Origin of the sequence: Gluconacetobacter diazotrophicus PA1 5 (genome assembly GCF_000067045.1) — a bacterium.
GTDB classification, from domain to species: domain Bacteria; phylum Pseudomonadota; class Alphaproteobacteria; order Acetobacterales; family Acetobacteraceae; genus Gluconacetobacter; species Gluconacetobacter diazotrophicus.
In genome coordinates this window covers 368,472-480,873 of sequence record NC_010125.1, presented here as the reverse complement: position 1 = coordinate 480,873, position 112,402 = coordinate 368,472, and the positions used below count along the sequence as shown (strand labels likewise).

The 112,402-nt window shown below is 65.2% G+C and carries 108 protein-coding genes, 7 pseudogenes and 1 other annotated feature (1 of these 116 running past the window's edge); of the genes and pseudogenes, 27 read left to right on the top strand and 88 right to left on the bottom strand.

Annotation, left to right across the window (positions count from 1 at the left end; all coding sequences use genetic code 11):
* The 4 genes in view from GDI_RS02250 to gspG are tightly spaced (at most 37 nt apart) and all read right to left on the bottom strand, a layout consistent with a single transcriptional unit that may run on beyond the window.
* A protein-coding gene (locus GDI_RS02250) for a type II secretion system F family protein (RefSeq protein WP_012222914.1) crosses the window boundary here: on the bottom strand, positions 1 to 202 show its start. 1,028 nt of this gene lie to the left of the window's left edge; 202 of the gene's 1,230 nt are visible here — the first part of the coding sequence; its start codon is at positions 200 to 202; the stop codon falls past the left edge of the window.
* A gap of 3 nt (positions 203 to 205) precedes the next feature.
* Positions 206 to 1,894 (bottom strand): GspE/PulE family protein, encoded by a 1,689-nt coding sequence (locus GDI_RS02245; protein WP_231854191.1) that lies wholly within the window; start codon positions 1,892 to 1,894, stop codon positions 206 to 208.
* Positions 1,895 to 1,931: 37 nt separating this feature from the next.
* Positions 1,932 to 2,717: a prepilin peptidase gene (locus tag GDI_RS02240; protein WP_012222910.1), complete on the bottom strand. Its 786-nt coding sequence runs from the start codon at positions 2,715 to 2,717 to the stop codon at positions 1,932 to 1,934.
* Between the two features lie 11 nt (positions 2,718 to 2,728).
* Positions 2,729 to 3,157: a type II secretion system major pseudopilin GspG gene (gene gspG, locus GDI_RS02235; protein ID WP_012553830.1), complete on the bottom strand. Its 429-nt coding sequence runs from the start codon at positions 3,155 to 3,157 to the stop codon at positions 2,729 to 2,731.
* 119 nt (positions 3,158 to 3,276) lie between these two features.
* On the opposite strand from gspG, the gene GDI_RS02230 reads away from it, so the two are divergent.
* Entirely contained in the window at positions 3,277 to 3,690 is a 414-nt protein-coding gene (locus GDI_RS02230) for a lytic transglycosylase domain-containing protein (protein WP_012222906.1), read from the top strand.
* Positions 3,691 to 3,725: 35 nt separating this feature from the next.
* On the opposite strand, the gene GDI_RS02225 is transcribed toward GDI_RS02230, so the two are convergent.
* The 4 genes from GDI_RS02225 to GDI_RS02210 form a co-directional block, all read right to left on the bottom strand.
* Positions 3,726 to 5,324, bottom strand: coding sequence for a glycoside hydrolase family 32 protein (locus tag GDI_RS02225; RefSeq protein ID WP_144880038.1), 1,599 nt, complete (start codon positions 5,322 to 5,324; stop codon positions 3,726 to 3,728).
* 56 nt (positions 5,325 to 5,380) lie between these two features.
* Entirely contained in the window at positions 5,381 to 7,135 is a 1,755-nt protein-coding gene (locus tag GDI_RS02220) for a glycoside hydrolase family 68 protein (RefSeq protein ID WP_012222901.1), read from the bottom strand.
* 585 nt (positions 7,136 to 7,720) lie between these two features.
* A complete protein-coding gene (locus GDI_RS02215; RefSeq protein ID WP_012222898.1) occupies positions 7,721 to 8,500 on the bottom strand; it encodes a spermidine synthase in 780 nt (259 codons plus the stop codon).
* Positions 8,500 to 9,111 carry a TetR-like C-terminal domain-containing protein gene (locus GDI_RS02210; RefSeq protein WP_012553832.1) on the bottom strand — a complete coding sequence of 204 codons (612 nt, stop codon included), beginning with the start codon at positions 9,109 to 9,111 and terminating at the stop codon, positions 8,500 to 8,502. The genes GDI_RS02215 and GDI_RS02210 overlap by 1 nt, the downstream gene beginning before the upstream one ends.
* A 383-nt stretch (positions 9,112 to 9,494) precedes the next feature.
* Between GDI_RS02210 and GDI_RS02205 the strand changes: the two genes are divergently transcribed.
* Positions 9,495 to 9,857 carry a CPBP family intramembrane glutamic endopeptidase gene (locus tag GDI_RS02205; RefSeq protein ID WP_012553833.1) on the top strand — a complete coding sequence of 121 codons (363 nt, stop codon included), beginning with the start codon at positions 9,495 to 9,497 and terminating at the stop codon, positions 9,855 to 9,857.
* A gap of 16 nt (positions 9,858 to 9,873) precedes the next feature.
* Here GDI_RS02205 and GDI_RS02200 read toward each other — a convergent pair whose 3' ends face one another.
* The 9 genes from GDI_RS02200 to GDI_RS02160 form a co-directional block, all read right to left on the bottom strand.
* Positions 9,874 to 10,626 carry a YoaK family protein gene (locus tag GDI_RS02200; RefSeq protein WP_012553834.1) on the bottom strand — a complete coding sequence of 251 codons (753 nt, stop codon included), beginning with the start codon at positions 10,624 to 10,626 and terminating at the stop codon, positions 9,874 to 9,876.
* A 248-nt stretch (positions 10,627 to 10,874) separates the two neighbouring features.
* The gene (gene ada, locus GDI_RS02195) at positions 10,875 to 11,975 is read right to left on the bottom strand and encodes a bifunctional DNA-binding transcriptional regulator/O6-methylguanine-DNA methyltransferase Ada (RefSeq protein ID WP_012553835.1); all 1,101 of its coding nucleotides are present in this window, start codon (positions 11,973 to 11,975) and stop codon (positions 10,875 to 10,877) included.
* A gap of 85 nt (positions 11,976 to 12,060) precedes the next feature.
* Entirely contained in the window at positions 12,061 to 12,933 is an 873-nt protein-coding gene (locus GDI_RS02190; protein WP_012553836.1) for a pirin family protein, read from the bottom strand.
* Complete coding sequence (locus GDI_RS02185) at positions 12,933 to 13,508, bottom strand: cytochrome b (protein WP_012222884.1); 576 nt, start codon at positions 13,506 to 13,508, stop codon at positions 12,933 to 12,935. The genes GDI_RS02190 and GDI_RS02185 overlap by 1 nt, the downstream gene beginning before the upstream one ends.
* Positions 13,505 to 14,611, bottom strand: coding sequence for a catalase family peroxidase (locus GDI_RS02180; RefSeq protein ID WP_012222882.1), 1,107 nt, complete (start codon positions 14,609 to 14,611; stop codon positions 13,505 to 13,507). Before GDI_RS02180 ends, GDI_RS02185 begins: the two co-directional genes overlap by 4 nt.
* 81 nt (positions 14,612 to 14,692) lie before the next feature.
* Positions 14,693 to 16,504 carry an ABC transporter ATP-binding protein gene (locus GDI_RS02175; RefSeq protein WP_012222880.1) on the bottom strand — a complete coding sequence of 604 codons (1,812 nt, stop codon included), beginning with the start codon at positions 16,502 to 16,504 and terminating at the stop codon, positions 14,693 to 14,695.
* Positions 16,501 to 17,373 carry an ABC transporter permease gene (locus tag GDI_RS02170; RefSeq protein WP_012222878.1) on the bottom strand — a complete coding sequence of 291 codons (873 nt, stop codon included), beginning with the start codon at positions 17,371 to 17,373 and terminating at the stop codon, positions 16,501 to 16,503. Before GDI_RS02170 ends, GDI_RS02175 begins: the two co-directional genes overlap by 4 nt.
* The gene (locus GDI_RS02165; protein WP_012222876.1) at positions 17,370 to 18,341 is read right to left on the bottom strand and encodes an ABC transporter permease; all 972 of its coding nucleotides are present in this window, start codon (positions 18,339 to 18,341) and stop codon (positions 17,370 to 17,372) included. Before GDI_RS02165 ends, GDI_RS02170 begins: the two co-directional genes overlap by 4 nt.
* Entirely contained in the window at positions 18,338 to 19,879 is a 1,542-nt protein-coding gene (locus tag GDI_RS02160) for an ABC transporter substrate-binding protein (protein WP_041249251.1), read from the bottom strand. The genes GDI_RS02165 and GDI_RS02160 overlap by 4 nt, the downstream gene beginning before the upstream one ends.
* Before the next feature lie 247 nt (positions 19,880 to 20,126).
* On the opposite strand from GDI_RS02160, the gene argE reads away from it, so the two are divergent.
* Together argE and GDI_RS02150 are read left to right on the top strand one after the other, a co-directional pair.
* Entirely contained in the window at positions 20,127 to 21,254 is a 1,128-nt protein-coding gene (gene argE, locus GDI_RS02155) for an acetylornithine deacetylase (protein ID WP_231854189.1), read from the top strand.
* Between the two features lie 34 nt (positions 21,255 to 21,288).
* Entirely contained in the window at positions 21,289 to 22,752 is a 1,464-nt protein-coding gene (locus GDI_RS02150) for an aldehyde dehydrogenase family protein (protein ID WP_012222870.1), read from the top strand.
* 40 nt (positions 22,753 to 22,792) lie between these two features.
* Here GDI_RS02150 and GDI_RS02145 read toward each other — a convergent pair whose 3' ends face one another.
* Together GDI_RS02145 and GDI_RS02140 are read right to left on the bottom strand one after the other, a co-directional pair.
* Positions 22,793 to 24,064, bottom strand: a complete 1,272-nt coding sequence (locus GDI_RS02145) for an NAD(P)/FAD-dependent oxidoreductase (protein ID WP_012222868.1) — start codon at positions 24,062 to 24,064, stop codon at positions 22,793 to 22,795.
* 11 nt (positions 24,065 to 24,075) lie between these two features.
* Complete coding sequence (locus GDI_RS02140; RefSeq protein WP_012222866.1) at positions 24,076 to 24,744, bottom strand: haloacid dehalogenase type II; 669 nt, start codon at positions 24,742 to 24,744, stop codon at positions 24,076 to 24,078.
* 268 nt (positions 24,745 to 25,012) lie between these two features.
* Here GDI_RS02140 and GDI_RS02135 point away from each other — a divergent pair, with 268 nt between their 5' ends.
* Positions 25,013 to 26,338: an NAD(P)/FAD-dependent oxidoreductase gene (locus tag GDI_RS02135; RefSeq protein ID WP_012222864.1), complete on the top strand. Its 1,326-nt coding sequence runs from the start codon at positions 25,013 to 25,015 to the stop codon at positions 26,336 to 26,338.
* 21 nt (positions 26,339 to 26,359) lie between these two features.
* Here the strand turns inward: GDI_RS02135 and GDI_RS02130 are convergent, their stop codons facing one another.
* From GDI_RS02130 to GDI_RS01985, 30 genes are all read right to left on the bottom strand, one after another.
* Positions 26,360 to 27,340 (bottom strand): aldo/keto reductase, encoded by a 981-nt coding sequence (locus GDI_RS02130; RefSeq protein ID WP_012222862.1) that lies wholly within the window; start codon positions 27,338 to 27,340, stop codon positions 26,360 to 26,362.
* 136 nt (positions 27,341 to 27,476) lie between these two features.
* The gene (locus GDI_RS02125; protein WP_012222861.1) at positions 27,477 to 29,072 is read right to left on the bottom strand and encodes a methyl-accepting chemotaxis protein; all 1,596 of its coding nucleotides are present in this window, start codon (positions 29,070 to 29,072) and stop codon (positions 27,477 to 27,479) included.
* Positions 29,073 to 29,445: 373 nt separating this feature from the next.
* Positions 29,446 to 30,327 carry a ModD protein gene (gene modD, locus GDI_RS02120; protein ID WP_081482844.1) on the bottom strand — a complete coding sequence of 294 codons (882 nt, stop codon included), beginning with the start codon at positions 30,325 to 30,327 and terminating at the stop codon, positions 29,446 to 29,448.
* On the bottom strand, positions 30,305 to 30,589 hold the full coding sequence (locus GDI_RS02115) for a ferredoxin family protein (protein WP_012222856.1): 285 nt from the start codon (positions 30,587 to 30,589) through the stop codon (positions 30,305 to 30,307). The genes modD and GDI_RS02115 overlap by 23 nt, the downstream gene beginning before the upstream one ends.
* Positions 30,590 to 30,617: 28 nt before the next feature.
* Entirely contained in the window at positions 30,618 to 31,898 is a 1,281-nt protein-coding gene (locus GDI_RS02110) for an FAD-dependent oxidoreductase (protein ID WP_012222854.1), read from the bottom strand.
* A gap of 10 nt (positions 31,899 to 31,908) precedes the next feature.
* Positions 31,909 to 33,003, bottom strand: a complete 1,095-nt coding sequence (locus GDI_RS02105) for an electron transfer flavoprotein subunit alpha/FixB family protein (protein ID WP_012222853.1) — start codon at positions 33,001 to 33,003, stop codon at positions 31,909 to 31,911.
* Between the two features lie 13 nt (positions 33,004 to 33,016).
* Complete coding sequence (locus GDI_RS02100; protein ID WP_012222850.1) at positions 33,017 to 33,871, bottom strand: electron transfer flavoprotein subunit beta/FixA family protein; 855 nt, start codon at positions 33,869 to 33,871, stop codon at positions 33,017 to 33,019.
* A 152-nt stretch (positions 33,872 to 34,023) separates the two neighbouring features.
* The gene (gene nifW, locus GDI_RS02095) at positions 34,024 to 34,347 is read right to left on the bottom strand and encodes a nitrogenase stabilizing/protective protein NifW (RefSeq protein WP_012222847.1); all 324 of its coding nucleotides are present in this window, start codon (positions 34,345 to 34,347) and stop codon (positions 34,024 to 34,026) included.
* Positions 34,348 to 34,366: 19 nt separating this feature from the next.
* Positions 34,367 to 35,506, bottom strand: a complete 1,140-nt coding sequence (gene nifV / locus GDI_RS02090; RefSeq protein WP_012222846.1) for a homocitrate synthase — start codon at positions 35,504 to 35,506, stop codon at positions 34,367 to 34,369.
* 47 nt (positions 35,507 to 35,553) lie between these two features.
* Positions 35,554 to 36,756, bottom strand: a complete 1,203-nt coding sequence (nifS, locus tag GDI_RS02085; protein ID WP_012222844.1) for a cysteine desulfurase NifS — start codon at positions 36,754 to 36,756, stop codon at positions 35,554 to 35,556.
* Positions 36,757 to 36,769: 13 nt separating this feature from the next.
* Complete coding sequence (gene nifU, locus GDI_RS02080) at positions 36,770 to 37,699, bottom strand: Fe-S cluster assembly protein NifU (protein ID WP_012222842.1); 930 nt, start codon at positions 37,697 to 37,699, stop codon at positions 36,770 to 36,772.
* 41 nt (positions 37,700 to 37,740) lie between these two features.
* Positions 37,741 to 38,061, bottom strand: a complete 321-nt coding sequence (locus GDI_RS02075) for a HesB/IscA family protein (RefSeq protein WP_012222840.1) — start codon at positions 38,059 to 38,061, stop codon at positions 37,741 to 37,743.
* Between the two features lie 225 nt (positions 38,062 to 38,286).
* Positions 38,287 to 38,904, bottom strand: coding sequence for a nitrogen fixation protein NifQ (locus GDI_RS02070; protein WP_012222838.1), 618 nt, complete (start codon positions 38,902 to 38,904; stop codon positions 38,287 to 38,289).
* An 18-nt stretch (positions 38,905 to 38,922) separates the two neighbouring features.
* Positions 38,923 to 39,207, bottom strand: a complete 285-nt coding sequence (gene fdxB / locus GDI_RS02065) for a ferredoxin III, nif-specific (RefSeq protein WP_012222836.1) — start codon at positions 39,205 to 39,207, stop codon at positions 38,923 to 38,925.
* A 4-nt stretch (positions 39,208 to 39,211) separates the two neighbouring features.
* Complete coding sequence (locus GDI_RS02060; RefSeq protein ID WP_012222825.1) at positions 39,212 to 39,421, bottom strand: CCE_0567 family metalloprotein; 210 nt, start codon at positions 39,419 to 39,421, stop codon at positions 39,212 to 39,214.
* A gap of 11 nt (positions 39,422 to 39,432) precedes the next feature.
* Complete coding sequence (locus tag GDI_RS02055; protein WP_012222823.1) at positions 39,433 to 39,894, bottom strand: NifX-associated nitrogen fixation protein; 462 nt, start codon at positions 39,892 to 39,894, stop codon at positions 39,433 to 39,435.
* A gap of 2 nt (positions 39,895 to 39,896) precedes the next feature.
* On the bottom strand, positions 39,897 to 40,391 hold the full coding sequence (nifX, locus tag GDI_RS02050; RefSeq protein ID WP_012222821.1) for a nitrogen fixation protein NifX: 495 nt from the start codon (positions 40,389 to 40,391) through the stop codon (positions 39,897 to 39,899).
* On the bottom strand, positions 40,363 to 41,760 hold the full coding sequence (nifN, locus tag GDI_RS02045) for a nitrogenase iron-molybdenum cofactor biosynthesis protein NifN (protein WP_012222820.1): 1,398 nt from the start codon (positions 41,758 to 41,760) through the stop codon (positions 40,363 to 40,365). The genes nifX and nifN overlap by 29 nt, the downstream gene beginning before the upstream one ends.
* Positions 41,761 to 41,771: 11 nt before the next feature.
* Entirely contained in the window at positions 41,772 to 43,211 is a 1,440-nt protein-coding gene (gene nifE, locus GDI_RS02040; protein WP_012222818.1) for a nitrogenase iron-molybdenum cofactor biosynthesis protein NifE, read from the bottom strand.
* A gap of 70 nt (positions 43,212 to 43,281) precedes the next feature.
* Entirely contained in the window at positions 43,282 to 44,817 is a 1,536-nt protein-coding gene (gene nifK, locus GDI_RS02035; protein WP_012222816.1) for a nitrogenase molybdenum-iron protein subunit beta, read from the bottom strand.
* A gap of 64 nt (positions 44,818 to 44,881) precedes the next feature.
* Entirely contained in the window at positions 44,882 to 46,381 is a 1,500-nt protein-coding gene (gene nifD, locus GDI_RS02030; protein ID WP_012222814.1) for a nitrogenase molybdenum-iron protein alpha chain, read from the bottom strand.
* A gap of 65 nt (positions 46,382 to 46,446) precedes the next feature.
* Complete coding sequence (gene nifH / locus GDI_RS02025) at positions 46,447 to 47,343, bottom strand: nitrogenase iron protein (protein ID WP_012222808.1); 897 nt, start codon at positions 47,341 to 47,343, stop codon at positions 46,447 to 46,449.
* A gap of 245 nt (positions 47,344 to 47,588) precedes the next feature.
* Positions 47,589 to 48,416 (bottom strand): SIR2 family NAD-dependent protein deacylase, encoded by an 828-nt coding sequence (locus tag GDI_RS02020; protein WP_012222807.1) that lies wholly within the window; start codon positions 48,414 to 48,416, stop codon positions 47,589 to 47,591.
* Positions 48,413 to 48,628 (bottom strand): putative nitrogen fixation protein NifT, encoded by a 216-nt coding sequence (gene nifT, locus GDI_RS02015; protein WP_012222805.1) that lies wholly within the window; start codon positions 48,626 to 48,628, stop codon positions 48,413 to 48,415. Before nifT ends, GDI_RS02020 begins: the two co-directional genes overlap by 4 nt.
* Complete coding sequence (locus GDI_RS02010) at positions 48,625 to 48,903, bottom strand: nitrogen fixation protein NifZ (RefSeq protein WP_012222801.1); 279 nt, start codon at positions 48,901 to 48,903, stop codon at positions 48,625 to 48,627. Before GDI_RS02010 ends, nifT begins: the two co-directional genes overlap by 4 nt.
* Positions 48,887 to 49,693, bottom strand: a complete 807-nt coding sequence (locus GDI_RS02005) for a 4Fe4S-binding leucine-rich repeat protein (protein WP_012222799.1) — start codon at positions 49,691 to 49,693, stop codon at positions 48,887 to 48,889. Before GDI_RS02005 ends, GDI_RS02010 begins: the two co-directional genes overlap by 17 nt.
* A 43-nt stretch (positions 49,694 to 49,736) precedes the next feature.
* Positions 49,737 to 49,931 carry a 4Fe-4S binding protein gene (locus tag GDI_RS02000; protein ID WP_012222797.1) on the bottom strand — a complete coding sequence of 65 codons (195 nt, stop codon included), beginning with the start codon at positions 49,929 to 49,931 and terminating at the stop codon, positions 49,737 to 49,739.
* A gap of 36 nt (positions 49,932 to 49,967) precedes the next feature.
* Complete coding sequence (gene nifB, locus GDI_RS01995) at positions 49,968 to 51,440, bottom strand: nitrogenase cofactor biosynthesis protein NifB (protein ID WP_012222795.1); 1,473 nt, start codon at positions 51,438 to 51,440, stop codon at positions 49,968 to 49,970.
* 155 nt (positions 51,441 to 51,595) lie between these two features.
* Entirely contained in the window at positions 51,596 to 53,341 is a 1,746-nt protein-coding gene (gene nifA, locus GDI_RS01990; RefSeq protein ID WP_012222789.1) for a nif-specific transcriptional activator NifA, read from the bottom strand.
* Between the two features lie 240 nt (positions 53,342 to 53,581).
* Positions 53,582 to 54,142, bottom strand: a complete 561-nt coding sequence (locus GDI_RS01985) for a DUF2478 domain-containing protein (protein ID WP_157870983.1) — start codon at positions 54,140 to 54,142, stop codon at positions 53,582 to 53,584.
* 219 nt (positions 54,143 to 54,361) lie between these two features.
* Here GDI_RS01985 and modA point away from each other — a divergent pair, with 219 nt between their 5' ends.
* From modA to rpoN, 4 genes are read left to right on the top strand one after another with little or no spacing between them, the layout of a single operon-like run.
* On the top strand, positions 54,362 to 55,150 hold the full coding sequence (gene modA, locus GDI_RS01980) for a molybdate ABC transporter substrate-binding protein (RefSeq protein WP_012222787.1): 789 nt from the start codon (positions 54,362 to 54,364) through the stop codon (positions 55,148 to 55,150).
* Positions 55,147 to 55,833, top strand: a complete 687-nt coding sequence (modB, locus tag GDI_RS01975) for a molybdate ABC transporter permease subunit (protein ID WP_012222786.1) — start codon at positions 55,147 to 55,149, stop codon at positions 55,831 to 55,833. The genes modA and modB overlap by 4 nt, the downstream gene beginning before the upstream one ends.
* A complete protein-coding gene (modC, locus tag GDI_RS01970; RefSeq protein WP_012222785.1) occupies positions 55,830 to 56,594 on the top strand; it encodes a molybdenum ABC transporter ATP-binding protein in 765 nt (254 codons plus the stop codon). Before modB ends, modC begins: the two co-directional genes overlap by 4 nt.
* Positions 56,595 to 56,599: 5 nt before the next feature.
* The gene (rpoN, locus tag GDI_RS01965) at positions 56,600 to 58,000 is read left to right on the top strand and encodes an RNA polymerase factor sigma-54 (RefSeq protein WP_041249633.1); all 1,401 of its coding nucleotides are present in this window, start codon (positions 56,600 to 56,602) and stop codon (positions 57,998 to 58,000) included.
* Positions 58,001 to 58,033: 33 nt separating this feature from the next.
* On the opposite strand, the pseudogene GDI_RS01960 reads toward rpoN, so the two are convergent.
* Positions 58,034 to 59,391, bottom strand: a pseudogene (locus GDI_RS01960) (aminotransferase class III-fold pyridoxal phosphate-dependent enzyme).
* A 171-nt stretch (positions 59,392 to 59,562) separates the two neighbouring features.
* Positions 59,563 to 60,057, bottom strand: coding sequence for an Lrp/AsnC family transcriptional regulator (locus GDI_RS01955; protein WP_012222781.1), 495 nt, complete (start codon positions 60,055 to 60,057; stop codon positions 59,563 to 59,565).
* 278 nt (positions 60,058 to 60,335) lie between these two features.
* Here GDI_RS01955 and GDI_RS01950 point away from each other — a divergent pair, with 278 nt between their 5' ends.
* The 5 genes from GDI_RS01950 (at position 60,336) to GDI_RS01930 (ending at position 67,668) form a co-directional block, all read left to right on the top strand.
* The gene (locus GDI_RS01950; protein ID WP_012222773.1) at positions 60,336 to 61,412 is read left to right on the top strand and encodes a tartrate dehydrogenase; all 1,077 of its coding nucleotides are present in this window, start codon (positions 60,336 to 60,338) and stop codon (positions 61,410 to 61,412) included.
* Positions 61,413 to 61,639: 227 nt separating this feature from the next.
* The gene (locus GDI_RS01945) at positions 61,640 to 64,090 is read left to right on the top strand and encodes a TonB-dependent receptor plug domain-containing protein (RefSeq protein WP_012222771.1); all 2,451 of its coding nucleotides are present in this window, start codon (positions 61,640 to 61,642) and stop codon (positions 64,088 to 64,090) included.
* A gap of 180 nt (positions 64,091 to 64,270) precedes the next feature.
* Positions 64,271 to 65,740, top strand: a complete 1,470-nt coding sequence (locus tag GDI_RS01940; RefSeq protein WP_012222769.1) for an NAD-dependent succinate-semialdehyde dehydrogenase — start codon at positions 64,271 to 64,273, stop codon at positions 65,738 to 65,740.
* Positions 65,737 to 66,600, top strand: a complete 864-nt coding sequence (locus GDI_RS01935; RefSeq protein ID WP_012222767.1) for a GNAT family N-acetyltransferase — start codon at positions 65,737 to 65,739, stop codon at positions 66,598 to 66,600. Before GDI_RS01940 ends, GDI_RS01935 begins: the two co-directional genes overlap by 4 nt.
* A gap of 141 nt (positions 66,601 to 66,741) precedes the next feature.
* Positions 66,742 to 67,668, top strand: coding sequence for a 2-hydroxyacid dehydrogenase (locus tag GDI_RS01930; RefSeq protein WP_012222766.1), 927 nt, complete (start codon positions 66,742 to 66,744; stop codon positions 67,666 to 67,668).
* A 42-nt stretch (positions 67,669 to 67,710) separates the two neighbouring features.
* Here the strand turns inward: GDI_RS01930 and GDI_RS01925 are convergent, their stop codons facing one another.
* The 6 genes and pseudogenes from GDI_RS01925 to istA (GDI_RS01900) form a co-directional block, all read right to left on the bottom strand.
* Positions 67,711 to 68,535 carry a family 1 encapsulin nanocompartment shell protein gene (locus GDI_RS01925; protein ID WP_012222764.1) on the bottom strand — a complete coding sequence of 275 codons (825 nt, stop codon included), beginning with the start codon at positions 68,533 to 68,535 and terminating at the stop codon, positions 67,711 to 67,713.
* Position 68,536: 1 nt separating this feature from the next.
* On the bottom strand, positions 68,537 to 69,577 hold the full coding sequence (locus tag GDI_RS01920) for a Dyp-type peroxidase (protein ID WP_012222762.1): 1,041 nt from the start codon (positions 69,575 to 69,577) through the stop codon (positions 68,537 to 68,539).
* Between the two features lie 224 nt (positions 69,578 to 69,801).
* Complete coding sequence (locus GDI_RS01915) at positions 69,802 to 70,383, bottom strand: TetR/AcrR family transcriptional regulator (protein ID WP_012553862.1); 582 nt, start codon at positions 70,381 to 70,383, stop codon at positions 69,802 to 69,804.
* Positions 70,384 to 70,459: 76 nt separating this feature from the next.
* A pseudogene (locus tag GDI_RS01910) lies at positions 70,460 to 71,295 on the bottom strand (IS5-like element ISGdi1 family transposase).
* A 181-nt stretch (positions 71,296 to 71,476) separates the two neighbouring features.
* Positions 71,477 to 72,256, bottom strand: a complete 780-nt coding sequence (istB, locus tag GDI_RS01905) for an IS21-like element ISGdi17 family helper ATPase IstB (RefSeq protein WP_012222757.1) — start codon at positions 72,254 to 72,256, stop codon at positions 71,477 to 71,479.
* Positions 72,246 to 72,885: pseudogene (gene istA, locus GDI_RS01900) on the bottom strand (IS21-like element ISGdi17 family transposase); the annotation flags it as partial. The gene istB and the pseudogene istA (GDI_RS01900), both read right to left, overlap by 11 nt.
* Before the next feature lie 44 nt (positions 72,886 to 72,929).
* On the opposite strand from istA (GDI_RS01900), the gene GDI_RS01890 reads away from it, so the two are divergent.
* A protein-coding gene (locus GDI_RS01890) for an IS3-like element ISGdi14 family transposase (protein WP_076611705.1) occupies positions 72,930 to 74,158 on the top strand; the annotation gives its coding sequence in 2 pieces (ribosomal slippage) (positions 72,930 to 73,218 and positions 73,218 to 74,158; 1,230 coding nt in all).
* Positions 73,211 to 73,325 (top strand) — a sequence feature (AL1L pseudoknot). (Overlaps the previous gene by 115 nt.)
* Positions 74,159 to 74,197: 39 nt before the next feature.
* On the opposite strand, the pseudogene istA (GDI_RS01885) reads toward GDI_RS01890, so the two are convergent.
* Positions 74,198 to 75,091, bottom strand: a pseudogene (gene istA / locus GDI_RS01885) (IS21-like element ISGdi17 family transposase); the annotation flags it as partial.
* Between the two features lie 337 nt (positions 75,092 to 75,428).
* On the opposite strand from istA (GDI_RS01885), the gene GDI_RS01880 reads away from it, so the two are divergent.
* Both GDI_RS01880 and GDI_RS01875 read left to right on the top strand, forming a co-directional pair.
* Positions 75,429 to 75,680 (top strand): type II toxin-antitoxin system Phd/YefM family antitoxin, encoded by a 252-nt coding sequence (locus GDI_RS01880; RefSeq protein ID WP_012222748.1) that lies wholly within the window; start codon positions 75,429 to 75,431, stop codon positions 75,678 to 75,680.
* Positions 75,681 to 75,689: 9 nt separating this feature from the next.
* On the top strand, positions 75,690 to 76,121 hold the full coding sequence (locus tag GDI_RS01875; protein ID WP_012222746.1) for a hypothetical protein: 432 nt from the start codon (positions 75,690 to 75,692) through the stop codon (positions 76,119 to 76,121).
* 11 nt (positions 76,122 to 76,132) lie between these two features.
* Here GDI_RS01875 and GDI_RS01870 read toward each other — a convergent pair whose 3' ends face one another.
* The 12 genes from GDI_RS01870 to GDI_RS20170 all read right to left on the bottom strand — a co-directional run bounded on the left by GDI_RS01870 (position 76,133) and on the right by GDI_RS20170 (position 84,952).
* Complete coding sequence (locus GDI_RS01870) at positions 76,133 to 76,690, bottom strand: flavin reductase family protein (protein ID WP_012222744.1); 558 nt, start codon at positions 76,688 to 76,690, stop codon at positions 76,133 to 76,135.
* A 129-nt stretch (positions 76,691 to 76,819) separates the two neighbouring features.
* Positions 76,820 to 78,559: a relaxase/mobilization nuclease domain-containing protein gene (locus GDI_RS01865; protein ID WP_012222742.1), complete on the bottom strand. Its 1,740-nt coding sequence runs from the start codon at positions 78,557 to 78,559 to the stop codon at positions 76,820 to 76,822.
* Positions 78,556 to 78,753, bottom strand: a complete 198-nt coding sequence (locus tag GDI_RS19590; protein WP_144880576.1) for a hypothetical protein — start codon at positions 78,751 to 78,753, stop codon at positions 78,556 to 78,558. Before GDI_RS19590 ends, GDI_RS01865 begins: the two co-directional genes overlap by 4 nt.
* Positions 78,754 to 79,121: 368 nt before the next feature.
* Positions 79,122 to 80,204: an IS110-like element ISGdi15 family transposase gene (locus GDI_RS01860; RefSeq protein ID WP_041249250.1), complete on the bottom strand. Its 1,083-nt coding sequence runs from the start codon at positions 80,202 to 80,204 to the stop codon at positions 79,122 to 79,124.
* A gap of 145 nt (positions 80,205 to 80,349) precedes the next feature.
* Positions 80,350 to 81,021 carry a lytic transglycosylase domain-containing protein gene (locus GDI_RS01855; protein WP_012222729.1) on the bottom strand — a complete coding sequence of 224 codons (672 nt, stop codon included), beginning with the start codon at positions 81,019 to 81,021 and terminating at the stop codon, positions 80,350 to 80,352.
* Positions 81,018 to 81,359 carry a DUF736 domain-containing protein gene (locus GDI_RS01850; RefSeq protein ID WP_012222727.1) on the bottom strand — a complete coding sequence of 114 codons (342 nt, stop codon included), beginning with the start codon at positions 81,357 to 81,359 and terminating at the stop codon, positions 81,018 to 81,020. The genes GDI_RS01855 and GDI_RS01850 overlap by 4 nt, the downstream gene beginning before the upstream one ends.
* Before the next feature lie 58 nt (positions 81,360 to 81,417).
* Entirely contained in the window at positions 81,418 to 82,047 is a 630-nt protein-coding gene (locus GDI_RS01845; protein ID WP_012222725.1) for a S26 family signal peptidase, read from the bottom strand.
* The gene (locus tag GDI_RS01840; RefSeq protein ID WP_012222723.1) at positions 82,044 to 82,532 is read right to left on the bottom strand and encodes a DUF2840 domain-containing protein; all 489 of its coding nucleotides are present in this window, start codon (positions 82,530 to 82,532) and stop codon (positions 82,044 to 82,046) included. The genes GDI_RS01845 and GDI_RS01840 overlap by 4 nt, the downstream gene beginning before the upstream one ends.
* Positions 82,529 to 83,602: a replication initiator protein A gene (locus tag GDI_RS01835; protein WP_012222721.1), complete on the bottom strand. Its 1,074-nt coding sequence runs from the start codon at positions 83,600 to 83,602 to the stop codon at positions 82,529 to 82,531. Before GDI_RS01835 ends, GDI_RS01840 begins: the two co-directional genes overlap by 4 nt.
* On the bottom strand, positions 83,599 to 83,895 hold the full coding sequence (locus GDI_RS01830) for a helix-turn-helix transcriptional regulator (RefSeq protein WP_012222719.1): 297 nt from the start codon (positions 83,893 to 83,895) through the stop codon (positions 83,599 to 83,601). The genes GDI_RS01835 and GDI_RS01830 overlap by 4 nt, the downstream gene beginning before the upstream one ends.
* A gap of 96 nt (positions 83,896 to 83,991) precedes the next feature.
* On the bottom strand, positions 83,992 to 84,429 hold the full coding sequence (locus GDI_RS01825) for a DNA -binding domain-containing protein (RefSeq protein ID WP_231854187.1): 438 nt from the start codon (positions 84,427 to 84,429) through the stop codon (positions 83,992 to 83,994).
* A 142-nt stretch (positions 84,430 to 84,571) separates the two neighbouring features.
* Positions 84,572 to 84,952, bottom strand: coding sequence for a transcriptional regulator domain-containing protein (locus GDI_RS20170; protein ID WP_231854186.1), 381 nt, complete (start codon positions 84,950 to 84,952; stop codon positions 84,572 to 84,574).
* Between the two features lie 97 nt (positions 84,953 to 85,049).
* On the opposite strand from GDI_RS20170, the gene GDI_RS01820 reads away from it, so the two are divergent.
* Positions 85,050 to 85,301, top strand: a complete 252-nt coding sequence (locus GDI_RS01820) for a helix-turn-helix domain-containing protein (protein WP_012222712.1) — start codon at positions 85,050 to 85,052, stop codon at positions 85,299 to 85,301.
* 50 nt (positions 85,302 to 85,351) lie between these two features.
* On the opposite strand, the gene GDI_RS01815 is transcribed toward GDI_RS01820, so the two are convergent.
* The 3 genes from GDI_RS01815 to GDI_RS01805 form a co-directional block, all read right to left on the bottom strand.
* Positions 85,352 to 85,723 (bottom strand): DUF736 domain-containing protein, encoded by a 372-nt coding sequence (locus GDI_RS01815; protein WP_012222710.1) that lies wholly within the window; start codon positions 85,721 to 85,723, stop codon positions 85,352 to 85,354.
* 598 nt (positions 85,724 to 86,321) lie between these two features.
* Positions 86,322 to 86,738 carry a hypothetical protein gene (locus GDI_RS01810; protein WP_041249632.1) on the bottom strand — a complete coding sequence of 139 codons (417 nt, stop codon included), beginning with the start codon at positions 86,736 to 86,738 and terminating at the stop codon, positions 86,322 to 86,324.
* Between the two features lie 365 nt (positions 86,739 to 87,103).
* Positions 87,104 to 87,784 carry a DNA methyltransferase gene (locus GDI_RS01805; protein ID WP_012222704.1) on the bottom strand — a complete coding sequence of 227 codons (681 nt, stop codon included), beginning with the start codon at positions 87,782 to 87,784 and terminating at the stop codon, positions 87,104 to 87,106.
* Positions 87,785 to 88,060: 276 nt separating this feature from the next.
* On the opposite strand from GDI_RS01805, the gene GDI_RS01800 reads away from it, so the two are divergent.
* From GDI_RS01800 to GDI_RS01785, 3 genes are all read left to right on the top strand, one after another.
* Positions 88,061 to 89,500 (top strand): DUF6880 family protein, encoded by a 1,440-nt coding sequence (locus GDI_RS01800; protein WP_012222702.1) that lies wholly within the window; start codon positions 88,061 to 88,063, stop codon positions 89,498 to 89,500.
* Positions 89,501 to 89,834: 334 nt separating this feature from the next.
* Entirely contained in the window at positions 89,835 to 90,515 is a 681-nt protein-coding gene (locus GDI_RS01795) for a hypothetical protein (RefSeq protein ID WP_050934969.1), read from the top strand.
* Positions 90,516 to 90,543: 28 nt separating this feature from the next.
* Positions 90,544 to 91,661 (top strand): IS3-like element ISGdi11 family transposase gene (locus GDI_RS01785; protein WP_157864127.1). Its coding sequence is split into 2 segments (ribosomal slippage): positions 90,544 to 90,796 and positions 90,796 to 91,661, totalling 1,119 coding nucleotides; the frame shifts between segments, so codons are not numbered across the junction.
* Between the two features lie 397 nt (positions 91,662 to 92,058).
* Here GDI_RS01785 and GDI_RS01780 read toward each other — a convergent pair.
* Both GDI_RS01780 and GDI_RS19585 read right to left on the bottom strand, forming a co-directional pair.
* Positions 92,059 to 92,418, bottom strand: coding sequence for a hypothetical protein (locus GDI_RS01780; RefSeq protein WP_041249247.1), 360 nt, complete (start codon positions 92,416 to 92,418; stop codon positions 92,059 to 92,061).
* Positions 92,411 to 92,707 (bottom strand): hypothetical protein, encoded by a 297-nt coding sequence (locus GDI_RS19585; RefSeq protein WP_144880585.1) that lies wholly within the window; start codon positions 92,705 to 92,707, stop codon positions 92,411 to 92,413. The genes GDI_RS01780 and GDI_RS19585 overlap by 8 nt, the downstream gene beginning before the upstream one ends.
* 326 nt (positions 92,708 to 93,033) lie before the next feature.
* Here GDI_RS19585 and GDI_RS18805 point away from each other — a divergent pair.
* From GDI_RS18805 to GDI_RS20560, 3 genes and pseudogenes are all read left to right on the top strand, one after another.
* Positions 93,034 to 94,093: pseudogene (locus tag GDI_RS18805) on the top strand (IS630-like element ISGdi4 family transposase).
* 179 nt (positions 94,094 to 94,272) lie between these two features.
* Complete coding sequence (locus GDI_RS01765; RefSeq protein WP_012554308.1) at positions 94,273 to 94,455, top strand: hypothetical protein; 183 nt, start codon at positions 94,273 to 94,275, stop codon at positions 94,453 to 94,455.
* A 68-nt stretch (positions 94,456 to 94,523) separates the two neighbouring features.
* Positions 94,524 to 94,745 (top strand): DUF5681 domain-containing protein, encoded by a 222-nt coding sequence (locus GDI_RS20560; RefSeq protein WP_390614219.1) that lies wholly within the window; start codon positions 94,524 to 94,526, stop codon positions 94,743 to 94,745.
* Positions 94,746 to 94,774: 29 nt separating this feature from the next.
* On the opposite strand, the gene GDI_RS01760 is transcribed toward GDI_RS20560, so the two are convergent.
* The 6 genes and pseudogenes from GDI_RS01760 to GDI_RS19580 form a co-directional block, all read right to left on the bottom strand.
* A complete protein-coding gene (locus tag GDI_RS01760) occupies positions 94,775 to 95,833 on the bottom strand; it encodes an IS481-like element ISGdi10 family transposase (protein ID WP_012222646.1) in 1,059 nt (352 codons plus the stop codon).
* Between the two features lie 708 nt (positions 95,834 to 96,541).
* A complete protein-coding gene (locus tag GDI_RS01755; RefSeq protein ID WP_012554307.1) occupies positions 96,542 to 96,841 on the bottom strand; it encodes a HigA family addiction module antitoxin in 300 nt (99 codons plus the stop codon).
* A complete protein-coding gene (locus tag GDI_RS01750) occupies positions 96,831 to 97,121 on the bottom strand; it encodes a type II toxin-antitoxin system RelE/ParE family toxin (protein WP_012222673.1) in 291 nt (96 codons plus the stop codon). The genes GDI_RS01755 and GDI_RS01750 overlap by 11 nt, the downstream gene beginning before the upstream one ends.
* A 111-nt stretch (positions 97,122 to 97,232) precedes the next feature.
* On the bottom strand, positions 97,233 to 97,949 hold the full coding sequence (locus GDI_RS01745) for a hypothetical protein (protein WP_012222671.1): 717 nt from the start codon (positions 97,947 to 97,949) through the stop codon (positions 97,233 to 97,235).
* A gap of 587 nt (positions 97,950 to 98,536) precedes the next feature.
* Positions 98,537 to 99,190: pseudogene (locus GDI_RS01740) on the bottom strand (IS110-like element ISGdi15 family transposase); the annotation flags it as partial.
* 247 nt (positions 99,191 to 99,437) lie between these two features.
* A pseudogene (locus GDI_RS19580) lies at positions 99,438 to 99,683 on the bottom strand (IS110 family transposase); the annotation flags it as partial.
* Between the two features lie 280 nt (positions 99,684 to 99,963).
* Here GDI_RS19580 and GDI_RS01735 point away from each other — a divergent pair.
* Positions 99,964 to 100,494 carry an RcnB family protein gene (locus GDI_RS01735; protein ID WP_012222669.1) on the top strand — a complete coding sequence of 177 codons (531 nt, stop codon included), beginning with the start codon at positions 99,964 to 99,966 and terminating at the stop codon, positions 100,492 to 100,494.
* Positions 100,495 to 100,548: 54 nt separating this feature from the next.
* Here GDI_RS01735 and GDI_RS01730 read toward each other — a convergent pair whose 3' ends face one another.
* Genes GDI_RS01730 through GDI_RS01705 form a run of 6 tightly spaced genes read right to left on the bottom strand, consistent with a single transcriptional unit; the run spans position 100,549 to position 108,616 of the window.
* Complete coding sequence (locus tag GDI_RS01730) at positions 100,549 to 101,562, bottom strand: Gfo/Idh/MocA family protein (RefSeq protein ID WP_012222667.1); 1,014 nt, start codon at positions 101,560 to 101,562, stop codon at positions 100,549 to 100,551.
* Positions 101,563 to 101,607: 45 nt separating this feature from the next.
* Positions 101,608 to 103,101, bottom strand: a complete 1,494-nt coding sequence (locus GDI_RS01725) for a CoA-acylating methylmalonate-semialdehyde dehydrogenase (RefSeq protein ID WP_012222665.1) — start codon at positions 103,099 to 103,101, stop codon at positions 101,608 to 101,610.
* A 34-nt stretch (positions 103,102 to 103,135) separates the two neighbouring features.
* Positions 103,136 to 103,936: a 5-deoxy-glucuronate isomerase gene (iolB, locus tag GDI_RS01720; protein ID WP_012222662.1), complete on the bottom strand. Its 801-nt coding sequence runs from the start codon at positions 103,934 to 103,936 to the stop codon at positions 103,136 to 103,138.
* Positions 103,918 to 104,820, bottom strand: coding sequence for a myo-inosose-2 dehydratase (gene iolE, locus GDI_RS01715; protein ID WP_012222660.1), 903 nt, complete (start codon positions 104,818 to 104,820; stop codon positions 103,918 to 103,920). The genes iolB and iolE overlap by 19 nt, the downstream gene beginning before the upstream one ends.
* Before the next feature lie 2 nt (positions 104,821 to 104,822).
* A complete protein-coding gene (iolD, locus tag GDI_RS01710; RefSeq protein WP_012222658.1) occupies positions 104,823 to 106,691 on the bottom strand; it encodes a 3D-(3,5/4)-trihydroxycyclohexane-1,2-dione acylhydrolase (decyclizing) in 1,869 nt (622 codons plus the stop codon).
* Positions 106,688 to 108,616 (bottom strand): bifunctional 5-dehydro-2-deoxygluconokinase/5-dehydro-2-deoxyphosphogluconate aldolase, encoded by a 1,929-nt coding sequence (locus GDI_RS01705; protein WP_012222656.1) that lies wholly within the window; start codon positions 108,614 to 108,616, stop codon positions 106,688 to 106,690. Before GDI_RS01705 ends, iolD begins: the two co-directional genes overlap by 4 nt.
* 260 nt (positions 108,617 to 108,876) lie before the next feature.
* Here GDI_RS01705 and GDI_RS01700 point away from each other — a divergent pair, with 260 nt between their 5' ends.
* Both GDI_RS01700 and GDI_RS01695 read left to right on the top strand, forming a co-directional pair.
* Positions 108,877 to 109,734 carry a MurR/RpiR family transcriptional regulator gene (locus GDI_RS01700; protein ID WP_012222652.1) on the top strand — a complete coding sequence of 286 codons (858 nt, stop codon included), beginning with the start codon at positions 108,877 to 108,879 and terminating at the stop codon, positions 109,732 to 109,734.
* 165 nt (positions 109,735 to 109,899) lie between these two features.
* On the top strand, positions 109,900 to 111,075 hold the full coding sequence (locus GDI_RS01695; protein WP_012222650.1) for an ABC transporter permease: 1,176 nt from the start codon (positions 109,900 to 109,902) through the stop codon (positions 111,073 to 111,075).
* A 152-nt stretch (positions 111,076 to 111,227) separates the two neighbouring features.
* On the opposite strand, the gene GDI_RS01690 is transcribed toward GDI_RS01695, so the two are convergent.
* Entirely contained in the window at positions 111,228 to 112,286 is a 1,059-nt protein-coding gene (locus GDI_RS01690) for an IS481-like element ISGdi10 family transposase (RefSeq protein WP_012222646.1), read from the bottom strand.
* Positions 112,287 to 112,402 lie beyond the last annotated feature (116 nt).

Sequence of the window (112,402 nt, the reverse complement as noted above, 5' to 3'; positions counted from 1 at the left end):
GCAGGTCGCGGCGGCGCAAGCCGCCCAGGCCGCCCAGCCCCGATGCCACCGTCCGCGTCCACCGGCCGGGGGCGCCGACCTGCATGGGAATATGCCCCCGCCGCCGCAGGGCGGCCACGACGGCTTCCGCCGTTTCGCCCTCCAGCGTGCCGCGGACCAGGGCACCCTGCGCATCGACGGCGGTGAAGCTGAATTCAGCCATCCGTCACGTTCCCGCCCGGACGCTGCGGGTCACTTCCTCGATCGTCGTCTCGCCCTTCAGGGCCGCGACCAGGCCGGAGGTGAACATCGGGACCATTCCGGCCTCGACCGCCGCGCGTTCGATCGCCAGGTGGTCGCTGCGCGCGAAGATCAGGCGTTCCACCGCCTCGTCCGGTTCCAGAAGCTCGGCGATGGCCTGCCGGCCGCTATAGCCGGTGTTCCGGCAGGCGGCGCAACCCACGGGATGGAACAGCGTGACGGGCCCGCCGCCTGCGAGCGTTTCCAGGTCGAAGCGATCGACCAGTTCCCGGGGCGGGGTGTAGGGCGTCCGGCACTGGCCGCACAGCCGCCGGACCAGCCGCTGCGCCACCACGCCGCGCAGCACGGCCGTCAGCAGGTAATCCTCCACCCCCATGTCGCGCAGGCGGATGATGGCGGCGGCGGCGGAGTTGGTATGCAGGGTCGAGAGCACCAGGTGGCCGGTCAGGGCGGCCTGCACCGCGATCTGGGCGGTTTCGATGTCGCGGATTTCACCGACCATGATGACGTCGGGGTCCTGGCGCAGGATCGCGCGCAGCAGGGCGGCGAAGGTCAGTCCGATCTGCGGCCGGACCTGCACCTGGTTGATGCCGCCAAGCTGGTATTCGATCGGGTCCTCGATCGTCACCACCTTGCGCGTCACCGCGTTCAGGTCCGCCAGCCCGGTATAGAGCGTGGTCGTCTTGCCCGACCCGGTCGGCCCGGTCACCAGCACGATGCCGTTCGGCAGCGCCAGCAGGCCGCGCAGGCGTGCGACGATGGCCGGCGGCAGGCCCAGCGTCGCGTAGTCGAACCGCACGCTGGAACGGTCCAGCACGCGCAGCACCACCGTCTCGCCATGCAGCGAGGGGATCGTGGAGACGCGAAAATCGATGTCGTGCCCGCGCACGGCCAGCTTGATCCGGCCGTCCTGCGGCAGGCGCCGTTCCGCGATGTCCAGCCGGGCCATGATCTTGATGCGCGAAATGATCGCCGGGATCAGGTGCGCGGGGGGACTTTCGACCTCGTGCAGCACGCCGTCATAGCGATAGCGCACGCGCAGCCGGTCCTCGAACGGTTCGATATGAATGTCCGAGGCATGGGTTTCCACGGCGCGGCTGACGATCTGGTTGACCAGGCGGATCACCGGGGCCTCGGACGCCAGGTCCTTCAGCCGCTCGGCATCGTCTTCCAGCGGTGCCGTGTCCTCGTCGGGCTGGACGCCGTCATCGCCCCCGGACGGGTACAGGCGGTCGAGGGCGGCTTCCAGTTCGATCGGCACGGCCACCCGGCAGGACACGCGCAGCCCCGTGGCCGCCGCGATCGACGAGGCGGCGAAGCCGTCCAGCGGATCGCGCAGGGCGAGCGTGACCGTCCCGTCGTCCACGCCCAGCGGCACCGCATGGATGTCACGCAGGAAGCGGGCGCCGAGATACTGCGTCAGGACGGGTTCCCGGGGGTAGAGATCAGCGGACGCCAGGGGCATGTCCAGGAATTCCGCGTAGCTCAAGGCCATGTCGCGTTCCGACACCAGCCCCAGTTGCAGCAGAATCCGGTCCAGGCGCCCGCCATTCTGGTCCGCCGCGCGGCGCGCGCGGTCGATGGCGCGCGGGTCGCACCGGTCCCGCTCGACCAGCAAACGCGCCAGTGCGTCGATCGGCGAGTCAGCGTCCAATCCCGCGTCCATCATGATGCCCCGCCATTCCTGAGGGTCATGCGGGCAGCCAGTCCGGCCGGAGCAGGCTGGCCTGCCACAGCCAGATTCCCCACATCGCCAGCGCCAGTCCCGGCCCGAACGGGACCATCAGCGTGCGATTCACATCACCACGCCGGGCGATCGCGACCGCGCACAGCGTCAACACGGCCCCCAGGAAGACGACATGCGGCAGGGATTCGGGACCGAGCCACGCCCCCCCGGCGGCCAGCAGCTTGGCATCGCCCCCGCCGAGCCCATCATGGCCGCGCGCCCGGCGATACAGAAGCGAAATCCCGCGAAAGACGCCGTACCCCGCCGCCGCCGCCAGGGCGTGCCACAGCACCGGCGCGGCACCCCCCAGGGCCGCCAGCCCCAGCCCGGCCGCGATCAACGGCACTGTCAGCGTGTCGGGCAGGCGGAAGCTTTTCAGGTCGATCGCGGCCAGCACCAGCAGCCACCACCCGAACAGGCAGCCGCTCCAGACCACCAGCAACGGGGCCGGCGTGCCGGCGCGCAACGGACCGGCGGCCAGCAGGACCAGGCCCGCGACCAGCAGCGCCGCCACTTCCATGGCGGGATGCCCGGCCGAAATGGCGCCGCCGCAGGACCGGCACCGTCCCTTCTGCACCAGATAGCTGACGACGGGCACCAGTTCGCGCGGGCGCAGCACGGCCCCGCAGCGCGGGCAGGCCGACCGGGCCAGCGCCACCGGCAGCCTGCGGGGCAGGCGCGCGGCCAGCACCCCCAGGAAAGAGCCGATGAAGGGGGACAGGAGCAGGGGAAGGACGGGTAGATGCAGCATGGACGCCACGATCAGGGATTGCAGATCTGTGTCGCCGTGCTGGCGGCGTTGCCGCCGGAACCGGCCGAGCAGAGATCGTAATCATGCCCCGCGCGTTCGGACGGGTTGCGATAGACGTAGGCATGGCGCCACGGGTCCAGCGGCGGGCCGTTATCCTTCACGTACGGGCCGTTCCAGTTATCCACCCCTGCCGGACGGGTGACGAGCGCCTGCAGCCCTTCCTCCGTGCTGGGATACTGCCCGACATCCAGGCGATAGAGATCCAGGACCTGGCCCAGGCGCTGGATCGACTGATGGGCGACGGAATTCTTCGCCCCGCCGAGCTGCCGCAGGGCCGCGGGCGCGACCAGGCCGATCAGCAGGCCGAGAATGGCGATGACCACCAGCAGTTCCAGCAGCGTGAACCCGCCATCGCGGTCGTCCGGTTTCCGATTCTTCAATTTTATTTCCAAACTTCTGGGACGAAAGGCCGGGGGCTGGGCCGTGGCCATGCTTTTTCGTATCATTTGGCAGAACCAGACGTCACAAGCTGCGTCGATCCGCAAAAGGGAGAACCCGAATGGGCGTGGCGTATCTGGGCTGCATGGCGCTGGCCGCGACGTTCTATCACCTGCCGCCCCGGGTGCTGCCGTCGATCCAGGCCGTGGAGAGCGGACGGAACGGCCTGGTGCATCACAATGCGAACGGCACGGACGACCTGGGCGTCATGCAGGTGAATACGCTTTGGGTTATCCCGATCGCGCGATTCACCAATACCCCTCCCCCGGTCGTCTATCGCGCGCTGCTGAACGATCCCTGCTACAACATCAGCGCCGCGGGGGCCGTCATGCGTACCTACCTGAACGAAACCCATGGCGACCTGATGCGCGCGATCGGCAATTACCATTCCCACACCCTCCTTCTGAACGAGGCCTACCAGGCCCTTGTCCTGTCCTGGGCGCGGCGGCTGTTCAGGCCGCCTCACCCCTCGTAAACGCCGCCGGAGCGGACGGGATTTCACCGGGGATTTCATCGGGCCAGCACCGCCACCCGCAATCCGTGAATGGTGGCGCCGCCCCCTTCGGCAAACAGCGAGATCCGGTCGCTTCCCGCCGGGGGGAAGATCAGGTCGGTCATGCGCAGCACCCCATCATTGGCGAACAGTTCGACCGAAGCGCGATCGACGACCAGATGAAGCGCGACTTCGCCGCCCGGCGCGGCCAGGTACGCGATATGCCGGGTGCTGAAGCGGGGCGAGAAGCCGACCAGGCCGGAACGGCCGCGATCCACGGTCAGGGTACCGTCCACGAAATCGTAGCTGACCGACGTGCCGGTCCTGCCGTCCGGCGTTTCCCGTACCACGATGCCGGCGCGCCGGGCGCCGCCGCGCCGCAGCACCAGGCGGATGTCCAGGACCTCGCCCCGGGACGGGATCGTCACGCGCCCGTCCTGCGGCAGGTTCCGGTCCCCGTAGGTCACGACTCCCTTTTTCCTGACCATGTCCTCGTACGCGCGGGTCGGGGTCTGGATCACGGTGGGATGTCCGTCCACGGTCTTCAGCGCGATGTCCACCGGCAGGGTCATCTGCCCCCGCCAGGGCGCGGTCGGAAGGTCCGTCGCGTAGTCCCAGTTGTCCATCCACCCGATCAGCACCGGGGCGCCGGAGCCGGTATTGGCGAACAGGGTCGTCGCATACTGGTCGGCGCCGTGGTCGAGCCAGTCATAGCGGGACGGATCGGACCCCGGCGGAGGCAGCGCGTCCGGCGTGAAGGTCACGCCGTCGAACCGGCCCACGAAATACTGCACGCCCGATCCGCCCGCGATACTCCACGGATTGACGCTGACGATCATGACCCATCTGGTCGCCCGCGGGTTTCCGTCCAGCTTCAGCGGAACCAGTGTGGGCATTTCCCACAGCATGCCGGGCTTGCGATAGCCGGAGGGCTGGAAGTCGCTGAGAAACGACCAGTGCAGCAGGTCGGTGGACCGGTAGAGCTTGACCAGCTGGGCGTCGCCCACGACGGTCGTCATGATCCAGCAGCCGCCATCCTGGTACCAGAAGACCGAAGGGTCCCTGAACTGCCGGGAGTCCGGATGAAGCGTCAGGACGGGGTTGTGGGCGTACGGCCGCCACGTGAAACCGCCGTCATGGCTGACGGACACCGATTGTGCCTGCGTACCGTCGGGATGGGCCGGATTGTCGTGGAACACGGATGTGTGGAAGGCAAGCAGCGGCGGCGCGTCCGTACTCCCCAGACCCGAGCGATTCAGCGGGTCCGGCACCAGGCTTCCGGAAAAGATCTCCTCGCCCGGTGTCGCCGCGATCGCGACGCCATGCTCCGTCCAGTGGAGCAGATCCGTGCTGGTCGCGTGCCCCCAGGACGGATGCCCCCATGTCATGCTGCCGGGAGCGTACTGGTAGAACAGGTGATAGACGCCATCGAGAAGGATGGGCCCGTTCGGATCGTTCATCCAGTACGCCGCCGGCGAGAAATGCAGGACGGGCCGCCATTGGGGCGTATCGGCCGCGTGCGGCGCCCCGAGAGGAAACAGCAGGGCGAACGCGGCCGGCAGGCAGCGCCGCGACAGGCGGCGCCATCCGGCCGATCGCGGAACTGTCCCGGTCATGGTCATCAATATCGAAAGACCAGCCCGCCGGAGGGCGGGCTGGTCGAACCCCGTCATTACTGGTTCAGGAATTGGCGAACCTGCGCCAGCACCTGGGCATTGTTGGTGGACGCCTGCGCCGCCAGACCCGACGTGGGCTGGCCGAACAGATCCTGGATGAAGCCGGCGATGTTCACGTCCGCGCGGTTGGCCGGAATATCGCCATAGCCGCCCAGGCCGCCATTGCCGTACCGCAGGTCGACCGCGGACGCGTTCTGGGCGATGCGCACCCGGACCGTGGGCGCCAGGGTACCCCCGCGACGGTTTTCCACCGTGTCGATGAACGATTCAACCAGTCCCCCCGGCATGACGTAGTGCGAATAGGACTGGAAGGCCCGCGGGTTCTGGTCCGGGCTGGGATCGAAATCCGTGCCTGCCGCCGTGTTGAGGTCGGTCGGATTGCCCATCGTCAGGCCGCTGCCATAGTTCATCGGCTGGAAGTCACTGCGGATGCCGTCACCCACGAAGCCGTAGACGCCGTCCGGTCCATCGACACCGGCCGCGAAGGTCGTGCGGTGGCTGATGGTGAAGATATAGTATTTTCCGTTATGGAGGTACACCTGCGGCCGTTCGGTCTGGTCATTGACGCAGTTGGCCGAAATCAGCGGCGACAGGAACTTCCATTTCGACAGGGTCGAATCCGTGGCGATGGCCAGGCCGATATTGGCCTTCTGGTAATAGGCCCCGCTATCCAGGACTTCCTGCAGGGTTTCCGCATTGGGATCGTTCGGGCGGAAGCCCAGATCGGCCTCGGTGCAGTTGGCGACGCCACGCTGGCCCGCGGTATTGCCCTCGAACACCATGTAGTTCACGCCGGGATGCTTCGGGTCCTCGAAGGTGAACGGATCGCGGAAATTGAAGAATTCGTTCTGCGCACCGTTCTGATACAGCACGCCGTCGGGCTGCAGCAGCGGCGTGTGGGCGGTGAAGCCCGTGAACCAGACATGGTTGAAGTCGGCGTGGATCCGCCCCAGGGTCTGGGTGATGATGGCCTGCGGCGGGGTGATGTTGTTGGCGTTGGCGTCACGGTTGAACGCCACGTCGGTATAGAAGACCGATACGGTATTGCCATGTATCTGCATCAGACGCGACGAACCGGACCATTCCGCCTGGTTCGTGTAGGTCTGGCCGGCGTAGACCTGCGCGCTGGCTCCGTCGGGGAAGAGATGGCCGCCATAGGTCCAGCCGCCATTCACCGGCCGCCGGCTGGCGGGAATACCCGCGCGACGATAGAAGAAGCCGATGCGGGCATGCACGTGGCGGTCGTCGAAACCGTATCCGGCATTGGGGTCGGCCGTCAGGCAGAAAATGACTTCCCAGCCGTTATAGCTGAACTGATCGGCGTGCTTGTCGATCAGGGTCCAGGTATCCCAGACCCAGACATCCGGATTGATCACCGGGAAGTCCGCCGGGATGTTCGGCATGGTCAGTTGCGCCGGCAGGGAATTCTGCCCGGCCGCGACCGTCGCATCCGAATGCGCCTTGATCTGCAATGCGTCGGCACGTGTCCAGCGGGCGGTAAAGTCCGACTGCGGGTCATACGCCTGCTGCGTATGAATGCTGGGCAGCGGGAAGCCCGGCACCCCGGCCAGCGACCGCCCGGGGAAGAGCGGGCCGCCACGAGGCATCACACCCGGACGGTGCGCCATGCGCGCGGCTTCCTGCCGGCTGAAATTCCCTTGCGCCAGCGCACTTTGCGCGCCCAGCACCATGAGCAGGGACCCGGCCAACGCCATATTCAGCGTGGCTACTTTTCGGCGTACATGCGCCATTCCATCCTCCTGAAGGAAACTCTTCAGATTGCAGAGCAACCACGACCGCGCCGTCACTGTAATTCAGTGATTTATAAAGGACTTTCCCCGTTTTTTCGCCTGAGCGCCGGCGCAGAAGATCACGGGGAATTTACGGATGTCAAATTTATTTTAATGAAAGATTTAAGGCGGAATCATGGCGGCTCCGCACAATACCAGATCTGTTCATTCCAAGTTCTGGTATGCGAAGTTTATGACAGACTGATTATTCGATGACATGACGTAAATGAATATGAATACCCTTTGCTGCATAAATGAAAAATTTTTCCGATCGACACCTGGGCGCCTGGCATCTGTCATCCCTGCCTGCCGTCCTGTGGGACGGGCTCGTCGATCCCTGCTGGACAGGAACTCATCGTCCGCTCGGCTGTCACCGGAATGGAGTTGACGCCGCGGCGCCCTGCCGGTTGCCACGCAGGTTACAGTTCGAGCCGATTTTGACGGAGACGTGACATTCGGCGACCCGACAGGGTCGAATTTAAAACTTTGTTGTTGTAACAGTGATTGTCACAACAAGTCTCCACCCCCGAAAGCGCGGACTCGGGATCAGGCCGTTCTTCTGAAGCGCATCCGGGTCAGCATCCTGCGTGTTTCGGCGATCATGGTCCGGGGCGGCAGCAGCAGGTCGGGCAGGGTGAAACCCGATACGTTTCCGGCCAGCAGGATGACATTGCGTTCGCACTCCACCGCTTCCTCGAACAGCCTGACCGTACCCGGAGGCGCGATTTCGGCCCCGGCCATATCCACGGCCCGTACGATCGGTTCGGGGTGATCGGGCCATTCCAGCAGGTTCATCGCCATGAACCCGCCATCCGACAGGCGACAGGCGACCTGGGCCAGGAAGGCCCGGCCCAGCAGGTGGTCGGGAACCCGCTCCCCCCGGAATGCATCGATGATGATCGCGCCATAGCGCTGCGTCGGCGGAAGGGCATGGAGATAGCGCGCCCCGTCCATCGCATGGCACGGTATCCACAGCGGCAGGCCGAAATGCTGGCGGGCGATCAGGAAGGACGCGGGATTCACGTCGACGATCTCGACCGCCCGTTCCGCCACGCTCAGCATCGCCGCCAGCGACCCGCCGCCACATCCGATCAGCAGGACCGGCTCGTCCGGTCGCGTTCCCGCCGGGGTCTGCATGATGAAGCCGAACAAGGCATGGATATAGGCGGCGTAGCTGACCCCGTCCGCGTCGCTTTCGCTCTGGCAGCACCGGTCCTGCCAGTAGATGCGGCTTTCCGTCACGATGTCCTCGCTGATCCAGACATCGCCGTCATCGCCCGGGTAATGGGCCAGGATCGTGTGGCCGCCCGGGATGAAGGTCGGCATCAGGACGCCGCGCCCGACAGGACGAGTCCGGAAATCGTATCGGCCAGTTCGGGAACGACCTCCTCGGCGGAGACCAGCGCGCGGAAATAGAGCGGCGCGATCAGCATTTCGGTGGCGAGCCGCACGTCCAGCCCCTGCGCCACCTCCCCCCGCGCCTGGCCCCTTTTCAGCAGGATCGAGGCCGCGTCCAGGCGGGCACGCCAGAACTCGCGCCGGACGGCCTCGGGCACGTCGACGATCAGGCGCGTCACCAGCCGCCCGAAGTCGGAGCGATGGAAGGCGACCATGGAGGCGAGATAGGTCCTGAGATCGTCCTGGCATGACCCGGTATCGGGCAGGGGCATCGTCAGGCGCGCCTTCATGCCCACGGCCTCGAAGACCAGGCCGCCGATCGTCTCCCACCGGCGATAGATCGAGGATTTCTGCACGCCCGCACGGCGCGCGACCTCCTCGACCCTCGGCATCTCGCCCGCCTCCATCATCGCAAGCGTCGCCTCGATCACCGCCGCGTGGAAGCGTGCGCTGCGGCCGCCCGGACGACGCCGGATTTCCGCGGAATCCTGCGGCGGAGAATCCTTAAGGCTACTGAGTTGCTTTTTCGCATCCATCATGCGACTTTAATGCCACCAGGTTGCAATAGGAACCCGCCAGATGCATTCCGACCTTTCCGTGCCGACCCGACCCGTCGCATCCCCCGGACGCACCGCCGGGTTCTGCGCCATCGTCGCGATGATGGCCCTCGGCGGTTTCCTGACGCGCCGGCAGGGCACGGGCACGGCCTCGCCCGGCCATCATCCCCATGAGCAGATCGTCCTTTTCCTGTCGCTGATCGGCGGCGAATACCTGCTCTTCCACTTCGTCCGCGCCAGCCTGCGCGGCGTGGGGCTGGGGCTCGGCGCTTGTCAGCGCGCGGCGTCCCGATACCCGCACGCTTCTTGCCGATCTGGGGTGCGGCCTGCTGCTGTTCGCGCTTCTGCGCGGTGCCGAGGCCGGGATGACGCATCTTCTCGGCGCGGGCGATGTCGCCGCCGTCAACCGGATCATTCCTTCACACGACTGGGAAATCCCCGTCTGGCTGGTGCTCGCCGCCTGCGCGGGGGTGATCGAGGAACTGGCCTTTCGCGGACTTCTGCAAAGGCAGATCGCCTATCTTTCCGGTCGGACCTGGATCGGGGTCGTGGCGCAGGCTGCCATCTTCGGTGCGGCGCATCTCTACCAGGGGCCGGTGCTGGCGGCGCAGATCACCGTTCTCGGGCTGCTCTTCGGTGCCGCCGCCGCCGTGCGCGGCAGTCTGGTGCCGGGGATGTTTGCCCATGTGCTGGAGGACGCCTTGTCCGGCCTCGTCAACCTGGGGTGACTGCCGGTGGACGGGGCTAGGTCGTCCGGCCGGGCTCGGTCGGCCCCATGACGCCGCGCGCGCCAGGGCCTGCCCATACCCCGGGCAGGGCCAGCCAGGCCAGCAGGACGGCCAGTCCCAGGAAGAATCGCGCCGTCCACCAGCCATAGGCAAGGGCCCCCGCCAGCCCGCCCGCCGCGAATGACAGAACGATTCCGCCATGCAGGAGCAGCCGCTGGCGTGTCTGGGTCAACTGGCCCGGATCCTCGGCCGAGCGGAAGGCGTCCAGCCAGTCCGCAATTTCGATGCCGAAATCGGTCAGCATTCCGGTCATGTGCGTTGTCCGGACCCGCGCGCCGGAGATGCGGGTCACTGTCGCGTTCTGAAGCCCCATCAGGAAGCTGAGCCCATAGGCCAGGACCGGACCGCGCGGGCCGGTATGCAATGCGATATCCAGGACCCCGAGCAGTCCCAGCAGCACGGATTCCAGCAGGATACTGAAGGCATAGACCGCCCGGTGCCGCCGGCGGCGGCCCGCATTGACCAGAAAGGTCGAAACCACCGCCCCGGTCACGAAGGCGGCGATCAGTCCGAGGCAGGACGCGACGACGGCCAGGTCGCCGACATGCAGGCTCATGGCCAGGGCGGAGACATTGCCCGTCATGTTGGCCGAATAATAGCCGACCGCCAGGAATCCCGCCGCATTCACCGCCCCCGCGATGGCGGCGAGCGAGCAGCCAAGGCGGCGATCCATGACGAAGGTCCGGGTTTCTCCCTCACGGACAAGCACATGTCCTCTCCTGCACAGCCGCCCCACCCTATCATGCAATCGGCCGAGGGCGGAACGGGTGGCGCGCATGCAAGGGGCGAGACCGGCGTGCTGCCAATCGCTGACCGGATGCTCCTTCCTGCGGCTCCATCCCATCCTGACCTGGTTTTCCGCCAGCATCGGGCTGCATCACGTCCACCACGCCGCGCCGGGAATTCCCAATTACCTGCTGGCGGAATGTCACGACGCCCATTCGGTCTTCCACACGGTCAAGACGATCGGCCTTCTGGACGGGCGGAAGGAACCGGCGCGGCCGTGCGCTCGCGATCGATCAGGATGCGCTTGCGGTCCACCCCCCAGCGATAGCCCGACAGTGCGCCGTCGTTGCGGACGACGCGATGGCAGGGAATGGCCACGGCAATCCGGTTGGCCGCGCAGGCCCCGGCGACCGCCCGGACAGCCTGGGGCTGGCCGATCCGTCGCGCGATGTCGGCATAGGTGACGGTTTGCCCTGCCGGAATGTCGCGCAGCGCGCTCCAGACACGATGCTGGAACGCGGTGCCGCGAATATCGAGCGGCAGGTCCAGCCCGATTCCGGGTGCCTCCACGAAGCCCACCACCAGTGCGACATGCCGTTCGTACTCCTCGTCACCGCCGATCAGCTCGGCGCGGGGAAAACGTGCCTGCAGGTCGCGGACCAGGGTGTTCGGATCGTCGTCGATCAGGATCGCGACCACGCCCCTGGCACTGGACGCGACCAGGATCGCGCCGAGGCTGCATTGCCCGACGGCGAAGCGAATCCGTTCGCCCGCGCCGCCGGCGCGATAGCGGGCCGGTGTCATGCCCAGCAGATCGGCCGCCTGGGCGTAGAACCGTCCGCTGGACCCGTATCCGGCATCGAAAATCGCCTCGGTCACGCTGTCCGCGCGGGGCAGTTCCGCGCGGATGCGGCCGGCGCGATGGGCGGCGGCATAGGCATGGGGCGTCAGGCCGGTCTCGGCCCGGAACAGCCGGTGGAAATGGCTGGGGCTCAGTTCCACCGCGCGGGCCAGGTCGGCGATGGACGGCATGTCGTCCCGCGCCGCGATCAGCCGGCAGGCCTGGACGACCAGGGCCTGGCCGATATCCTGCGGCGATGCGCCGTCCGGGTTGCAGCGGCGGCAGGGACGGAAGCCCGCGGCCCGTGCGGCCCCCAGCGTGTCATGCAGGCGCACGTTGCCGGGCTTTGCCATTCGGGAGGGACAGGACGGGCGGCAATAGACCCCGGTCGTGCGCACCGAATACCAGAACAGGCCGTCCGCGCGGCGGTCCCGTGCCACGATGCGGGCCCAGCGCGGGTCCCGTTCCGTCATGTCTGTCATCTCGACCATCGGGGCGTTCCTTCCAAACCTGTCGCGCACCCACGATGCAGGACGGCGACCGGCCGCGCACTCCGTCCCCTGCTTTCAAATCCGCTCAGGCGGCCCCGAGGGTACCGAACCGGCCGCCGCGCAGGTCCTCGATGGCCTGGTGGATTTCGGCCTCGGTATTCATCACGAACGGGCCGCGGCCCACGATCGGCTCGTCGATCGGCTGGCCGGTCAGGACCAGCAGCATGGCGTCGTCCCGGGCCGCGACCGATACCGATTGCCCCGTGCGGTCCAGCAGGACCATGTCGGCCCCGGCGGCGGCGAAACCGTCATTCACCGTGACCTGTCCCTCCAGCACCACCAGCATCGCCGTGTGTCCCTCCGGCAGGTCGAAGGTCACGTGCGCCCCCGCGCGCAGGCCGACATCCCAGACATCCAGCGGCGTGAAGGTCCGTGCCGGTCCCGCCGTGCCGCCATACGCGCCGGCGATCACGCGTACCTGCCCGGCTTCGTCGGGCAGGGCGACGACCGGAATGTCGGCCGAGGCGATCGACTGGTAGCCGGGGCGCGCCATCTTGTCCCGGGCCGGCAGGTTGACCCAGAGCTGGACCATGCGGAACGGGCCGCCGGTGCGGGTATAGGCGCGGGAGTGGAATTCCTGGTGCAGGATGCCGCTTCCCGCCGTCATCCACTGCACGTCGCCCGGCCCGATGACGCCGCCGGCGCCGGTGGAATCGCGATGTTCGACCTCGCCGTCATAGACGATGGTCACCGTTTCGAACCCGCGATGCGGATGCACCCCCACGCCGCGCGGCGCGTCGGCCGGCGCGAAGCGGTGGGGCCCGGCATAGTCCAGGAGCAGGAAGGGGCTGACCTCCTGTCCGAGCGTATTGTACGAAAACAGCGAGCGAACGGGAAAGCCGTCCCCGACCCAATGGCCGTCAGGCGTGCTGTAGCGCCCCAGAATGGTCTTCATCATCACACATCCTCCCTCCCCGTCCGCCCCCTGCGCCAGGACGCCATGGCCGGCAACACCCCGTCCCGCAGGATCAGCCCATGCAGCAGCGCGGCGCCCACATGCGCGACGATCACCCCGAACAGGGTGAAGGCCAGCCATGTATGCATGTGCCGCAGCAGCGCGAACAGGGCCGGATCATGCGGCAGGATCGGCGGCAGGCGCACCGGCCCCCACAGCACGACCGGATAGGCGCCCGCCGACAGCATGCCCCAGCCCACCAGCGGCATGGCGATCATCAGGGCATAGAGCAGGATATGCGACCCGAGGGCCGCGATGCGCTGGATGGCCGGCATGCCGTCCGGCAGCGGCGGCGGCGGGACGATCAGCCGGTTGCCCAGCCGGATCGCGGTCAGAAGCAGGATCGCGATGCCCATCGGCCGGTGCAGCGCCACCAGGGCGGCGTAGGACGGCCCCACGCTGGCGGCCATGAACGCACCGACGAACAGCATGCCCAGGATCATCACGGCCATCAGCCAGTGCAGGACCCGGGCCAGGACGGAAAACCGGATGACGCGGGTGCGGATGACGGGGGTCATGATCCGCCCCCCGCCCCGGCCATGCCCGGCGTTACGGCGCTGGGCGGCTTGGCCTCGCCCGAGCGCAGGATGAAGGACCGCATATAGGCGGCCGACCGCGCGGCCGGGATCGGATCGTCCGACAGGGTGATGCCGGGCGGCAGGACCACCGGGTCGTAGGTGATGCCGGTGCAGGGCCCGCCATCCTCGCTCTCGGCCCGGTCCAGCGTCAGCAGGCCGGCATCGACCTGCCGGCGGCCGGACGGCCAGGACAGGGTCGGGTCGGCGGTCGGATCGGACGGATCACCCACCGTCACCACCAGCCGCCATTGCAGCGGCTGCCGGCGCAGCGTGGCGGCCAGGTCGTCGAACAGATAGTCCGGCCCCCCGCCGGCCCCGGCCGGCTGGACCGGCTGGAGGGGCACCATCGCCCAGCGGACCGGCACGGAGGCGCCGCCGGCATCGACGAAGCGGAACGTGTCCAGGCTGTAGTAGGTATCGTCGCCGAAGCCGGAGGTGAGCGGCCGGGCGGCGACACGCCCCAGCGCCGTGGCCACCGCCTGATGCGCGGACAGGAAAGGCCCTATCCGGGCCGGATCGGGCTTGCCCGTGGCGGGATCGGGCCGGGTGGCCAGCAGCAGGTCGCGAAATTCCTGCGCGGTGCGCGCGACGAAGACCGGAATATCGTTGATTCCCATCCGCCATTCCTGCCCGTCGGGCGGCATCAGGCGCAGCGCCATGCTGCGCACCTTGGCCGGCGCGTCCGGCTGGAACGGCATGCCGCCCGCCAGCGCGAACCGCCCGACCACCGGCACGCGCCCGGGACGGAAGAGCGAGGCCGTGGAGAGCGCCGCAGCCTGCCCGCTGGCCTGGAACCAGCCGGTGACGCACAGCCCCTTGGCATGGTTGCGGCGAAAGCCGGGATGCAGCCCGTCCACGGCCCGCAGGGCCGCCATCACCCCGCCCTGCGTCAGGCGGCGGGAGGACAGGACGCCCGCATCCCAGGCGAAGGCGCCGCACAGGGCCAGCATCACGGCCCCGATGACGCCCAGGCGGCCCAGCGTGCCCGGCGTAAGCCGGAGGGGGACGCGCGAGGAGCCGGGCTTGTCATGTGGTCCGGGCATCGTGGCCTCGACTTGCGGGCTGTCCGAAATGGACGCCCGGCTGCATACGCCAGACGGACCGCCGGGTTTCCTTTGTGGAGCCTACGGCATCTGGCGATGACAGAGGATATCCGCCCCGGCCGGACTGTGCCGCACGGGAGGCGGCGCGGTCCGGCAGGCATCGAGGCGCACCGGACAGCGATCGAGGAACGGGCAGAGCGCGCGAACGTCCGCGCCCCCCGAGGCATCCGCCATCGGGGCCGGGCGGTCCAGCGCGCGGGCGGCGCGGATATCCTCCAGCCAACCGGGCCGCAATTCGGGCACCGAGCCGGTCAGCAGGGTCGTGTAGGGATGATGGACCGGATCGCCCAATGCCGCGCGGGGCGTGACCTCGACCGTGCGCCCGCGATACAGGACCATGACGTCGCCGCAGACCGAGCGCAGGGTTTCGAGCCCATGCGTGATGAAGATACAGGACAGTCCCAGGTCGCGCTGGATGTCCCGCAGCAGGTCGAGCACGGCCTGCGCCACCACCGTATCCAGCGCGGAGGTGATTTCGTCGCACAGCAGCACGTCGGGCCGCGCCGCCAGCGCGCGGGCCAGGTTGATCCGCTGCTTCTGCCCGCCGGACAATTCGCCGGGCAGGCGGCCGGCCATCGCCGCCGGAAGCTTCACCAGGTCCAGCATGCGCCGGGTTTCCGCATCCAGCGCCGCCCCCTGCATGCCGTGATAGAGCTGCAACGGGCGGGACAGGATGGTCCTGATCGGCTGGCGGGGGTTGAGCGCGGTATCCGCCATCTGGAACGCCATCTGGATGCGGCGCTTTTCCTCGCGCGACCGGTGGGCGAGGTCGGGGGCCAGAGGGGTCCCGTTCAGCATGACGGTGCCCCGGGCCGCGGGCAGGAACCCGGCGATGGTCCGCGCCAGCGTGCTTTTGCCGGACCCGGATTCGCCGATGATGCCCAGCGTCCTGCCGCGCCCGAGCGTGAACGTCACGCCATCGACGATCGGCACGACGGGATAGCCCCGCGGATCGAGCCCCCCATAGCCGGCCACCAGCCCCGACACCGCCAGGACCGGGGCCTGTCGTTCCGACGGCGGGCGGTCGCGCGCCACGGGGGACGCGGCCTTCAGCAACGCGCGGGTATAGGGGTGGGCCGGGGCCTCCAGGATCTGCCGGACGGGCGCGATTTCCTGGATCGTGCCGTGGCGCAGCACGACCACCCGGTCCGCGACCTGCGCCACCACCGGCAGGTCGTGCGAGACGTAGATGCCGGTAATGTTCAGGGCCTTGACCACGGATTTGAACGAGGCCAGCACCTCGATCTGCGTGGTGACGTCCAGCGCGGTCGTCGGTTCGTCGAAGATGATGATCTCGGGGTCGGTGATCAGCGCCATGGCCGCCAGCAGGCGCTGCAACTGCCCGCCCGATACCTCGTGCGGGTAGCGCCGCCCCACATTGTCCGGGTCCGGCAGGGCCAGGAGCCGGAACAGTTCGACCGCGCGGGCCTCCGCCTCGCGCCGCGGCATCGTGGCGTGCAGGTGCGCGGCCTCGATGACCTGCGTCATGATCGGCTTGGCCGGGTTGAACGACGCGGCCGCGCTCTGCGCGACATAGGCGACGGTGCGGCCGCGGATCTTCTGCAGCGCCGCCGGGCCCATCGCATGCACGTCGTACCCCGCGACGGTGATCGTGCCCCCGGCGATACGGCAGTTCTGGCGCGCGTAGCCCAGCAGTGCGAGCGCGATCGTGGTCTTGCCGGACCCGGATTCGCCGATCAGCGCGATGACTTCGCCCCGCTGGACCGTCAGGTCGATGCCGTCGACGATCACCGTCTCGGGCTCGCCGGGACGCCGGCCGGTGATCTTCAGGCCGGAGAGGGAGATGATGGGCAGTTCGGCAAGCGACTTCACCGGCGGCCCCCCTTGGCGGACATCCGGTCGATCGACAGGTTGACGCCGACGGTCAGCACCGCGATCGCCAAGGCGGGCGCCAGGACGGCGGGCGCCGCGAAGACGATGCCGAGAATGTTCTCGCGCACCAGCGAGCCGAGGTCCGCGTCGGGCGGCTGCACCCCCAGCCCGAGGAAGCTGAGATTGCTCAGCAGCAGCACGACATAGACGAAGCGCAGGCCCATGTCCGTCAGCACCGGCCCGATCATGTTCGGCAGGATTTCGTGGCGGATCAGGTAAGGCAGGCCCTCGCCCCGGCCCCGCGCCACCAGCACGAAATCGAGCTGGTGGAGCTGAAGCGCCAGCGCATAGGACACGCGATAGCATCCGGGCATGTAGATCACCGCCATCGCGCCGATCAGCACCGGCCAGGACGAACCGAACGCCGCGACGAGGATCAGCCCGAACAGGACGCTGGGAATGGAAATCAGCGCATCGCACAGGCGGCTGAGCAGGATTTCCGCCCATCCGCCGACCAGGGCCGACCCGATGCCCAGCGTGGCGCCCACCGCGCAGGCCAGCAGGGTCGCGGCCAGCGCGATGAAGACCGTGTCGCGCACGCCCACCAGGATGCGGCTGAAGACGTCGCGGCCCAGATAATCGGTGCCGAGAAGAAAATGCCGGCTGGGCGGCGCGAAGACCGCGTCGCTGACCACCGCCCCGCCATCGAAGGGCGCAAGATACGGCAGCAGCAGGACGATCCCGAAAAGAACGCACGCCCCCAGCGCGACCCCCTGCCGCCCGGTCACCGCCCGGCGCCATGGCCGCGCCGGGCCCGCGATCGTCGCGGCGACCATGCCCGCCTCGTCATTCAGAACCGGCTCGGTCAAGAACGCCTCCTGCGCGGGTTGCCGAGTATGGATGCGACATCGGCCAGCGTGATCAGCACCAGGTAGGTCCCGCAGAAAATCAGGGCGCAGGCCTGGATGACGGGCATGTCGCGCGTTGCCACGGCATCCACCATCAGTTTCGCGAGGCCCGGGTAATCGAACACGGTCTCGATCACCACGACGCCGCCCAGCAGCCCGGACAGGCTGAGCGCGATGATGTTCAGCAGCGCCCCGATCGTGTTCGGAAGCGCATGCACCAGGACCAGCCTGACCGGGCCGCAGCCCTTCAGGCGCGCCATCTCGATATAGGGCGCGTCCAGTGCGTCGCACATCGCGGCCCGCGTCATGCGGATCATCTGGGCGATCACCACGCAGCTCAGGCTGATGACCGGCATGGCGAAGGCCCGCAGGAAATCGCCCGGCCCATGCACCTGCGTCGTGTCCGACAGCGCCGGCAGCCAGCGCAGTTCCACGGCGAAGACCAGGACCGCGAAAGTGGCGACCAGGAATTCCGGCAGGGACACGACCGCGATCGTCGCCGACGCCACCGTGCGGTCATACCAGCTCTGGCGGAAGACGGCGGAGGTGATGCCCAGGACCAGCGCCGTGGGCACCGTGACCAGGGCCGTCAGCCCGGCCAGCAGCAGCGAATGCGGCAGCCGCTGCCCGATCAGCGCGCGCACCGGGGCGTGGTTGATCAGGGAATAGCCGGGATCACCGTGCAGCATCCCGCCGATCCAGACCAGGAACCGCCACCATCCGGGCTGGTCCAGATGCAGGGAATGGCGCAGCGCGGCCGCCGCTTCCGGTGTCGCGCTGCGTCCCAGGATGGCCTGCGCGGCATCGCCGGGCAGGAAGCTGGTCGCGGCGAAGATCAGGATGGTCACCAGCAGGAGCGTGCCCAGCGCGGACAGGATGCGCAGGCCCGCCAGCCGCAGCACGATCAGGTGGCGCGAAAACCGGTTCATGACGCCAGCCAGACATGGCGGGCGAATTCGAAGCCCATGAATTCCCCCGTCTTCCTGGGCCGCATGCCGCGCAGCCGGGGTGAAAACGCGTCGATATCACTCAGGAACAGCGGAATGCACACCCCGCTGCCGTCATGGACCAGGACCTGCATTTGCGCGAACATCTCGGCCCGCAGGCTTTCATTGCGCTCGCCCCGCGCGGCGCGCAGCAGCCGGTCGAATTCAGGATTGCGCCAGCGGGATTCGTTCCACGGCGCGTCCGAGGCATAGGACAGCGAAAACGCCATTTCGGCCCGGGGCCGGGGGTTCAGATTGCCGAAGGATATCGGCGCCTGCATCCAGTAATTCGACCAGTACCCGTCCGCCGGGACCTGCTGGATGGCCAGGTCGATGCCCAGCGGCGGCGCATCGTGCTGCAACAGGATCGCCATTTCGACCGATCCCTCCGCCGCCGGCGAACAGACCATCGGCACCCGGCTGCCCGTCAGGCCGGATCGCCGGAAATGATAGCGCGCGCGGTCCAGGTCCTGCACGGTCTGGGGCAGCGACGCATCGAAATAGGGAAACCCCGGTGCGATCGGCTGGTCGTTCCCGACCTGCGCGTAGCCCCGGAAGATCGCGCTTTTCATCTGCTCGCGATTGAACAGGTATTTCATTCCGCGCACGAAATCCGGGTTATTGCCAGGCGCCTGGTCCAGCCGCATGATGAAATCGGTATAGGCCCCGCCCGGCGCTTCCATGATCTGCAGGCCGCGCTGCCGCAGCAGGGGCGCCAGCCGCGGATTGACGCCGCCGATCAGGTCGACGTCCCCGGACATCAGCGCATCATGGCGCGCCATGTCATCGGCGATGGTGAAAAATTCGATTTCGTCCAGGTGGGGCTGTCCGTCGCGCCAATAGTCCGGATTGCGCACGGCGACCGAGCGGATGCCGGGGCTGAATTCCTGGCAGAGGAACGGGCCCGTGCCGTTGGCGCGCGAAAAATCGGTCGTGGCGTTCTTGATGATGTAGAACGGCGCCAGGGACAGAAGGGCCGGAAGATCGACATTGGCCGCGACCAGCGTCAACTCGACCTCGTCGGCGGCACGCGCGCGGATGCTGCCGAACTGCCGGGCGATCGCCTTCTGCTGCGAGCCCACGCGCGGGTCGAGATGCCGCAGCAGCGAAAACACCACATCGTCCGCCGTCAGCGGGGAGCCGTCATGAAAGCGGACCCCCTTGCGCAGCCGGATCGTCCAGCGGATGGCGTCGTCGCTTTCGATCGCAATGGCCAGGGAGGGCTGTACCTGCAGCGCCTCGTCCAGTTCCGTCAGCGCGTCATAGAACATCGCGCCACGGATATAATCCGTGGACAGCGCCCCGCGCGCGGGGTCGAGCGTATCGGCGCTGGACCCGGAAAAGCCGGCGACGCGGATGCGCCCCCCGCGCCGGGGGATTTCCACCGCCTGCGCCCGCGCGCCCGGCGGCGCGCAAGCCGCGATAGCGCCCCCGGCCAGGATCTGAAGCGCGTCGCGGCGCGTATGAGAGCGGAAAGCCACCGGGTTACAGCTCCTCCAGCGCGATTTTTGAAAGCATAACCCGTTCGTAACGATAAGGGAGCGCGTCTTCGCGGCCGGAGAGAGGAGATTCTGTCGTTTCGTCCCCCGTTCGCGGCAGAGCGTGTCGCACGGCAGCACGTGCTTCACGGCGGAACGATTGCGGTATGATCTATCGAAATGCCGTCCACATTCGCAACGCCGCCTTGCCGCATCCGTGGGACAAATCGACAAACGGGAACGCGGGGGAATGATGACGGTCGTCGACATACTGGAACGCCTGATCGCCTTTCCGTCCGTCGTCGGCACGCCCAATGGCGCGATCGTCCAGTGGGTCCGCGCCTATCTGGAGGAACACGGCGCCACGGTATCCGTCCTGCCGGGGCCGGAGGGCGACCGGTTCAACCTGTTCGCCACCATCGGCCCCGCCGACCGGCCGGGTTATATCCTGTCGGGCCACACCGACGTCGTTCCCGCCGGCGAACCGGAATGGTCATCCGACCCGTTTTGCATGCGCGCGGACGGCGATGCGCTGTTCGGGCGCGGGACGTCCGACATGAAGGGCTTCCTTGCCGCCGTCCTGGCGAGCGTCCCCGCGCTGGCGCGGATGAAGCTGGCCCGGCCGATCCATATCGCCTTTTCCTATGACGAGGAGGCCGGCGCGCGCGGCGTGCCGCACATGATCGCCCGCCTGCCCGAGCTTTGCGCTCGCCCCCTGGGCGCCATCATCGGCGAACCCAGCCTGATGCGCGGAATCCGCGCCCATAAGGGCAAGGTGGCGGCACGGATCACGCTGCGGGGCAGGCCGGGCCATTCCTCCCGCCCCGACCTGGGCGCGAATGCCATCCACGCGATGGCCGGCATCCTCGGCGCCACCGTCGCGCAGGCGCGAAAGCTGACCGAGGGCCCGCTGCACCCGGCTTTCCAGCCCCCGTATTCGTCGCTGCAGGCGGGGGTGATCTCCGGCGGGCAGGCCATCAACGTGATCCCGGAACGCTGCACGATGGATGTCGAGGCGCGCGCCATCCATGGCGTCGAGCCGGCGGACCTTCTGGCGCCCATCCGCGAGGCGGTCGAAACCCTCACCATCGACGGCGTGCGGGCGGAGTGGGAGCAGATCAGCGCCTACCCTGCCCTGCTGCTGGCGCCGGACACCGGACTGGCCCGCCTGGTCGAAGACCTGACCGGCCAGGACACCCTTCCGGCGGTCAGCTACGGCACCGAGGCGGGGCTGTTCCAGCAGGCCGGCATCGATGCGATCATCTGCGGACCGGGCGATATCGGCCGCGCGCACAAGCCCGACGAATTCATACTGGAAAGCGAACTGGCCGCATGCCTGCGCATGATCGCGGCACTCGGTCAACGCTGTGCGTCGTGACGCCGACGCAGCAGGAATACAACAGGATTTCCCGATGAGCCTGAGCTTCGACCCGGATACGCTTCCCCTGCCCGTCGGCCATTTCATCGGCGGGGACCTTCTGCCCGCCGAGCCCGTGATCGATATCCTCCGTCCCTCCGACGGGCGGCCACAGACCGGATGCCCCCTGGCCGGGGCCGACCTTGTCGACCGGGCGGTCAATACCGCAAAGGCGGCGCTGAAATCCAGCAACTGGGCCGGACTGCGCCCCCGCGAACGCACCAGAATCCTTCAGGCGTGGGCGGACCTGATGGAAACGGAAGCCGCGACCCTGGCCAAAATCGAGGCCCTGTCTTCCAGCAGGCCGGTCGGGCAGCTTGTCGCGGGAGATATCGCCGTCACGGCGGAACAGATCCGATTCTTCGCCGAATTCGCCGACAAGGAAGGCAGCGATCTGGTTCCGACCGACGACCGCAGCCTGGGCATGATCATGACCGAGCCCTATGGCGTGGTCGGTGCCATCGTGCCGTGGAACGTGCCGATCAGCACCGCCGGATGGAAACTGGGGCCCGCCCTGGCCGCCGGAAACGCCGTTGTCCTGAAACCGTCCGAACAGACCCCGTTCTCGGTCGTCCATATGGCGCGACTGGCGGTGAAGGCCGGTGTTCCCGCCGGGCTGATCAATATCGTCCTGGGTGACGGGCAGACGACCGGCAGCGCGATCACCGGGCACCCCGGCATTGCCAAGGTCAGCTTCACGGGGTCCAGCCGTGCCGGCGCCGCCATTGCCGGTCACATCGCCGCCACCGGCATCAAGCCCATGACGCTGGAGTTGGGGGGGAAAAGCCCGCAGATCGTCTTTGCCGACGCCGACCTGCCCCGGGCGGCCGATGCCATCGCCGCCAGCATCCTGGCCAATGCCGGACAGGGCTGCGTGGCCGGAACGCGCCTGATCCTGCAGGACGGCATCGCCGGCCCGTTGGTCGAAGCCGTCGCCGCGCGCATGGAGCGCGTGCGTCCCGGCCCGACCTGGGACGAGACATCGTGCTATCCCCCCATCATTTCCGAAGTGCAGATCAGCCGTATCGACGGCATCGTGCAGGCCGCGATCGCCCACGGCGCGGAATGCGTCATCGGCGGCGGCCGGATGGACTGCGCGGGATATTTCTACAAGCCCACGATCCTGGCCAACGTGTCCCCCCGGTCCCCGGCGCTGCTGGAGGAAATCTTCGGCCCCGTCCTGACCGTCCAGACCTTTACCGAGGAGGAGGAGGCGCTGGCCCTGGCCGACCACCCGACATACGGCCTGGCCGCCGGGGTTTTCACGTCCGACCTGTCACGCGCCGTCCGCATGAGCCGCCTGATCCAGGCGGGGACGATCTGGGTCAACCGCTATAGCCGGTCGCGCGACCATATCCTGCCGACCGGGGGATACAAGCAGTCCGGGCTGGGGAAGGATCTGGGGCGGGAGGCGTATCTGGCCAACCGCAAGAGCAAGAGCGTCCTGATCGGTCTTTGAGGACAGCCCTTCTTTTCCTGAGGAAAGAAGGGCTGTCCTTTCAGCGGATGCGATCCAGCATCTTGTAGTAGAGTCCGACCATCGGCAGAAACCACGGCTTGCCGAAATGCCCCGGAATGGCGTTCCACGCGACGCCCTTCATCGGGTTGCGGTCCTCGCGGCCAAGGATATTGTCGGCCATGACCACGCCAAGCTGGGTCGAAAGCTGGGCGCCGTGTCCCGAAAACCCCATGGCATACCACACGCCATCCTGATACCCGGCGCGCGGCAGGCGATCCTGCGTCATGTCCAGCAGGCCGCCCCAGCAGTAATCGATTTCGACATCGGCCAGGGCAGGAAAGATGGAGGCCATCTGCGCGCGCAGGATCTTGCCGCTCCTGGCATCCGACGTGTGGTCGGACGTTGCCGAGAACCGGGCGCGACCGCCGAAGATCAGGCGGTTGTCGGGCGACAGGCGGAAATAGTTCCCGACATGCATCGACGTCACGCAGGTACGGTTGCCCGGCATGGCCGCCGCGATTTCGGCGGCGTTCAGCGGGCGGGTGGCGATGATGAAACTGCCGACGACGATGATCCGCTTGCGGAAGAACCCGAAATTCGGCGTCGTATAGGCGCCCGTCGCGACAAGCACGGTGTCCGCCGTCACCTGCCCGCGCGGCGTCGTCAGGACGTGCCGGTTCCCGGTCCTGACGGTGTCCGTCACCGGCGCGTTTTCGAAAATGGTGCCGGCATGCCGCACGACCGCCTGGGCCAGGCCCGTCACATAACGGCCCATATGCATCACCGCGCTCTTGCGGAAGAGCATCGCGCCGTAGAACGGCGCGCCGATCTCGGCCTTCAGTCGCCTGCGACAGCAGGCGGTGTCGGGATCGACCTCGGCGTGGATCGCCTCGAAATTTTTCGCCAGTCCCGCGACGTGCTGGGGCTTGGAGGCCAGCTTGAGCTTGCCCGCGCGCCGGAAATCGCAGTCGATCCCCTCGTCGTCGATGATCGAGGCGATGGTGTCGATCGAATCGTCGAACGCCTTGTAGAGCGCGATCGCGCGCTCCTTGCCCAGCTTCGCCTTCGCATCGGGGTAGCTGTGGGCCAGCCCGTTGTTCAGGTGCCCGCCATTGCGGCCGGACGCGCCCCAGCCCACACGCTCCGCCTCCAGCACGACGACGCGGGCCCCTGCCCTGGCAAGCTGCCGGGCTGCCGACAGCCCCGTGAAACCGCCGCCGATCACCGCGACGTCATAGTGGCCATCGACCGGCCCGCCCGCGCCCTTGTCGAAGACGGGGGCCGTGTCATGCCAGTAGGAGGCGAATTTCATGGTCTTGACCTTTACAGTCCCACGACACCGGCCAGGCCGGAAATGTCCGGGATTTCGACATACTCGTAATAGGGATTCGCGGGTTCGTGGCCGCGATTGACCCAGACCTTGTTCCTGATGCCCAGATCGTGCGCGGACATCAGGTCATAGCGGAACGAGGACGAGCAGTGCAGGATGTCCTCGGGGCCGCAGCCGAGTTCGTCGAACATGTATTCGAACGGCCTGAAGCGCGGCTTGTAGGCCTGCGCCTGCTGCGCGGTGAACACCGCGTGGAACGGCGCGCCCAGCCTGGCGACGTTGTCGGGAATCTGCGCATCCATCGCGTTCGACAGGATGACCAGCGGGATTTCCCTGGCCACCTTCGCCAGCCCCGCCGGCACATCCGGGTGCGGGCCCCAGGTCGGCACGCGCTCGTAGACCAGCCTGGCATCGTCGTCGTGGAACGTCACGCCGCGGCGTTTGCAGGTCCGCTCCAGCGCGTTGTGGACGACCTCGTGATACGGCTTCCAGTCGCCCATGACCTCGTCGAAGCGATAACCCGAGAAGTTCCTGATGAACTCCTGCATCTCCGCCTCGTCCAGCCGGTCACCGTACAGATCGCGCGCGGCATTGGCCATTTCGAAGTAGATGAGCGTGCCGTAGCAGTCGAACGTGATGTATTTGGGACGGAACTGAGCCATGTCTGACGATCCTCTGCCGCTGATGGATGCGTTCTGCGATATCCGATCATAGAAGCCCCCCGCCGGGCCGCCGCATCCGAATCAATGATCTCGGAGGCGGAATGTTTTGTATTCATGGCGCGGTTCGGCACAATATTCCATGCCCCCGCCAGCCTTCGGATGGTTTTCCCGGCCATATGGCGGATAATCCGGACAGAGAGTGGCGCACCGCCCCCCTGGCGGGTTTCGGCCCGAATCTTCCGCCGGGACCGGCGATTGGAGAAGCATCATGTCCGCACCGCTGCACTATATCGAAGGGTCGACAACGCTGCCCGCGTCGGCGGATGCCGTTGTCATCGGCGGCGGTATCGTGGGGGTCTTCGCCGCGTATTACCTGGCCCGGCGGGGCCTGAGCGTCGCCCTGGTCGAAAAGGGGCGCGTGGGCGCCGAGCAGTCCAGCCGCAACTGGGGCTGGTGCCGCCAGCAGAACCGCGACGCGCGCGAACTGCCGATGGCGACGCGCAGCCTGGACCTGTGGCAGAGCTTCGCGGGCGAAAGCGGCGAGGATACCGGCTTTCGCCGGTGCGGCCTGCTGTACCTGAGCAATGACGACGCCGAAATCGAACGCTGGACGCGGTGGCGGGACTTCGCCCGGACAGTGGGCGTCACGACCACGATCCTGGACAGCGCCCAGGCGACGGAGCGCGGCACCGCCAGCGGGCGGGCGTGGAAGGGTGGCGTGTTCTCGCCCTCCGACGGGGTCGCGGACCCCAGCATGGCCGCCCCCGCCGTCGCCCGGGCCATCATGAAGCTGGGCGGCACCGTGCTGGAACACTGCGCCGCGCGCGGCATCGAACAGGAAGGCGGCCGCGTCAGCGGCGTCGTCACCGAACGCGGAACGATCAGGACGCCCATCGCCATCCATGCCGGCGGCGCCTGGGCGTCCTCCTTCTGCCACCAGCTTGGCATCCGTTTCCCGCAGGCCTCCATCCGGTCGTCCAGCATGGCGCTTTCACCCGGCGCCACCGGATTGCCGGACGCGCTTCATACCAGCGAGATCTCGTTCACGCGGCGCAGTGACGGCGGCTATACGCTGGCCATCAGCGGCTTCGGGCGCGTCGATGTCACGCCCCAGCAACTGCGCTTCGCGCCGCAGTTCCTGCCGATGTTCCTCAAACGCTGGCGCAGCCTGGCCCCCGGCGGGCTGGAGGGCATACGCTCCGGCCACGAAACCCTGGCCCGCTGGCGCCTCGATGCCCCCACCCCCATGGAGCGCATGCGCATCCTCGACCCCAGGCCGGACCGCGCGAAATTGCGGCTGACCTACCGCCGCGCCGTGGAACTGCTGCCCGAACTGCGCAAGACACAGATCTCGGCCGCCTGGGCGGGCTATATCGACGCGACGCCGGACGGCGTTCCCGCCATCGGCGAGATCAGCACCGTGCCGGGCCTGATCCTGGCCGCCGGCTTCTCGGGCCATGGGTTCGGCATCGGTCCGGGCGCCGGTCATCTGGTCGCCGACCTTGTCACCGGCGCGGCCCCGATCGTCGATCCCGTGCCGTACAGCCCCGAGCGCTTCAGGGTTTCGTCCTGGGGGAAGGTTGCTGAATTCTAGAGGATCTTTTTGAAGGAGGACTTAGCCGAATCCCACGACCGGGTGCGGAACATAGGGTGCTGCCAGGGCGGCGATCTCCTCCGCCGTCAGGGTCAGGGACAGCGCACCGACCGCGTCGGCCAGTTGCCCGGGCTTCGACGCCCCCACGATCGGCGCCGTCACGCCCGGCGTCTGGAGCACCCACGCCAGCGCGACCTGGGCGCGCGGCACGCCGCGTTGCGCCGCGATCCGGCCGACGGCATCAATGACGGCGCGATCCGATTCTTCCGTTTTTTCATACAGGATTTTGGCGTAGTTGTCCGTTTCCTGCCGGCTGGTGCTTTCGTTCCCGTCCCGCGCCAGGCGCCCGCGCGCCAGCGGGCTCCAGGGCAGGACGCCGATCCCCTGGTCCCGGCAGAAGGGCAGCATTTCGCGCTCTTCCTCGCGGTTCAGCAGGTTCAGATGGTCCTGCATGCTGACGAACTCCGTCCAGCCGTTGAGCCGCGACGTGTAGACCGCCTTGGCGAACTGCCACGCATACATGGACGACGCGCCGATATAGCGCGCCTTGCCCGCCTTCACGACGTCATGCAACGCCTCCATCGTTTCCTCGATCGGCGTTTCAGGGTCCCAGCGATGGATCTGGTAGAGGTCCACGTAATCGGTACCGAGGCGGCGCAGGCTGTTGTCGATCTCGCCCAGGATCGCCTTGCGCGACAGACCGCCCCCGTTGGGGCCCTTGCGCTGCGGAAAGAACACCTTGGTGGCCAGCACGATCTCCTCGCGCCGGGCGAAATCGCGGATCGCGCGGCCGACGATCTCCTCCGACGTGCCGTCGGAATAGGTATTGGCGGTATCGAGAAAATTGATCCCGGCGTCCAGCGCCTGACGGATCAGCGGGCGGCTGGTTTCCTCGTCCAGCGTCCAGGGATGGTTGCCGCGTTCCGGCACGCCATAGGTCATGCAGCCCAGGCAGATACGCGATACCTGCAGGCCGGTCCGGCCCAAGCGCGTGTACTCCATGATGCGTCTTCCCCGACTGTTTCCAGGACCGGCACAGAACCGGCATGGGAAATCACGTAGTCACGGACGCGCGCCTCATCAAGCATCGCACTGCGACCCGGTCCTGGAAACGCCGCCCGGCCTGTCCCGGATACCCTCAGACTTCTTCCCGGGGGCCGTCGCTGTATCGCGGCCTGCGGGCAAAGCTGGCGGAAATCCTGTCGGCCAGGGCCTGAAGCTGGGACACCGCCTGTCGGCTTGCAGGCGCATCGGGTCGGGCCATGGTCCGGCTTTGATCCTGCCCGTCATCGACCGCGAAGCGTCCGACCAGGGCAGCCAGTTCCTCGGTTTCACCCTTGAGGGACCGCGTGGCGGCGGTGGTTTCCTCGACCATCGCCGCATTCTGCTGCACGACCTGGTCCACCTGGTTCACGGCGATGTTCACCTGGCTGAGTCCGGCCGCCTGCTCCTGGGTCGAGGAGGCGATTTCGCCCACCAGGTCGTCGATTTCGGTGACCTTGGCCATGATGGCCTTCAGCGCCTTGCCGGTCTCGTCCACCAGGCCGACGCCGTGATTCACATGCTGTGCCGAGGCCAGGATCAGGGCCTTGATTTCCCTGGCGGCCTCGGACGACCGTTGCGCCAGGGCGCGTACCTCCTGCGCGACGACCGCGAAGCCACGGCCCTGGTCGCCGGCACGGGCGGCCTCGACCCCCGCGTTCAGGGCCAGCAGATTGGTCTGGAATGCGATGTCGTAGATGATTCCGTTGATCCGGGCGATCTGGTTCGACGATTTCTCGATTTCGCTCATCGCGAGGATGGCCTGGTCCACCACCGTGCCCGAATGCCGGGTGTCCGCCTTGGCCGCGTTGACCGCCCCGCTGGCCCGCTTTGTGCCGCCGGCCGTCCGGGTCACCGACGCGGTGATCTGGTCGAGGGCCGCCGCCGTCTGCTGGATGCTGGCCGCCTGTCTTTCGGTCCGCTGCGACAGGTCGTCGGCGGCATTCGCGATTTCATCCGCGCCCCGGCTGATCGTCTCGGCCGTGCCCTGGACCTGGGACAGCGTTTCGGACAATTGCGCGATGGCGAGGTTGAAGTCGTCGCGCAACTGCCTGTATTCCTCGGGCATGTCGTCGCCGATGCGATGGGTCAGGTCGCCTTGCGCGATCCTGCCCAGGGCCTCGCCGACCGCTTTCATGACGGCGTCGTTGGTCGCCCTGGCACGCGCCTCCGACGCCTGGCGCGCCGTCTCCAGCGCATCGAGATAGACGGAAATCGCGAAATCCATATCGAGCATGGTGGCCTTGACGACGGCGCTCAGTTCCGCCGTCACCTGTCTGGCCGATGACCGCCCGGCCCCCAGGATTCCCCTCGGCCAGCGCGCCTCGACGATCGCCGCGATCAGGGATTCGAGAACCAGGGCATAGCCCCCGATATACCAGCGCGGCTCCAGCCCGATCCGCGCATGCGTCTGCCCGATCGTGGTGACGGCCTTGACGTAATCCTGATTGAATTCACCGCTGGATATGTAATCCCAATGGCCAAGTTGACGATTCTTCGCCGAGGCGATCAGATTCGCGTTATGGAAGAATTGGGCGGTATGGGGGAACGTGCGCGCCTGATCGTAAAATGTATCCAGCGCCCCTGGAAGGGCCTTCATCAGAATTGGCTTGGCATTTTTGATATTCTGTTGCGCGGTGGAGTCCAGATTCATGAAGCTAAGGCGTTCGACAATCTGTGATTCTTTCGTCACTTCATCAACTCCCACCGGCTTGTATTTGTTATAGTTACATTATTCCGTATCAGTTCCGTATTCATTATTCATACACAAACCACCTGGGCCGCATGCATGATGTAGATCAATCTGTCCTGGATCGCAGCATGAAGAGTGTCTTAGGTCCGATACATTGCCAGATGGATAACAGGGCAATACCTGAGACGTTTCATGTAAAGGTTATTTTATGCGCGCTGTCCGGCCCCGCCTGAACGGCTGGCCCTGTCCCGGCGGCGGTACAAGCCGTCGGCGGCCCCGGATCGGAGGCTTCTCGATACGCAAGATAGGGAGCTGGATGCGCATGGGAATCGCCCGGCGCTTCCGGTCGCTCGGGGACCGTGCGCCGGGCCTGCTATCGCGCCTTCAGTTCGACCTGCACGTCACAGGGCGGCGCGGTATACGGTGCCGAGGTCACGACAAGGTCCGCGCCCGCCGCGACGTAGTCCGCGACGTTGCGGGCATTGATGCCCCCGGCCGCGGCCAGACGTGGGCAGAGGGAAAGTGCCTTCAGCCGTTCGGCCAGTCGCGCGACGTCCCGGACGGGAAATTTCTCCATCTGCAGGATGTCCGCCCCGGCCCGTGCGGCCGCGATGGCCTGGTCCGGGCTGGTGACCTCGATGACGATCCGCCGTTCCGGCGCGGTGCGGCGCAGCGTCTGGACCGCCTGAGCCAGGCCGTCATGCGGGTCCATGAAGGCCAGGTGTTCGGGAAATACCAGGATGGTGTCGGACAGGCCGACGCGATGCATCACCCCGCCGCCGGCCACCACCGCCCGCATCGCCAGCGCCCGCGTCAACGGCGGCGCCTTTCGCGTACAGGCGACCGCGACCGTTCCAGCCGCCGCCCCGCCGGATGCGGCGGCCAGGACGATGGCGTTCGTGGCGGTGGCGATGCCGGCCGCCCATTCCATCAGCGTCTGGGCGGTCTTCCACCCCATATGGAGCGCCCCCGCCGGGCCCGTGGCCCGCAGCAGGGGCGTGCCCGGCGTGACCCGGCCGCCGCTGGAGCGCAGCACGTCCACCGTCGCACCCAGCCGGGTCAGTATGGCGGCGGCTTCCTCGCTTCCGCAGACGACCTGTTCGTCCCGGGCGGAGAAATTCATGAGGCCGGGCTGCCCGCCGATGCCCAGCGCCCGTGTCGTCAGGTCGCCAAAGGGCACGTCCTCGGCCAGCAACGCATCGATCAGCGTCGCCGGCAGAGGCGGCAGCCCGTTAACCGAACTTGAAAAGGACACCGTATCCACCACGCGGATACTGCCATTCGATATCGCCCGTCTTGGAGCACACGACGCGACACGTCCCGCATTCCATGCACCCGTCGGCGGCGACTTCCACCTGTCCCTGTTCATTCTGGCTGTAACAGCCGGCGGGACAGATGCGCGTCATGACCAGGAGCGCCTGCGACGGGGTTTCATGCGGACGGACGGTAATATGCGGCCGCCCGACATCCACGACATACCTGTTCTGGAACAGACGGTCTTCGACCCGATCGCTCATCGCCATGCCCTCGCCAGTTTGAATTGCGTCACCCAGCAGGCCCGCGACACCTGTGCGCGCGCCATGCATTCTTCAGAATTTCAGATTCCTTGGCCTTCTTGTCCACGCCGTCCACGCGGAACCACGTCTGTGCCGCGCGGTTCACCAGGCGCGGATACAGATTCATGATGTTGTACCCGCCTTCTTCCAGCATTTTCGGCACGTTCCGGTATTTCTTCAGGTCCTTCATCACGAAGGATTCCTTCAGGAGCGTCTTGTAGGCCCCCAGGTTCGTCGCGGAGCACGAAAGGCCGCTCGTCAGGATATTGGCAACGACCTCGCCGGCCATGCGACCGGTCGTCATCGCGAGATTCGATCCTTCCCGGTGCACGGCATTCACGAAATGCCCGGCATCGCCCGCGACGATCCACCCGTCACCCACCAGTTCGGGGACGGCGCGATATCCGCCCTCGGGGATCAGGTGGGCGGCGTATTCCTTGATTTCCGATCCTTCCAGCAGGGGACGGATGCTGGGGTGCGCCTTGAAGCGGTCCAGCAGGCCATGCGGCGTCGCGGCGCCGCTCCTGGCGAATTCGCTGACCAGGCAGCCGATCCCGACCGAGATGGATTCGCGGTTGGTATACAGGAACGCCGTGCCCACCATGCCGTCGGTCACGGTGCCCATGGCCTCGATCACCACGCCTTCCTCGCCCTTGAGGTTGAAACGCGCGTCGATCACCTCCTGCGGCAGGAAATGCATTTCCTTGACCGCCAGGGCCACGTTCTCGGGCCGCAATTCGTCACGCAGCCCGGACCGCAGGCCGACCAGGCCGTTCACGCCTTCGGCCAGGACGACCACATCGGCGAAGATGCCGTTGCCGTCGCGATCGGTCTGCACGCCGACGACGCGCTTGCGCGCATCGGTGATCAGCCGGGTCACGGTGGTTTCATACAGCACCGTCACCCCGGCATCCCGCACGCGGCGGTTGAACCATTTGTCGAACTGGGCGCGGATGATCGTATAACGGTTGGGGCTTTCCTCGTTATAATCGTCGCTGCGATGATGCATGCCGGTATGCCCGGCATCGTCCATCATCCAGATCCGCTGTTCGATCACGTGACGTTCCAGCGGCGCGTCTTCCCGGAAATCGGGAATGATGCGTTCCAGCGCGTCGGAATACAGGATCGCCCCCTGGACGTTCTTCGATCCCGCATATTCCCCGCGCTCGATCTGCAGGACGCGCAGGCCGCGCTGCGCCATCGTATAGGCCGCCGCGTTCCCCGACGGGCCGGCCCCCACGACGATGGCGTCGAATTGGTGCTGTGTCATTATGCTGTCCTCAGCTCGCCATCCGGTTGACCGACAGGCGCCGTCCGAAAGCCTCGGTCAGCGCCGGCAGAAGGGTGATCGCATCGGCCACGATCCCGACATGGGCAAAATCGAAGATCGGTGCGTTGGGATCGGTATTGATCGCGACGATCAGGTCCGCGCCCTCGACCCCCACGCGATGCTGGATCGCGCCGGAAATGCCCGCCGCGATATACAGGCGCGGGCGGATCGTCTTGCCGGTCTGCCCGATCTGCCGGTCCGAGGGAATCCACCCCTTCTGCACCAGCGGGCGCGACCCGCCCCAGTCCCCGCCCAGCACGGCCGCGAGATCGCGCACCAGCCCCAGGTTCTCGGCACTGCGCAGGCCCATGCCGCCCGCGACGACGATGTCGGCGAAGGCCATCTGCTCGGCCTCGTTGGCCGTATCGGGCAGGAAATCCAGCACCTTGGTGATGATGCTGTCCTCGGCCACGTCGACCTTGAATTCCACGATGCGGCCCGTGCGGCCCGGCTGGGCCTCGGGCATCGCCATGACGCGCGGACGGACGGTGGCCATCTGCGGGCGATAGTTCAGCGTGTGGATCGTGCACAGCAGCGACCCGCCGAATGTCGGGCGCGTGGCCGCCAGCGACCGTTCGCCGTCGATCGCGAGTTCGGTGCAGTCCGCCGTCAGGCCGGTCTTAGCGTCGTCGCGACGGCGCCGGCCAGGTCGCGGCCCAGGACCGTGGCGCCCAGAAGGGACGATTTCCGGTTCATAGGCATTGACCAGCGCGGTCATGACCTGGGTGTAGGGTTCGTTGCGGTAGTTGGCCAGGACCGGATCGTCGGCCAGGTAGACGACGTCGGCGCCATACGAAAACGCCGCCCTTGCCGCCTCGTCCAGTTCGGCCCGGCCGCTGCCCAGCACGATTCCGGCCAGTTCGACCTGCAACTGGTCGGCCAGCTTGCGTCCCTCGCCCAGCAGTTCCAGCGAGACGGGATGGATCTTTCCGTGCTCGAATTCGACGAAGACCCAGACATGGCGGTAGCGCTGGAAGCGCTCCGACAATTCCTTCTTCATATTGGCGCGGCCGCCCGGTGCCCCGCCCGTCGGTTTGGCGTTCATGGCCCTGTCTCCTTCAGTGCGTGGCGGCCTGCTGCAGCAGATCGGCCTGCAGCACGGGCTGGCGGGTGAAGATGGCGTCGATCAGCGTTTCGGCCAGCGCGGCCGGCGTTTCGGTTCCGGTCGCGATCTTCTCGGCCTTTTCGGCCCGGGCCGTGGGGGCGAAGACCTTCTTCACCACGGTCGGCGACCCGCGGAGCCCGCACATCGCCGTATCCTCGATGCCGGCGGCGGCGCCGTTCCACTGGACGATTTCCGCCTGGGCGGCGCGCAGGGCGTCAGCCTGGGTTCCACGCCGGATTTCGTTGCTGCCTTCCATCATCGTGATCATGACCGGCATCACCGAGCGCAGGACCTGCACCCCATGGTCCCCGCGGCGGCGGACCAGGATCTTGCGGTCCACCATGTCCAGGTCATCGATACCGGACACATAGGTCAACTGCGACAGGCCCAGGCGACGGGCGATGCCGGGACCCACCTGCGCGGTATCGCCGTCGATCGTCTGCTTGCCGCAGAAGACGATATCCGGCTCGCCCCAGGTTTCACCGGCCTTGCGGATCAGCTGCGCCAGCGCGTAGCTGGTGGCCAGCGTGTCCGAGCCGGCGAAAATCCGGTCGGTCAGCAGCACGGCACGGTCCGCGCCGAAGGTCATCGCCTTGCGCAGGCTTTCGACGGCCATCGGCGGCCCCATGGTCATGACCGTGACCTGGCCGCCGAACCGGTCGCGCAGGCGCAGCGCCTCTTCCAGCCCGAACAGGTCGTAGGGGTTGATGATCGTCGGCACCCCCTGGCGCATGATCGTGTTGGTGACCGGATGGACGCGGATCTGTCCGCTGTCCGGAACCTGTTTGATACAGACAAAGATTTGCATTCCGCGCCTCCATCGACATGCAGGATGTCATGTTTCCACGGGTCGCAAGAGGCGTACCAGCGAGGCCAAACGGGGCGAAAATTCCCTCAACCGTGAAAAATTCCCCGTCCGGCACCCGCTCTGGCCCCTGGTCCGACATCTCCGCGTCGGGTTCACGTCCCGTCCTGTGTCAACTCCGACAGGCTGACGAACCCACCCGATGGCCGCACCGCGTCCCGGTGGACCTTGAAGACACGCTCGGCAATCGGGGTCGAACGCGTGAAATCGTCGTACGCGCGCTGCAATTGCGCGCGGCACTGGGCACGCGCCGCGTCCTCGTCCGGTTCCAGTTCCGCCTGGGACAGGTAGGTGCCCATGCGGCGCAGGATATGCAGGCGGGCGACATTGAGCACCTCGGCGTCGTACTTGACGCCCAGCGTGCGGAAAAAGTCCTCGGCGGCCGACAGGCCGCGCAGTTCGTCCAGAATGCCCATCATTTCGTGGTTCCCCGATGTCTTATTTCGACACGCCTGCCATCAGGCCCGCATGCATTTCGGCCAGTTCGGCCAGCGCCACCGTGCGCTTGGCGGCGGAGGCACGCGCGCGCACGGCGGCAAGCGTGGCCGCGATGACGGTTTCGTCGGCATCCAGGCCCAGCGCCGCCAGCGCGTGCCGTACCGCGGCCCGGCCGGAATGCTTGCCCAGCACGATTTCGCGCTGGCGGCCGAACTGCACGGGGTCCAGTGCCTCATACGTCGCGGCGTCACGCAGCAGGCCCGAGACATGGATGCCCGATTCATGACGAAAGACCGCGTCGCCGACGATCGCCTTGTCGGGCGGGATATCACGCACGGCGGCGCGCGAGACCAGGGTGGCAAGCCCGGGCAGGCTGTCCAGCTTCACGCCCGCCGGACGGCCCAGCAGGCGATATACCCCCGCCACCACTTCCTCCAGCGGGGCGTTGCCCGCGCGTTCGCCCAGTCCCAGGACGGTGACACTGGCGCACGCCGCGCCGGCCCGCACGGCGGCCAGCGTATTGGCCGTTGCCAGGCCCAGATCGTCATGGCCGTGAAATTCAAGCTGAAGCGGGCTGGACTGGCAGAGATACCGCATGACCTCGTGCACGCCGAACGGGTCCATCACGCCCAGCGTATCGGCGAAGCGGAAGCGGAACGCCCCTGCCTCGGCGATCACGCCCAGCAGATCGACCAGATAGGCCGGATCGGCCCGGCTGGCGTCCTCGCCCCCCACCGACACCGCCAGGCCGTAATCCCTGGCGCGGGAGACGACGTCGCGCGCCATGTCCAGCGTGCGACGCGGCGACATGCGGTATTTCGCCTGGATCTGCCGGACCGAGGTCGAAACGGACAGGTGCACGCTGCCCAGCCCCGTCCGCCGCGCCGCGTGCACGTCTTCGTCGCGCATGCGACACCAGGGGATGACGCGGGCGCGTTCCACCTCGTCGCCGATCGCCGCGATCATGGCGATCTCGGCATCCCCCATGGCCGGAACGCCGGCCTCGATCTCATCCACGCCGGCCGCGTCGAGGGCGCCGGCGATGGCCAGCTTTTCCCACGCGGTAAAGGCCACCCCCGGCGCCTGCTCTCCATCGCGCAGGGTGGTGTCGCTGATCAGCAGACGCGCGTTTTCCGACATCGCACAGCCTCCATACCGCCGGGCTTCATCAGGCCCGGCGCATCGCCCTAGGCATAAGTCGGTGCAAAGCCGGATTTCGCGGCGGCCGCGCCATCCCAGAAGGGGGACATTTCACGCAGTTTGGCGATGATGCCCGGCATGACGTCCAGAACGCGATCGACATCCGCGTCCGTATTTTCGCGCGAAAACGAAAAGCGGATCGCGCCGTGTGCCGCGGTATAGGGCACGTGCATCGCGCGAAGGACATGCGACGGCTCCAGCGAGCCCGACGTGCAGGCCGATCCCGAGGACGCCGCGATCCCGGCCTTGTTCATCAGCAGCAGGATGGCTTCGCCCTCGATGAACTCGAACGCGACATTCGCCGTATTCGGCAGGCGGTTTTCCGTATCCCCCGTGACCCAGGCGTTGCCGATCCGCTCCAGCAGCCCCTGTTCCAGACGGTCCCGCAGGGCGCGCACGCGGGTATTTTCCTCGTCGATGTGATGGCGGGCCAGTTCGGCCGCCACGCCCAGGCCGATGATGCCCGGTACGTTTTCGGTGCCCGCGCGCCGGCCGCGTTCCTGATGGCCGCCCCGAATCAGCGGACGCAGGCGTACGCCCCGACGCACATACAGCGCGCCAATCCCCTTGGGCGCATGCAGCTTGTGCCCCGAGAGCGACAGCATGTCGATTTCCGAATGCCGCAGGTTCATGGGGATCTTGCCCACCGCCTGCACCGCGTCGGTATGAAACAGCGCCCCGGCCTCATGCGCCACGGCCGCCAGCGTTTCGACCGGGAAGATCGTCCCGGTCTCGTTATTGGCCCACATGATCGAGGCGATCGCGGTGCGCGGCGACAGGGCACGGCGATAGGCATCGATGTCCAGCCGGCCGCGCGCATCGACGCCGATATAATGCACCCTGGTCCCGCGCGTCTTCTCCAGCCAGGCGCACAGCGCCAGCACGGCGGGATGCTCGACCGCGCTGGTCACGATTTCGTTGCGCCCGGCCTGGGTCTCCAGCGCCGAGAGGATGGCGGTGTTGTCGGATTCCGTGCCGCCGGCCGTATAGACGATCTCATGATCGAATTCCGCGCCCAGCAGGGCCTGCAGTTGCCGCCGCGCCGTGTGCAGGGCACCCCCGACCTCGGCGCCGAACGCATGCATGGACGATGCGTTGCCGAACTGCTCGGTAAAGAACGGCAGCATGGCGGACACGGCCGCCGGGTCGACGCGGGTCGTCGCGTTGTTGTCCAGATAAACCGCGTTCATGTCGCGCTCTCCTTCACTGCCCGGCCTGCACCGGAATGACACGCACCGGCGTGCCCAGCCGTTCGGCGATACGTCCCTGGATGCCCTGCACCGTCACGGCGGCCAGCTGGCAATTCACGCAGGCCCCGGTCAGCCGGACCATCACGCGGTTGTCCTCGACATCGACCAGTTCGCAGTCGCCGCCGTCGTTGCGCAGCGCCGGGCGAAGCTCCTCCAGCACCTCTTCGATGGCGCGGATCTTCTGCACGGTGGTCATCTTGCCGCCCGTACGCGCCGGGGGTGCGACCGGTGACGTCTTCTGCGCGCGACCCCGGACGGGCGCGGCACCGCCGGGCACGAAAGCCTGCACCGGGTCCAGAAGGCCCTCGGCCACCATCGCCGCATTGGTGCGTTCCAGCACGCCCTCCACGCCTTCGACGCAGGTGCCGCAACTGCCGGTCGCCTTGGTGAACTGGGCGACCTGCTCCATGCTGGTCAGGCCGTTATTGCGGATGGCGCGTTCGACCATGCCCTCGTCGACGCCGAAGCACCTGCACAGCAGCGCGCCGTCCTCGTGATCGTCTTCCCAGACTTCGCCGCGATAGTTCGCGACCGCCGCGCGCAGGGCCTCGTACCCCATGACGGAACAGTGCATCTTTTCCGGGGGCAGGCCGCCCAGGAAATCGGCGATGTCCTGGTTGCTGATTTCCAGCGCCTGGTCCAGCGTCTTGCCGATGATGATCTCGGTCAGGGCGGAGGACGAAGCAATGGCCGACCCGCAGCCGAAGGTCTGGAACCGGGCCTCGGTAATCCGTTCATCCTGCGGATCGACCTTGATCATCAGCTTCAGCGCATCCCCGCAGGCGATCGCGCCGACCTCGCCCACGCCGGAGGCGTCTTCCATCACGCCGGCGTTCTTGGGATTGAAGAAGTAGTCCTTTACCTTATCGGAATATTCCCACATCTGTATTTCCCTCCGTCAACGCCCGACCCTGCCGCGACAGTTCAGTTAAAGGACTTTCCGCAGGAACATTTCGATGCCGCATTCGGATTGTCGAACGAGAAGCCCGACTGTTCCAGCGTCACCACGAAATCGACCTTGGTGCCCTGCAGATGTGGCCCGCTTTCGGCATCGACGAAGACCTTGACGCCGTCGATGTCAACCACGACGTCCGAGGGTTCGGGCGCCGCGACCAGGCCCATCATGTATTTGAAACCCGAGCATCCACCGGATTCGACCATGATCCGGATTCCCTCGACCGGGGTCGCTGCACCGGCGATGGCCGCGCGTACCGCCTCACACGCGCTGGGGGTCATCTCAATCATCGTGAACTCCTTTTCCCGCGAATGTCTTCCGCACGGAAACCACGCAATCCGCGTGCCACGACAAAAGAGAAGGCCGAGGTTATTTTCCGGGGGCTGTCCTGTCCGATTTGCAACGTTGTCGGATTCCCGACGTGTCGGCATGGGGCGGACATGAAATCGCGGGCACGAAAAATCCCGGCGCGCAGGCGCCGGGATCCTTATCGGCCAGCGGCAGGAAGAGACCGGTCAGGCGGCGGGACGCCCGGCGGCCGTGCGCGCCAGAAGGCTTTCACCGTCCTCGGCCCCGAAACAGGCGTCGAAATCGTCACATTCGTCGCAGACCGGGGTCGAGCACAGGCGATAGCCCTCGTCCCGGCAGATCAGGCGGAAAAAGAACTTCTTCCACTTCATGTCGCCGGTGTTGCGGCGGGCCAGGGGTTCGAAATGCCGTTCCAGCATCCATGACAGTTCGCGCCGGTGACGAAGCCCCAGATCCTGCCACAGGTGATGCGGTTCCATGGCCCGGCGCGCGACCATGGCGGCAAGCCCGTATTCCCACTCCGAGCCTTCCGACGTTCCCCGGCGCAGCAGGTCGCGCAGGATGGATTCGTTTTCATCGGGGACCGGCGCCGGCAGGTCCGCCATCGTCTGAAAACGCGACAGCGCGCCCGGAAGCATCGCCCCCACCAGCGCGACGAGGTCCTGCCCCCCCAGGCCCACCAGGCCCGGCAGGGGCAGGCCGCGTTCACGCGACTGAATCAGCGCGATCGCAAGGATGGAGGCCAGGACGTGGACATCGAAACGATCGCATTCCGTACCCGTGCCCTGGGCCACCAGCCAGGCGTGAAGGTCCTCGGCCCGCATCGTCGCCTCCCTGTCTGTTCAGCCCGCGCCGTGCGCCTGGCAGTTGGTGGGGCAGACCCGCGCGCAGGCACCGCAGCCGATACACGCCCCCGCGTCGACCAGGGCCATCACCCGACGTTCCACGTCGTCATCGCCGTCGTCATCGTCGTCGACCAGTTCCCCTTCGTCGGTCAGGCCGCGCAGGGTCATGACGCCCCGGCCGCAGACCTTGAAGCACCGGCCGCAGCCGATGCACAGCGCCGGATCGATCGCGAGCAGGTATTCCGGCTGCCACGGCCGGCCGTCGCGTGTGACACTTCCCATCTCTCTATTCCTTCGTCGCGTCTTCGATCGCGGCCAGCGCCGCGCGTTTTTCGGTCAGTTCGGCAAAGGCCCGATGCGCCTGCGCGGCGATGTCGGGAATCGCCTGCCAGTTGACGGGCAGGTCCTCGGACAGATCGTGCAGATCCATCTTCGCCTTGGTGGCCCGGGCGGACAGCTTCTTCAGTTCCGCCTTCAGTTCCGCGATATCCGTCATGGTGCCCTCCGTCACGCCCGGGCCACTTCGGGAAACCGGTTGATTTCGGCCACCGCCGCATTCACGGCCTTCGCCCCTTCCGCCGCCAGGGCGGACAGGCTGTCGAAACCGAAGCGATGCACGTCGCGCAGGGTCTTCATGAAGACGACCAGCCGCCCGGTCGTCAGGATGACGCGACCGAATCCCTCATGGCTCATCTTCATCATCGGCGAGGCGATCAGCCCCGTCTCCTGCTCGATGGCGAGGCCGACGGCCTGGAAGAACGTCTCGACCCGCGCCAGCGTGTCGGGATCGGGGTCGCTGATCATCGGCATGGCCCGCCGCTCCTCCTTGCTGACGATATAATCGTCAAGGAGCATTTCATTCGTCTTGCGTTCCCAGGCCCCGTACATGTCCTCGGCACGGATCCGCCCGACCAGCGCCTTCATGAACGAGGTCGCCATCGGATCGTCAATCACACCGGCTTGCGACATCGTCAGTCCTCCTCATCCAGAAAATCCATCGAACGGGGTACGGCCGCCCCCATCACCTTGCGCAGCCAGGGCGGCGGGTTGCCCTTCATCATCGTCTGGACGCGTTCGATCACCGACGCGATGCTCTGCGGCGCGGGCAGCTTGACCGGGTGGATATGCGCGCCGACCACCTTCGCCGCCGCCGGACCGCCAATGGCCAGGACGAACAGCAGGTTGCATCCCGCCAGGGCATCGACCTTGGGGCCGATCCTGTCGTCGACGTCCACCTTGTGCGCGCCGGATTCGTCCGAGACGTCGTCGAACCCCACCGCCTCGACAAAATGGGCATCGTCCGGCGTCACGTCCCAGACCGCGAAGCGTCGGGCGGACCCGAAATGCGCGTTCAGCGCCTTCATGTCCTGGGTCGCGATCGCGATCCGCAGGCGCGGCACGACACCGGCGGCGGCACCGTCCCCGCCGGCTTCCGGTTCAATGAGCTGCAAGCGACGCGCTGTCATGCACTATCTCCTCGATCGTATGGGCGGACGGCACGTGGCCGAAATCGTCCGGCGTGTGCTCATGCATCTGGCCCAGGAACAGGTTGGCGACGCGGAAGATCAGGTCGCGCGTGCCGCGATATCCGATGGTCTGCGCGTGCGCGGTGCCCAGACGATCGAAAATGGGAAAGCCCACGCGCATCAGCGGAATGCCCAGGCGGTCGGCGGACTGACGGCCGTGACTGTGGGTGACCAGCAGATCGGCGCCCCCCGCCGCGTGGACCGCGTCTTCAAGATCCGTCAGGTCGCCCACGATGACGCTGTCCGCGGGAATGGAGTCCAGGTTCGGCGCATTGGACGTCGAGGCGACCGCGGCGACGATCCGTGCGCCCATTCCGGCAAAGAAGGCCGACAGGCCATACAGAAGATCGGGATCGGCGGCGATCGCGATGCGCTTGCCGCCGAAATGGAAATGACCGTCCAGCATCGCGTCCAGCAACTGGCTGCGCTGGCGGCGATAGCGCCCCGGCACCGCCCGGCCCGACAGGCGCGACAGCAGCGCCATCAGCCGGTCGTTGGCCGCAAGTCCCGTCAGGGTGGGAAACAGCGTGACCGGCACGCCGGTTACGCTGCCCAGCAGGTCGGCCGGCGCGCGCATATGCTCGCCGATGGCGATGGTGTGCACCGCGCGCGCCATCTGCGCCACTTCTTCCATCCGCGCGCCGCCCTGCGTGGTCGGGCACCAGTTCTCGGCCACATGACCGTCCAGCGATCCGGACAGGTCCGGCAGGATCACGGGATACAGGCCGAAGCTTTCGATCAGGTCCCGCAGCGCCTCGATGTCGGCCGGGGTCTGGTGCACGCCCGGCAGGACGTTGACCTGCTGGAACGACGTCACCGTCGGCGACCACGGGGCCACGACCGATTCGATGATCGCGCTGACGGCGGCCGCCCAGCCGTCCTCCAGCGCGCCGGCATAATCCGGGGTCGAGGCGAAGACGATCCGTGTATCCGCCAGTTCGGGCTGCCGCTGGAGGATCAGCTTCAGGTCGCCGGCATAATCCTCTCCCCTGGTCTCGACCAGTGCGGTCGAGGCGATGCCGATGAAGCGCGGCTTCATCCGCCGCTGCAAATTCAGCAGTGCCTCTTCCAAATTGCCCGCGGCCCCCAGGATGGTCGCGACCTCGTCCATCGCCGTGGTCTGCAGCGGGATCGCTTCCTTGTAATGGCGCACGGTCAGGACCAGCGCGAAGGACGTGCAGCCCTGCGAGCCATGGAACAGCGGCACCGCGCCGTCGATACCCAGATAGGCCAGCGCCGCGCCCAGCGGCGTCGAGGATTTCAGCGGATTGACGGACGCCGCCTTGCGCGGCTTCACGATGGTGGCCACGGACGAACTCCTCAGGACAAGGGGGTCAGGAACGGCGCGTCATCCAGGAACGCATCGGCATCGTCCTCCTCCCACGGGGCCGGGCGGCGGACATCCGCCCAGACCGGGTTGGACAGGGACCGATCCAGTTCACGCACCAGCGCCACCATGCCGTCATATCCGGCATAGGCCTGGTGCCGTTCCTGGTTGATATCCAGCCAGGGCACCCGGGCCTTCAGCGCCACGAACTGCGTCCGTCCGCCGGACAGCAGGATGTCCGCGTCGCCGCGCCGCAACTGGGCGTACATCTCCCGCGGCGGGATGGCGTCCACCATGTGGGCGTCGCCGCCCATCAGGTCCTTGATCTTCTGCTTGTCGTTATCGGTGGATTTCCGGACCGACGTGCCCACGACGACCATCCCGATCTCCTGCAGGGCGGAAACGATCGACCAGGATTTGACACCGCCGGTATAGAGCAGCACCCGCTTGCCCTCCAGCCGCGCGCGATAGGGGGCGATGGCCTCCCAGGCGCGGGCTTCCTCCTCCGCGATCAGGGCCTCGGCCCGGGCCGGCAGGTCGGCCGGCGCGCCACGGGCCACCAGCATCCCGGCGATGGCCCGCAGGGCGGCGGAGGTGTCCTCGATTCCGTAGAAAGATCCTTCAAAGTACGGAATGCCCCACCGTTCTTCCATCTTGCGCGCGACGTTGATCAGCGAGGTCGAGCACACCATCATGTTGACGCGCGACCGGTGCGCCGACGCAACCTCGCGATAGCGGGCATCGCCCGTCACGCAGGCATGGACCCGAATCCCCAGGGCCCGAAACAGCGGCAGGATCTGCCACAATTCGCCCGAAAGATTATATTCGCCAAGAATATTGATATCCGTGGGCGTGCTGATTTCGGGCTCCATCGTCCCGATCACATAATCCAGCAGCGCCTCGCCCGCCAGCTTGTTGCCCAGGTTCTTCCCGCCGACAAAGCCCGGGGCGTTGACCGGGATGCACGGCGTCGCCAGCTTCTGGCTGGCATGGGCGCAGACCGCGACGACATCATCGCCGGTCAGCGCCGGAACGCATGTGGAATAGACGAAGACCGCGGGTGGCGCATAGCGGGCGATGACGTCCTTGATGGCCTTGTACAGCCGCTTTTCGCCCAGCCCCATGACGATATCCATCTGCGACAGATCCGTCGTGGCGCCCAGGCGATACAGTTTCGGTCCGGAACTGGCGGCATGCCGGTTGTCCCAGCCATTGCCTTCGCAGGCCAGCGGACCATGGACCAGATGGACCGCATCCGTAATGGGCTGCAGCGCGATCTTCGCGCCGTCAAACGCGCACCCCCCCGCCGCCGCACCGGGCGTCAGCGGCTTGGAACACCCCTTCCTGCGCTCCTTTTCGCCCTTCGCCAGGTTCTTTTCACACCCTGGCTCGTTGAACAGTTCGGTAACCTTCGCCTTCAAAGCGTCGCTCATCGTCCTCTCCAACCCTCGGATCCGGCATCATGTAGGACGCCGGGCGGCACGGGACCGCCCGGCGTAGTGTTCAGCGCGTCAGGTCAAAGGAATAATCGGTGACGCCCGCCTGGATCGTATCGTCGTCAAGCTTGTCGAAGATCTTGTCCAGCAACGTCACCAGAACGCGCAGGGCGCCCTGATATCCCCAGACCGGGAAACGATGGTGATGATGCCGGTCGAAGATCGGGAACATCAGACGGATCAGCGGCGTGTCCGTATCGCGTTCCAGATACTTGCCATACGAATTGCCGATCAACAGGTCGACCTTTTCCGTCGCCAGCAGGGACCGCATATGCCACAGATCCTTGCCGCCCCACGCCTTGCACCCGACGCCGAACGGGGAACTGTCGAACAGTTCCTGCATCTGCGCTTCCCACGCCTTGCTGCCGTTGGTCGCCAGGCAGTGCTTCGGCTCGCCCCCGGTTTCCAGGATGAAGCGCGCCATGCCATAGACGAAATCGGGATCGCCGTAGATCGCGTACGTCTTGCCATGCAGGTAGGCCTGGCTGTCGGCCAGCGCGTCGACCAGGCGGCCACGCTCCATTTCCAGTTCCTGCGGAACCGGCTTGCCCGAAATCTCCGACAGTTTCTGCAGCAGGTCGTCCGTCGCCCCGATGCCCAGCGGGTAATGGAAGGACGCGGTCTTCTGCCCGAAGCTCTGGCAATATTCCAGCGTCTTCGGCGTGCAGTATTCCTGAAGCGAAATCGTGTAATCGGCGTTCACCGCATCACGCGCGGCCTCGATCTTCGTGCCGCCGTCATACATGCGGTACTCGCCATCCGACGGCGTATCGAACTGATCCGACACGTCGGACAGGATCGTGTACTGCACGCCCATCATGCCCAGGATGCGCTTCAGCTCGCGATTGTTGCCGACCGCGAAACCGTCGAACCCGGGGATGATGTTGACCGAACGGTTGGGGACCGGCGTCCTGCCCTTCCAGAAATGCTCCAGGATACCCTTGAGCATGTTGTCGTAGCCCGTCACGTGGCTGCCGACGAAGGCCGGGGTATGGGCGAACGGAACGTCAAATTCCTCGGGGACGGACCCCTTGCCCTTGGCCGTCTGGATGAAGGCGTGCAGATCGTCGCCGATGACCTCCGCCATGCAGGTCGTCGACACCGCGATCATCTTCGGGTCATACAGCTTGTAGGTATTCGCCAGCCCGTCCACCATGTTGTTCAGGCCGCCGAACACCGCCGCGTCTTCCGTCATGGACGACGACACGGCCGATGACGGCTCCTTGAAATGGCGGGAGAGATGCGAACGATAGTACGCGACGCATCCCTGCGAGCCGTGCACGAAGCTCATGGTGCGCTCGAAACCCGAGGCCACGAAGACGGCGCCCAGCGGCTGGCAGGCCTTGGCCGGATTGACCGACAGGGATTCGCGCGCGAAATTTTTCTCGCGGTACTCCCAGCTCTTGGTCCAGTCGGCGATCTCGACGACCTTGTCCGCCGGAGGCATGTTCTCCAGCTTCGCTTTCCCGGCCAGCATCTCCTGATATTCCGGTTCGCGGAACAACGGTGCGTGATCGAGAATCTTATCGACATTTTGAGGCATGATCTTACCCTCTGTCCTTTACCCACCCGCGTGCGCCATACGGCACGCCGGCTGCGTTATGGCCTCAGGCGGCGTTTTTCCACGGAGCCTTGAACATGCTCCAGACCGGATTATTGATGGCAAGATCCATGTCACGGGCGAAGATGGCGAAACCATCATAGCCATGATACGGGCCCGAATAATCCCATGAATGCATCTGACGGAACGGGATGCCCATCTTCTGCACGGGATATTTTTCCTTGATGCCCGATCCGACCAGGTCCGGACGGATGCCTTCGATGAACTTCTCCAGTTCATACCCGGTGACGTCGTCGTAGATCAGCGTGCCTTCCCTGACGTAGTGTCCAGTGCGCTGATAGTCGTCGTTGTGGCCGAATTCGTAGCCAGTGCCGACGATTTCCATGCCCAGGTCGTTATAGGCATTGACGACGTGGCGCGGACGCAGGCCGCCGACATACAGCATGACCTTCTTGCCCGCCAGGCGCGGACGGAACTTCTCGATCACCGCATCGACCAGGGGCTGGTATTTCGCGATGACGCGCTCGGCGCCTTCCTGGATCTTCTCGTCGAACAGGGCCGCGATCTTGCGCAGCGATGCCGCGATCTGCGACGGGCCGAAGAAGTTATATTCCGTCCAGGGAATATTGTACTTTTCTTCCATATGCCGGCAGATATAGTTCATCGAGCGATAGCAGTGAATCAGGTTCAGCTTCGCCTTGGGCGCGCGCTCGATTTCGGCCAGCGTCGCATCGCCGGACCAGTTGCCCACGACGCGCAGGCCCATTTCTTCCAGCAGGATGCGTGACGACCAGGCATCGCCGCCGATGTTGTAGTCACCGATGACGTTGACGTCATAAGGCGTCGTCTCGAACGCCGCGTGCTTGTCCTCGCCGTCGAACACCCAGTCCCGGATGGCATCATTGGCGATATGATGGCCCAGCGACTGCGAAACGCCGCGGAAGCCCTCGCACCGGACCGGCACGATGGTCTTGCCGATTTCCTTCTTCTTCTTGCGCGATACCGCCTCGATGTCGTCGCCGATCAGGCCGATCGGGCATTCGGACTGCACCGAAATTCCCTTGGCCAGCGGAAAGAGCTCATCGATTTCGTCGATGATCTTTTCCAGCTTCTTGTCACCGCCGAACACGATGTCCTTTTCCTGGAAATCGGACGTGAACTGCATGGTGACGAACGAGTCGACGCCGGTATTGCCGATATAGTAGTTGCGGCGCTGCGACCACGAATACTGTCCGCAGCCGACCGGGCCATGGCTGATATGGACCATGTCCTTGACCGGCCCCCAGACCACGCCCTTCGATCCGGCATAGGCGCAGCCGCGGATCGTCATGACGCCCGGCACGGACTTCACGTTCGACTTGACGTCGCATTCGCTCAGCATCACGCCTTCTTCGCCGGCGTCCTGCGCCTCGGCTTCGGCTTGGCCGGCGACGTTCAGATGCTTCTGCCGGCGCTTGCGGGCCTTGTCCGGGTATGCTTCCAGCACTTCCGCGATCAGGCGAGCGTGAAACGCGCTATCGTTGGTCTTGTCTTCATCCAGACTCATTTTCTGGTCCCCTTCGTGGAAGTGGGAAACAATGCCCGGCGGCTTACCCGCCGGACATTCAGGCATCAGGCCAGCGCTGCCGCGGCCTTGGCCTCCTTGGCGGCCAGTTCGGCCAGGGCTTGTTCATCGGTCTTCATGATGCCGAACTCGAGCAGCATGTCTTCCAGCTCTTCCATCGTGATCGGCGTGGGCACCGTGCCCTGCCCGGAATTCGCATGGATCTTCTGCGCCAGCGTCCGGTATTCCCCGGCCTGCGCGGAATCCGGCGCGTACTCGATCACCGTCTGCTTGCGCAGTTCCGCGTGCTGGACGATGTTGGCACGCGGCACGAAATGCACCAGCTTGGAATTCAGCCGCTTGGCCAGCGCGTCCGCCAGATCGTATTCGCGGTCGGTCTGACGTTCGTTGCAGATCAGTCCACCCAGGCGCACGCCGCCGGAATGGGCGTATTTCAGAATGCCCTTGGCGATGTTGTTGGCCGCGTACAGGGCCATCATCTCGCCCGACATGACGATGTAGATTTCCTGGGCCTTGTTTTCGCGGATCGGCATGGCGAAGCCGCCGCAGACCACGTCGCCCAGCACGTCGTAGGAGACGTAGTCGACATCGTCATAGGCGCCGTTTTCCTCGAGGAAGTTGATCGAGGTGATCACGCCGCGTCCCGCGCAGCCGACGCCGGGCTCCGGCCCGCCGGATTCGACGCACTTGATGCCCTTGTAGCCGATCTTCAGCACGTCCTCGAGTTCCAGGTCCTCGACCGATCCGGCTTCCGCTGCCAGGCTCAGGACCGTATCCTGCGCCTTGGCGTTCAGGATCAGGCGGGTGGAATCCGCCTTCGGATCGCAGCCGACGATCAGGATCTTCTGGCCCATCTCGACCAGTGCGGCGAGGGTATTCTGGGAGGTCGTCGACTTGCCGATTCCTCCCTTTCCATAAAAGGCGATTTGGCGAAGCTTGCTCATGATGGCGTCCTGTTTTCCGATAGATCGCATCGCGCGGGCCGCCAGGCCCGACACACAGGACATCCGCAAACGCCATGCCACACGCCGGATCGGGGATCTTTTTCCTTTTTCCGCCATATCGGACATGATTCTGGCGGCTTTGTGCGAAGCCTGACAAAACCGCCAAACGTGCGGCACCCGCGCCAAACGCAGACCGCCCCGCATGCGGCATGCGGGGCGGTCCGTGAGGCCGGGTCCGGACGGCGTCAGGCCGCCAGCAGCGCCGATACCGCCGGAAGCGGAATACCGACCGGCTGGATGTGCATGTCGTCGAGAAAACGCCGTTCGTTCCGCGACAGCAGGGCGAGGTCGAGGACGGCATAATACGGACCGGCCGAGCGCTTCAGGATCTGGCGTGCGTAGGTCCGCAGCATCTGGTCGTCGAACCGGCACCCCAGGAACAGGAAGCCGCAATCCGTCCGGCGCTTTCGGACGATGTCGGGTATCGGCGTCTGGATGTCGATTTCCGTCAGAACCTCGACATAGTCGGAATCCGCGATGATGTAGTTCCGCGCGGGCGTGACGGCGCCGTGCGGCTTATAGAGGATCGTGCGCCAGCCTTCGGCCTGGTCCATCGGCACTTCGGTCCCGTCGGCGTCGTAGGCGCGATACCATCGTGCCTCGCCGATCCCCGCACGCGTGATGCCCTGGATTTCGCCCCATTCGCCCCCGCCGCACTCCGTCAGCGCCGCCCGCATCGCGCCGTCGTACCATGTATCGACGATCAGCGGCGGGCGGAAGCCGGCCAGCATCCGGTGCAGGTCCCCCGGCGGCACGGGATCGGCGTAGGCCTGGTCCATCAGCGCCGTCAGGGTCGAACGATGGCGGTTGCTTTCTATATACTGCGCCGCGGCCCACGGGTTGCCGCGCGCGCGCTTCGGCAGCGCGACCCGCTTGCCCAGGAACGCGGCCAGATCGGCCGGGCTGGCGGGAACGGGCGCGCCGTCGGCCATGGCGGTGACGCCCGGGCCCAGATACGGGGCCAGCCGGCCGGCGCGCAGGCCCGCCAGGATGTCGTCGATGACCGGCGTCATTCGGCATCCCCTTCAAGCCGGCGGGCATTCACCGTGATCGGCAGGCGCGTTTCGGCGTCCATCTCCGGCAGTTCCAGCACCCATCCGTTCTTCAGCCTGACCCATCCGCCCCACAATGCCTCGGATTGCTGGGCCACCACCGGCTCTTCCAGATCCTTGCGGGGGACGTAAACGGACAGGCCACGCGCGTCGCGCCGTATCATGACTTTCATTTCGGTGCCTCCGTTTCCATGTTCAACTCGCGCGCCCGCATGCCGACGACCGTACCCCGGTCGACGAATTCCACGGCATAGATGTAGTAGCGCTGCAAAAAGACGCCGACGTCGCGCACGTAGCCGATATCGCCCTTGTGTACCAGCATTTCGCCGATTTCCCGGCCGGCGAAGGTACCGTCGTTCTTGACGTAGCGCGTGGCGCGCACCTTCGTGCCCGGCATGAAGACCGGCTGCCCGCGGGTTTCGATCTCTTCCTCACGTCCCAGTCCCATCGGGATGCTCCTTTCCTGAATCCTCGGCCAGACGGTGCAGCACCAGTTCGCGAACGGGTGCCTCGGGATCGTCGCCGTACTGCGCCACGGCGTCGCGCGGCAGGCGTTCGATGGCGGTGAATCGCACGCGGACATCGTCATCCAGCGCCAGGATGGGCAGATGCCTGACATCGACGCGTCCCGCGACGATCTGGCGCACCGTTGCCTCCGGATCGTCGAGCATCAGCGACAGCCGTTCGGACGGCAGCCGCCGCGCGACCCAGCGCCGGACATCGGCGTCGTCGTCATCCACCGCCAGAACCAGGGCGTCGGGGGCCAGGCGCCGGACCACCATGACCCGGACGAACGCATCCGCATCGGCCAGAAGCGCCATCAGGGCGCGCCCTTCCAGCCGGCTGGCCAGTGCGACGCGTACGCGGCGGTCGGGATCGTCCGCCATGCGCCCGATGCGGGACTGCGGCAACCGCAGGACCGCGCCGACCCGGACCTCGGGCTCGGGATCGTCCAGGAGCGGCGTCAGGCGGAAGAGAGAGCAGTACCGCGCCGCGATCGCCCGGACTTCATCATAGGGATGGTCGAGGTAATCATCGGCCATCCCCGGATTATGCCGGAAAAAACGATCCACCCGCCGGGCCCGGCGATCGCGGACGCAACTGCGCCCGCGCCGGCAGCGCCCGTCGCGATGCATCGGCTCGTGCCGGCAGTCGCGGCAGCGGACGGGCTGGCCCTGCCAGTCCACGGCCTCGGCCGCGGACTCCGTGAAGGGTTCGTCCATGGACGGCGCGTTCATGTCGCCGCCGGGTGCGGGCTCCCTTACCACCCCACGATCGGCGTCAGGCAGGGACGCAGGTGTTGGGCACCGGGCACACCGACACGCATTGCGGGGTGTCGAACTGCCCCTCGCATTCCGTGCACTTCTTGGCGTTGATGACGTAAAGGTCGTTTTTCAGCGAGATCGCCCCGTTCGGGCATTCGAATTCACACGCACCGCAGACGGTGCACTGGGAGGTAACGATCCTGTAGGCCATGTCAGACTCCTGATTTCTGAAAAAATGTTGCCGTCTTCACGCAGTTTGACGGATTTCCGTACCGAGGGACGCGGCGTACCATCCGGTGATTCCGGCCTCGATCCAGTCATGGGCGTATTCGTCGCTGACCACGATGCCCGCCGCGCGCATCGCATCGCGCGGGCAGTCCCCGACCTTGGCGCACAGCACGGCATCCACGCCTTCCAGCGTGGCGATGATACCGTCCAGCGTCGCGTCCTCGCCCCAGCCGCCTTCGCAATAGGTCTCGCTCTTGCGGTGCCCGACGAAGGAAATGCCCGACGCCCCGACCTCGTAGACCTGGAATTCCCGGGCATGGCCGAAATGCTGGTTGATGCGGCCGCCGCCCTTGGTCGCCACGGCGACCAGGACCGGCGCTTCGGACGTCATGTCGGCCAGGGCGGCGTCGGCGGCCCTGCGCTGGTTCATGTGTTCGCCACGCTCCTGCGCCACGACCTCGCGGTAGGTTTCGCGCAGCGATGGGTCGTAGGTGACCTCCTCGGCCACCTGGTCCATGGTGAATTCCTGCCCGCGATCCTCGCCCAGCAGTCCCACCGCGTCGGCGCGGCACTGGCGGCAATGGCGCATCAGCTTCGTACCGTCCGACAGGCGGTCCTGCAACGCCTTCAGTTCCGCGGCCCTGGGTCCACGCTGGCCCGTCAGTCCGAAATGCGTGCCATGCGCGGGATCGGAAATCAGCGGCATGATATTGTGCAGGAAGGCACCCTTGCCTTTGACGACCCGGTTCACCTCGATCAGGTGTTCGTCATTGATCCCGGGGATCATGACGGAATTGACCTTCACCAGAATGTTGCGCGCCACCAGCATTTCCAGCCCCAGCATCTGGCGTTCATGCAGGATCCGAGATGCCTCCAGCCCGGTCCAGCGGCGGTTCTGGTAGAAGATCCACGGATAGATCTTCGTACCGATCTCGGGATCGACCATGTTGATGGTGATCGTGACGTGGTCGATATTCATCCGTGCGATCTCATCGACGCGGTCCGGAAGCGACAGGCCGTTGGTCGACAGGCACAATTTGACATCGGGAATGTCGTTCGCGATCAGTTCGAACGTTTCGCGTGTCTTCTTCCAGTCGTAACAGGCATCGCCTGGACCCGCGATGCCCAGGACCGAAAACTGCGGCACCGAGTTGGCGACCGAAATCACCTTGCGCCGCGCCTGCACCGGCGTCAGCTTTTCCGACACCACCCCCGGGCGGCTTTCGTTCGCGCAGTCATATTTGCGGTTGCAGTAATTGCACTGGATGTTGCACGCCGGCGCCACCGCCACATGCATGCGGGCGAAATAATGGTGCGCTTCTTCCGAATAACAGGGATGGTCCTTGACCTTTTCCCAGATTTCCGGGGCCATGTCGGCCGGCCCCTCGGAACTGCCGCAACTGGATGATGAACACCCGCCCTCTTCCAGGGCCGACCGCATCTGCTCGACCCCTCCCGTCGCAAGCGTATCCAGACTGATAAGCTGTGCCATCGGCCACTCCCCGGACTGACTTTTGCCGTCAGGTCCGACGCAAGACCCATGCCAACGCCAACCGTGTGTCCTGTCATGGCCTGCCGCCACGCGGGTGACAGGAATGTCTCATGTCCGACAATCGCGACATCCGAGAGCCAGACAGGCTTTGGACGTCAGAATTTCTTGATGGAAATCCCGTTCTTGCGCAGGGCGTAGCCGATCTGACGGGGTGTCAGGCCCAGAATCCGCGCTGCCTTGGCCTGCACCCAGCCGGCGGTTTCCATGGCTTCGAGCAGTTCGTCGCGCTGGGGGCTCCATTCCCCCTGCGCGGCCGAACACACGGCCGAGGACGGGCACGTCGCCGGGTCGGGCGCGGCCGAGGACTGGGGCGAAGACTGGGACGAAGACCGGGGCGCCGGAAGAACGGGCAGTTCCGTCGCCGCGCCGGTGTCCCCGGCCACATCGGATGCCGCCGGATGGCGGCCCGGACCCGGGGCGGGTGCGGCCGGCCGCCAGAAGATCGAGGACAGGCAGCCGTCGCTGCGACAGGCAAAGTCGGCCGCGCCGATGGTCTGCCCCGGCGCCAGCGTCGCGGTGCGCCGGATGCAGTTTTCCAGTTCGCGTACGTTGCCCGGAAAATAACAGGTTGTCAGGACGTCCATGCCATCGGACGCGATGGTCAGCGACGTCCGGTTGGTTTCGTTGAACCGCCGCAGGAATTCATTGGCCAGCATGGGAATATCCGTCGGGCGATCCCGCAGCGGCGGCAGGAAGATCGGAATGACGCTCAGCCGGTAATAGAGGTCGGCGCGAAAGCGGCCCTTGCTGACCGCTTCCTCCAGATTGCGATTTGTCGCCGTCACCACGCGCACGTCGACCTTCAGCGTCCTGGTGCCGCCCACGCGTTCGAACTCGCCCTCCTGCAGCACCCGCAGCAGCTTGGCCTGGAAACTGGGCGAGATCTCGCCGATCTCGTCCATGAACAGGGTGCCGCCATCGGCCAGTTCGAACCGGCCCTTGCGCTGGCCGATCGCGCCGGTAAAGGCGCCCTTTTCATGCCCGAACAGTTCGGATTCCAGAACGCTTTCCGGCAGGGCCGCGCAGTTCAGCTTGACGAACGGCTTGCGATGCCGGGGCGAGGCCTGGTGGATCGCCTGGGCGAACAATTCCTTGCCCGTGCCCGATTCACCGCGCAACAGGACGGTGACGTCGCTTCTGGCGACGATTTCGACCTTCTGCAGAACGGCCCGCAGCGCCGGACTGTCGCCGACGATCCCCATATATCCGCCGCCATCGGCAACCGGCGGCGCCGGCTGGGCGAGGCCGCTGTCGTGCAGCAGGTTTTCCCGGTCCCGCTGCACCAGCCGATGCAGGCGCACCATCTGCCCCATCAGCCCCGCCACCATCGACAGGAGGCAGACATCCATGCTGCCGACGACCGATTCCTCCGGAATGGCCGGGCGATCGAGCAGCATGACACCCACCAGCCTGTCGCGGCTGAGGATCGGCACGCCGATCACGCCGATGCGCCCCGCCCCCACCGTCCAGGCCTGCGACGTCGCGAAGCCATAGCGCGTGTCACCCGTTACGTCGGGCACCAGCAGCGGCTGGCGGCTGACGGCGATCTGTCCCACCGCCTGTTCGGGAATCGAATCGAAATAGCGCCGGGCGGCGGCGTCATCGGCCTCGGTGCCGATGATGGTCTCCACATTGCCCGCCGCGTCGAACAGCGCGACGACGGCATTGTTCAGGTCGACGAAGCTTTCCAGAACGGCCAGGACATTCCTGATGATTCCGACGGTCTCCGTCGGCGCGCACAGGATTTTCGATATCTCGTGAAGGCCGAACAAGGCGCGTTCAGCCCAGGTCGAATGGCCTTCCCCGCTGACGGGGCGAAAGGGAACGGTATCCGTAGGCATCTACTTGCCTCCTCCACCTCACCAGCCGTATCCGGAATATGTCAGGATCATGACATCCCGGATGGACAGTGACAACCTACGTTTCAGGTCCGAAGCAAATGGTGGAACAAAATGATGTCGCAAACCAGATTTTTCTGACCCCCCAATACATGGGGTCATCCATGGTTTTTCAGACTTTTACGCCTCATGACTATATACGGCCGGGAATAGACGTCGGTTTTTCTTTCCCGCGCGCCTCCCTCACGGGGCCGTCGCCACGTATTCCCGCCCCCCGCTTCCGCCCATGGGGACCTGGCGCCGTGCCCAATCCAGCAGGCTGCGCGTGGTGGACGGCAGGACATGCGCGTTCTGGCCGATGAAACGGCGCCACGCCTGCAGATGCGCCGCGCCGACGACGACGACGATCGGGATGTTCTCGCACACGGCCTGGGCAATGTCCTCGCGCAGGCCGCCGCCTTCGGCCTCGCGCACTCCAAAGCGGTTCACGAACAGGATGTCGGGCCGGGCGCGGATATGCGCCCGCAATGTCATGGACAGGACGGCCATGGCCTCCATATCCAGGGTACAGGCCACCGCCCCCGGCCCCCGATAGCGGTCCAGCCGGATCCGTCCACCGTCACGCAGATCCTCGACATACATCTCGTGGCGGCCGTCCGGTCGCAACGGTCCGCGCCGCTGCACGAAGCCCCCCACCCGCATTCCCCAGGACCGCAGGACGGCGACGGCGTCCGACAGTCGGGTCTCGGTGGCCTGGGGGCTGTCATGAAGAAGCGTGGCGATGGAAAATTCGCGCCCGGTCATCGTCTGTCCCCCTTTTGTACGTCGGCGCATGCTGCACCTGACTCCACATCAACGGAATTTTACGCAATATTTATGCCATCCGCCGGGAATGATGTGTCGCCAAGCGGCCCGCGCGCGTTATGCCCGGCCACAATCCGGGCTCTGGCACGTTTCTTGCGTCCATCGTCCCGAGACCAGGAATTACCGTGTCCGACGAAGCCCGCGTGCAAGGAGCCCACCATGCCGACATGCCGTCCGATCCTGTCATGCCTTGCCGTCGCCATCGCTTTCTGCATCCCGCACGGTGCCCGCGCCGAACCGCTGCGGCTGGCCGTCGCGGCGAATTTCGCCGGCACGGCGCACATCCTGGCCGACGCCTATACGGCCCGTGGCGGCGAACGCCCCACCGTCAGTTCGGGTTCCAGCGGGCAACTGGCCACGCAAATCACCCAGGGCGCGCCGTTCGATCTCTTCCTGAGTGCCGATGCGGAGCGCCCGCGGGACCTGATCGCGCAGGGCCTGGCGGACCCCGCGTCGCGCACGACCTATGCGATCGGGCAACTGGTCCTGTGGCAGCCGGACGGGGCCGCGCCCCCGCATGCCGCCCCGCTGGGGGCCGCGACCCTGGCCGCGAACGGCTTCACCCGCCTGGCCATCTGCAACCCGCAGACCGCACCGTACGGCGCAGCCTCGATCCAGGCCCTGCACGCACTGGGCGTCTACGACACGGTGTCGAATAAACTGGTCGTCGCGAATTCGGTCGCGCAGGCCCTGCAGTTTGCCCGAAGCGGCAATGCCGAACTGGCCTTTGTCGCACTGGCCCAGGTGCATGACGGCCATGGAGGAGCCTACTGGCTGGTGCCGCAGAAGCTCTATGCCCCCATCGTACAGGACGCCGTCGTGCTGTCGCACGCCCCGCACCCGGGGGAAGCCCACGCCTTCATGACGTTCCTGCAGGGTCCCCAGGCCAGGAAGCTGATCGAAGCGGCCGGATACGTGGTGCCCGCGACGGCCGGTACCGCACCATGAGCGCAATGGCGCCCGATGTGCAGCAGGCGGCATGGCTGACCATTCGCCTGGCACTGACGACAACGCTGTTCCTGATGATCGTCAGCCTGCCGCTGGCGTGGTGGCTGGCACGGCCGGGTCCCTGGTGGAAACCGGTCCTGGGGGCGATCATCTCGCTGCCGCTGGTCCTGCCGCCCAGCGTGCTGGGATATTATTTCCTGATCGCCTTCGGCCCGTCCGGTCCCGGCGGATGGGTGGCGCGCCTGTGGGGCGGCCGCACGCTGGCCTTCAGCTTTCCGGGGCTGGTCGTCGGCTCGCTGCTCTATGTCCTGCCCTTCGCGGTGCAGCCCATCCAGAACGCATTCCGTGCCATCGGCCGCCGCCCGATCGAGGTCGCGGCCACGCTGGGGGCCTCGCCCTGGCGGACATTCTGGACGGTCGCCGTGCCCCTGGCATGGCCGGGTATCGTGACGGCCGCCGTCCTCGGCTTCGCCCATTCGGTGGGGGAATTCGGCATCGTGCTCATGATCGGCGGCGATATTCCGGGGCGTACGCGGGTCCTGTCGGTCGCGCTGTACGACTATGTCGAAAACGCGCGCTGGCATGACGCCAACATGATCGCCTGCGGCATGGTGCTGTTCTCGTTCATCGTGATCGTGCTTCTGTCGGCCCTGCGCGGCGAAATCAGGAGGACTGACGCGTGACCGATTCCTCCCTTCTGCGGGTCGCCTTTCAGGGACGGGCCGGAACGTTCGGGTACGATTTCGCGCTGGACGCACCGGCACAGGGCGTTACCGCGCTGTTCGGCCCCTCGGGCTGCGGCAAGAGCACGATCCTGCGCTGCATCGCCGGACTGGACCGGCCCGCCGCGGGGTATTGCGCGCTGGGCGATACGGTCTGGCAGGATGCGAAACGGTTCGTGCCGGCGTGGCGGCGGCCGATCGGGTATGTGTTCCAGGAACCCTCCCTGTTTCCGCATCTGTCCGTGCGCGGCAACCTGCTGTATGGCGCCGGCGTGCGCAGCCTGCGCCGCCTGCCGCCGGACCTGGCGGATATCATCGCCATGCTGGAACTGGAAACCTTGCTGGAGCGCGGGGTGGCGCACCTGTCGGGCGGCGAGCGGCAGCGCGTGGCGATCGGGCGGGCCCTGCTGCGCCGGCCGGCCCTGCTGCTGATGGACGAACCGCTTTCGGCACTGGACAGCGCGCGGAAGAACGAAATCCTGCCATTCCTGCAGATGCTGCACCGGCAGATACGCATCCCCATCCTGTACGTATCGCACGATATCGGGGAAATCGCCTCTCTCGCCGACCACGTCGTGCTGCTGGCACCCGGACGGGTGGTCGAGTCCGGGCCATGGGCCGACATGGCGGACCGGCTGGACAACCGCCGGGGGTATCGCCCGGATCACACCCTGCCTGATGCCGCCGCGACGGATTGTCGCGCGGCCAGATCGGAAGGATGACGCCGATGTCGGCCCAGCCCCGTCAGGAATTCAAGCAGAACCAGGGACTGTTCATGAGCGCGCGCATGCGCCAGTCCATCCAGATCCTGCAATTGTCCAATGCCGAGCTCCATGAATTCCTGGACGCGGAGGTCGAGAAGAATCCGCTTCTGGAGCGCGATCCGACCACCTCCGCCCCCCTGGCGGAGAGGCCCGGCCTTGCCGCGCCGCCGCCCATGATGCGCGCGCCCGGCGCGACGGGGGATGCCGGGCGCTGGACGTCCGACAGCGGCCTGGATGATGACGGGACGGGGCGCCTGGCCGAATCCGCCCCGGCGTTGCGCGACGTGATGTTCGAACAACTGGTTCTGTCCGGCTGCACGACGACGGAGCGGGAAATCGGCGCGCACCTGATCGCCGCACTCGATCCGGCGGGACGGCTGGCCGGCGGCGCCACCGACGACATCGCCGCCACGTTGCAGGTCACGCTGCGGGACGTCGAGGCCATCCGGCAGCGCATGATGCGTTTCGACCCGGCCGGCCTGTTCGCCACGTCGCTTCGGGAATGCCTGGCGGCCCAGTTGCAGGAACGCAACCGTTTCGGCCCGGCCATGGCGCGCCTGCTGGACAATCTGGACCTTCTGGCCCGGCACGACCTGAAGCGCCTGCGCCAGGCCTGCGACGTCAGCGCCACGGACCTGGAGGACATGATTGCCGAATTACGCACACTCGACCCCAAGCCCGGGGCGGAACATGGCAGCACCCTGACCGTCATCGTCCCGGACATCCTGATGGAGCAGACGGCCGAGGGCGGATGGACGCTGGAGCTGAACCCCGAGAGCACCCCCCGTGTCGTGCTGAACAGCGCGCTGAGCACCCGCATGTCGCTGCGCGCCCATGGGGCGGAGCGGACATACCTGAATGACACTCTGACCAGCGCGAACTGGCTGATCCGCGCGCTGCAGCAGCGCAGCATGACCATCCTGCGCGTCTCGACCGAGATCCTGCGCCGGCAGGAGGACTTCCTGCAGCACGGTCCGCAGGCCCTGCAGCCGCTCAACCTCCGGACGGTCGCCGAGGCGCTGAACATTCACGAAAGCACGGTCAGCCGCGTGACGGCGAACAAGTACGTCGCGACCCCGCGCGGCGTGCTGCCGCTGAAATTCTTCTTCGTGGCGGCCATGACCGGAAATGACGGCGAAATCCGCAGCAACATTGCGATCCAGAGCGTGATCCGCCGCATGATCCAGGGCGAACGCCCCGATGCCGTCCTGTCCGACGAGGCGATTTCCCTGACCCTGCGCCGGCAGGGCATCGACATCGCACGCCGCACGGTCGCGAAATATCGCGAGGCGATGGGCTTTCCCAATTCCCTCCAGCGGCTTCAGCGCGCCGCCGAGGCCGCCCCGCCCCCGAACCGGCGATAGGCGCCGGAGCGGAGGCGGGGCGGGAGCCGGATTCTATCCGATGAGCGGAAGCAGGCCGTCGATGATGCGATGGAGGCGGTCGCAGAGCACGTCGATTTCCTCGATCGTGCAGCACAGCGGCGGGGCGAGGCCGATGATGTCGTCACCGAAGGCGCGGAAGAGAATCCCGGCCTCGTACCCGGCCTTGGACAGCCGGGCCGCGACCTGGAGGTCCGGTTCCGGCTTGCGCTTGGTCGCCTTGTCGGACACCAGCTCGATCCCGGCCAGCATGCCGCTGATCCGGACATCGCCGACCAGGGATGGTCGGACAGCGCGGCCAGGCGGGTGGCGAGATGGGCGCCGGCCCGAAGTCCGTTGTCCAGCATGCCGCCCTCGTACAGGTCCAGGACCGCGAGGCCGATCGCGGCACTGACGGGATGGGCGCTGTAGGTCATGCCGTGCCCGACGGGAATGCCGGCGGGCGTGTTGTCGCGGATGGTCGCGTAGATGGCGTCGGACATGAAGACCGCGCCCATCGGGGCGTAGCCGGAGGTCAGGCCCTTGGCGACGGTCATCATGTCGGGGACAACCTGCTCGGCCTCGCAGGCGAAGAGCGGGCCGGTCCGGCCGAACCCGGTGATGACCTCGTCCGCGACGAACAGGATGTCGAGTTCGGCGCAGGTGCGCCGCATCGCGGCCAGCCAGCCGCGCGGCGGCACGATCACGCCGCCAGACCCCTGCACCGGCTCGCAGAAGAAGGCCGCGACCTGGTCGGCGCCCAGTTCGTCGACCTTGCGCCGCAGGGCCGCGACCGATTCCGCGATGATCGTCGCCGCCTGGCCGTCCCCCGCGTGGCGGTAGGGATAGGGGCTGGGAATATGATGCTGCCACGCCAGCGGCACATCCGCGTCGCGATGGAAGGCGGCCAGCGCGGTCAGGCCCGCGCCGGTGTAGGTCGAGCCGTGATAGCCGCGCGACAGGCCGATGACGTGCCGCTTCTGCGGCGTGCCGCGCGCATGCTGGTAGAAGCGGATGAAGCGCAGGGCGCTGTCCACCGCGTCCGATCCGCCCTGGGAAAAGAAGACGCGGTTCAGGTCGCCGGGCGTCCGGGCCGCGAGGCGGCCGGCGAGTTCGATCGCCGCCTCGCTGGCGAAACCGAAATAGCCGGTGGCATAGGGCAGGCGCGCCATCTGTTCGGCGGCGGCATCGACCACGCTCTGGCAGCCATAGCCGACATTGACGCACCACAGGCCGGAAAACCCGTCCAGCAGTTCGCGGCCATGGATGTCGGTGACCCAGGCGCCCTTGCCCGAGCGCAGGATGCGGGCCCCGGCTGCCTCGTGATCCCGCCAGGACGAGACCGGATGGATGAGATGATCCCGGTCGGTCCGGAGAAGTGCTTCTACGTTCATGTCGCGATCGATCCCGGCTGTTTCGTCGTCGGTAGGTCTGGAAGGGCGATTCACCCGATCCGGAACCGGATTGTGCCCAGGCGACACAGACGATGTGGCGGGAAATCCGCCCGGCGGGAAAAGATCCTGCCGTTTCGCCCCCGGGATCAGCCGGATCGGCCGATCCGGCCTTCAGGTCCCGGAGTCTATGATGCTCTCGATCGAGATGGCCGGCTTGATGATCGGCGACTTGATCACGATGTAGCTGAAATATTTCTCGATGCCGATATTGCTGTCCAGCAGCGCCTCGATCACGCCCTGGTAATGCTCGACGCTGCGGGTCATGAATTTCAGCAGGTAGTCGTACCCGCCGCTGACCAGATGGCATTCCACGACCGAGGGAATTTTCTGGATATGGCCCTCGAATCGCGAGAAATCGTCGCGGCGGTGGTCGGACAGCGTGACCTCGGTGAACACGGTCAGCAGGCTGCTGATCTTCTGCAGGTTGATCTGCGCCCCGTAGCTGACGATGTATCCGCTCTTCTCCAGCCGCTTGACGCGGATCAGGCAGGGACTGGCCGACAGCCCGACCCGGCGCGCCAGTTCGACATTCGTCAGGCGCCCGTTGCTTTGAAGCTGTGCCAGGATACGCAGGTCGATCCGGTCGAGCTTGGGCAATGGCAGCATGATTCCGTCACCTTGTTCCAACTATACGCCAGACGCGCCGCCGTCCCGCACAACCGCCCCCGACCGGGCCGAACGCCATGCCCCACGCGGCGTTCGATCGGCATGGATGCGATGTCGATCATCATCCGGCCGGCGCGGAATATGTCGGCCAAAAACCCGGCCGGGAAAGCATAAGCTGCCATTTCGGTTGCAACTACGCAACATCATGGTCCCGGCGCCCCGCCCCCTTCCCCTACACTGAACGGCGCATCCGTGGACCAATCGGAGGACACACGATCATGACACAGCATACCATCGCCGTCCTGCCGGGCGACGGAATCGGCCGGGAGGTGATGCCCGAGGCCCTGAAGGTTCTGGACCGGGTGGGACAGATCTTCGATATCGGGTTCCGTTTCTCGCATCTCGACTGGAGTTGCGAGACCTGGCTGGCCACCGGTAGCATGATGCCGCCGGACGGCATGGACCGCCTGTCACAGCACGATGCGATCCTGCTGGGCGCCGTGGGCTATCCCACCGTGCCCGATCATATCTCGCTGTGGGGGATGCTGATCCCGATCCGGCGGGAATTCGACCAGTACGTGAACCTGCGCCCCGTAAGGCTGCTGCCCGGCATCCCGTGCCCGCTGGCCGGGCGTGCGCCGGGCGACATCGATTTCTGGATCGTGCGCGAAAACACCGAAGGCGAATACTCGCAGATCGGCGGCCGCTTCGCCGAAGGCAGCGAGGCGGAAGGCGTGGCGCAGACCGCGATCTTCACCCGCCGGGGGACGGACCGCATCATGCGCTATGCCTTCGACCTGGCAACCCGCCTGGGCCGCCCGCATGTCTCCTCCGCCACCAAGTCGAACGGGCTGTTCCATTCCATGCCCTACTGGGATGAGCGGTTCGAGAAGATGGCCGCCGAATATCCCGATATCCGGACCGACAGCCACCATATCGACATCCTGGCCGCGCGGTTCGTCATGCATCCCGACCGCTTCGACGTCGTCGTCGGCAGCAACCTGTTCGGCGACATCCTGTCCGATCTGGGCCCGGGCGTGACCGGGACGATCGCGGTGGCCCCCTCGGCGAACATCAATCCGGAAAAGCGCTTTCCGTCGATGTTCGAACCGGTCCACGGCTCGGCGCCGGATATCGCCGGGCGTGCCATCGCAAACCCGATCGGGCAGGTCTGGGCGGCGTCGATGATGCTGGACCATCTGGGCGAGGGCGAGGCCGCGGCGCTGGTGCTGCGCGCCATCGAACACATGACGGCCGACCCGTCGGCCCTGGTGCGCACCGCCGATATCGGCGGCCACGCCAGCACGTCGGCCTGCGGCGACGCGATCGTGGCGGCGCTGGACCGGATCGCCTGACCGTCCGCCTGCGGGGCAGGATTCGACTCCTCCCGAATCCTGCCCCGCAACCGCAGCTTCTTCTGTCTCTCGATGCAAAATCGATACGACATGCCCGTCGTTCCGTGCCCACAATAAGCGGGCCAGCCGCCACGAATACTGGCGCAATGCATGTGTCTCGCGGTGCCTGACCGGATATCGGCTGCCGCAGGCGGTTTTTTTTCGATATTGCTTCAAGGAGCGGGAAAGTGCGACGAACGACCATCCTTCTTTCCGCCACGACGGCACTGGTGACGATGGCGGGCCCTGCGGCGCCGAGCCGCGCCCACGCGCAGTCCGTGAGCGATACGACCGCCACGCCCACGCCCCCCGCGCCTTCGACCGTCATGCGCAAGGTCGCCAGGACCGCGTCGGCATCGCCGGCCACGGATGGCGACAAGGACGAGCAGGTGATCGTCACCGGCACGCGCGATCCGCACCAGACCGCGCGCAGCAGCGTCAGCCCGATCCAGGTCGTCACCGCGGCGCAGCTTGCCGCCACCGGGCAGGCCGACGTCCGCGACGCGCTGATCCAGCTTGCGCCGTCCGTCGCGCGGTCCATCCGCGTGAACGGCAGCGCCAACATGACCGACGCGATCAGCCTGCGCGGCCTGACGCCGAACCAGACCCTGGTCCTGGTGAACGGCAAGCGCCGGCACACCACGGCCGTCCTGTCGAACAACGCGGGGCCCCAGCAGGGCGCGACGCCCGTCGATATCGACATGATTCCGGTTTCGGCCGTCGATCACATCGAAATCCTGCAGGACGGCGCCGCCGCGCAATATGGTTCGGATGCGATCGCGGGCGTGGTCAACATCATCCTCAAGCACGATACGCACGGGCTGGAGGCCCAGTCGCTGAATGGTGGGCGCTATGCGGGTGACGGCTTTACCTCCGGCGAATCGCTGAACTGGGGAACATCCCTGGCAGGACGCGGATTTTTCGACCTGAACGCGGAATACAAATACCAGGACCACACATTCCGCGCCACGCCGGACAGCCGCACCGGCCGCAACGACTTCATGGATATCGGCGACCCGCGCCAGCAGCGCGAGACGATCGGCTACAACATGGAATATGCCATCACCGACGATGTGAAGCTGTATTCCTTCGCGACCTATGGCCACCGGAACGGAGAAAGCTACCAGGATTACCGCGTCCCCACCGCCAGCCTGCCCATGTACCCCTACGGATTCAGCCCGCAGGAAACCCTGGACGAGAACGATTACAGCGTGACCGTCGGTTTCAAGGGCCGCAAGTTCAACTGGGACTGGGATTTGAGCACGACCTACGGCGGAGATTCCGAGCGGATGGGACTGTTCGACAGCATCAACACCGCAATGCTTCAGAATTTCGGCTCTTCGCCCACGCGATTCCATCTGATGTCGTTCAGCAACACCCAGTGGACGACCGATGCCGGCGTGCGCCGCGCCTTCGACGTCCCCCTGTTGGCAGCGCCGCTGAATCTGGCATTGGGCGCGCAATATCGTTATGACAGCTACCATATCGGCGCGGGCGACATGGGATCGTATTACGGCACCGGCGCGTCGGCCTTCCATGGGCTGAGCCCGAACAACGCCAGCGACAGCAACCGCGACGTGACGGCCGGATATATCGATGTTTCCACCCAGCTTCTGCCGAAATGGCAGGTGGACCTGGCGGGTCGGTTCGAACATTACACCGACGCGGGCGATACCGAGACCGGCAAGGTTTCGTCGCGCTATGACGTCAACCGGTATTTCGGCCTGCGCGGCACCGTCGCCAGCGGCTTCCGCGCCCCGACCCTGGCCGAGGAGCACTGGTCGAACATGTCCGTCGCCGCGACGACGGCCACCGGTTACATTCCCGTCGATTCCGCCGGGGCGCGACTGCTGGGCGCGAAGCCGCTGAAGCCCGAACGGTCGACCAGCTTCAGCGCCGGCTTCGTCGTCAACCCGATCGACAACCTGCATGTAACGGTCGACGCCTACCAGATCGACCTGCGGGACCGGATCATGGCGGCCGGCGTCTATAACGGCGCCAGCGCCATCGAGGCGCTGGCGCTGAACGGCTTCGCCATTCCCGCCGGGGTGACGGCGAACGCGGTCACGGCGCAATATTACGCCAATGCCGCCAGCACCCGCACGCGCGGCCTGGACATCACGGCGAACTACCTGACGCGCCTGGGCCGGTACGGCCGCATCAACTGGGACGTGGCCGCCAATTTCAACCAGACCACCATCCGCCACGTGGCCGAGGACGGAAACGGCAATTCCCTGCTCAACGCGCAGCAGGAAGCCTACCTGACCAGCTACACGCCCAGGAACCGGGTCATTTTCGGTGGCGTCTGGCATTACGGCGACCTGGACTTCACCGTCCATGAAATCCGCTACGGCCATGCGACATCGCAACTGGAGTACTATACCGGCCCGCTGGCCTATTCGAACACGCAGTTCATGCGCTTCCTCAACCCGCCGCGCTACGAGACCAACCTCGTGATCGGCTACCAGGTCAGCCCGCGCTGGCATGTGGCGCTGGGCGCGAACAATGTCGGCAATGCCAGGCAGAAGAAGATTCCGGAACAGTTCCGCTACCTTGGCGCCTATGCCTATGACGTGAATATCGAACAGATCGGCTACAATGGCGGGTTCTACTACTTCCAGGTCAACTTCAAGCTCTGATCACACGCGGGCGGCAGGGAATGCCGCCCGCCGTTCGCAATTCAGCACATTGTGCGCGAGACCGCGACGAAACCGGCGTGGCGTCGCTGGAAACCCATGCTCTACTGCACGGCGCCGCGCTGGCCCGGGTGGAGGCCGTCGTGACGGCAGGCGGCCGGCATTTTCACGGAGACGAACCGCATGACCGCACCGACCCTGAACGACCCGGACCTGTTCCGCCAGCAGGCCTTCATTGCCGGCGCATGGGTCGACGCCGACGACGGACGGACGATCCCGGTGGACGACCCCGCCACGGGCGCGATCATCGGCCATGTCCCGGACTGCGGCGCCCCCCAGGCCCGCGCCGCGATCGACGCCGCCGCACGGGCCCAGGCCGACTGGAAGCACCGTCCCCCTGCCGAACGCGCCGCCATCCTGATGGCCTGGTACGACCTGATGCTGGAACACAGCGAAGACCTGGCGCGGATCATGACCATCGAGCAGGGCAAGATCCTGGCCGAGGCGCTGGGTGAAGTCCGCTACGCCGCGTCGTTCTTCAAATGGTTCGCCGAGGAAGCGCGGCGCATCGACGGCGCGGTCCTGGCCCCGCCCGCGCGCGACCGCCGCATCCTGGTGCTGAAGGAACCGGTGGGGGTCAGCGCCGCGATCACGCCGTGGAACTTCCCGCTGGCCATGATCACCCGCAAATGCGCCCCCGCCCTGGCGGCCGGGTGCAGCATGGTGATCAAGCCGTCCGAACTGACGCCCTTTTCCGCGCTAGCGGTGGCCCGGCTGGGCGAGCGTGCCGGCGTGCCCGCCGGGCTGATCAGCATCGTCACCGGCATGCCGGAGGCCATCGGCGCGGAACTGACCGCCAACCCGGTGGTGCGCAAGCTGTCCTTCACCGGTTCGACCCGGGTCGGGGCGATCCTGATGCGGCAGTCCGCCGACACCATCAAGCGGCTGAGCCTCGAACTGGGCGGCAACGCGCCGTTCCTCGTCTTCGACGACGCCGCATGCGACCTGGCGGTACAAGGGGCGATGGCCAGCAAGTTCCGCAATGCCGGCCAGACCTGCATCTGCGCCAACCGCGTGCTGGTCCAGTCCGGCATCCATGACCGGTTCGTCGCACACCTGCTGGACGCCGTCGCGGCGCTGCGGGTCGGGTCGGGCCTCGATCCGGCCGCGACCCTGGGTCCGCTGATCAACGACGCCGCGGTGGCCAAGGTGCGCGCGCATGTCGAGGACGCGCTGGCCCGGGGGGCGCGCTATGCCTCCGCCCCGCTGCATGTCGATGGCCGCTTTGTCAGCCCGGTGGTCCTGACCGGGGTCACGGCCGACATGCTGATCGCGCGCGAGGAAACGTTCGGCCCCGTCCTGCCGGTCTTCCGCTTCGACACGGAAGAGGAAGCCGTGCGCCTGGCCAATGCGACGCCGTTCGGGCTGGCCAGCTATTTCTTCACCGGCAGCCTGGACCGCGCCTGGCGGGTGGGCGAGGCGCTGGAATTCGGCATGGTCGGGCTGAATACCGGCGCGATCTCGATGGAGTCGGCGCCGTTCGGCGGGGTCAAGCAATCGGGCCTGGGCCGCGAAGGCGGCCATCCCGGGCTGGACGAGTTCCTGGAAATCAAGAGCTTCCACATGGGCGGGCTCGGGAGTGGCACGGCATGATCGACGAAGACCGTCCTTCCGCGATCTCGCTCCGCGCCATGCGGGACACCGACATCGAGGCCGCCAGCCTGCTGTCGAAGGCCCTGGGCTGGCCGCACCGGCTGGAGGACTGGCAGTTCATGTTCGCGGCCGGCCACGGGCTGGTTGCCGAAACGCCGGCGGGGGAACTCGTCGGGACGATCCTGTGGTGGACCTACGGCGCGCACGATGCCTCGCTGGGCATGGTGATCGTCTCGGGCGCGTGGCAGGGCCACGGGATCGGCCGACGGCTGATGAGCGGCGCCCGCAGCGCCCTGCCCGGCCGCACCCTGCACCTGAACGCAACCCCGGTCGGCATACCGCTGTATGAAAAGCTGGGCTTTTCCCCCTGCGGGCTGGTCGAGCAGCGCCAGGCCATCGCCGCGACCCAGCCGCTGATCTCCCTGCCCGAAGGCATGCGCCTGCGACCGGCGGGGCAGAGCGACCTGGCCGCCCTTTCGGCCCTGGACCATGCGGCGACCGGCATGGCGCGGCAGGACCTGCTGCACGCCCTGCTGGGGGCCGGGCGGGGCATCGTGGTGGATGATGGCGGAACGATCGTCGGCTATTCGATCTGTCGCCCGTTCGGATGGGGCAACGTCATCGGCCCGGTGATCGCCACCACCGACCTGTTCGCCTCGGCGATGATCGCCCACTGGATCGGCAGCGGCGCGGGGCAGTTCACGCGCATCGACGTGCCGGCCGCGTGCGGCCTGACCGCGTGGCTGGACGAGGTCGGGCTGCCACGGGTCGATACCGTGACGACGATGCGCACCGCGACCGATCGCGAGGGCGCGCGGGGGACGACGGTTTTTGCCCTGTGCAGTCAGGCGCTGGGGTAGCAACGTTCTTTTTTGAAAAAAAGAACCAAAAAACTTTTGATCTGTTCGGGAGCCTTGTGCCGGGTACATGCGACGGCCCAAAACGGATAAAAGCCTTTTTGCTTCTTTTTCTTCAGAAAAAGAAGAAATCAGGAAACTTTCATGTCCTTCGTCATCAAATCCACCCCGGAACGCGCCGCCATCTGGTCCGCCCTGTTCGCGGCCCACATGCCCGACCAGAAGATCGAGATCTGGCCCGATATCGCCGATCCACATTCCGTCGAATTCCTGGCCGCCTGGGTACCGCCCCGGGACCTGGAGCAGACATTTCCCAACCTGAAGGTGCTGTTTTCGGTCGGCGCGGGGGTGGACCAGTTGGACCTGTCCGCCGTGCCGGCCCATGTGCAGGTCGTGCGCATGATCGAATCCGGCCTGACCGACGGCATGGTGGATTACGTGCGGTTCTCGGTCCTCGCCCTGCATCGGGGCATGCTGCGCTACGTGGCGCAGCAGCGCGAGCAGGTGTGGAAAGCGCACCCCTATGTGCCGGCGTCGGCGCTGACCGTGGGCGTGATGGGGCTGGGGCAACTCGGCCTGCCGGTCGTCGAGGCCGTACGGGCGCTGGGCTATGGCTGCCGGGGCTGGGCGCGGAGCCGGCGCGACATCGACGGCATTCCGACCTTCGCCGGGCAGGAGGAACTGGATGCGTTCCTGGGCGGGACGGACATCCTGGTCTGCCTTCTGCCGCTGACCGCCGAGACGACGGGACTTCTGGCCCGGCCGCTTTTCTCGCGCCTGCCGCGCGGCGCGGGGCTGGTCCATTGCGGGCGGGGCAAGCAACTGGTGCTGGACGACCTGATGGCCGCGCTGGATGCCGGGGAACTGGGCGGCGCCGTCGTCGACGTCACCGACCCCGAGCCGCTGCCGCCCGGCCACGCCCTGTGGAACCGGGCGGATGTCCTGATCACCCCCCACACGGCCAGCATCACCCAGGCGGAAACGGGCGGGAAATCCATCCTGGAAAACCTGCAACGCTACCGAAAGGGCGAACCCCTCAAGGGCCTGGTGGACAGGACCATCGGGTACTGACCCGTCATCGGGGCCAGGGCCACAGGCCCTGGCGGGTTCGCGTTACGGGGCCGAGGGCGCTTCGTTCTTCGCAGCTGACAATGCCACGGATGCCTCGGTCGTCAGCAACTGGAACGTAAAGCTCTCCTGAAGGTAAAGCTCCACGGAATCCGCGGAATGGCTGCTGTACCCGATGGAAAAGTCCTGGCCGATATCCAGTTCGAAATCGCCGCCACGGGTGGACAGGACGAAGCCCCCCTCGATCGCCGGGGCCCAGACGATCTTGCCGTCGATCAGGCTCTCGATATGCCGGAAGACGGGATATCCCTCATCGTCGCCGCCGCTCAGCGCGGTATAGACGCCGGCGCCGAGCACCACGGCGTAGGGTCCGTTGACGCCGGCAAGGCGAAGCTGGTTCAGCGCCGCCGCGATGGCCGCCGGATAGTCGCTGGCGGAAGACGGCAGGGCCAGTTTCGGGTTCGAGGTGCCCTCACGAAGGCCCAGGATTCCGGCAGCGGCGTAACCGTCGAATACCGCCCGGTCTTCGGCGAACGCGATTTTCTTCGCGGCGTCCTTCAGGGGTTGCCAGTCCGAATCACCCGCGCCACGCTCCACATCGTCGATCGCGTCCCGCGCCAGCGTGAAGGGCACGCGCAGTTCCACCAGCGGCAGCACGTTGCGCCGGACGGCGCGAATATCGCTTCCGGGTGCGTCGATGCGCTCGACATGGCCGGTGCCGACAGCCGAAAACCCGAATCCCTTCGCCTCCGGCACATCGACCACGCGCCGGGCGGCCAGGTAGCGCTTGAGCGTGCGGGAGGCCTCTTCCTCGATCTGCGCCCATGCGGCTTCAGAAATCGGCGCGAGTTCCCGATGCAGATTGTTCATGTCAGACTTTTTCCTTCAATGAGCCGATTCCGAGCGAGCCGTATGCCGAAGGCGACGGGGGGGCGCTTCCCCCTGCCCCGGACCCGTCCGCAGCACAGCCGGCGGCCGGTGCGTACGGCGGGACACTGTCCAGGAACGTCGCCGTCGGGATGAAGAACAACGTCCCCGTCACCGCACGGCTGACATCGAGCAGGCGGTCGTAATTACCCGGCGGATTGCCGACGAACATGTTTTCGAGCATGCGCTCGATCCGCGAGGGTGCCCGGGCGTAGCCGATGAAATAGGTGCCGAACGCGCCCTTGCCGACCTCGCCGAACGGCATGTTCGCGCGCAGGATCTGCAATTGCTGTCCGTCTTCCTCGATCGTCGTCAGGACATTATGGGCGTAGCTGGGCTTGGCCGCGTCATCCAGTTCGATGTCGGACAGCTTCTTCCGGCCGATGATCTTCTCCTGCACCTCGACCGGGATCATGTTCCATTTCTTCAGGTCGTGAAGATATTTCTGCACGATCACATAGCTGCCGCCGGCGAAGAGAGGGTCCTCGTCCCCGATAATGGTGGCGTCGAAGGCGTCCTGGTTGACCGGGTTTTCGGTGCCGTCGACGAAGCCGAGCAGATCGCGCTCGTCGAAATATTTGAAGCCGTGTATTTCGTCCACGACGGTGGCCGTGCCTTCGAGACGGGCGGTAATCTGCGCCGCGAGTTCGAAGCACAGATCCATGCGCGCGGCACGGATGTGGAACAGCAGGTCGCCCGGGGTGGCCGGCGCGTGATGGACCCCATGGATCTCGCGGAAGGAATGCAGGTCCCGTGGCTTCGGGGCACCGAAAATACGATCCCAGGCGTCCGAACCGATCCCCATCACGCATAACAACTGGCCATCGGGGGCCCGGAAACCAGCCCCGCGGACCAGGGATGAGAGGTCGGCGCACAAATCCCGCACCGCCGCGTCATGTTCGGCGCGCGCGTCCAGCGTGACGACGAATATGATGGCGGCGGATGTCAGCTTGGCATCAACAGGTTGTGGATAAGCTGAGGACAAGCCTGACTTCCCTTATGCTGCATTCGACGGCGCGTATGGTGGACGCCAAATAGAATGCCCCTGATAGCCCGTGATGTAAACTGAGCGGGCCCCGTCTGTGCGGACCACCGCCGGCATCATCTGGCCGCAACCGGCCGCCCCGCCCCCGAACTTGCGCCATTACTTTCTCTCGCGAGCATAACGAGGATGCCGCGCGTCATGCCGGTCCCGCAGTGCCTTCCCCGTCACATCCGACGCACCAGCGGCAGGAAGATGTCGTCGACGATTTCGCGGATCGCATCCTCCGACAGGGGCTGAAAGGTCATCATCATCTCGTGGCGGGCGAGGTCGAGCGGAAGCGACGCGATCCGGGGTGTAAGACGGGCGGGATCGATCTCGCCCCGTTCGATGGCCCGGCCGATGACGGCATGAAATTGGCTGCCATCTACGATGCGCGCCCGTATGTCGGCGAAGCTCGACCGCTCGGCGACAAGATCCTTCTGCATGTCGAAGAACAGTTGCAGGTCTCGGGACCCGGCGCGATCCGACATGCACCGGAGAAGCAGACGGAGTTCGTCGCGCAGACTGCCCATATCCGGAATGACGATATTCGCTCGCGCGAATTGCTGTGCGAGTGCGGCCGTCGCGAGCGCCGTGCGGCTCGGCCAACGCCGGTGCAGTACCGGACGGCTGGTTTCCGCACGGCGGGCGACGTTCTCCATCGTCAGTCCCTCATAACCGCGCTCCATTACTTCAGCCCAGGCGGCCTCAAGGATCGCCTCTTCCAGCGCCGCACCGCGTCGACGTGTCCGCCCTCGAACTCTCATGGCACTCCATTAAGATACATTGCGAATCTTATTGCCTCTCCTCGCGCGCCCTATAAGAGCCCGATCCGAAAGTTCTTCAACCGTGACAATGCCTTGCTGTCCGTCGTGTGAGCATTCGGATCGAGGCGATCAATGTCCATGCGGTTGAGGAAGCCATGGATTTGTTCCCAGTCTTTGGCGAGCCGCTGCACGTCCCAGCCATGCGAATGTCCCGTCAACCACCCAGCGGCGCGGCAGGATCTGAAAGCCCTTCGCCGTATCGGACCGCCTGATGATTTCAAGGGTCCATTTTCCCATGGAGGCGAGCGCGGATCGCAATTTGTCGCCAGCATAGCCGCCATCAGCGAAGATGTGGCGCAGCCAGGGAAAGCGCCTGCGTATCGCTGCCAGGACATCAACAGCCCCATCACGGTCCTGGATGTCGGCGGCATGAACGAGGAGAAAGATCAGGAAGCCGCAGGTATCCGTCACAATATGGCGCTTGCGGCCCTTGACCTTCTTCCCCGCGTCATAGCCCGAAAGCCCGCCACTTTCCGTGGTTTTCACCGACTGGCTGTCAATCACGCCCGCGCTCGGAGAGGCTTCACGCCCCTCGATCTCGCGCAGGCTCATGACCAGCACCGTATTCATGACTTCGAACACTCCGGCACCACGCCAGGCGTAAAAATAGCGCCTGACGGTCGAGACCGGCGGAAAGCATTTCGGCAGCAGGCGCCACGCACACCCGGCCGAGGCTATGTAGAGCATCGCGTTGACCACCTCGCGCATATCCGTAGTGCGGGGGCGACCGCCCCGTTTCGCCGGGGGTACAAATGGCATGATCAAAGCCCACTCCCCGTCCGTCATATCCGATGGATATCGCAACCCTTCCCGGCTATGTTCACGTCGGGCAATACCAGTCCATGTCACCATTCACTCCATCTCTTCGCAAAGACGGATGAATCACAACAGGCTGGTATTGTTCAAAAACTTTCGGATCGAGCTCTAAGATGCGCGAGGAGTCTTATTGTTAATTTCTGCTGAGATTTGACCCTGGGTTTTCATCGAGAACTGACCCGGCCTTTGGTTATCTCTGCTATGTTTTATGGGCTGGTCAAGCGGTTGCCTTTTCCTTCCGGTTCCTGGGGGCGGCGGAGCTTGCGCGGAACCGGTAGCTGTCATTTCCGGTTTCGAGGATATGACAGTGGTGGGTAAGGCGATCGAGCAGGGCTGTCGTCATTTTGGGATCACCGAAGACTTCGCCCCATTCGCTGAAGCTCAGATTGGTGGTGATGATGACGCTGGTGCGCTCGTAGAGACGGCTGAGGAGATGGAACAGCAGGGCACCGCCTGATGCGCTGAACGGCAAATAGCCAAGTTCGTCCAGGATCACGAGATCGAGGCGCAGGAGACGTTCCGCGATCTGTCCTGCGCGATTGGCGGTTTTTTCCTGTTCGAGGGCGTTGACGAGGTCGACCGTGGACCAGAACCGTATCTTCTTGCGGTGATGTTCGATCGCCTGCACGGCAAGTGCGGTGGCCAGATGGGTCTTGCCGGTTCCTGGTCCACCAATGAGGACGACGTTGTCGGCACGGTCGATGAAATCCCCGGCATGGAGTTGACGGACCATGGCCTCGTTGACCTCGGCGGCCGAGAAATCGAACCCTGCCAAATCTTTGTAGGCCGGGAACCTGGCAGTCTTGGTTTGATAGGCGATGGAGCGCACCTCTCGCTCGGCGAGTTCCGCCTTCAAAAGCTGGAAGAGGACGGGGATGGCGGCCTCGAATGCCGGCGCACCCTGTTCGGTCAGTTCGGCCGTGGCCTGGGCCATGCCATACATCCGCAGGCCGCGCAGCATGACGACGAGGGCACCGGCCGCGGGATCATGACGCATGACGGGCCTCCCCGCGCAGGGCGTCATACCGTCCGGTATCGGCCTGAGGCTCGCGTTCGAGCACCAATGCCTGCGGCGCGTCGAGCCTGGGTGCTCCTGTTTTCTTGGCGTCCGTCAGACGATGCAACGTATTGAGGACGTGTGTCTTGGTGGCTACTCCCTCCTCGAGCGCGAGTTCAACCGCGCAAAGCACGGCCTGCTCATCATGCTGCAGCACCAGGGCGAGGATCTCGACCATTTCCCGGTCGCCGCCCGTGCGCCGGAGGAGGTGCGTCTGCAGCGTCCGGAACGCCTCGGGCAATTCAGAGAAGGGCGCGCCATTGCGCAAGGCCCCGGGTTTGCGCTGGAGCACCGCCAGGTAATGCCGCCAGTCATAGATCGTGAGACCGGGCACGCCGTGGGACCGCTCGACGATCCGGGGATGTTCTGCATAGTATCCGTCCCTCGGCCGCGATCACCAACCGGTCGGGATAGACGCGCAGGCTGACCGGCCGATTGGCAAAAGACGGCGGGCACACTGTAGCGGTTGCTTTCGAACTGCACGAGGCAAGTCGCGAAACCCGTTTGGTATGTTCGACGAACCCGTCGAACGGGCGCCCTGGAACCATCAGGTGAGGCACTTCTGAAGCGTCCCGGGTTTCCCGGAGGCTCCTATCTGTGAGAAGGAGCTATGATGAACACGATGAGCCAGAGATTTTCGCCTGAGGTCCGTGAGCGTGCGGTCCGTATGGTTGGGGAGCATCGGGCCGATTACGGGTCGGAATGGGCTGCGATGACATCGATTGCTGCCAAGATCGGTTGCACGGCGGAGACCTTGCGCCGCTGGTGCCGCGATGAGGCCAGGCGGCGAGCGGGACCGGCGGGGCAAGCTGGTGACGAACGCGTTCGGCTCAAGGAACTTGAGCGCGAGGTCAAGGAGTTGCGCCGCGCCAACGAGATCCTGCGCAAGGCATCGGCGTATTTTGCGATGGCGGAGCTCGACCGCCGCGGGAAATGATGATGGCGTTCATCGACGCCCATCGCGAGGACTTGGGTATCGAGCCGATCTGCCGCGAACTGGCGATTGCCCCATCCTCCTATCACGAACATGCTGTCCGTCTGGCGGACCCCGCCAGGCGGCCTGCGCGTGCCCGGCGCGACGACGAACTGAAGGACGAGATCAAGCGGGTATATGACGCCAGTTCAAAGCTCTACGGGACGCGCAAAGTCTGGCATCAGATGCGCCGTGAAGGCATTGAGGTGGCCAAATGCACCGTGGAACGCCTGATGCGTGCCATGGGCCTAGCCGGCATTCGGCGAGGGAAGAGGACGGTCACGACCATCAGCAATCCCAAGGCTCCGTGCCCGCTGGACAAGGTGAACCGCGCATTCCGCGTGAGCCGGCCGAATGCCCTGTGGGTGGTCGATTTCACCTACGTCCACACATGGGCCGGCTTCGTCTATGTCGCCTTCGTGATCGACGCCTATGCCCGGCGCATCGTCGGCTGGAAGGTCAGCACGTCAGCCACCGCCGGCTTCGTGCTGGACGCCCTGGAGCAGGCGATCCATGCCCGCAGGCCCGGACCCGAGGATGGCTTGATCCACCATAGTGACAGGGGCGTCCAATACCTCGCCATGAATTACACCCAGCGCCTGGCCGAGGCCGATCTGGTACCCTCGGTCGGCAGCGTCGGGGACTCCTATGACAATGCCCTGGCCGAGACCATCAACGGCCTCTACAAGGCCGAGGTCATCTGGCGGCAGCCTTCCTGGCCGACCGTATCGGCCGTGGAAATGGCAACATTGCGCTGGGTCGATTGGTTCAATAACCATCGCCTCTTTGGCCCCATCGGCTATATCCCACCCGCCGAGGCCGAAGCCAACTACTATGCAGCCCTCGAGATCATCGATATGGCTGCGTGACTCAAACCAAATGGCCTCCGGGAAACCCGGGACGCTTCATTCCGCCGCATGGGCCTCGGCGAGGCTGCCGGGCAATTCGACATGCCTCAAGATAGTCCAACGTTCCCGGCAACGCGCCTCGAGCCAGACGTTCAGGGAGGCCAGATCAGGAAAATGCGGCATCTCCTGCCAGATCTGCCGCCGGGCGTCCTGGACGGTCTTCTCGATTTGACCTTTCTCCCAACCCGCTGCCGGATTGCAGAACTCCGCCTCGAACAGATAATGGCTCACCAGGGCCGAAAAACGCAGATTGACCTGGCGGACCTTGCCGGGCCCAACCCGGTCCACGGCGGTTTTCATATTGTCAAAAATACCTCGACGCGCAACCCCGCCCAAAACGCGAAAGGCTTCCGTCAGCGCGTCGAACAGCATCTCGTGAGTCTGGAGCGGATACGCCCGCAGAATGAAGGCCCGGCTGTAGGACAGCTTGGTGTGGGCGACCTGCAGCTTGACGCGCCGCCCTCCGATCACCGCCCAGTCCTCTCCCCAGTCGAACTGGAAGGCCTCTCCGGGTTGAAAGCGCAGCGGAACGAACACGCCGCGTCCCGTCGTCTGCCGCGCCCTTTGCTGTTCCGCCTTCCAGTTCCGGATAAAGGCCGCAACCCGTCCATACGATCCGTCATAACCCAGCGCTACAAGGTCCGCATGCAGGCGCCGCCCCGTGCGGCGCTGCTTGCGCGACTTTGACGTCTCCAGAGCAAGCCAGGTCGCCAGTTTCTCCGCAAACGGGTCCAGCCGGCTCGGGCGCCCGGCAACCTTGAACTGCGGCTCAACCGTCTCCGCCCGGAGATACTTGCGGATCGTGTTGCGCGACAATCGCGTCCGACGCTCAATCTCGCGGATCGGTACATGATCCCGGTAATGCCACCGCCGGATCACACTCAACAATTCCATGCTGATCACTCCTTTAACCCCCGGACAGTTGCTCCGGGGAAGTGTCAGACACGGGTCAATTCTCAATGAAAATTTCCGCCCCTACAGGGTCAGTTCTCGCTGGAAATCAACACCTGTCCCCATTGGATGCGTGTTCCCGGCTGATCCATCGATCCCTCCCCTTGTCATGAGAGACAGCGAAGAACCGGGATTTTCCCGCATGCAAGCATGATCCGGCACCCATCGTACCAGAGCGGGCTGGAGCGAAGAAATACTTGCGCGTTGCGGAATCCGGTCTTGCACGCCCGACCAGGAATCCGTATCTTACGGAAGATAGATAAAAAGGAAGGATGCTTCCATGTCCACGACCGTGACCTCATCCGACGTGCAGAAGAATTTCGGCGCCTATCATGACCGTGCGCTCACCGAACCGGTGAAGGTCACGAAGTATGGTCGGGAGACGGTTTATATCGTCTCGGCCCAGACCTTTCACGCATTGAAACAGGCCCAGCGCGAAGCCATCGCCGCGACTGATCTCAACGATCATGAGATTGCCCTGATCGAAGCTGCGGAGATCCCCGAGGAACACCGCTACACTGTCGGTCAGTAAGCGCGCATCGTGCCCATTCCCGAGCCGACGCCTGGCCTGGTCATCTCGTATTCCTATCTCTGGCATGACCAGCACCGCGCTGGCGCCGAGGAAGGCCGGAAAGCCCGGCCCTGTGCCATTGTGGTTGCTGCCGCCGATGCCGATGGCGACTGCCAGGTTTATGTCGTGCCGATCACCCATTCCCAACCGGACGACCCACATGCGGTAGCACTCCCTGCAAACGTCAAACGACGCCTTGGGCTGGATGACGAACCGTCATGGATCATAACCGCCGAACTCAACCGCTTCGTGTGGCCCGGCTATGATCTGCGGCCCATCTCACGCAATCAACCCGACTGTTTCGCCTGGGGCTTCCTTCCGGTGGACATATTCGCGGCGGTCAAGCGAGGGATCGTCGCCCACCAGAAGGGTCGAAGCCTGCGGCAGACCCCACGGGAATGATCATCTGGGGATTACGATTTACGTGTGAGGACACTCGGCGGCAGTTTCGGGCGCATCATCGTGCGCCGATCCAGCACCGGCCCGTCGGTCACAAAGGTGCCATCGCCAATGGCATGCAGGGGAGACCGATCCGCGCGATGCGGATCGGCATGCGCGACGATCCCTTCAAGAATGACAATGCCATACGGCTCGATGATGTCGACGACGCGACATTCGATGTTCGCCAGACACTCAGTCAGAAGCGGCGCTTTCACATTGTCAGCCTTGCGACGGGCAAGACCGAATTTCTCGAACTTGTCCGTGTCCTTGCCAGAGCAGAGACCGATCCCCACCACTGTATCGAGCATGTCTGCGGACGGGATGGCGATCACACATTCACGCGTCTTCCCGATCGCCTTCCATGAGTAATTCCATGGACCAGTGGTAATCGCGAAACGCGAATCGAAATCCAGCACCATGGTCCAGGTGATGGTCATGATGTTGTCGCGCCCCCCGTCATGCGTGGTCACGAGCGTTACCGGCCCGGATTCCAGAAAGGTAAAAGCCCGATCAAGGGGAAACGGCTGCATGGCAGTCTCCGTTCGGTTGTCGCCGACCCAGAACTGGTAGCACGGCTACTGCGCGCTCTGCATTGCGCTGCGTCAACAGTATCATGAAGAACAGGAAGCGCGTGCGAAGAAAAATCAGAGCATCAGACTTTACAGCCCAAGCCCCCGTTTCCGCGCGAACGACCAGTCGATCCCGCCATCGCCGCGCATGATGCCCGACACCTCCCGGCCGCGCTGTTTTTCCAGCGACGGCGACCACGGCACCAACTCGAAGCCCAGCCCGTCGTCGATCATGGCGAACCGGCCCGACGCCAGGTTGAAACGCTGACGGTAGGTGCCGGTAACGGGATCGCCCTCCCCGCTCCTCCGAAACGGCATCCCCGACTTCCCGGCAAGGCTCTGGCCCAGCGTCTTCAACTCCCGCTGGCGCAGTGTGGCGATCAGGTTCCGGGCATAACGGATGCTCCCGCCGTCGCGGCTGGCCAGCTCCTGCTCCATCAGATGATCCGCCCGCTTTTCCATCGCCTCTTTGACATCGGCGCCGAACCCGGTGGACGCCAGAGGGAGAGGCTCCCGTGCGATCACCTGCCGGTCGAGCCAGGTCGAGCCCTCCGCCGTCACCTGCCGCTCCAGCGTGAAATCCGAACGCACGGCCAGCGCGACACGATCACGTCCCTGTTTGTCGGTGAAACGCCGCAATTCCACGATCGAACCGACCGATCCATCGCCAGCGGCTTCGAGGTGCGGCAGGCGGACATGGTGCGTGCGCCCATCAATCCCGTCGATCACCGCATAGGCCGTGCCGCGCAGCTCATCATCAAGGCCACGATCGACCAGCCGACCGATCACGGGATCGGTAGTATCCTCTCCCGCCAGCACCCAGGATGATGCGGCACGGTCGATCTTCTGCTCCGCCAGCCCTCGGTGGATGCGTTTGATGATGTCGTTACGCTCGCTGATCTCCCGAAGCGTCGCCTCCGCGCTCTCGTCCATCCGCCAGCGATCCGGCCCGACCTGATGTGCCAGCCCCATGGTTTCCAGACGGCGAAGACGACCCTGCTTCACCGTCGCGAAGGCGTCCGGTGTTTCGCCCGGTGTGCGCCCGAGATCAATGGCGCCGTCCGCTCCGGCGTCCTTCTGAAGCTGGCGGTCAAGCTGGGTCCAGCGGTCGGCGTTCACCTGCCGCTCGACCGCCTGATGGATGTCGTGATCCGTGCGCGGCCCGAGTTCCAACGTCACGAGATCCTGGGCACGGGCGCGCATCCCCTCGCGGATATAATCACGCGCGATCACCAGCTCAGAGCCATCCTCCGCCACGCCCCGCACGATGACGTGCAGATGGGGATGCGCTGTGTTCCAGTGATCGACGGCGACCCAGTCGAGTTTCGTGCCGAGATCGGACTCCATCTGCCCCATCAGATCCCGTGCGAAAGCCCGCAGGTCCGACATCTCCGGCGCATCCTCTGGCGAGACGATGAAGCGGAAATGATGACGATCACCGTCGCAGCGTTCGGCGAAGTCCGAGGCGCGGATGTCGTCGCTGTCCTTGCCGAACAGGCGCGCATCCTCTTCGTCCCGCGTTACCCCCTCCCGACGCAGGTAACGGAGATGCGCTGCCAGCGGTGTGGCACGCGGGGCATGCCGCACGACGCGGGCCTTGATGACGACGCCCCGCGAGCGGCTGGTCAGCAGGCGATTGGCCGCATGGGCGGCAGCCCAGCCACGGCCGAAACTGGAGCGCCGGCCAGAGGTGATTTTCCCTGCGCGCGAGACCCGGCCACCAGCCCGCTGCACGGACGCCAGCACCTGTGTCACGAAGGGGCGCGCCTGACGGGCACGGGTGGAGCGGATGCGACCAGGCCTGACCCGGAATTCCTCGTCCCTGTTCATGAAAACTGCCCTGCACCGCGCGAAAGATCGCGCCGGATCAAAGAGATGACACTTAGATGCGAGGTGCGGAGTTTCCACGCACCTCGCCACAAGACTTCAAAAATCCCGGAAAACAGCCACCCCAACCGAGCCGCGATGTGCGGCCTTTTATCCAGCCCTCTTAATCGGGCGGGTTTTTTGGTCAAGTTTTTCATTCTTCGTTTTCCTTTAGCTTCCTTTCACGATCACAGTTCTGCTCCTGGACTGGCATCTCGGCCCTGACTGAGGGTTCGTGGCACGCCGTGCACTCTTCCGCGCTCAGCGACGACTGATATGCCGCCCCATCCGTGGATGGGCGGCCGGCCTTTCGTCGTGGCGCATTTTGCCATCGGATTCACGGGGCAGCATCACAGGCACTCGAGCGGAGTCCCACGAGGCGTTCACCTGCGCGTGCTCCAGGCAAGATATCGTGCTTCCCGTCGTCCTCGACTGCACCCTTCCCCATCCGCCTTGGCGGATCTCCCTGTTCAGAACGCCGCGGTCATCCCGACACGCGGCGGAACATTCCTTTGCAGCTGGACACTCACGCGAGCGCCCGCGGCAATTTGCGGTTCTTGCAAGCGATATGACGGGCCCGCTCTTCGGGATCGACGGCCGGACCGCCGTCATAGACCGTTCCGTCGAGCCACATGGCATGCATGATCACGGCCATCTTGCGCGCCACGGCGACCGCCGCCTTGCGATGGCAGGACCGTTTCGCCAGTTCCAGGCCCCAGGTCCGCAGCTTGTCGCGCCCCTTGAAACGCGTCAGCAGGACCGACGCCGCTTCATAGAGGGACCGCCGCACCTCCGGATCGCCGGCCTTGCTGATGCGTCCCTGCACATCGATGCTGGTACCCGACTGCCAGCGCCGCGACGTCAGGCCGAAATACGCCGCGACGTCGCGCGAGCGCCGGAAGCGCGACGGATCGTCGATCGCCGTCATCACGCCAAGCGCGGTCACCGGCCCCACCCCCGGAATGGCCATGAACCGCCGGCACACCTCGTCACCCGCGACGATCCGCACCACCAGCTTGTGCAGCCGGGTATATTCTTCCCAGAGCACGGCCTTCGCCCGCAGCATCGCCTCCATGAGATCGCGGGTCAGCGCGTCCTGCGCCACGGCCTCGCGAACGGCGGTGTCGAAGCGCGCCCGCGAGACCGTGCCCAGGCGGATACCGAACGCCTTGAGCGAATGGCGGATCGTATTCTCGAGATCCATGAATTTGCGCTTGAGCGTGCTGCGCTGGGTCAGGATCAGACGCAGCCGATAGCTTGCTTCGCTCTTGATATGGGCCGTCCGGAACCAGCCGGTGCGCACGATATGCGCGATCCCCAGCGCGTCCGCCTTGTCGGTCTTGTTGCGCTGCGCCGACATCGCCGCCCGCACGTGTTTCGTCTCCAGGCAGACCGCCGGCAGGCCCAGCGCCAGCATCTCCGGATGCAGCCAGGGCGACAGGGAACCTGCCTCGTGACCCATACGGCGCAGGCGCGGCAGGAACGGCTTCACGGCATCCCTGAGCGCAGCCGGGTCCGTGGCCACCGTCGTTTCCAGATGCACGGTGCCCTGCTCGTCCACCACACAGACCGCCGTTTCGTCGATCGACACATCGAGACCGCAAAAGATTCCATCGCACGCCTCCCGCGCTGCTGTTTCACCGCGGCAACTCTACCTTCTTTCCGGCCCGGGAGACCGCCAATCGACGACGACCGCTCAGGCCCGATTACGGCTGGCACTAACTTTTTCTGTCCTTTTCCGGGGTTTTCGTGATTCACTTCGCCTGCGTCGAACCCCCTCCCGGCACGCTACGGACATGCCCTGCAAAGAGCACGGACGGAGTGAAAATCCCCTGCCCGGATCGGCTTAAAAAAATGCTTCGGGATGACGATGGAAACGCACTTTCGCTGCCGGAAATGAAGAGTGTGGCGGCGGCCCAGTCACGCGCTGGAGTGATGGAAAAATGCACGCTGAACGACGGGTCATCGATCAGCCGGGCGACAGACGCGACATAGGACACCGTCTCGCCAGGCAATGGTCGGCCAGTCGCCAGATGGTCGTCGTAACGGGCGGGTCCGGCATTGTAGGCGGCGAGAAAACCCGCATCGCCATAACGGTCGTGCAGCCATCGCAGATAGGCTGCCCCTGCCGCGATATTGTCATGCGGATCGAAGGGATCGGCACCGAGATTGAGCGTGCGCCGGACATCCTTCCACGTGCCCGGCATGAGCTGCATCAGACCCATCGCACCGGCACCGGAAACCGCGTGCGGATCGCCAGCGCTTTCAGCCCGCAGAACCGCCCGCACCCACGTCGCCGGGATCGCATTTTGCTTCGCTGCCTGACGCACGAGATTGTCCCAATCCTGCGCCTGGACCGGGACGGGCGAGAGCAGCAGCGCGAGCATGGCCAGCACGCCGACGGACATGAAAAACCGGCGCCTCATTCCCGACCTCCCGGACGTTTTACGGACCGGTTCCAGACCAGTTGCCACTCGCGTCCACCGCGTCCCGTCTGGAACAGCGTGGCCCGGACCGGTTGCATGAACGAAGGGTCATCCAGCACGATGGAAATATACTCGCCAGCACGCTCCCCGGTGCGGGTCCACCCGGCACCGATCTCCGGTCCGGAATCCCCGTCACCGAGATGGATGCGATAATCCGGCGCATGCTCCGCGCCGTTGTTTTCCGCAGGCACGCAGGTCAGTTCGGCATCCAGCGACAGGGTGCGTACCCGTCCGGCGAAACCGTCCGATGTGCGGGTGAAAAATCCGATCTGGCTCATGAGAGAAATTCTTTCAGACAGAGTGGGAATGACAGAGAATTCAAGGGCTGAATGACCATCATTGAATGGGCGGTTCGCTCTCTTTCGCAGGCATCATGGGCGGAGCCAGGAGCAGTCCCTTCCGCATGGGATCATCCGGTTCCGGGAGGGACTCGAAATGCGGCGGTAGTGGCTCCGCCTCGCCCGTGCGAACATGAACCGGCACCGCGCGACCGATGACGGTATCCATCGGCAGGACGCCGAAATACCGTCCGTCCAGACTGGTCGGCACGGCAGCGTTCATGACGAACACCTGCCCCGGCCCGAGATACTGACAGCCCTGCCAGACCGGCAGCTTGCGGCCCCGATGATCGACAGTCTTCGCGTCGCCGGCCGTCTTACCGTCGATCGTGACGTGGATGCCGATACGGCAGACACTCTGCCCCGCCAGTGCTGCCACAGGCTTGAGCAGCGGCACGCCGAACGGCAGGTAACCACGTGCCGCCAGAAGCGTCGCTTCGCGCTCTGGCAGGCGGAGCGCGACGATGTCACCGACACGGATCGGGACGGTGGACTGGATGCGATATAGCCCGACCGGAACGCTCGCCGTCTCGTTCCAGACCCAGCGCGGTGTGGGATGAAACGCCAGCGAGGCGCCCACGCCGAGCACGGCGAAATACGTGGTGAAGAACCAGGCGCGCCGGGTCATGACGCAGCCCTCCTACGCAGCCACGCCTCGTGGCGCTCCCGCGTGTAGAGACGTGGCTCCTGCACCGCTGTGAGCCGGTGATGCAGATGCCGCCAATGATCGGGACAGACAGCCGCAGGATCGATCCCCAGCGCCTCCACACCGTCGATGGCCTCCAGCACGCGCCGCACCTTTGGCCAGCCGCTCTGGCGCAGCAGGCTCTCGCCACCAGGGCGCACGAACGGCACGGTCTGGCAGGATTCCTGAGCCTCGACCGCGCGCACAATGTCGATGCAGGACACCATGGTGCCGAAATCGTTCGCGGCCCAGCGGATGAACGCGAACACGCTGTCCGGCGTGAAGCTCATCAGCCTGCGCCTGCGGTCGAGAATGCGATCCTCGACGGGGTGGCCGAAGCGAACCCAGTGTTCGATGCGCTTCTCGATCCAGGTCAGTTCGACCGTGGTGAGGACAACGTCGGCCGGCCGGAAAGAGCGGGCGGTCATGGGACACCGACCATGCGATCCGCGACCGCTTCCCGAGCCTTTTCTCCATGCCCCGACCGGGCGACCGGAAGGGAAACCGAAAAACCGGAATCCCCTACATAATAAGTTATTATATTAGTTATATAAGTTACGGGGCTGATTCCGCTTTTGCAAACAACGCACTGCGACGTTTTCTGCACCGTCAGCAACGGTATTTCCGCACCGTGAGCAATGGTATGATCCGCATCCTGACCAACGGTAGAATTCACACGGTTATCCACAGAACCGGTGGATAATACCGTTGGGGAGATACGCAGGACTGGCTGTTTTCCGCCATAAATGACCTTGCAGTCATAACCTGGGACGACCTGGCGACGGGCAATGCCGGCGACGTCGATCACGAAATTCCGCCAGGGAGAGAGGGTGCCGGACCGGGCATGAAGATCACGAAGATCGAAACGCCACCCGTCTTTCTGCCGACCGGCATGTCGGCGCGCCAGACGGTAAAGCCACCGCTCCAGGCCGCCATAAAGGCGGAAATAGGCGGGATCGACACTCAGGACATGAGAGCGATCACAGGCCATCTCCATGAGCCAGTCCGGCAGGGTCAGGGCCACCCCGTCCTCACGGGAAATCCGGACGTCACTGATCCAGGCGAACGGCTTCTCGCGCCACTCCGGCCCCTGCCGCAGGCTGGTGGTGACGCGTGTTTCCGCCAGACGCGCGAGGGCGCCATGAAGCCGGCGATACTGGTGGGTGCCGTCAGCCCATCCCAGATCCTGGAACAGGCGCCAGGGCGTGAAGCGCACATGGCGCGATACCCACAGATCATGATTGAGGGCATCGACGATCTGGCCGGTCAGCCAGAGCAGGATATCGGCGTCCCGGATGGTCGCCATGCCCAGAGGAGCCGAGGCTTCGACAACGATCTCCATCTGACGCGAGCGGTAGCGAAGAGGCTCAAGGCGCGCCACGTGCCCCAGCGCGAAAAACGGACGCCCCATCAGATCACGGATGTCACGGGGTCGTGCCGATCCCGTGACCACAAAACGGCGGTCAGGCTGGCGCCAGCTATCGGCGGCCGGCATCATCGTCCGGCACTCCGCTGCGCCTTGCGGGCCTTCGCCTGCAAGCGGATGATATAGGCGCGGGGATCGGATGGCATGGGAATGCCGCCACCGTCCCCGGTGGAGAGCCTGACGTTCAAGTCGGCCCAGGCGCAGAGGTCTTCGACGGCATAGACGATCCGGCCGCCAAGCTGGCGGTAGAGCGGACCGGTGCCGCAACTCCGGTGTTTTTCGAAAGTGCGGATGGACAGACCAACGAAATTGGCTGCGTCCGGGGTGCGCAGATAGCGCGGTGGCAGTGTCGGCTGGACACGCATGGGGTGTTCCTCCCGGTGGAGCGGGCCACTGGCGGGATGCTGCGGCCCATGAGGGGACGCTGCCGGAGAATGGGGCTTGGGGAGGGATGACAAAGTTCAGGCCACCAGACTGTCACCCCCCAGCTTCAGCCCCTGAAGGAGGGCGATGTGGCCGCCGTTCTGGTAGAACGCGGCACCGTCGAGATCGCGGTAAAAGGCGCGGTGCCATGAGCTGGCACGCCATTCATTGCGGGACAGGTGCAGGACGCGCTCGCCGTAGATGCCTGCTGCGATCCGGCGTGTCGCCACTCCCGTGCGCCGGCCTTCGGCGATGCAGAGCATGCGAACCTGACGGAGTTTCTGCTGGGAACTCAGGCGCAAGATGGAGGGAAGATGACCGGGCGCCTGGCCGACAAACAATCGGCCAAAGCGCGCGACGCAGGCCAGACGGGTCGAGAGGTGTCTGTCGTCGATGACGAACCAGGTTCCCGGTGCATCGGGCTGCCGATCGACGACTATGACGATGCGCAGCGGGCCAGAATCGCCGTCCAGCACAAGATGGATACCATCGGAACCATCATGTCGTGCCCGAGCGTATGGCGCGAGGCGGGACAGAATGTCACCCCCGTCGCCATGCACGACAACTTCCGGCGCGACGTCCGGATCCCAGAACGCAGGGGCAAGCCAGGCGGGGAGATCAGGGTCGACAGGGAAAACGTAACCCCCAGCGACGGGCGAAGGCGCGCCATACTTCGGCGTCAACCTTGCCCGTCGTCATGGTTGCTGCATGATCGCGCCGGTAGGCCGGGTTGTGCCGCAGCCATTCCTGGGCGAGACCAGCAGGGTCGAGCCCGGCATAGGCGCGACGAAGGGGTGCGGCATCCCACGGCCGGATTGTCGGCACGCCCCCCTCCCCCGATATGTCATGGATTCGACCCAGTATCCGGTGCGAAACCGGAACGGGTAGTCTCCAAAACTCAGGGAGGTGATCCCAAATATATCCTTTAGACTTGGGATTATTTCTATATCGGGGAGATATTGACGCCAGATGGGCCGAAAACGTCGGTTTCCGCGACATCACGTGATGCCTATGGCGCATCATAGGAGAAGGCGTTTGACGTTCCGTGTATTATAATACGTAGCGCGATAATACACAAATCGTTCCTATCCTGCGGATGGACATCCGAGGACTTTTCGGCGCGAACGTGAGGCGCCTGCGACGCGCCGCCGGTCTCAGCCAGGAGGCCCTGGCGGAACGGATGGGCGTGGACCGCGCCTATATCAGCTGGATCGAGACCGGGCGCCAGAACGCGACGCTGCTTTCGCTGTGGCATGCGTCGCAGGCGCTGGGTGTGCGGCCGGCGACGTTACTGGATGAAAGCCACGTTGCCGCTACAGAAGAGGCACCCACCGGCGGGAAGCCATAACTGGCCTGAAGAAGAAAGCCCCTCCGGCGTACCGGAGGGGCCGGCGGTGGTCAGTCCCCGTTACGCGGGCGCTGGCGGCTCCAGATCAGGTTGTAGGCGCCACCTTCCTCTTCGAAGAGGCTGGCGAAGATCGGACCGGGAAGGGTCGGATCGTCCAGCTTCACGCTGAGATATTCGCGCCAGTCCGTGGTGTGCTTGATCCAGGCGGCCCCGGCTTCAAGTTTGCCGATCTGGATCCGGAAGTTGGGAACATTGTCGCTGGCCCGGCTGGCTTCGGGCACGAAGCGGATACCTCGGATTTTCTGTGTCAGGGTGACGATCTCGCCTTCATACCCCTCGCCCACCTTCTTGAATGAACCGATGATCATTGTCCTGTCTCCTGGCTTGTATCGGGCCGCGACCACCGTGGCCTCGATGGCCATCGTCAGCCCGGAGACGACCGGCGGCGCACCTGCTCGCAGGCCAAAGCAACGCGGAGGACGGCGGCACGGAGCTTTGTTGATGCGCGAGGAATGACGGCGCAGCCGGCAGGGGAAGAAAGTTGCGGGCCGCCGTTGCGCCGTAGCCGGGCGAGGCGAAGCCGGTCTTCAGGCAGATCGGCCATATCGAGAGGCCATGGTGTGCGGCGCCGTCAGCCCTGCGGAGAGACAGGTCAGCCCGTCGTGTTCCATGGCAGGGGCGCGGGGTGTCAGGAGATATCCGTTTCCAGACAGGATACAGACCGAACAGTATCCGCCGCCGGGAGAACACGCTGGCCGGCACCATGTTCCCTGTCCTTCCCGCTCGACAGGCAGGACGTTGATGCCGGGCCGCCAGTCATGCCAACAGAACGACATGCGTTTTCCGCACCGAAGCTGACCGACATTTCACTCCGGTCGGGTCTGTGCCGGGCTTCTCTCGCAGAAGGAAAGGCGCCTCCCTGCCCCGAGACCTGGACTGCCAGCGCCCGCGCAACGGGGACTTAGCGCCCCGCGCTGACCTTTTGAACCTGGCGAAAACTGTGATTTTGCCACCGGGAACTTACGCGGACTGGATGGCGCAGAGCCGTGTCCATGCCGCCCCACCCACGCACAGCGCCCCGAACGTCGCGAAAAGGTAGGCCGGCATGGCGCTCATGTCGCCCATGCCACAGAAACCCAGCGTCGTGCCGAACCCCGCCAGCGCGGCTGGCAAGGCAAGCTGCACTGATACCGCAACCCGCAGGGCAGGATCACGTGAGGAGGCGAGGATCGCCTGACCGGTCGCCAGCACCACGATCCCGGCGGCGATGCCTGCGAGAATGGCATGGGCACCGGACAGCACGCCATGATCGTAGAGTATGGTGCAGACCATCGCCGCCACGAACAGGGGCGCGGCATAGACCGCGCACAGAAACAGCAGCCAGCACAGGAAACCTATACTGGCGAAGCCAAGGACAATACCGAGACCGAGCAGCATGGATCGCGTCCTTTCCACAACGAGGAACACCACACACATGCCGCGACGATTCAGGAATATCCATGAAATAGCATTGGACTTTCCTACACTGGTTTCACGATCACGACAGCGCGCGAAACGTGCCGACTATGACCTAGGCGCCACCTGTTGGTGCCTTCCGCTCGCGTCGTGGACGCGGTGCGTTGTTCCGCCAGCGTTGCGGATGGTTGACCGGGAAAGGTCTCGCACATCCCTCCAGGCAGAAAAGTGCGAGCCGGCCCGGCCGGCGAGCGCCGCGCGCGCCGGGTAACGGCGCGTCCCGCCGCCGGTCCATCGGGACCGGCGCGATTTTCTGGCCGCCCGGTGAGGCGAAGAAAGGGGGCGGCTTACGCCGCCGCCCTCCCCGCCCCGTGCCAGGCCAGCCTGCGGGTTGCTGTGGCCGCGTGGTCCGGGTCCAGTTCCATCCCCAGCCAGTCACGGCCAAGATGCTGCGCCGCCACCAGCGACGAACCCGAACCGGCGAACGGGTCCAGAACCAGGCCACCCACCGGGCAGAAGGTTTCCACCAGGGGAAGGAGTGAAGCCACCGGCTTTTGCGTCGGGTGCAGTTTATTGCCCGAATAGGGCATGTCGAGCACGTCCGGGATGGGTTTTGCCGGAGGCATTACATTCCCCTTGGCCAGAAGATAGGCGCTTTCGTGTTCATACCGGAGAAACCGGGAAGAGGATGAATAGGACTTGCGAAAAACGATATGTCCGACCATGCGGAACCCTGCCGCCTTCCAGGCATCGGCGAACAGGTCGATACGGTTCCAGCCATAGAACGAAACAGCAAACCCGCCCCATTTCAGGACACGGTGCATCTGGTTGAAGGCGGGCCGGAGCCAGCACGCATTATCGTCGTTACGCACCTTCCGCCCGTCCCTGCCCTGATAATTCACGAGGTAAGGCGGGTCGGTCAGGATGAAATCCACCGAATTACGAGGGAGCGCGCGCATAAGCTGCACGCTGTCACCATTCAGGATGGTATTGCGGAAATCGGTCGCCGTGTTGGTGTTTCCGGTCATGGTCTTTGCCCTTTGTTCCGCGAGGAACAGCCCCCGCTGTTCCTCTGCCTCGCGGCGAGCAGCGGGGTAGCAACGGCAAGGGCGACCGATGGGGAGGGGTCTCTCCCGGTCTGCACGGAGCGCAGCGCAGGAAGATCGGGGACACCCCATTGGGCGGCGTCAGCGCGCTGACGCGCACCCTTGCCGGCGCGAGGGCGGAGCCATTAGCTTTTTTCCTCTTTTTCATGGCAACGGCATTTGATTGCGTCCCCTGTGTCACTGTCATAATCTGCATTCATGGCCCGCACTCCTTCTACAAAACCTGCCACCCGCAAATCCGCCGCATCCGCGAAAGTCGGCACGACCGTCACGAAAGACAATCTGAAAGCCCTTGGTGCGGATCGGCTTGCAGACCTTCTGGTCGAACTGTCGGAACAGGATACCGTGCTCACCCGGAAGCTGCGCATGGCGCTGACCGCCGCCCATGCGAAAGACAAACTCGGCAAGGAGATCGAGAAAAGGCTGCGAACGATCCAGCGTTCCCATGGATTCCTGCCCTGGGATCGGATCAAACCCCTTGCGACCGAACTCGATGCCTTGCGCCAATCCATTCTCGATGATGTTGCAACGACGGATGTCGGACAGGCCATTTCCGCGATGCGTATTCTCGTGGAACTTGCTCCTTCCGTCTATGAGCGCTCTGATGACAGTTCCGGTTACCTGTCAGATGTGTTTCGCGAAGCGGCCTCCGACCTTGGCACCCTCTTGGGACGACAGGCTGGCCGGGATCCGGCTGTCACCGTCAGGGATCTGCTCACGCTTCTCGATAATGACGGGTATGGCACGTGTGACCACCTGATCGCGTCGTGCGGCGAGGCACTGGGTACTGCAGGCGCGGCCATGCTCAGAAGCACGCTTCTTGCACGACTGCACGACCTTCCCGCTTCAAAGGCGAAGGGAGACTATCGTACCGACATCGGGCGGATGCAGACCCTCGGTCACCTGAAGGATCTGGCCGACGCGATGGGTGACGTCGATGCCTACATCGAAGCAGTCAACCTGAGTGAACGTCAGTCCGCCTCTATCGGCGATGTTGCACGCCGCCTGCTGGACAAGGGACGCGCCCATGAGGCGCTCAAATGGCTCGACCGGGAGACCGATGAGACATCCCGGTTCCGCTGGGAAAACGATGACCTTCGGATCGAAGCGTGCGAAGCCGTGGGCGACCGTGACCAGGCCCAGTCCCTGCGATGGAAAGTCTTTCAGGAACGCCTGAGCCTGCCGCACTGGCAAGCATACCAACGCCATCTCAGTGATTACGATGCGATTGATGCTGAAGAACAGGCACTCAATCACATCCGTAATTTCCCGGTCAGGAGCGTAGCCCTTTCCACTCTTCTTGAATGGCCAGCACTCGACGCCGCTGCCCGGCTCGTGCGGGAACATACGACAGAACTGGACGGGCGCGATTATGGGACACTCCGTCCGGCTGCCGATCGTCTGTCTGAATCATATCCCAACGAGGCGACGCTTCTTTACCGACTGCTGGTCGAGGCCGTGCTGGATAAAGCACTGTCCCGTTACTATTCCTATGCTGCCAAGGATCTCGCCTCCTGCCGACTGCTTGCACCAATGCTGACAGCGACAAGCGGCATGGAAACCCATGAAGCCTTTATGATCCGCTTGAAAGTGCAACATAAGCGCAAGCTGGGATTCTGGTCACTGATCGGTGAATAATTAAAGACGGCAATGGAGGGGGGAGTAGAATGTCTGTTTTTGGGAAAGGGACGGCCAAAAGCAGTCATTGGTAGTTCTCACGTTCATGACTGTTACCGACCCAGATCTCGCCGTTCAGCAGGACGCGCTTGAATGTCCGACCACTCCGAAACGTGCCATTAGTATGCGTCTGACCATCCGGACAGCAGGCGCAGACATCGCTGCCGTTTTGGCATCCTAATCTGCGAACTGAAACCTGCCGTTCATTCACATTGCCCAGGGCATTCTCGGATCTGCTGGGTCTGGGATAACGTCCTCTTTCTCTCATGCCGTGTCAAACGGCAGGACCGACTGATTGACTGCTATCATCGAAATGCTACGGTATTTCAAAGTTCCAGAGGAGTTAAGTTACTGCACGTTCGATAGGTGGGGTATGAACGAGAGATCACGCGTCGACAAGACAAGCGCAGAAGACAAATCAATCGGGTTCGACTACCAGTATTATTATTTTTTGAATGAGCTCCTGAGCCTGAAGAGCGGTCAAACTGCGAGCTACGAAGTTCTAGATGATGTTCACATTGAGCGTGCAGACGGCAAAACATTGCTCGTGCAATTGAAACACACCGTCCAGAAAAATGCGCAAGGCGATCCTATAAACCTCGCCAAGCTTGATCCTGATCTCTGGAAGTCTATTTCCAACTGGTGCAAAGTAATTGTTGATCCGGCAGACGGGCGGTCATCTGTTGCTGACCAGCTGGTGTTTCTGAAGAATACCTCATTTTTGCTCGTATCCAACAAGTCCGGCAACACCCGGAACTCCGTCCTGTCCTCGATTGATGAATTCTGGAATGGCACAAAATCGCACGTGGGTTTCATATCTGATATTCGCGCGCTCAAGACTAAGACCAAAGACGAGACCATCAAAGGATATATCGACGATCTCCTGAACCTTGACCCAGGTGTATCGGAGGCATTCCTTCGTAATTTATCGTTCGGGCTGGGCCTGACCTTGCCCCCTGAAATGCCCTCGCATTGAAGTAAGGTCTGTCCACTGGAGACAGACGATGAAGAAAGCGCGATTTACGCAGGACCAGATTATCGGGGTCCTGAAAGAGCATCAGGCGGGCGCTACGGCTGCGGATCTGTGCCGCAAGCACGGGATCAGTGACGCGACCTTCTACACCTGGCGGTCGAAATACGGCGGGATGGAGGTGTCGGAAGCGCGGCGCCTCAAGGCTCTTGAAGAAGAGAACGCGAAGCTGAAGCGGCTTCTGGCGGAGAGCGTGATGGACGTCTCGACGCTGAAGGAACTACTGGCAAAAAACTCGTGACGCCCGGTTTGCGGCGGGAAGCCGTGACCTGGGCGATCCGGGAGAAAGAGTATTCGCAGCGACGGGCCTGCCGGCTGATCGGCATGGACCCGAAGACCTGGCGCTATGCGTCACGCCGCCCGGATGATGCCGCAGCGCGCGGGCGGCTGCGCGAACTGGCTGGGGAGCGACGGCGATTTGGCTACCGGCGACTGCATATCCTGCTCGGCCGGGAAGGAATGACGATGAACCACAAGAAGCTGTTCCGGCTGTATCGCGAAGAGGGGCTGTCGGTCCGCAAGCGTGGCGGCCGGAAACGGGCGCTGGGCACGCGCTCGCCGATGATGCTGCCCGACGGGCCGAACCAGCGCTGGAGCCTGGATTTCGTCTCGGATGCATTGAACAACGGACGGCGCTTCCGGGTGCTGACGGTGGTCGACGACTACACGCGCGAATGTCTGGCGCTGGTGGCGGACACCTCGTTATCAGGCGAACGCCTCGGTCGTGAACTCGACCGGATCGGCGAGCATCGCGGCTGGCCGCTGATGATCGTTAGCGACAATGGCACCGAGATGACATCGAACGCGATCCTGGCCTGGCAGCAGAAGCGATCGGTGCTGTGGCACTATATCGCACCGGGCAAGCCGCAGCAGAACGGGTTCGTCGAGAGCTTCAACGGCCGGTTCCGCGACGAATGCCTCAATGAGCATCTGTTCCGTAACATCGCCCACGCTCGGACGGTCATCGAGGACTGGCGGGCCGACTACAACGCCGTCAGGCCTCACACCAGCCTCAATGGCATGACGCCAGAGGCTTTCGCTCAACACGCCACCAAGGCATACAACAATACACAGACCCTAACTCAAAACTGAGGGCACGTTCGGGGCAGGGTCACGCTCCACCTCAGCCAGCGTCTTGTGGCCTGTGATCGCCGCAATCTGGTGCATCATGCATTCGGCTTCAGTCAGGCGACGGGCAGCGGCCTTGCGCAGTCCATGCGAGCTTAGGCCAGTGGGCATGTCGGCTGCCTGCACCTATTCCACGAAGTGGTTGTAAAACCCGTTCGGGTTGCAGGGTTTCGGCACCGCTTCGCGCGTCATCAGGAAGCGCGGGGCCTGCGGGCTAAATACGCCTCACCAGCTCAGAGAGGGGGTATGACCGGCTGCGTCACCGTCTCGCCGGTGACGTTGGCCGAGATGCGGCAGGCGCAGCGCATTATCCGCCGGAAACCCGGCCAGAGCCGGGTGCCTAACGTACCTGCGATACCGGTCAGGGATGAGTAAAATGCGCCACGACATCGTTCCAGCGCGCAGCCAGTGTAAGAATCGCTACGGCGAGCCCTACCATAATGGACATGCTTCGCGTTGTGGCCAATTTACCCGTGCGCTCTTCCAATACCGCCGTGCGCACCTCGATGGCATGCATGCTGTCCTTGGTCGCCATGGTCGTCTCAATACGGGTAAGCGTCACCTGTATGGCATTCAAGGTGTCCTTGATGCCGTCGAACTTACTCTCCAAGGCAGTGACGCGGTGATTCATATCCGAATCATGGGGAGGGCCGCCCCCGCCGTCAATGCCTGTTGTCCTGGGAACTCCGGGGAAAAGGCGCACATTGTTACTGTTAGCCATTCCCGTTTCCCTCGATAATTTCCCCCATGAATGTGTGGACAAACCCACAATTTGAGCAGGCCATTGCGTATGCTTCATAATATTTCGTGGGTGGATTTAGCAATATTACCGGATATTCATCTTTGTATCCAAGAATTACCATATCCTTTTCTCCACAGAAAACACATCCTCTATTAAGAAGATTCTTTTCTTTTAATTTTCCTGTCAAAATATCCAATCTTTTTTTGTCTAACTCGGTTCCTTCCTCAGAAACTACCTGACCTGAATCAGCGGAATTTTCACCAGGCATTCTTCACTCCTTCTTTTTGTAACCGCTATGCGATCCATGACACATCCACCTCCACACCCGCTGCCCGACGACATGACCTGACGTGGGGATCACAACCGTCGCGCGAACCAGACGACGCGACCGAGCGGCTTTCAGCTTACACCTGAGCCAGCACCCGCTCCACTGCCTGGGGCTCCGGTCTATCACCAGCAGAAGCGTCCTGGCAGCCTTCTCCGGTCGTCTCATACCAACTCCGGTCCGCCCTGACTCATATGTGATTGCCTGACGGTATCGTTCTGGAACGAGCTGTGATTCACAGGATGCCGAACCGGGCGGGAGGCATCCGAATGGGCGGGGCGTTAGCGTTGCGTGAGGATTATGATGCGGCGGGACTGCGTGCTCTGGCGCGGACAACGAGGCATGCGGGCCAGGCGCGTCGGCTTCTGGCGCTGGCGGCGATCTACGATGGTGCGTCACGCGGAGACGCGGCACGACTGGCTGGGACGGATCGGCAGATTGTGCGGGACTGGGTGGTGCGTTTCAACGCCGAGGGCCCGGATGGCGTGCGGGATCATCATGGGGGCGGTGTCGTTCCCCGCCTGACACCAGCCATGTTGGAAGCGCTGATGCGCCGGATCGAGGACGGCCCGATCGCTGCCGTGCATGGGGTGGTGCGCTGGCGGCAGGCTGATCTGGGGCAATGGCTTTATGAGGAATTCGGCGTCTCTCTTTCGCGCAGCCGCTGAGCGCCGTTATCCGGGGCCTCGACTTCCGCCTTCTGACGGGACGCCCCCGGCACCATGCCCAGGATCCCGAGGCCCAGGACGTTTTTAAAAAAGCTTCCCCGACTTCATGGATCCGGGATCCGGGCCCGGCATCCCGGCAAGGCCATCGAACTCTGGTGGGGCGACAGAGGCGAGGGTCGGCCAGAAAACGAAGCTGACGCGCCGCTGGGCCAGACGCGGCACCCGTCCACGCGCGCCTGCCGATCAGCGCACACGTTCGGCCTGGATCTTCGGAGCGATCTGTCCGGCGCTAGGCAAGGGAGCGGCCCTCGTCCTGCCCTGGTGCAACCTCCACGCCATGAACCGGCATCTCGACGAGATCTCGCAGGCCGTAGCGCCGGGCGCTCACGCTATCCTCATCGTCGATCAGGCAGCGTGGCATACCAGCCCGAAACTCGATATCCCCGCCAACATCACCATCCTGCCGCTCCCGCCACGCTCGCCCGAACTCAATCCGGTGGAAAACGTCTGGCAGTTCATGCGCAATACCTGGCTGTCGAACCGGATCTTCCGCACCTACGACGACATCGTCGATATCTGCTGCCACGCCTGGAACCAGCTCGTCGACCAGCCCTGGCGCATCATGTCCCTCGGGCTACGACAATGGGCACATGGGTTTTAACAAACAGGAGTTGGTATCACGCCCTGCTCCCAATCCCGCACCGCGTTGCGGCTGAACCCATAGTGGTTGGCGAACGCCTCCCGCGTCAGGCCTATCTTCGCGGGAAGTTCGGAAGAGCGGTCTCTGTGCGTTGTTCGGGCGGGTGGATTACCCTCGGTTCGTCGGAGAGGGGAACAGAGATGAAACACTGGCTCGCCGTTGCCGCCCTCGCACTGGTCGTCGCCGGCTGCGCGGAGCGTCCACAGCACGAACACCGCGAAACGCCCGAGTGCATGAACTACCGGGCCATGATGACCGCGCCCATGGCGCCGGATGCAATGAAGCGGCTGCAGGCGCGGTGTGAGGCGTCGCGCATGCAGTAATCGCTGTTTTCCCTGCACAATTCCCTGATTTCCTTGCACGATGTCCGCCATGCACGATCGCCGGAAATATGCAAAGAGGGGCGCCGAACGTGCCTGATAACAGGCACCCTGAGGCGAAGGCCAACCGGGGACAGTTCAAGAAAGGCCAGAGCGGTAATCCCGGCGGCAAGCCGAAGGCGCTGCGTGAGGTGATCGAACTTGCGCGGGAGCATACCGAGCTTGCTGTTTCGCGCCTGGCCCACTGGGCAACGATGGCATCTCAACTTTGTAGAAGTTTGCACTTAATCTGACGGACGGCTTGAAGTGGCCGGCGTGGATGCTACGCGTTCATGTGGTGTTCGACGTGGCGCCCGATATCTTTTTCGCGGGCGTGGTGGGCTGCGTCAAGGAAGGTTTGCATCGGGGTTTTGCCGAAGCAGTATCGTCCCTGGTGGGTGCGATTGCGGTTGAAGTCATCCATCCATTCGTCGAGGTCTGCCTGGAGTTCGTGGATGCTGTCGTAGATCTTGCGGCGAAAAGTGACACGATAGAACTCGTCGAGCATGGTCTTGTGGAAGCGCTCGACGATGCCGTTGGTCTGCGGGCTGCGCGCCTTGGTGCGGGTATGGTCGATGTTCTCCACCGCCAGATAGAGTTCGTATTCATGGCGGTCATGAGAGCCGCAGAATTCGGTGCCCCGGTCGGTCAGCACGCGCTGGAGCGGGAGATCGTGCAGCTCGAAGAAGGGGATGACGCGGTCGTTGAGCAGGTCGGCAGCGGTAACCGGGGTCTTGCGGTCATAGAGCTTGGCGAAGCCGACCTTGCTGTAGGTATCGACGAAGGTCTGCTGGTAGACGCGACCGACGCCCTTCAGGGTGCCGACATAGAAGGTATCCTGGGCGCCGCAATAGCCGGGACATTCGGTCTCGAACTCGCCCCAGGCCTCCTTGTCGGCCTTGGCCTTCTCCAGGGCCGCAAGCTGGCTTTCGGTGAGGATCAGCCGTTCCTGGGCCATCTTGGCTTCGAGCGCCTTGAGGCGGAGCTTCATGGTAGCGAGGTCGTGGCGCAGCCAGATGCTGCGCACCCCGAAAGGAGAGACGGTGACGCCGCGCTTGAGCAGTTCGTTGGCCACGCGGGCCTGGCCCCAGGCCGGTTGTTCGATGGCGATCGCGACCACTGCTTCCTCAACCGCCGGCTCGACGCGGTTTTTCAGCAAGGGTTTGCGGCGGGAGAGTTCCTGGAGCGCGATTTCGCCGCCTTTGTCGTAGAGCTCCTTGAAGCGGTAGAAGCTGTCGCGCGAATACCCCATCATCTTGCAGGCCTGGGAGACGTTGCCCAGTTGCTTCGATAGTTCCAGCAGGCCAACTTTGGCGCGGATGATCTTCTGGTCACGGGTCATGAGGATATCCTCCGATGGCTGCGGCGGGGGCTGCGTCGCCCGGCCACTCCGCCCCCGCCGCAGCCCTGGTTGAGCTTCAGCAGACACCATCCGTCAGATTTAGTCGAGACTTCTACATCAACTTGATGTGCCGTGAAGATGGGGTGATATAGAGGCTGGACATTGGAGGACGCGTTCTGTGTCACCGGCCCCCCATCGGACGGCTTTACTGTCCGGAATTTTAATATTTGTGTCCCTGCTCGCGCTGGATGCGCTTGATTTGTGGCCACACTCGCTGCTGCGGGCCGGCCTTGTGGGCGGCGTCTGCTGGGTAGTTTCGTTATGGCTCTGCCGCCGGTTCAGCGCCCAGCGGCCCGACTGATCGCGCCTCCGGGCGGCTTTGACGTCGTCCGGATCAATGCGGATTCGTCCAATCAACGACGGCGACGAAGGCGAAGCAGAGCGAGCCCAGAGCTACAGGCACAAGCGAAGCTTTTCCCCAGCCCCCGCCATGAGGGACATAACAACAACGGATCGGACGCGAGGCGACTCTAAACAGCCACCTCAGACGCTTCGTTGAATCGCGCAGGCAGCGGTATGTCTCGGCGATTTCCAACATATCGCTTGGCGCCAGGGCGCATTTCACTTTCTTTTCCGCCATCTGCCTCGCGGCATCCGTCATCTTCTGGTTGCCGTAAGGAGTCCTGACTTTAGGCGTGCGGCCATCCGTCAGGCCGCGACCAGCCTGCGGACGCGCAATTCCCCTTCATGCTTGCGCGCCTGGGCCATGTCATGGGCCACCTGCATGCGCATCAACGTGTCGGCCTTCACGCCAAATGCCATTTCGAACCGAATCGCCATGTCAGCCGAAAGGCGACCCCGTCCATTCAGCAGTGCGCTGAGCGCCTGCCGCGACACGCCGAACTCCCCCGCCAGATCATTGATACGGATGCCGTTCGGCTCGACGACCTCGGTCTTGAGCCATTCGCCGACGTGAACCGCCAGGGACGGATGCATTTTAAGAGCCATGATAATCCTCCAGATCCATATCCTCGATCGCGCCCTGATCATTGACCCGAAACGTCAGGCGCCAATTCTTCGTCACGGTCATCGACCACGTTCCGATACGATCGCCGGTCAGAGGATGAAGACCGTAGTTCGGAGGCACTGAAAGTTCGTCCAGCGATGCCGCCGCATTGATGAAGGCCAGCATATTGCGCAGTCGGTCCACATCCCCGACCAGCCCCTTGGGATTTCCCTTCTCGAAGAACCGGCGCAGCCCTTTGTGGGCGATGCTTTCGATGTCCATGAACGTAAAGTGTTGCTTTACATCGGGCGTGTCAAGCGCTGCTTTACATATTGCCTGTGGCGAAACGGGCGCAGTTGCCGCATCCAGATCGCGAACCCTGCATTGAATAACTCAACAGGCCCGAACCAGCCTGACCAGTGGCACGGAAGTGACGAAGGTATCCGTAGCACTCGTGCGCCAGGGTAAAATCAGCCTTTCGTAGCGAGACCAGAATTTGGAGCCGTCGTCGCGTGTCACGAGTGCCTCGATCAGTTCCAGGCGCGGCGCCTGCTGCTGGGCTACCGTGAAATATCCGCGGGTGGTCGGGATGATATAGTCGCTGTCGGGCAGGTCCCTGACATCGCGGCCCAGGAGACTGTCACAGGAACGATCGCCATATGACCTGTAGCTCTGCGGCCATGATTCGATCAGGCAGCGATCCTGGCCCGGCATCCAGGCCACGCCGCCGCCCCCGAAGGCCGGGTTGGCGGTCATCCTGGCGATGTTCCGCGTGGTGGCATAGCGGTTTTGCTGCTTCCAGAGCTTCAATGCGGTGCGCAGGTCGGCGCGTTTCGGACCCTGAAGCCGGTCCAGGGACAGGCCGATGATGTTGGGCACGCGTGGCAGCCCGGTTTCGTCCGGCGCCGCGGCCCGCAGCGCGTGCAGGCGCGCAATGGCGTCATTGAGATTGCGTATGACTTCCAGCGGCGCAACCAGCGTGCCGACGCGTTCGAGGACGATGTTCCGGGGTGACTGGTATAGCAGGATCTGGATGACGGCCTGGAAGCACGACGCCGGGAAACATGCCGGCTGGAAGCGAATGCGCGTATAATGCGGAAATGTCGCCATGGCCGCGAATCCAAGATTCCGGATGGAATCCGAAACCATATCGTAATCACTGCGAAAGCATCCGATATATTTAAAAAATTCGTTACTATACGGATGCAGGATTTTTCCGTCGGGACTGATCAGTATTTCCATAAACCGTCACTTTGGCACTATATCAGGGTTTATAGAGCATTAATCCTGCCCTCTTAATCGGGCGGGTTTTTTGGTCAAGTTTTTCATTCTTCGTTTTCCTTTAGCTTCCTTTCACGATCACAGTTCTGCTCCTGGACTGGCATCTCGGCCCTGACTGAGGGTTCGTGGCACGCCGTGCACTCTTCCGCGCTCAGCGACGACTGATATGCCGCCCCATCCGTGGATGGGCGGCCGGCCTTTCGTCGTGGCGCATTTTGCCATCGGATTCACGGGGCAGCATCACAGGCACTCGAGCGGAGTCCCACGAGGCGTTCACCTGCGCGTGCTCCAGGCAAGATATCGTGCTTCCCGTCGTCCTCGACTGCACCCTTCCCCATCCGCCTTGGCGGATCTCCCTGTTCAGAACGCCGCGGTCATCCCGACACGCGGCGGAACATTCCTTTGCAGCTGGACACTCACGCGAGCGCCCGCGGCAATTTGCGGTTCTTGCAAGCGATATGACGGGCCCGCTCTTCGGGATCGACGGCCGGACCGCCGTCATAGACCGTTCCGTCGAGCCACATGGCATGCATGATCACGGCCATCTTGCGCGCCACGGCGACCGCCGCCTTGCGATGGCAGGACCGTTTCGCCAGTTCCAGGCCCCAGGTCCGCAGCTTGTCGCGCCCCTTGAAACGCGTCAGCAGGACCGACGCCGCTTCATAGAGGGACCGCCGCACCTCCGGATCGCCGGCCTTGCTGATGCGTCCCTGCACATCGATGCTGGTACCCGACTGCCAGCGCCGCGACGTCAGGCCGAAATACGCCGCGACGTCGCGCGAGCGCCGGAAGCGCGACGGATCGTCGATCGCCGTCATCACGCCAAGCGCGGTCACCGGCCCCACCCCCGGAATGGCCATGAACCGCCGGCACACCTCGTCACCCGCGACGATCCGCACCACCAGCTTGTGCAGCCGGGTATATTCTTCCCAGAGCACGGCCTTCGCCCGCAGCATCGCCTCCATGAGATCGCGGGTCAGCGCGTCCTGCGCCACGGCCTCGCGAACGGCGGTGTCGAAGCGCGCCCGCGAGACCGTGCCCAGGCGGATACCGAACGCCCTCTTAATCGGGCGGGTTTTTTGGTCAAGTTTTTCATTCTTCGTTTTCCTTTAGCTTCCTTTCACGATCACAGTTCTGCTCCTGGACTGGCATCTCGGCCCTGACTGAGGGTTCGTGGCACGCCGTGCACTCTTCCGCGCTCAGCGACGACTGATATGCCGCCCCATCCGTGGATGCGCGGCCGGCCTTTCGTCGTGGCGCATTTTGCCATCGGATTGGCAGCTGCGCCGACATCGGCGGAGTCCCGCAGGTGTTCCTGCGCGTGCTCCAGGCAAGATATCGTGCGCCGTCAGGTCCAGCGCCAGCATCTCCGGATGCGCCTGGGCGACAGGGAACCTGCCTCGTGACCCATACGGCGCAGGCGCGGCAGGAACGGCTTCACGGGATCCCTGAGCGCAGCCGGGTCCGTGGCCACCGTCGTTTCCAGATGCACGGGCCCTGCTCGTCCACCACACAGACCGCCGTTTCGTCGATCGACACATCGAGACCGCAAAAGAATTCCATCGCACGCCTCCCGCGCTGCTGTTTCACCGCGGCAACTCTACCTTCTTTCCGGCCCGGGAGACCGCCAATCGACGACGACCGCTCAGGCCCGATTACGGCTGGCACCGGAAGAGCGCGGAACACGTATCGGCGCCCCGCCGTTGCCTGTGGGGGGCTTTCGGTGTCATCTGGCGGGAAGGGCTCGGGGCCGCATGGAAGAGCCTCCACCGTCTGTTACGAGTCCGGCCAATTTTCGCCACATCTGGAGAGGCTTAATGGTGTGGCAAGGAAAGAGATTTGGATGTCCATCAAGATGAACCGCTTCATGGCGCTTCTCATGGGTCTGGCCCTGGCGGTCGCGCCGGTTGTCGCGAACGCCCAGGGCGGGCCGGGAGGACATGACGGCGGTGGTCGCGACGGCGGTCACGGCGGCGAGGGCCCCCGAGGGGGTGGTCCGCGGGGTGGGCCGGGCGGCGGCGGCTTTCGTGGTGGCGATTTCCGTGGGGGCGGCGGCCCGCATGGTGGCCGGTGGCGCGCCGGGGACCGCTATAATGGCGGCGGCGTGTTCGTCGACAACTGGCGGGGGTACCACGGCCTGTACGCGCCCCCGCGCGGCTATCGCTGGATCAATTACGGCGGCGGCTTCCTGCTGGCCGCCATTGCGACGGGCGTGATCGCCAACGTCATCGCCGACGGGGCGTATGGCGGTGGATATGGCGCGGCCCCCGCGCCCTACCCGGCGGGAACCGCGTATCCGGCCTATGGCGCGTATCCGGGCGCGCCCGCGCCATACCCCGCCGCGCCCCCGCCGCCGCCGCCACCGGGGTACTGATTTCACGGATTCGGCGGGGTGCCTCGATCGGGGCGTCCCCGCCGAATCCGGGCATTACCGGCTGTAGAAGGCCGGTTTCGCGATCATCTCGATCGGTTCGATCCGCCCGCTTTCCTGCGCGCGGACGCAGGCATCGGCCGCGACGGAGGCCGCATAGCCCGCCCAGGAATCCGGGCCGGCCGGCGAGCCGGTGGAGGCCCGGTCGATGAAATCCTGGATTTCCGCGTCATAGGCGTCGATGAAGCGGTATTTCCAGTCGTTCATGATGTGGCGTGACAGTGTCTCGCCCGTCTTGACGGGAACGGCGGGCGGGTCCGGCAGGTTGGCCTGCCCCAGTTCGCCGACGACGGCGCACTGGATGTCGTAGCCGTACTGGCAGTTGACGAAGATTTCGACATCGATGCGGATGCCGCGCTTCGTTTCCAGCAGGGCGATCTGCGGGTCGCGCATGTGGGGCAGCGCCTTGCTGGTGCGGCGGGGGAAGATGACCTGCGCCGAGACGTATTCGCCATCCAGCAGCCAGCGATGCACGTCCAGTTCATGGACCAGCGTGTCGGTGATGGCCATCTCGGTCTTGTAGTTCGGCCCCACGCGCTGGTTGCGGTGCATGGCGTGGACCATCAGTACGTCGCCGATGGTGCCGTTATCCAGAATGGCCTTGAGGTCGAGATAGCCGGAATCATAACGCCGGTTGAAGCCGACCTGCACCAGCCGCCGGCCACGCGCCATTTCGGCTTCCATGATCCGCAGGCAGTCGGCCGCGTTGGTCGCCAGCGGCTTTTCGCAGAAGACGGGCTTGCCCGCCGCGATCGCGTCCAGCACGTATTCCGCGTGCGTGCCGCCCCAGGACGTGACCATGACGGCCTGCACGTCCGGCCGGGCGACCAGGTCGCGGGCGGTGTCGCATATCACCGCATCGGGTGCCCATTCCTGCGCCGCCCTGCGGGCATTGTCCGCATTGATGTCGTTCAGGGCGACGATCCTTCCGCCCGACAGGGCCCGGCTGACGCGCCTGATATGATCCTGGCCGATCGCGCCCGTACCGATCACGCCGATTCCGAGTGTCATGTGGCTTCTCGTTTTCTGTTCTTGGTTTTCTGGAAGCGATCCGGATCAGCCCAGTGTGGGCATGACGAATTCGGCACCCGCGCGGGCACTTTCCGGCCAGCGCGCGGTCACGGCCTTCAGCTTGGTGAAGAAGCGGATGCCTTCGGGGCCGTGCATGTGGTGGTCCCCGAACAGCGACCCCTTCCAGCCGCCGAAGGAATGGAAGGCCATGGGCACCGGGATGGGCACGTTGACGCCCACCATGCCGGCCTGCACCCCATGGACGAAGCTGCGCGCCGTATTGCCGTCCCGCGTGAAGATCGCGGTGCCGTTGCCGTACGCGTGGTCGTTGACCAGGCTGATGGCGGATTTGAAATCGGGCGCGCGGACGACCGCCAGCACGGGGCCGAAGATTTCCTCGCGATAGATGCTCATGTCCGGGGTGACGTGGTCGAACAGGCTGCCGCCGAGGAAGAAGCCCTTTTCATAGCCCTGCAGGGCGATGGAGCGGCCGTCGACGACCAGGTCCGCGCCCTCGGCCACGCCGGCATCGACATAGGACCGGACCTTGTCGCGATGCTGCGCGGTGACCAGCGGCCCCATTTCGCTTTCGGGGTCGGTGCCCGGTCCGATCTTCAGGCCGCGCACCTTCGGCGCCATCGCGTCGATCAGCGGTCCCGCGACATCGCCCACCGCGACCGCGACCGACAGCGCCATGCAGCGTTCGCCGGCCGAGCCGTAGGCGGCGCCCATCAGGGCGTCCACGGTGCGCGGCAGGTCGCAGTCGGGCATGATGATGGCGTGGTTCTTGGCCCCCCCCAGCGCCTGCACGCGCTTGCCCTGCGCCGCGCCGGTTTCATAGATGTAGCGTGCGATCGGCGTCGATCCGACGAAGCTGACCGCCTTGATGTCCGGGTGGTGCAGGATGTCGCCCACCATGTCCTTGTCGCCCTGCACGACCTGGAACACCCCGTCGGGGAAGCCGGCTTCCCTGAACAGGTCGGCCAGGAACAGCGAGGCCGAGGGGTCGCGTTCCGAGGGTTTGAGGATGAAGCAGTTGCCGGTCGCGATGGCCATCGGCGCCATCCACAGCGGCACCATGACCGGGAAGTTGAACGGCGTGATGCCGGCCACCACGCCCAGCGGCTGGCGCAGGGTCCAGGCGTCGATGCCGTTGGCGACCTGTTCGGTATATTCGCCCTTCAGCAGTTCGGGGATGCCGGTGGCGTATTCCACCACCTCCATCCCGCGCGTGATCTCGCCCCTGGCGTCCGACAGCACCTTGCCGTGCTCGGACGTGACGATGGCGGCCAGGTCGCCCGCGCGGCGTTCCAGCAGGTCGCGCAGCCGGAACATCAGGCGCGCGCGGGTCAGCGGCGGCGTGGCCGCCCAGGCGGGAAAGACGGCCAGCGCGGCCCGGACGGCGTCGTCCAGGTCCTGCCGCGTGCCCAGCGCCAGTTGGTGGGCGACCTGGCCCGAGGACGGGTCGAAGACATCCGCGCGCCGCGTGCCTTGGCCCTCGGTCCGCTTGCCGCCGATGAAGTGGCAGATGAGGCTCATGTCGGAACTCCGTAACCTGCTGGGCAGGTCTGCATCAGTAGGGAAGATGGGCCTGGTCGGGGTCCATGGTGAATTTCCATTGCCGCACCGGTCCGGCCATGACGTTCAGGTAATACAGGTCGAATCCGTGCGGCGCGCCGACCGGGTGGTAGCCCTTCGGCACCAGCACGACGTCGCCGTCGGCGATCGCCATCGCTTCGTCCAGCGATCCATCCTTGGTATAGACCCGTTGCAGGGCGAAGCCGCTGCCGCGCTTCAGGCGGTGGTAATAGGTTTCCTCCAGATAGGTCTCGTTCGGGAAATCGTCGGTGTCGTGCTTGTGGGGCGGGTAGCTGGACCAGTGGCCACCGGGGGTGATGACCTCGACCACCAGCAGCGTTTCCGCATCCGCCGTGTCGGGCAGGATGTTGCGCACCAGGCGCTGGTTGGTGCCCGTACCCCGGGTCAGTTGCCCGACCTGGTCCGGCCCGATCAGGCGCGGCGGGTAGAGCCCCCGCGCGGGCGAGGCGCAGATGGCCAGTTCGACCGGCCCCTGCGCCTGGACCCGCCAGGCCGAACGGGGCGGCAGGTAGACCGACCACGGCAGGCCGTCGAACGGATTCGTCCGTTCCCCGATCACGCCGAAATCGATATCGGCCCCCGTGACGCGCGCCCGGCCCGAGATCAGCACCAGGCAGATTTCGGTATCGTCGGTCTGCCCGACGGCCACGGCGCCGTCGCGCAGGGTCCGTGCCTCGAACCCCACGAAGCGCCAGCCGGCGCTCTGGGGCGTGACCGAGACCACGCGCCCGGCATCGTCCGGCGCGTGGGGATGGATCAGGAGGCGTGACGGCATGACAGCAGCCCCGCATCGTGCAGTGTTCTGGCAAGGTAGTTCCGGCCCATGCGCGCATAGGTCAGCGGATTGGCGCGGGCCGGGTCCTGTTCGGCCTCGATGACCACCCAGCCGTCATAGCCGGGAAGGTTGCGGAACACGGCGGGAAAATCGATTTCACCGTCGCCCGGGACCGTGAACACGCCGTTCAGCACAGACCGGAGGAAGCTCCAGTCCTGCGCGTCGGCCTGGGCACGGATGGCGGGGCGCACATCCTTGGTGTGGACATGGGCGATGCGGTCGCGATAGCGGGCGGCCAGCGCCGCCGGGTCCGCCCCGCCCCACCAGGCATGGCCGGTATCCAGCAGCAGGTGCACCGATTCCCCGGTCAGGCGCATCAGGGTGTCGATGTCGGCGGGCGTCTGCACCACGGTGCCCATATGGTGGTGATAGACCAGCTTCAGCCCCGCCCGGGCCACCGCGTCACCCACGATCGTCAGGCGCCGTGCGAAACCCTGCCAGTCCTGGCTGTCCAGGACCGGGCGGGCGGAGAGCGGCACGTCGATTTGCGTATGCACCGTGTTGGACGTTTCCGCGAAGATCATGACCGGTGAGCCCATGGCGCGCAGCAGTTGCAGATGGTCCTGCATGGCGGCGATTTCGTCTTCCGCGCTGCGGGTCAGCAATTCGCAGGAATACCAGCCGGAGATGCAGGCCAGGCCGTGGGGGGCCAGCGCCGCGCGCAGGGCGTCCGGCGTGCGGGGGAACTTGTTGCCCAGTTCCAGGCCCTCCATCCCGGCGCTGTGCGCCTCGGCCAGGCAGGTTTCCAGCGGGGTCTCGCCCCCCAGTTCCGGCATGTCGTCGTTCGACCAGATGATGGGGTTGGCGCCGATTTTTGCGGACATGGTCAGTTTCCGATGCGTTGGGAATTGCGCTTGCATTCGTATTCCGCGCGGGCCTGGTTCACGCCCGGGCGGGCGGAGATTTCGGGCACCGCCACGTCCCACCACGCGCCGCCGTCCCGCGTCGTCGGCATGGGATCGGTGTCGATGACGATGACGGTGGTGCGGGCGGCGTCGCGGGCCTGGCGGACCGCGTCCTCCAGCGCCGCCAGGCCGGACACCTTGACGGCGTCAGCGCCCAGGCTGCGCGCGTGGGCCGCGAAGTCGATGGCGGGAAATTCGTGCATATGCATCGAATTTTTCCACAGATTGTTGAACGGCGCGCCGCCGCATGCCTGCTGCAACCGGTTGATGCAGCCATAGCCGTGATTGTCCAGCACGACGATGGTCAGCCTGAACCCCAGCATCACCGAGGTCGCGATTTCGGAATTCAGCATCAAATAGGAGCCGTCCCCCACCATCACGATGACCTCGCGCGACGGATCGGCCATCTTGACGCCGAGGGCGCCGGCCAGTTCGTACCCCATGCAGGAAAAGCCGTACTCCATGTGGTAGCCGCCCGGCCTGTCCGCCCGCCAGTGCTTCTGCAGTTCGGCCGGAAGCCCCCCCGCCGCGCAGACGACGACATCCGTGGGCGTGCCGGCGCGGCGCACGGCGCCGATCACCTGCGCGTCGGACGGCAGGGCGCCCGATGGCGGGGCCGAGGCCGAAGATGCCGCCAGGCAGCGCGCCGAGATTTCCAGCCATTCGGCGCGGGCGCGTTCGGCCATGCCCGTCCAGTCGCCTTCCGCGCGCCAGTCCCCCAGGTGCGCGTCCAGCGCCGCCAGCCCCACGCGCGCGTCGGCCAGCAGCGGCTGCGCCTCGTGCTTCATGGCGTCGAACGCCTGCACGTTCAGGCCCACGATCCGCATGTCGGGGTTCTGGAACAGGCCCCAGGACCCGGTCGTGAAATCCTGCAGCCGCGTGCCGATGGCGATCACCACGTCGGCCTGCGCCGCCATGGTGTTGGCCGCGCTGGTGCCGCTGACGCCGACGCCGCCCATGTTCATGGCCAGCGTGGCCGGCAGCGCGGATTTCCCCGCCTGGGTTTCCCCGGCGGGAATGCCGCGCGCGGCGCAGAAGGCGGCCACCTGCTCCCCTGCCCCGGAATACGGCACGCCGCCGCCGACCACCACGAAGGGCCGCCGCGCCGCGCGGATGATGCCGGCCGCGTCATGCAGATCCCGTTCGTCGGGGGCGGGGCGCCGGGGCCGGTGGATGCGCTCGGCGAAGACATGCTCGGGATAGTCGAACGCTTCCGCCTGCACGTCCTGGCACAGCGCGAGCGTCGCCGGGCCGCATTCGGCGGGATCGGTCAGCACGGCCATGGCGCGGGCGAAGGCGGGAATGAGCTGTTCCGGCCGGGTGATGCGATCGAAATAGCGCGATACCGGGCGGAAGGCGTCATTGGCGGTGATGGTGCCGTCCCCGAAATCCTCGACCTGCTGCAGCACGGGATCGGGCACGCGGTTGGCGAACACGTCGCCGGGCAGCAGCAGCACCGGCAGGCGGTTCACGTGCGCCACGGCGGCGCCCGTGACCATGTTCAGCGCGCCCGGGCCGATCGAGGTGGTGCAGGCCATGGCCCGCCGCCGCCGCTGCGCCTTGGCATAGGCCGTGGCGGCGTGGACCATGCCCTGTTCGTTATGGGCGCGGAAGGTGGTGATGTCGTCGCGCTGGGCGTGCAGTGCCTCGCCCATGCCGGCGACGTTGCCGTGGCCGAAAATGGCCCAGACACCGCCGAAGAACGGCACGATCTGGCCGTCCAGCTCGGTCTTCTGCGCGCACATGGCGCGGACCAGCGCCTGTGCCATGGTCAGGCGGATCGTGTTCATGACCGTTGTCCCGTTGCGTCGGTGGTGCGCGGCACCGCCTGCCAGGCGGCGACGAAGCGCGCGAAACGGCGGCTCATTTCATCGACCGCGCCTGCGTCGTCCAGGCTGCCCGCGAACCAGGCGCGTGCCGGGTCGCCGAAGATGGTGCGGCCGATCGCGAAGCCCCGGACCCAGGGCGTGACCGCGGCGGCCTGGAACGCGGCCAGCAATTCCTGTTCGGGCGCGTCCAGGCCCAGGATGACGACGCCCCGGCAATCGGGGTCGTTCGCGCCGATCACCTCGCCGATGGCGTGCCAGGCGGCGGGGCTGGACTGTCCTTCCAGCTTCCACCAGTCCGGGCGCAGCCCGGCGGCGTAGAGCATCTGCAACGCGCGGGACACCGTGTCGTCGCGCATCGGGCCGTTCTTGCCGGCGATGATTTCCAGCAGCAGCTCGCGGCCGGTCCGGCGGCAGGCATCCTGCGCGCGCAGCATTTCGCGTTCCTGGCGCTGGCGCAGGGCCTCGTCATCGTCCGGGTGGTAGAAGCACAGGCATTTCACCACCTGGTCGGTCGGCCATTCGGTCAGGTGGGCGCCCAGGCTGCCGCCGAACTCGAAATCCAGCGGGCGCGAGGCCGGCAGTTCGATCGGGCGGGCCGTCCACAGACCGCTCTTCGACGCGGTGAACAGCGCGTCCTGGCCGTAGCGCCCGTCCATGAAGACGCCGAAGCCCGGTGCGCCGTTCGCCACCCTGACCGCCGCCTGCACCGCGAGCGTCTTGAACTGCGGAATGCGCGACAGCGGGGCCCCGGCTTCCAGCGCGATGGCTTCGAGCTGGATGCGATGGTCGCAGGCCAGCGCCATGACCGGATAGGCCTGGGCGCGCCGCGTGGTGACCCAGTGCAGGTGATTCAGCGCGACATCATGCCGCAGCGCGGTTTCCACGCTGCCATGGTCGAGGAAATAGGTCAGTTCCCGCCAGGTCGGGATTTCGGGCGAGCACAGCAGGCGCGACACCGCGAAGGCGCCGCAGGCATTGGCGTAGCGGCAGCAGGTCTCCAGCGCCTCGCCCCGCACCCAGCCGCGCAGGAAGCCCGACATGAAGGCATCGCCCGCGCCCAGCGTGTTGTAGACCTCGACCGGGAAGCCGGGGCCGGAAATGCCGTCATCCAGCCGGTCCGGGATCGCACCGTCGAACACCACGCAGCCCATCGGCCCGCGCTTGCACACGATGGTGGCGGCCGAGCGCGCGCGGATGGCGCGGATGGCATCCAGCGTGTCTTCCGACCCGCCGGCGATATGCAGTTCCTCCTCGGTGCCGACGATCAGGTCGCAGTCCGGCAGGATCGGCGCCAGGTGGCTGGTGACGGTGTCCGATCGGACATAGCGCGCCTCGCCGTCCCCGATGCCGGCCAGGCCCCACAGGTTGGGGCGGTAGTCGATGTCGAACACCACCTTGCCGCCGGCGGCGCGGATGATCCGCATGGCCTTGCGCTGCGCGGCGGCGGAGCCGGGCCGGGCGAAATGCGTGCCGGTCACGACCAGGACACGGCTGGACCGGATCAGGGCCTCGTCGATATCGCCCTCGTCCAGGGCGCTGTCGGCGCAGTCGGTGCGGTAGAACAGCAGCGGGAACGTGGTCCGGTCGCGCACGCCCAGGATGGCCAGCGCGGTGAAGCGGGCCGGGTCGGTGTGCACGCCCCGCACGTCCACCCCTTCGCGGCAGAGCTGTTCGCGGATGAAGCGCCCGAAATGCTCGTCCCCGACCCGGGTGACCAGCGCCGATTTCAGGCCCAGCCGCGCGGTGCCGATGGCGATGTTGGCGGGGCAGCCGCCGACGGCCTTGCTGAAGCTGGCCATGTCCTCCAGCCGGCCGCCGATCTGCTGCCCGTACAGATCGACCGACGCGCGGCCGACCGTCACGACGTCAAGTGCAGGGTTCGTCATTCCTTACCTCTTTTCGGGCGACCTCTTGGCGGGCCTGCTTGGCGGCGATTTAGGGATAAATGTTCCCTTTGCGTCAAATCACAGAACGTTTATTCCGTTTTCCAGCGGGCAATTCCGGCGCCTTCCGGGTGTCAACATCATGATTATTCTTGGTTATATGGCCGAAATCCCGGCGCGGGCGGCCTGAACATGAATGTTCCATTGCATTTCATTCCGTGAAATAACCGACCCCATATCCCCTTGCCCGATACGAGAGCACGATGCCCAACGACATGGCCGCCGGATCGATCCCGATTCAGGATTTCGATGTGCTGCGCGACGATATTCGCGCCCGCTACGATTCGCTGCCGAAGCGGCTGGCCCAGGTGGCGGATGCGATCATGGCGGCGCCGGACGATTTCACCTTCGGGACCGTCAGCAGCGTCGCGGCCGTGGCGGGCGTCCAGCCTTCCACCATCATCCGCTTCGCACGGGCCTTTGGATTTCACGGGTTTTCCGACATGCAGGTGGTCTTCCGCGAGCGCCTGCGCGGCCGGGCCTCGACCTACCAGACGCGGCTGGATGCCCTGCGGGGCCCCGACGGCGCCAGCCCGCCGGCCACGATGCTGCTGGAGGGTTTCGCCCACGCACTGGAACAGTCGCTGACGCGCCTGCGTGCCGGCATCGACGCCGAGCGTCTGGAACGCGCCTGCGCCGTCCTGGCCGAGGCCGAGACCCTGTTCGTCCTGGGGCTGCGGCGGTCCGCGCCGGTGGCGGATTACCTGTCGTACCTGCTGAACAAACTGTCGATCCGCCATGTCGATGTCCGGTCGGCCACCGGCATGGAGGACGAGATCGCGTCCTTCGCCACGCACCGCGACGCCGCGATCGTCATCAGCTATTCGCCCTATGCCCGGCGTACGATCGAAGTGTTCAACCAGTTCCAGGCGGTGGGCGTGCCGACGATCGTGCTGACCGACAGTCCGTTCAGCCCCGTCGTGCCCGCCGGCGGGCTGTGGTTCGAGATTCTGGAACAGGATTTCCAGGGCTTCCGGTCCAATGCCGCCGCGACGGCGCTGGTGATGACGCTGGCCACGTCGGTGGCCAAAATCCGTGACGTAAAGGGCAGAAAACGGTAACGGCCGCCCCGTCCGCGGGCAGCACAAACGCGTGAGAAGCGCGCGGGCCGGGGCGGATGACGCGTTTGCGCCTTGACCTTGCGGGGACAAGAACGGAATGTGCGTTCCGTAGACATATAAAAATAGAAACGACGGTTCATCCTGCGTTTCATGGAGAATAATCGAATGTCTATCGAACCTTCAGGTGGGCCGCTGCTGGCGGCCCGGCCGGGCGCGGTCCTGCCCCCGGCACCCCGCGCACCGGACGGGGCCGGCACGCCGGACGAGCGGCTGCGCCATTCCTCGCTTCTGGTCCGGGCCATGCGCCGGCCCGAACTGGGCGCCATCGGCGGACTGGTGCTGGTGGGGATCTTCTTCGCCTTCACCGCCGACCGGTCGATGTTCTCGCTGAACGGCGGGCTGGCGATCATGAACCCCTCGGCGCAGCTCGGCATCATGGCGGTGGCCGTGGCGCTGCTGATGATCGGGGGCGAATTCGACCTGTCCATCGGGTCCATGGTCGCGTTTTCCGGCCTGGCCTTCGGCATCTTCCTGCTGCAATGGCACCTGCCGCTGCTGCTTTCGATCCTGCTGACCCTGGTGGTCGCGGCGATCGTGGGCACCATCAACGGCCAGCTGGTGATCTGGACGCGGCTGCCGTCCTTTATCGTGACGCTGGCCTTCTTCTTCATCCTGCGCGGCCTGTCCCTGGTCGGGCTGAAGGCGGTCACGGGCGGCACCACCCAGTTGCGCGGCTTTACCGAGGCCGCGTCGGACAGCATCTTCACGCCGCTCTTTTCCGGCTTCGCCTTCGGCGGCCCGTTCCGGTGGGCGGCGCATCACGGCCTGATCGCGCTGCTGCCCGACGGCACGCCCGCCGCACCCGGCATCCCGATCGCGGTGATGTGGTTCGTCGGCCTGACCGCGCTTTCGACCTGGTGCCTGTTGAAGACGAAGCTGGGCAACTGGATCTTCGCCAGCGGCGGCGACCCCAGGGCGGCCCGCAATTCGGGCGTGCCGGTGGACCAGGTCAAGACCGGGCTGTTCATCCTGACCGCGTGCGCCGCGGCGCTGGTCGGCATCCTGACGGTGCTGGATGCCGGGTCCACCGATGCGATGCGCGGCACGCAGAAGGAATTCCAGGCCGTGATCGCCGCCGTGATCGGCGGGTGCCTGCTGACGGGGGGATACGGATCGACGCTGGGCGCCTTCTTCGGGGCGATCATCTTCGGCGTGGTGTCGATCGGGCTGAGCTACACCACGTTCGACAGCGACTGGTTCCAGGTCTTCCTCGGGGTGATGCTGCTGATTGCGGTGATCTTCAATAACAACCTGCGCCGGAAGGTGACGGGGGAGCGTTGAGCCATGAATTACATCACACCACGTGGGACATCCTCGGGGCATGGCGGTTCGGACGCGGTCGATCTGCCGCCGAAGGGCACGCCGATCATCGAAATCAAGTGTAGAAGTTTGCACTTAATCTGACGGACGGCTTGAAGTGGCCGGCGTGGATGCTACGCGTTCATGTGGTGTTCGACGTGGCGCCCGATATCTTTTTCGCGGGCGTGGTGGGCTGCGTCAAGGAAGGTTTGCATCGGGGTTTTGCCGAAGCAGTATCGTCCCTGGTGGGTGCGATTGCGGTTGAAGTCATCCATCCATTCGTCGAGGTCTGCCTGGAGTTCGTGGATGCTGTCGTAGATCTTGCGGCGAAAAGTGACACGATAGAACTCGTCGAGCATGGTCTTGTGGAAGCGCTCGACGATGCCGTTGGTCTGCGGGCTGCGCGCCTTGGTGCGGGTATGGTCGATGTTCTCCACCGCCAGATAGAGTTCGTATTCATGGCGGTCATGAGAGCCGCAGAATTCGGTGCCCCGGTCGGTCAGCACGCGCTGGAGCGGGAGATCGTGCAGCTCGAAGAAGGGGATGACGCGGTCGTTGAGCAGGTCGGCAGCGGTAACCGGGGTCTTGCGGTCATAGAGCTTGGCGAAGCCGACCTTGCTGTAGGTATCGACGAAGGTCTGCTGGTAGACGCGACCGACGCCCTTCAGGGTGCCGACATAGAAGGTATCCTGAGCGCCGCAATAGCCGGGACATTCGGTCTCGAACTCGCCCCAGGCCTCCTTGTCGGCCTTGGCCTTCTCCAGGGCCGCAAGCTGGCTTTCGGTGAGGATCAGCCGTTCCTGGGCCATCTTGGCTTCGAGCGCCTTGAGGCGGAGCTTCATGGTAGCGAGGTCGTGGCGCAGCCAGATGCTGCGCACCCCGAAAGGAGAGACGGTGACGCCGCGCTTGAGCAGTTCGTTGGCCACGCGGGCCTGGCCCCAGGCCGGTTGTTCGATGGCGATCGCGACCACTGCTTCCTCAACCGCCGGCTCGACGCGGTTTTTCAGCAAGGGTTTGCGGCGGGAGAGTTCCTGGAGCGCGATTTCGCCGCCTTTGTCGTAGAGCTCCTTGAAGCGGTAGAAGCTGTCGCGCGAATACCCCATCATCTTGCAGGCCTGGGAGACGTTGCCCAGTTGCTTCGATAGTTCCAGCAGGCCAACTTTGGCGCGGATGATCTTCTGGTCACGGGTCATGAGGATATCCTCCGATGGCTGCGGCGGGGGCTGCGTCGCCCGGCCACTCCGCCCCCGCCGCAGCACTGGTTGAGCTTCAGCAGACACCATCCGTCAGATTTAGTCGAGACTTCTAC

What these genes read in the sequence shown, in the direction of transcription:
- GDI_RS02215 (WP_012222898.1), bottom strand. Translation starts at nt 8,500, where the DNA reads ATGCCGACCTTCATCCCGGGCGGCCACACGATCCTGGCCCATTACCCG.
- GDI_RS02185 (WP_012222884.1), bottom strand. Translation starts at nt 13,508, where the DNA reads ATGACCCCCGTCATCCGCACCCGCGTCATCCGGTTTTCCGTCCTGGCC.
- GDI_RS02140 (WP_012222866.1), bottom strand. Translation starts at nt 24,744, where the DNA reads ATGGCTCAGTTCCGTCCCAAATACATCACGTTCGACTGCTACGGCACG.
- iolE (WP_012222660.1), bottom strand. Translation starts at nt 104,820, where the DNA reads ATGTCCGCAAAAATCGGCGCCAACCCCATCATCTGGTCGAACGACGAC.
- GDI_RS01850 (WP_012222727.1), bottom strand. Translation starts at nt 81,359, where the DNA reads ATGAGCCAGATCGGATTTTTCACCCGCACATCGGACGGTTTCGCCGGA.
- GDI_RS01810 (WP_041249632.1), bottom strand. Translation starts at nt 86,738, where the DNA reads ATGCTGCTCGGTCTCGGTATTGTCCTTGGCTTCGCCAGTATAGGTTTC.
- GDI_RS02205 (WP_012553833.1), top strand. Translation starts at nt 9,495, where the DNA reads ATGACGCATCTTCTCGGCGCGGGCGATGTCGCCGCCGTCAACCGGATC.
- GDI_RS02180 (WP_012222882.1), bottom strand. Translation starts at nt 14,611, where the DNA reads ATGCCCGGACCACATGACAAGCCCGGCTCCTCGCGCGTCCCCCTCCGG.
- GDI_RS01915 (WP_012553862.1), bottom strand. Translation starts at nt 70,383, where the DNA reads ATGAGAGTTCGAGGGCGGACACGTCGACGCGGTGCGGCGCTGGAAGAG.
- GDI_RS01840 (WP_012222723.1), bottom strand. Translation starts at nt 82,532, where the DNA reads ATGACCGCCCGCTCTTTCCGGCCGGCCGACGTTGTCCTCACCACGGTC.
- GDI_RS01705 (WP_012222656.1), bottom strand. Translation starts at nt 108,616, where the DNA reads ATGACGAACCCTGCACTTGACGTCGTGACGGTCGGCCGCGCGTCGGTC.
- GDI_RS01925 (WP_012222764.1), bottom strand. Translation starts at nt 68,535, where the DNA reads ATGAACAATCTGCATCGGGAACTCGCGCCGATTTCTGAAGCCGCATGG.
- GDI_RS01940 (WP_012222769.1), top strand. Translation starts at nt 64,271, where the DNA reads ATGACCGCACCGACCCTGAACGACCCGGACCTGTTCCGCCAGCAGGCC.
- GDI_RS01690 (WP_012222646.1), bottom strand. Translation starts at nt 112,286, where the DNA reads ATGACCCGTGACCAGAAGATCATCCGCGCCAAAGTTGGCCTGCTGGAA.
- GDI_RS02130 (WP_012222862.1), bottom strand. Translation starts at nt 27,340, where the DNA reads ATGGAGTACACGCGCTTGGGCCGGACCGGCCTGCAGGTATCGCGTATC.
- GDI_RS01725 (WP_012222665.1), bottom strand. Translation starts at nt 103,101, where the DNA reads ATGAGCCTCATCTGCCACTTCATCGGCGGCAAGCGGACCGAGGGCCAA.
- GDI_RS01835 (WP_012222721.1), bottom strand. Translation starts at nt 83,602, where the DNA reads ATGATGCCGGCCGCCGATAGCTGGCGCCAGCCTGACCGCCGTTTTGTG.
- GDI_RS01855 (WP_012222729.1), bottom strand. Translation starts at nt 81,021, where the DNA reads ATGAGGCGCCGGTTTTTCATGTCCGTCGGCGTGCTGGCCATGCTCGCG.
- nifH (WP_012222808.1), bottom strand. Translation starts at nt 47,343, where the DNA reads ATGAGCAAGCTTCGCCAAATCGCCTTTTATGGAAAGGGAGGAATCGGC.
- GDI_RS01865 (WP_012222742.1), bottom strand. Translation starts at nt 78,559, where the DNA reads ATGAACAGGGACGAGGAATTCCGGGTCAGGCCTGGTCGCATCCGCTCC.
- GDI_RS02010 (WP_012222801.1), bottom strand. Translation starts at nt 48,903, where the DNA reads ATGGGACTGGGACGTGAGGAAGAGATCGAAACCCGCGGGCAGCCGGTC.
- istB (WP_012222757.1), bottom strand. Translation starts at nt 72,256, where the DNA reads ATGCGTCATGATCCCGCGGCCGGTGCCCTCGTCGTCATGCTGCGCGGC.
- GDI_RS02070 (WP_012222838.1), bottom strand. Translation starts at nt 38,904, where the DNA reads ATGCGGGCCGAGGACCTTCACGCCTGGCTGGTGGCCCAGGGCACGGGT.
- nifE (WP_012222818.1), bottom strand. Translation starts at nt 43,211, where the DNA reads ATGAGCGACGCTTTGAAGGCGAAGGTTACCGAACTGTTCAACGAGCCA.
- nifT (WP_012222805.1), bottom strand. Translation starts at nt 48,628, where the DNA reads ATGAAAGTCATGATACGGCGCGACGCGCGTGGCCTGTCCGTTTACGTC.
- modB (WP_012222786.1), top strand. Translation starts at nt 55,147, where the DNA reads ATGAGCGCAATGGCGCCCGATGTGCAGCAGGCGGCATGGCTGACCATT.
- GDI_RS01820 (WP_012222712.1), top strand. Translation starts at nt 85,050, where the DNA reads ATGGACATCCGAGGACTTTTCGGCGCGAACGTGAGGCGCCTGCGACGC.
- nifV (WP_012222846.1), bottom strand. Translation starts at nt 35,506, where the DNA reads ATGTCGGAAAACGCGCGTCTGCTGATCAGCGACACCACCCTGCGCGAT.
- GDI_RS20560 (WP_390614219.1), top strand. Translation starts at nt 94,524, where the DNA reads ATGCAAAGAGGGGCGCCGAACGTGCCTGATAACAGGCACCCTGAGGCG.
- GDI_RS01955 (WP_012222781.1), bottom strand. Translation starts at nt 60,057, where the DNA reads ATGCTGCCATTGCCCAAGCTCGACCGGATCGACCTGCGTATCCTGGCA.
- argE (WP_231854189.1), top strand. Translation starts at nt 20,127, where the DNA reads ATGATGACGGTCGTCGACATACTGGAACGCCTGATCGCCTTTCCGTCC.
- GDI_RS01930 (WP_012222766.1), top strand. Translation starts at nt 66,742, where the DNA reads ATGTCCTTCGTCATCAAATCCACCCCGGAACGCGCCGCCATCTGGTCC.
- GDI_RS02135 (WP_012222864.1), top strand. Translation starts at nt 25,013, where the DNA reads ATGTCCGCACCGCTGCACTATATCGAAGGGTCGACAACGCTGCCCGCG.
- rpoN (WP_041249633.1), top strand. Translation starts at nt 56,600, where the DNA reads ATGTCGGCCCAGCCCCGTCAGGAATTCAAGCAGAACCAGGGACTGTTC.
- nifX (WP_012222821.1), bottom strand. Translation starts at nt 40,391, where the DNA reads ATGACAGCGCGTCGCTTGCAGCTCATTGAACCGGAAGCCGGCGGGGAC.
- GDI_RS02145 (WP_012222868.1), bottom strand. Translation starts at nt 24,064, where the DNA reads ATGAAATTCGCCTCCTACTGGCATGACACGGCCCCCGTCTTCGACAAG.
- GDI_RS01730 (WP_012222667.1), bottom strand. Translation starts at nt 101,562, where the DNA reads ATGACACTCGGAATCGGCGTGATCGGTACGGGCGCGATCGGCCAGGAT.
- GDI_RS01805 (WP_012222704.1), bottom strand. Translation starts at nt 87,784, where the DNA reads ATGACCGGAAACACCAACACGGCGACCGATTTCCGCAATACCATCCTG.
- GDI_RS02210 (WP_012553832.1), bottom strand. Translation starts at nt 9,111, where the DNA reads ATGATGGATGCGAAAAAGCAACTCAGTAGCCTTAAGGATTCTCCGCCG.
- GDI_RS02000 (WP_012222797.1), bottom strand. Translation starts at nt 49,931, where the DNA reads ATGGCCTACAGGATCGTTACCTCCCAGTGCACCGTCTGCGGTGCGTGT.
- GDI_RS01845 (WP_012222725.1), bottom strand. Translation starts at nt 82,047, where the DNA reads ATGACCCGGCGCGCCTGGTTCTTCACCACGTATTTCGCCGTGCTCGGC.
- GDI_RS02075 (WP_012222840.1), bottom strand. Translation starts at nt 38,061, where the DNA reads ATGATTGAGATGACCCCCAGCGCGTGTGAGGCGGTACGCGCGGCCATC.
- GDI_RS02220 (WP_012222901.1), bottom strand. Translation starts at nt 7,135, where the DNA reads ATGGCGCATGTACGCCGAAAAGTAGCCACGCTGAATATGGCGTTGGCC.
- GDI_RS01755 (WP_012554307.1), bottom strand. Translation starts at nt 96,841, where the DNA reads ATGGCTCTTAAAATGCATCCGTCCCTGGCGGTTCACGTCGGCGAATGG.
- nifD (WP_012222814.1), bottom strand. Translation starts at nt 46,381, where the DNA reads ATGAGTCTGGATGAAGACAAGACCAACGATAGCGCGTTTCACGCTCGC.
- fdxB (WP_012222836.1), bottom strand. Translation starts at nt 39,207, where the DNA reads ATGGGAAGTGTCACACGCGACGGCCGGCCGTGGCAGCCGGAATACCTG.
- ada (WP_012553835.1), bottom strand. Translation starts at nt 11,975, where the DNA reads ATGGTCGAGATGACAGACATGACGGAACGGGACCCGCGCTGGGCCCGC.
- GDI_RS01750 (WP_012222673.1), bottom strand. Translation starts at nt 97,121, where the DNA reads ATGGACATCGAAAGCATCGCCCACAAAGGGCTGCGCCGGTTCTTCGAG.
- GDI_RS01935 (WP_012222767.1), top strand. Translation starts at nt 65,737, where the DNA reads ATGATCGACGAAGACCGTCCTTCCGCGATCTCGCTCCGCGCCATGCGG.
- GDI_RS02060 (WP_012222825.1), bottom strand. Translation starts at nt 39,421, where the DNA reads ATGACGGATATCGCGGAACTGAAGGCGGAACTGAAGAAGCTGTCCGCC.
- GDI_RS01950 (WP_012222773.1), top strand. Translation starts at nt 60,336, where the DNA reads ATGACACAGCATACCATCGCCGTCCTGCCGGGCGACGGAATCGGCCGG.
- GDI_RS02225 (WP_144880038.1), bottom strand. Translation starts at nt 5,324, where the DNA reads ATGACCGGGACAGTTCCGCGATCGGCCGGATGGCGCCGCCTGTCGCGG.
- GDI_RS01765 (WP_012554308.1), top strand. Translation starts at nt 94,273, where the DNA reads ATGAAACACTGGCTCGCCGTTGCCGCCCTCGCACTGGTCGTCGCCGGC.
- iolB (WP_012222662.1), bottom strand. Translation starts at nt 103,936, where the DNA reads ATGCCGTCACGCCTCCTGATCCATCCCCACGCGCCGGACGATGCCGGG.
- nifB (WP_012222795.1), bottom strand. Translation starts at nt 51,440, where the DNA reads ATGGCACAGCTTATCAGTCTGGATACGCTTGCGACGGGAGGGGTCGAG.
- GDI_RS01985 (WP_157870983.1), bottom strand. Translation starts at nt 54,142, where the DNA reads ATGACCGGGCGCGAATTTTCCATCGCCACGCTTCTTCATGACAGCCCC.
- GDI_RS20170 (WP_231854186.1), bottom strand. Translation starts at nt 84,952, where the DNA reads ATGTCGCGGAAACCGACGTTTTCGGCCCATCTGGCGTCAATATCTCCC.
- GDI_RS19590 (WP_144880576.1), bottom strand. Translation starts at nt 78,753, where the DNA reads ATGAAAAACTTGACCAAAAAACCCGCCCGATTAAGAGGGCTGGATAAA.
- GDI_RS01800 (WP_012222702.1), top strand. Translation starts at nt 88,061, where the DNA reads ATGGCCCGCACTCCTTCTACAAAACCTGCCACCCGCAAATCCGCCGCA.
- GDI_RS02020 (WP_012222807.1), bottom strand. Translation starts at nt 48,416, where the DNA reads ATGACGCCGGTCATCGACGACATCCTGGCGGGCCTGCGCGCCGGCCGG.
- nifA (WP_012222789.1), bottom strand. Translation starts at nt 53,341, where the DNA reads ATGCCTACGGATACCGTTCCCTTTCGCCCCGTCAGCGGGGAAGGCCAT.
- GDI_RS01745 (WP_012222671.1), bottom strand. Translation starts at nt 97,949, where the DNA reads ATGGCGACATTTCCGCATTATACGCGCATTCGCTTCCAGCCGGCATGT.
- GDI_RS02150 (WP_012222870.1), top strand. Translation starts at nt 21,289, where the DNA reads ATGAGCCTGAGCTTCGACCCGGATACGCTTCCCCTGCCCGTCGGCCAT.
- GDI_RS01880 (WP_012222748.1), top strand. Translation starts at nt 75,429, where the DNA reads ATGTCCACGACCGTGACCTCATCCGACGTGCAGAAGAATTTCGGCGCC.
- nifW (WP_012222847.1), bottom strand. Translation starts at nt 34,347, where the DNA reads ATGATGGGCATTCTGGACGAACTGCGCGGCCTGTCGGCCGCCGAGGAC.
- GDI_RS01700 (WP_012222652.1), top strand. Translation starts at nt 108,877, where the DNA reads ATGCCCAACGACATGGCCGCCGGATCGATCCCGATTCAGGATTTCGAT.
- GDI_RS02105 (WP_012222853.1), bottom strand. Translation starts at nt 33,003, where the DNA reads ATGAACGCCAAACCGACGGGCGGGGCACCGGGCGGCCGCGCCAATATG.
- iolD (WP_012222658.1), bottom strand. Translation starts at nt 106,691, where the DNA reads ATGAACACGATCCGCCTGACCATGGCACAGGCGCTGGTCCGCGCCATG.
- GDI_RS01815 (WP_012222710.1), bottom strand. Translation starts at nt 85,723, where the DNA reads ATGGCCATCGAGGCCACGGTGGTCGCGGCCCGATACAAGCCAGGAGAC.
- GDI_RS02190 (WP_012553836.1), bottom strand. Translation starts at nt 12,933, where the DNA reads ATGATGAAGACCATTCTGGGGCGCTACAGCACGCCTGACGGCCATTGG.
- GDI_RS02055 (WP_012222823.1), bottom strand. Translation starts at nt 39,894, where the DNA reads ATGTCGCAAGCCGGTGTGATTGACGATCCGATGGCGACCTCGTTCATG.
- GDI_RS02230 (WP_012222906.1), top strand. Translation starts at nt 3,277, where the DNA reads ATGGGCGTGGCGTATCTGGGCTGCATGGCGCTGGCCGCGACGTTCTAT.
- GDI_RS01760 (WP_012222646.1), bottom strand. Translation starts at nt 95,833, where the DNA reads ATGACCCGTGACCAGAAGATCATCCGCGCCAAAGTTGGCCTGCTGGAA.
- GDI_RS02005 (WP_012222799.1), bottom strand. Translation starts at nt 49,693, where the DNA reads ATGAACGCGCCGTCCATGGACGAACCCTTCACGGAGTCCGCGGCCGAG.
- nifU (WP_012222842.1), bottom strand. Translation starts at nt 37,699, where the DNA reads ATGTGGGAATATTCCGATAAGGTAAAGGACTACTTCTTCAATCCCAAG.
- GDI_RS02100 (WP_012222850.1), bottom strand. Translation starts at nt 33,871, where the DNA reads ATGCAAATCTTTGTCTGTATCAAACAGGTTCCGGACAGCGGACAGATC.
- GDI_RS01780 (WP_041249247.1), bottom strand. Translation starts at nt 92,418, where the DNA reads ATGGCTAACAGTAACAATGTGCGCCTTTTCCCCGGAGTTCCCAGGACA.
- GDI_RS02115 (WP_012222856.1), bottom strand. Translation starts at nt 30,589, where the DNA reads ATGAGCGATCGGGTCGAAGACCGTCTGTTCCAGAACAGGTATGTCGTG.
- GDI_RS01735 (WP_012222669.1), top strand. Translation starts at nt 99,964, where the DNA reads ATGTCCATCAAGATGAACCGCTTCATGGCGCTTCTCATGGGTCTGGCC.
- nifS (WP_012222844.1), bottom strand. Translation starts at nt 36,756, where the DNA reads ATGAACGCGGTTTATCTGGACAACAACGCGACGACCCGCGTCGACCCG.
- nifK (WP_012222816.1), bottom strand. Translation starts at nt 44,817, where the DNA reads ATGCCTCAAAATGTCGATAAGATTCTCGATCACGCACCGTTGTTCCGC.
- GDI_RS02165 (WP_012222876.1), bottom strand. Translation starts at nt 18,341, where the DNA reads ATGAACCGGTTTTCGCGCCACCTGATCGTGCTGCGGCTGGCGGGCCTG.
- GDI_RS19585 (WP_144880585.1), bottom strand. Translation starts at nt 92,707, where the DNA reads ATGCCTGGTGAAAATTCCGCTGATTCAGGTCAGGTAGTTTCTGAGGAA.
- modA (WP_012222787.1), top strand. Translation starts at nt 54,362, where the DNA reads ATGCCGACATGCCGTCCGATCCTGTCATGCCTTGCCGTCGCCATCGCT.
- GDI_RS01870 (WP_012222744.1), bottom strand. Translation starts at nt 76,690, where the DNA reads ATGCAGCCGTTTCCCCTTGATCGGGCTTTTACCTTTCTGGAATCCGGG.
- GDI_RS01830 (WP_012222719.1), bottom strand. Translation starts at nt 83,895, where the DNA reads ATGCGTGTCCAGCCGACACTGCCACCGCGCTATCTGCGCACCCCGGAC.
- GDI_RS02240 (WP_012222910.1), bottom strand. Translation starts at nt 2,717, where the DNA reads ATGCTGCATCTACCCGTCCTTCCCCTGCTCCTGTCCCCCTTCATCGGC.
- GDI_RS02110 (WP_012222854.1), bottom strand. Translation starts at nt 31,898, where the DNA reads ATGACACAGCACCAATTCGACGCCATCGTCGTGGGGGCCGGCCCGTCG.
- GDI_RS01695 (WP_012222650.1), top strand. Translation starts at nt 109,900, where the DNA reads ATGTCTATCGAACCTTCAGGTGGGCCGCTGCTGGCGGCCCGGCCGGGC.